We start from the raw sequence: 115,343 nt of genomic DNA, 5'->3' as shown, positions 1-115,343 counted from the left end.
ATCATATTTCAGTGCATTTAGTGCTGCAATAGCTGGATGAACTTCACCTGGCTTTAGGACGTTCTCTAACGCTTTATATGATCCTAATGGCGTTCCTTGAATTAAATCGCCATTATCAAATAATAATGTGTTTGGATTCTTAGCACGGGCTTGTTCAATTAATGTTGCTGTGTTTGCTAAACCTACATCAGCTGATTCTTTATCTAAGAAATAATTATAATTTGCAAGGTTTGTATGAATATCTGTTGTTCCTAAAATTTGAAGGTCTACTTTAGTTGTAGATGTAGGTAATTTGTATTCAGCTACGAAACGTTCAATAATACTTTGCATTTGTTCAGTTGTTACATAATCTCGAGGACGAATTGTGTTATCCTCAAAGCCTTGTAATATGTTTGCTGTAACGGCATTTGCTAAATCTTGCTTATGCGTTGTAGCAACTTGATCTGCATCTGTAAACTTATCTAATACAGAAAGAGGAGCGTTTTCATTGACTAATCCACGAGCAGAAATAACAAATGCTTGTTGACGTGTCAATTTATCATTTGGGCCGAACAGTGTTGTCGTTTTACCTTTAATAAGCTTCAATTCTACTGCTTTTTCTACATACGGGGCTAAATCCTTAGAGACGTCAGTGAAGGCAATTTTAGAACCATCACCTAGCTCTACATTTAAGCTTTCTACTAGTTCTTTCACGTAATCTCCACGTGTCACATCGCTTGATGCAGCATTTGCGGAAAGACCAAATGGTAACACCGTGAATAGAACAAGTAACATCGCTAAGAATTTAGTCATTAATTTCTTATTCATGAAACAACCTCCCTATAAATCTAATATTTTCCTACAATTTCTATTATATTATACTAATTGCTTTATTAACTGAACAAATAGTCCTAATTGTATGTATTTTTAAACGAATAGCAAAACACTTTACCAGAAAATGATAGAATAATATTATTTCATAATTTTTTCACATAATAGGATGTTATTAAATGTAAATCAAGAACAAGCGCATAGTACCAATATTTTAGACCTCTTCACCATTACCATACCTCTATGAAAGAAATAAAAAAAAAGTCCTCTCAAATTAGAGAGAACTTTTATAAAAAAAATTATTATGCATTTACAGTTTGTAAAGATTGAGCTACTTTTTTAACCGCTTCTAGGCCGTTTGCAATAATTTCTTGTGCTTTATCTTGTGAGGCATTGTGACCTTCAATGATAACCTCTTCGATAATTTCCATACCGAACAAACCAACAACGTTTTTAATGTAGTTAACTGACATTTCCATTGGTTGTGCTTCAGGTGCAGAATAGTATCCACCACGAGCATTTAAAATAACTGCTTTTTTGTCAGCCATTAAGCCAACTAATTGTCCGTTTTCATTATATTTAAATGTATAACCAGCTTGGAATACATAGTCAATGAAAGTTTGTAATTTCGCTGGGATTGTTAAGTTCCAAAGTGGGAAAGCAAAAACAACTACGTCAGCTGCAGTTAAAGCATCCATAGCTTTTTGTTTTGCTGCTAAGAGACGTGATTCGATGTCAGTTAACGCTTCACCGTTTTGAACTTTACCAAAAGCATTGAAAAGATCTTGACCGAAATAAGGCATATCTTCTGCAAATACGTCAAACGTTGTTACATTTACGCCTTGTACATTTTCCATAAATGTGTCATACATTTTTGTTGAAATACCATCTGGACGGTTGTTAGCTTTTACTACTAGTACATTCATTATATAAATTCTCCCTTAAAATCAAAAGTTTAATATCTCGAATTCAAGATATATAAGTATATTAAAAAACTTTGCGTAAAAAGTCAACGCTAGTAGACTCAGACTTTTGACTGAAATGCGGATATTTCAAAATATTAACACCATAACGTAGGGTTGATTTCCGTTCCGACTGGGTGCTTTCGCTTCGCTTTCACACAGAGCAAAGCTTCCTGGGGGCGTCCGATGAGCCGCTTGGGCCAACAGATGTTTTTTGCGCGAAAGCGTAGTGCAACGTAGCGACAGCAACATGTTTTTGTCTGTGCGAAAGCGTAGTGCAACGTAGCGACAGCAACATGTTTTCGTCTGTGCGAAAGCGTAGTGCAACGTAGCGACAGCAACATGTTTTCGTCTGTGCGAAAGCGTAGTGCAACGTAGCGACAGCAACAGCACCGATGTTGGTCACGAAGGGGTTATCACAGGACGTGATGGTTTTAGCCTTCGTTCCTCTATTGCTAATCCCCAAGGAGTTACCCAGTCTCCACTCCAATCAACTTTTCCACATGTTATGCGTTTTAACAAAGGTCATCCCTTTTTGTAATAAGCTATTAAAGCATATATATTAGATATGAATAGGTACCTTACTAATCTGATTAGCTCTTAATCTGCTCCAACAGCATTAAAATTTACAACTATCATCTGTACAAACCCGCCGCCTTCAGAGCCTGCCATCTTTAACCCGGGTTGTAAGCCTTCTTCCTCTGCTACTTTACGTAATGTTTCTTCAAATACTTCTTGAGGTTGTGCTCCAGAAATACCGTACTTACGGTTTAACACAAAGAACGGTACCCCTCGTACGCCAAGTTGTAGTCCTTCTTGCATATCCGTTTCTACATCTGTTTTAAAATCATCGTTTGAAAGAACCTTTGTAACTTCTTCACGATTCAGACCTACTTGCTCAGCAATATCGATTAATACATCGTCCTGACCAATACGCTTTGCTTCAATAAAATAACTGTATAATAGTGCTTCAACAAGCGCTGTAGCATCCCCTTGTTGTTCTACCCATTTTACTAGACGATGCGCTTTTAATGTATTTTCCTCCATTAAATTATCAAAGTTATAATCTAAACCAACTTCTTTAGCGCGGGCAGCCACACCTTGCGTCATTTCCTTTGCTTTTTCTAGTGACATTCCATACTTTTTCGCCAATGCTTCGTACGTAGACACATTTGTATCCACAGGTGTTGTTGGGTCAAGTTGATAGCTTTTATAAACGAGCTCTACCTGCCCTGCAAATCCAGTATCCTGAATCGCCTGCTCTAGTTGCTTTTTACCAATATAGCAAAATGGACATACATAATCTGACCAAATTTCAATTTTCATAGCTAGTCACGCTCCTTTTGCTACATTGTAGCGATAGTAATTACAATAAGGCAATTTTTAAGCTTCATTGCATAAATTTTCAAACCAATCTACATACTGAACGTAAAAACAATGTGAGGGTTATGTATGACACAATCTCTTTGGCTCGGAACAATTGACCCCGTTTCCCTACCATCTCTTCCTGCGTCAACAACTTGTGATGTATGTATAATCGGTGGAGGATTGACGGGACTATATACAGCTTATGTCTTAGCAAAATCAGGTGTAGATGTGGTCTTACTTGAGGCAAATTCCCATATCGGTCATGGTACGACTGGTAATTCAACAGGAAAATTAACTGCACAGCATAGCTTAGTTTATGCCAACCTTATTGAAAAACTTTCTGTAGATGAGGCAAAGCTCTATTATCAGCTCAACCAAATAGCTGTAGAAAAAGCATTACAGTTACTCCCTAAGGAAAGTATTCAACAAGTAGATTCATTGCTTTATTGCCAAACAAAAGAAGGCTATGCACAATTATTAAAAGAATGGAATGCCTATAAAGTATTAAATATTAAGGCGAAAATCACTTCTGATACAGAGCTTCCCTTCCCAATTACAAAAGCACTTAGCATGTCCCAGCAGGCTCAAATACATCCTGTAGAAGTTTGTAATTTCCTTGTAAAAGGAGCATTATCAATGGGCGCAAAACTCTATACAAGTACCCGTGTTCAGCAATTAAACATACCACAAAATAGCTTACATACCGCAAATGATATGTCGGTTCAATACAATAAGCTTATTTTGTGCTCACACTATCCAATCGAAGCCTTTAGAGGGCTTCAGCTTTTTAAACTTTCTAACAGTCGCTCCTATATGGTTGCTAGCAAAATTACTGATACACTACAAGGTCAATATTTATGCGTAGATAATCCTACTCGCTCCATTCGGACGGCTACCATAAACAACGAGCATTATTTAGTATTAGGTGGAGCTAATCATATTGCAGGTGAAACAACCAATACGGAACCCTATTATGAGGCCATTCAAAATGAAATGAAGGCGCATTTCGATCAGGATCCAATCTATCGCTGGTCAGCTCAGGACATTGAAACACCTGATATGGTCCCTTATGTTGGAAGGATTACAAAGTCCTTGCCTAATGTTTTCATTGCAACTGGCTATCGAAAATGGGGAATTTCGAATTCTTTTGTAGCTGGAGATATACTATCCTCTCTGATAACAGGAGCAGGGAATGAGGATGGTGCAATACCTCTTTATTCGCCAGCACGTACAAAATTTGGGGCTCAATTTATGCAAATGCTAAAAGTAGGAGGCTTCGTAGCCAAGGAGTTCGTGACAGGCTATGTTAAACACGCCAATACACCAACTTGCACGCATTTAGGCTGTAAAACAAAATGGAATGAAGCAGACGAAACTTGGGATTGCCCTTGTCACGGTTCTCGCTTTAATGCCAAAGGGGAAGTACTTGAGGGTCCTGCTGTTCACCCATTAAAGTTAGAATAAAAAAGAGGTTGCCTATTTCAGGACAACCTCTTTTTCATTATTTCAATGCATCAGTTAAAACTGGCACGATTTGTTTTTTACGAGATACAACACCCGGTAGAAGAACGCGATTATTTACAAGCTCTGCTCCAAACCCTTTTGCTGCAGCCTCTGCTACTTGTCCAATTGCAACGGCTGTTGAATCATTGTTTAAAATATCTGTTACAACAAAGAAGAATAAATCTAAACCATTTTCCGCTACATTTTTATTTAATAAAATTTCTAATTCCTCTTGGCGACCAAGTACATCGTTAATATCAACAGCATTTACCTGAGCTACTACCGATTTATATTCACCAAATTGGAATTCTTTTGCATCTAATGATAAAAGATCTTCTAATGATTTATCTGAAAGATCTGCACCTGCTTTAAGCATGGCTAATCCGTATTCAGCAGCATCAACACCTGCAATTTTCGCTAGCTCCTCAGCAGCTTTTACATCTTGCTCTGTGCAAGTTGGAGATTTGAATAATAATGTATCAGAAATGATAGCAGAAAGCATTAATCCAGCAATGTTTGCAGGAATTGCTACGCCATGCTCTTTGAAGATTTTGTTTAAAATTGTTGCAGTACAGCCTACAGGCTCCGCACGGTAGTAAAGTGGATCAGCCGTTTGGAAGTTTGCAATACGGTGATGATCAATCACTTCCGTAATTTGTACTTCTTCGATTCCGTCTGCAGATTGCTGGAATTCGTTGTGGTCTACAAGAATTACTTTCTCTGCTTCTCCAACTACTGAAGAGATTAATCGAGGTGCCTCAAAGCCAAATTTATTTAAAGCAAATTGTGTTTCGTTATTTACTTCTCCAAGGCGTACCGCTTCAGCATCAACGCCAATTTGCTGTTTTAAATATGCATATACAATTGCAGATGTAATTGTATCTGTATCTGGATTTTTATGACCAAAAACTAAAACTTTACTCATTAAATTTATTCCTCCTAAATGGCAATAACATTTATATTTTATTTTATCATATCTTATGAACAAACATGATATAAAGTGAAAGTTTATCTATAAAGGATCCACTATATTCCACAACTAAAATCTACTATTTTAGCCAAACACAAAAATTGGAAACACAAGAATGATATTTGTAAAACGTATACGATAATTATGAGTTTATTGAAGAGCGGAGACTAAGCGACTCCTTGGGATCACAGCACCACAAATGATACCCTGGAGCGCGAGCTAGTAGAGGAAAGAAGGCTAAAGGCATGACGTCCTGTGATCACGTCTTCGTTATGGTGATGATCCAAAAATTACTCATTCATACTATATCTAGGTTATTATTAATTTTAATAAATTTATATATTTTAGCCATCCCATTTTTAACATTTAATAATAATAATTCATAGTTTATAAAAAAAAATTACTATTAATAGATATATAGTTGTGTTTTTATATTTAAGAAACCATAATTTTATGCTATCATCAGGGAGTCTATATTTTAGGATATATAGGAAATGGGGATCACGATGACAAAGAAGATGGAAAAAAAGTATATTCCTTTAGCAAATTATTTTGAAGTAGCTTTACAACAAGAAATTACTTTATCATTTAGCGAACTCGAAAATATTATGGGACAAGCCTTACCGAATGCAGCTTACTTAAATAGGAGCTGGTGGAAGAAAACAAAGCCCCCTCTCTCTCACTATTTGTCATGGACAAATGCAGGCTACTACGTCATTGATGTTAAGCTCGGTACTAGTGTAACTTTCTCGCGTACACAAATGAAGACTACAAATAATATCTCTAAAAATGACGATAACCCACCTGCATACATAATTCGAGCAATTGAAGCATCAGATGCTAGATTATTTATTCATTTGCAAGAAGAAATTTTCCAACAAACTGATTTCATGTATAACATGAAACATGAATTAGACCTTACAGTTCAACAGCTTCGTAAAGATTTAAGCTATTGGAAACAATTGAAAAACCGCACGATTTTACTTTGTATATTGAATGGTATTTTTGCTGGCTATGCCATTATCCATGGTTATAAGCACTCTAAAACTAAGCATGTTGCAGCAGTCCATCTAGCTGTTAAGGAAGAGCATCAACGACAAGGCATCGGTTCAGCGCTGATGAAGGCAGCTGAACGCTGGTCTAAACAGCGAGATATTTCGCGCTTAGAAGTATCTATTATGGAGCATAATGATAGTGCTTTAAATTTGTTTAAACAACTAGGCTTTCAGCAAGAAGGCATCCGCCAAAACGCCGTTAAATTAAATGATAACTTTATTAACGAATATAGCTTAAGTAAAATTTTATAAGTTTCTTTTTCAAGGATGTCTAAAACTTATTTAGACATCTTTTTTATGTGTACTATTGTTAAAATAATAAGTACTCATTGGTCCGTACTACATTACTACTCGTTGTGAAATTTTTAAAAAACTTGCTTTTCTCTTGCTGCATCTAAGAATAACAAATTATTTTCTACTTGTTCATATGATTGCTGATATTTCTCATATTGTGCCTTATCCTGACTGACCATTTCCTCAATTAGCGCATGTAAAAACGAAAACAAAACTGGAATAATGTCCAAAGTAGATTGCTTTTTCAGACCAAGTGTAAATAAAGCACTTGCATACTCCCGAATAGACGCCAATGCCGAACAAGTAATGGCAATAATTTTAGCCTTTTTCTTCTTGGCAATTTCTACAATCGTTTGAATGTCGTTTGAATGCTTGTCCCATGAAAAAACTATCAATGTCGTGCGCTCACCCATACTGTTAATTTGCTGTACAATATCATCAGATTCTGAGCGAAGCTGTTTCACATTTGGACGTAAAGTTTTCATTGTAGACGATAACCAATTTGCAATAGGCGCAGCTTGACGAGTACCTAAAATATAAACGTACTCTGCTTCATGCATCCATTTTGAGCTTTTTTGAAGCATATTATCGTTAATTAAATGAATCGTATCTTGAATATTTTGGATATCACGTTGCATCACCTTACCAAAACTTGGAACATTGAGTTTATTTGAAGAATATGTAGGTTGAAGACTCGCACCACCATTTTGATTCATTAAATAGCTTCTAATTTTGTCTTGAAGCTCTACATAGCCCGATAAATCCATCGCATAACAAAAACGAATAACCGTTGATTCACTAACATTAGCCTGTCTACCCACTTCTGCTGCTCCGTTACCAATTACAACTGTAGGGTTATTCCTAACAAATTGTGCAACTTTACGCTGTCCCTTCGACAACCTAACAAATCTTCTTTCTATTTCTTCATTAATACTCATTTCTACCAACCTTTCTTTCAATGAAATTATCACGGATGGAGATTGTTTCCTACTGACTCTAAATTCGATTAAAAATACAGTATCATGATTACAATTTGAATACAATGACTTTTCTGAAAAATCTTTAACGCTTTAACTTGCTAATATGATAGTTCGTGATAAATAGACATAAAATAGTTCTATCTTCATTATTAATTTTTATTGTTGGCTCATCATTATAACCCAAGGGTTGTTTTCCGTTGCGATGCGGCGCTTTCCTACGAAGTTCGTTCCATGCTCCCAACTGACACTGTAATTTGACCTCAAGGAATCGCCCTGCCCCTGCTTCAATCAACTTATCCACATGATATACATTCTAAAAAATATCACTTCTATTTTTAGTGATGAACCTTATTGATTGTGATTTTAACAGATTTTTAAAAATATTTGTATAAAAATTAAATAAAACTAATTTTTATGTAACAAAATTAAAGAAAATGTCTTGGACTATAGTTCATCCAAGACATGTTTTTTTATTAATCTAATTCAATTTGTTTGGTTTCTTGACCTAAGAAGATTACCCCAATAACACCGATAATAATCGCTCCGCAGAATATCGCAAAGATGAAGCCGATATCATAACCTGCTGTTAACAAAAATCCTACTAATAGAGGTCCAAAAATACCACCGATGCGCCCAACAGCTGCTGCCATTCCTGCACCTGTTCCACGAATAATTGCAGGATACTGCTCAGGAGTATAAGCATAAAGTGCACCCCATGCCCCTAAGTTAAAGAACGATAAAAACATTCCTGATGTTAATAGTACTACCATTGTTTCGGCATTACCAAAAATGAAAGCACTTACAGCTGTACCAATTAAATAGGAAATAAGCACAAATTTTCGTCCAAATTTTTCTATAAACCATGCAGCTGTAAAATAACCTGGTAGCTGTGCAAGCGTCATAATGAGAACATATTTAAAACTTGTAATCATATCAAAGCCTTTACTAACCATGACACTTGGAAGCCATAAAAACATACCGTAATATGAAAAAACAACCGTAAACCATAACACCCATAGCATAAGTGTCGAACGTACATATTTTTTCGACCATACTTCTCGAATATTTTGTACAACACTACGTTTCTTAGACTCTGCCTTTACTGCAAATTGAGGTGAATCTGGTAAGTGCCAGCGAAGATAAATTGCATATATAGCTGGAATTGCCGTTAACAATAAAGCAATACGCCATCCCAATGATGGAATAACAAAATACGAAATCAATGCTGCGATTAGCCAACCAACTGCCCAGAAGCTTTCCAGTAAAACGACCACTCGCCCACGCTCTTTGGCTTCTACACTCTCAGAAACTAGCGTTGATGCGACTGGCAATTCTCCCCCTAGTCCCATGCCTACTAAAAAGCGTAGTGCCATAAAAGCAGCTAATGTAGTTGTAAATGCAGACAAGCCGCTTGCAATCGAAAATAATACAAGCGTCCACATAAAAATTTGCTTACGTCCTACTTTATCGGCAAGCACGCCGAATAAAAGAGCTCCTACAGCCATCCCAATTGAGTTTATACTACCTATCCAGCCAGATTGACTTGGTGTTAATCCCCAATCAACTGCTAATGCTGCAATAACGAATGATAATATTCCTACATCCATTGCATCGAAAAGCCAGCCAACACCTGCTACCCGCAAAAGCTTATTACGAGAAATAGATTGTTGAACCTTATTTGTTGTTACTGTATTTATCGTCATTCTAACCACCTGTCTTTACACTTGACTTTACATTGTAAGTTTACTATACAGTTGTTTCAAGAAAGTGACAAGCAAAAATTCAAATTACCGAATTGTTTCGACAATTTCTCGAATTCTATTGAAAACATGGGGTAATTTGCGTTAAAATGTCTTTTATACAAAAACAACTGTTCTTTCTATAAGAACAAAAGGAGATCGTAAACGTTATGTGGAAAGGCCTAATTGAAGAATATAAACAATTTTTACCCGTAACAGAAAATACACCTGCTCTAACTTTAAACGAAGGCAATACGCCTCTTATACATTTAGTAAATCTATCTAAAAAACTTGGCATTGAGCTTTATGGAAAAATAGAAGGTGCAAACCCAACTGGTTCATTTAAAGACCGTGGTATGGTGTTTGCCGTTGCAAAAGCAATTGAAGATGGCAGCAAATGCGTTATTTGTGCTTCAACTGGTAACACATCAGCTGCAGCAGCAGCTTATGCAACACGTGCTGGAATCCAGTCCATAGTCGTTATCCCTAAAGGAAAAGTGGCCCTAGGTAAGCTAGCCCAAGCGACAATGTATGGTGCAAAGATTATCGAAATCGACGGTAATTTTGATGATGCATTAAACATTGTTCGTCAAGTAAGTGAAACAACTCCAGTGGCACTTGTAAACTCTGTGAATCCATTCCGTATCGAGGGGCAAAAAACGGCAGCATTTGAAATTGTAGATGCTCTAGGAACAGCTCCAGATTATCTTTGCATCCCTGTTGGTAACGCAGGTAACATTACTGCATACTGGAAAGGCTTTAAAGAATATGATGCTGCAAAAGGCTCTGGTCTACCAAAGATGTTCGGCTTTGAGGCTGAAGGTGCAGCAGCAATTGTAAAAGGTGAACCTATTGCTAATCCTGAGACAGTGGCAACAGCTATTCGTATCGGTAATCCTGCAAGTTGGAAATTTGCAGAAGCAGCTCGCGACGAGTCTGGTGGAATTATTGATTCGGTGACAGACGAAGAAATTTTAGCTGCCTACAAATTAATTGCTGGCACTGAAGGAATTTTCGTTGAACCAGGCTCAGCTGCATCATTAGCAGGCGTTATTAAATCAGTTGAAAATGGCAAGATTGCGAAGGGCTCTAAAGTAGTGACAATTTTCACGGGTAATGGATTGAAAGATCCTGATACTGCAATGAATGTATCGACTGTAGATGTTGTCTCACTTAAAAATGATGAGGAAGAAATTCGAAAATACATTGAGGACGTACTATGAGTAACATGTGGGAGATCTCAGTTCCTGGAAGTACAGCCAATCTAGGACCGGGCTTTGATTCAATAGGACTTGGTTTATCTCTTTACTTAAAGTTAACCGTATCTTTACAGGATAGTTGGGAAATTATCCACCTCGATGATAATGGACCTAAAGAGTTTGAGCTGGAAGAGCACTTACTATACGTGATTGCCAAAAAAATTGCGGATCAATACGGTAAGCAGCTACCTGCCTGCCGTGTAGAAATGGCAAGTGAGCTTCCATTAGCCCGTGGTTTGGGGAGTAGTGCAGCAGTCATCGTTGCAGGAATTGAACTAGCTAACCAAGTCTGTGATATAGGCTTAACTGTACAGGATAAACTCAATTTATCCTCACAAATCGAAGGACATCCAGACAATGCAACAGCCTCAGTATTAGGAGGGTTAACAATTTCCTCAATGGATGAAAATGGCGTTGTTGATACATTTCATGTCAATGATATAGATGCTTCTTTTGTTGTATATGTGCCCGATTTCGAGCTAAAAACAAGTGAATCTCGTTCTGTTTTACCAGAACAATTTGACCGTGCGTATGCAGTTAGGGCATCAGCAAAGGCTAATATGCTAGCAGCATCACTAATGGTTCGTGACTTTGAGCGTGCAGGTCGTTATATGGAAGTTGATTTATTCCATGAACCTTTCCGCAACAAATTAATTCCACAGTATACAGAAATTCATGTAGCAGCAAAGGCTAATGGGGCATTTGGAACGGCATTAAGCGGGGCTGGACCAACACTGATTTCCATCATCCCTACTGCTATTGCACAAGATTTCGTAAATGCCATGAAAAATCAATTTCCAGAACATCAAATTATCTTAACAAAAGCCGATGAACATGGTGTACAGATAAAATTTGAACGTCTACTACAAAAGTAGACGTTTTTTCTTGAAGGGGGGAAGTAGCTTGAAGCCAATTATTTTCTGTGATTTTGATGGCACTATAACAGAAACAGATAACATCGTCTCACTAATGACTCAATTCGTTCCAGAGGAGTCTGAGAAAATTGCTAAGGCAATGATGGAGCAAACTATAACTTTTAAAGATGGCGTTTCAGCAATGTTCGAGCTATTATCAACTAAACAAAAGGATGCTGTTATTCAATATTTATTGGATACGGCCATTATACGTGATGGCTTTGGCGATTTCGTTCGTTTTGCACAGGAGAAACATATTCCGCTTTATATAGTTAGTGGTGGTGTTGATTTTTTCATTGAGCCACTATTAAAAAAATACGGTCCATTTTCTGGTATATATTGTAACAGTGCTGATTTTTCTGGACAGCATATTAAGCTCATCTTTCCAAATAGCTGTGATGAAGAATGTGCCAAATTTGAGATACAGGGTTGTGGTTGCTGCAAGCCAAGTGTCATGCGAAAAGTTGCACAGAGCAATCATTTTAAAATCGTGATTGGAGATTCACTTTCCGATTTTGAGGCTGCAAAACAGGCAGATTTAGTACTTGCTAGGGATCATCTTATTAAACGCTGTAAAGACCTTCAACTTCCTTATAAGCCCTTTGAGACATTCTACGACTGCTTAGAAGTTGTAAAAGAGCTTATGGAAGCAGAAAAGGCTGTTTCAATGTAATTGAAAAGATTTAGAGAAATGAAGGCGGTATGTTTAAATGCCGCTCTTATTTCTACATAACAAAAGGAGCCACCTTCAATTAGATGGCTCCCTTTCCAAATTCATCATTTATTTTCCGTCTTAAAAAATCTCTTTCGACGTTCATACCAAATAACACAAATGATAAACCACGTATATCCCATACTCCATCCTGCCAATACATCTGAAGCAAAATGACGGGCGCCAGCAATTCGAGACAGACCAACAAGTACAGTTAGAACAATTGCCCCAAGCCAAAGCAATGTCTTACGTCCCTTGCTATTGTTCTCCGAAAAAATATAGGCGATTGTAAATAAATACAAGATGCCAGTCATAGCATGTCCAGAAGGAAAGCTATAGGATGTTAATTGTTCTTCTATCTCAGGTCTTGGCCGCTGCACCCATTTTTTCAATAACTGGTTAAGTACATTCCCACCTGCAACCGTTAACAAAACAAGTAATATCCCTCGGTTATTTTTTACCTTCCATGCTAAATATACTATTAAGACTATAGCTACGGACACTACAAATGCCGGTTCTCCTATATAGTGAAAAAATTCTATAAAACGATTACCGAAAAATAAATCAGCCATTTTTGTATCAAAAGTATGAATCAAATCACTTTGAAAAGTAACTCGTAACACAAAAAAGATAATGAGCGTTAATACCGCTAAAGGATATGCCCATTTTTTCATATAATACTTCACCTCAAAACCATATGCTGCTATATTTTTCACATCATATCATATTTAAGCCAGCTTGAGGTAAATTTGCTTTTTATCCCGTGAACAACTCCCAACGCAAAGAAGTTAGGTACGAGGTTAACTGCCTGTATATCCCCGATTGGTGAAACTTTACCTAACCCAGTGCGCCCCCTCTTTCCTGAGGTATAACAAATGTTTTGACTTCTGCTTTATTAAAATAATTCGAAAGAGCTAATGCAACGATAAATAAGATTGCAACGATAGGTATTATTTTTCTAAACAAAATATACACTTCCTCACCTTCAGTTTGAATTATTTTAATAACACTGGATCGAATAACCAATCCTTTGGCCCAAAGTTTTTATCCTTCTCTCCTCTTACCTCGCGAGATATATTGTTTTTAATAATTAATTCTCTAAACTTTCTACTGAACAAAGTCTTTCGATATAAATATCTTCCGTCATGGCTCCATTCCGCTGAAAAGAATACATCATTTTTTATATTGGTTAAATCTTTGCGATGATATATATCAGGACCATTGATTACCCCACTTAAACCACAACCACATGGAGGCTGTTCTGTCGCAAAATATAATTTAACTCTTTCGATACTGCTTTCTGGTAATACTTGTGTCGGTATAATTTGAAAAGCTTTTTGCTTCCCTTCTTCCGGTCCTTGATGAATAACCTCTAAAAGTTCATAGCCATTAATATCCTCTTGCTTCATTAATGTCACTAATTCCTGTGAAGCTACCCAATATCCGCTCACATGAACTAGATGACGATCTTTCATTTCTGTTGTATCTATTACTAATGGTGAAAGTTGCTCTTTTTCCATTAGTCCGCAATGCTGGCAATGGGTGCTTATAGAAAATAAAGTACCTTTATCATCTATAAACATATCAGTTGAGTTCCCCGTTGAGTTTAACGTAAACAATGGTGCTTGCTCATATTCGTAATCTGAAAAGTCAAAGTAAAAACGCTCTCCGATTGAAACGATCCCCAATTCGTGTTCCAATGATTTATATAGTTCTGCTACATGTTCATATGTTACATCTTCATTTAATGTAAAAATAGGATTGAATGATGCCTTTAATTTTCTTTTTCTTATTTCAGGTGCACCGATAAAAATACCATAGCGATTATAAACTTTAATGACTTGATCTTGACTAGATTCATCTATAGAAAATAAGTTTTCAAGTTCTACTTTCAAAATACACGCCTACCTTTATATAAAGTTTTATGGTGAAGTATGTTGACTAGCTAGTAACATTAAAAAAAATCTACAATCTCTACTTTATTCATAGATAGTCAGGCTCTTATTTTAAACGAAATCTTATATAGTAATACTTACTATAGCAAATCTACTTAACCACGATTATCTTAAGCGTACCAGTACTTACACCGATATTTCAACGTTGGGTTTACGCCAATTTTTTGGCGGTCTTCTTCTCGATTTTTGGCGTGATTTGGCGGACACACAAAAAACACCGCCAAATTTTGGCGGTGTTACATGAAAATTATAGGTATTTAGAATTGAGGTTTAGGTAAAATCAACCAAGTTAAAATACGGTATTGCAAAACCACCTAAACTCTCCCTTTTTATTGAAAAATATACCAACGAAAATAAGTATAGCATACAGACAATCTATAGTAAATTCATTCTTTCTGCAAGATTTACAGCTTCTGTCCGCGAATCTACATTCAATAAAGAAAACAGCTGAGTTAAATATCTTTCAGTTGTTCGCTGAGGAATATTTAATTCTATAGCTATCGCTTTATTCGTATGTCCTTCAGCTATTAATCTTAAAATTTTCTTTTCTTTTTCATTTAAGTGAATATCGAGTTTTGCATCTTGCAGTTTAAATTTATTATCGAGAAAATCCAAGAAGTTTTGAGGCAAAACAATTTCACCATTTGCAATGGCTCGAACAGTTCGCAAAATTTGTTCCTTAGATGCTGTTTTAGCTAAAATACCTTCTATTTTTCGTTCTAAAATAAGTGGATAATAATCAGTAATATCATCACCAGTATAAAGGATAATTGAAGCATTTGACTGGATAGCTTTAATGTTTCGTCCTAAATTAATGCCATTTTCTAACGGCATATTTATATCAATTAAGTAGATATCATATGGTTTGTTTTTAATTCTCTGAATGACATGCGTTGCATCACTTTCTGTATCAACTATAATATCTTCATTTTCTTGAAATAAATTTTTCGTTCCCTCTAACACAATAGGATGATCATCCACTATGAGCATCGTAATCAAGTGTATCACTTCCTTCTTTTACTGTAATTCTAATAGACATTCCTTCATTAACCTGTGTATCTATGTAAAACTGCCCGTTAAAGGCCTTTACACGCTCTTGCATACCTTGAATTCCCATCGATTCTGCGACAATAATATCATCAATATTACATCCTACACCATCATCCTTATAGATAATTTCGAAACCATTGTCCATTTCCAGCAGATGAATTTCAACTGTCGTTGCATAGGAATGTTTTAAAGAGTTGTTGAGTAATTCTTGAAATAATCGATAAATCATTAAATTCATACGCTCATCTTCTAAATAAAGGCGATCTATCGTATAAATTAACACAAAACTAGCTCTTTCTATTACTTTGCGAATTAGCTTTTCTAATGCAGCATTCAGCCCTAATGTATCTAATAATGGAGGCTTCAAATTTTCGCAATAAGCTCTTAAATCATGTAATGATGCAACCATCTGCTTATGAATTTTTGCAAGTTTTTGCTGGACATCTGTTGTATCCTTCGCATTGACTAGGACATCAACCTCCCGGGCAATATGGAGCTGCTCTTGCAAATTTGTATCATGTAATTCTTGAGCTAATTGATATTTTTCCTCTTCAAACCTTAACCATAATAATTTGCTTAACCAAGGTAATTGACTATCATCCGCTTGCCTCATATGCTTTAGTTCCTCTAACAGTTCTTCTACCATCTTTGTATTTTCAATAAAATTGTTTACATATAATAAGAACAATTCAAGCCATAGAAGCTCTTCATCTTTTAAATGAATCGAATTATTATGTTGCAATACTAGTGCTCTTTTATAATGAGCATCTTGATGGAGGAAGGCTAGATAGACTTGATCAAATTTTTTAATTTCCCCTATTTTTAAATCTTCCATTAACATTGGATTAATCGGAAGACTTCCCTCAACTGTTGATGTAAATTGCTTTGTGTCATAATCATAAGTTAAAACAAAGACGTGTTCGAGCTCAAGATGTAGAGAAACCTCCTGAGCGAATTTCTCTAGAAGCTCATTTATTTTTATTGTTTTACCGATTCTATCTACCGCCGTATATAATTGATGTATATAATCCCCTTTTGTCGAAAATAAAATTTTTCGTTTTCGATAATCGACTTTCTCTTTTATGTAAAAAAGAACAACTAACGATGTAAAAGTAAAAAATGAAACACCTGATATTACGGTCATCGTTAAATATTTTCCTGCAATCCAATACAATCCAACTATAAACCACAAAGTAAAAATCAATGAAAAGATTACATAATAACGTAATCTAGTAATATGATATTCGATATCAAATAGCCGCTCTGCTAATTGTGTAAAGATAAAACTAAAAGGAATAAGCAATAAGAATAAAGAGCTGGTTTCACCTGAAAGAATATACTTATCAAAAAAAATTTTAGGAAGTGAATATAAAAAAAGAAATGGCAGAAACGGTATCAATATACTACTTAACAATATTTTCAACTGAGGTGATTTATATTTGAAATAACTTAGCAATAACATAATAAGGATAATAATAAGGAGAATGAAGAAAAGGACTAATACTACATTAGAAAGAGCAACATAAGTAGCAGGATAGAAAGTGCTAATACAGCCCAGTAAAAAAGCGATTACGGGGAATATATAAAAGAATTTGATATTTTTTGTAAATACCCACTTAGTTTTTACAAATGAATAATAATCTCTTAAAAAATGCAATAATACGACTAAACATAACACCATACTACTACGATTTACGATAATCCCAATTCCATTTAATCTACTCGATACTCCACTGCTTACATAAGCTAATGAAACAGTTAGCATAAAAAGAATAAGTAAGTTAGTAAGCTTTATATTTTTTTGGTTAAAATGTAGATAGATAGTAATAAATAGCGTTAATAGATAATAACAAGCTGGAAATACTAATATATAGTAAAATTGGTGCGGGATATCTAAATGCTTGATATGTATGTCTTTTATTTCTCCATTTGGCTTCATGATTGTAATTTCATTAGCAGCTACTATTTCAGTTTTATATTTCAGCTGATTTAGATGATCCATTGGCACATCATCTACTCTTAAAATAACATCAGATGATGAAATATTTTCCCACCCTGTCCAGTCTTTATAGTAAGGTTGCGTTACCCCCCACTTGCCATCCTCTTTTTCTACCTCAATTCCTAATAACGGCCCACTATAATTCACATAATTCAGATAAATACCGATCGCTAAATAGAGCATTATAGCGGGCCAAAACAATTTACTACTCAACGATTTTAAACCCAAGCTTCACTTTTCAACTCGATTTCACTACTAAACGCATCTAAAATTGCTTTTTGTTCTACAGATGAAATTCCAATTAATGATGCTTTTTGTGCTTTTAATATAGCAATTAGGTCTGGGTTCTTTTCTAGATATTGAATTACATTAATCATACAAATCTCTCCTCATTTCATTAATTTTTTTAGGTAGTCTTTACCTACCTCATTTACAGATACATTTTCAAGAGTATTTAATGCTTTAAACTTGTAAACATTTTTAATAGTAATTGCATACCGTATTGCACCACCATTTGTCAACTCGTTTTCAGTAGCATTATTATCCAAAAATACATCTATATCGTCATTATAATAGTTTATAACAAACTTTGAAACATCATTTTTCTGTGCTAAAAGATAAATAATAGGCAATGAATATCTTTTATTTAGCAAATCGTTTTTGGGTCCCCAAGTTTTTAAACTTTGAATATCGTTTTTAATTTGTTGGATAATACCTATGTATCTCCCATACTCCTCAACCTCAGAAGATATCTCACCTTTTGCAAGCACTTCACCAATTAAGCAACCCATTGTTGTTAATGAACCCGACTTTTTTTCAATCATTTGTAAATAGGATTGCTCATCCCTACAAGTATTGAGTAAATCCAGTTGCTGACCGTTTATACTCTGCAAAGCATAATCCTCTAGTATTTGAATAGCGGTACTTTTGTGTTCAAAAGAAGTCTCACGTATAGTTCTAGAAGCCATAACTAGCATAGCTAAAGCAACATTTAATGATAGTTCAGGTGTTTTAGTCCAACTGTAGTCTGAATCATTATCCTGCAAGTCATCGATTATATCAAAGGACAAAATGAGAAGTTCAATAGCAGCGGCAACTTTATAAATGTCCTCATTCAAACAATCTGTAAATGCTTCATAATGCCAATAACATAACTTACCAAACGAATAGCCAACTGCCTTTTTTTCTTCCTTAAAACTTTTTAGCATCGACCTTAGTTCATGACCTATCAATGCCTCGTTCTCAATTAGAATGTCCAATGATTCATTAATTTGATCGTCAAGCTCCTCCAATAGTCCTCTCCCCCTTTAAGTATGTTATTAAATATTATATAGATTAATGGGAAATAATACTATATACCGAAAATTAAAGGAAATATATTACACAAAATCGTTTGAACGGGATCATCACCAAATGTTGTGGATGACATTTGTTAAAACTTATGTCATGCATATAGTTGATTGGAGTGGAGACTGGGCGACTCCTTGGGGATTAGCGTCACAGATGAGACCCTGCAGCGAAGCGAAGCGGCTCATCGAACGCCCCCAGGAAAGCGCCCAGTCGGAACGGAAATCAACCACACGTTTTGGTGATGAGCCTTTGAACGAGAATACCGCCAAATTGTGGCGGTATTTGTGATAAGGACGCCATTTTTTTGTTAAAAAATAGTGAAATAAGTGGCGGTTTTAAATAATTGACCGCCACTTTTTGGCGTAAACTCACCATTGAAATGGCGTCCTTACTGATGATACGCTTAAATTAAGGGAAATTTATATTTTTGTTCGTACTATCTTTGATAAATTCAACATTAAAAGGTTCATTACCTTAAAAATGACCGTATGCCATGTAAATAAATTGATTGGAGAGAAGGCTGGTCGACTTCTTGGAATACCCATTCGAAACGGAAATCCCCTACGTATTGTGATGAGCCTTTTTATAGGAATCATTAAATCTTTAACAAGGAAATTCTCAAAACACTGGGAGTGATTGAAATGAAAAATGAAGTAAATGAAAACATTTTAATACTTACGGCTAATTTCTCCTGCACAATTTCTGTGTCTAAAGAAGAAATCACCATTAAAAAACCTTCGAAAGAACAACAATATTTTGTGCAAATAATTATTGATGCCGAGCAACAGGCTTATCAAGAAACATTAGCAGAGTATAAAAGCAAATCTACATTTTCAAATTTTATTTGCAATACTCCTGGATTTGAGGATGCTTTTCAGCAAAAGCTGGACACTTTTATTGAACAATATGGAATTTTAAGAGTATCTGAAGATAGTCTATCTATGTTACCTTTAGTAAGTCCATTTACCTCAGGTTTGAATATACATGCACCAATAATCTATACGTCGCCAAGCTTTAGTATTATAAATGCAAGAGGCAATTGCTCCAGCACTTCATCTATTGGAAATGCTGCTAAAATTGGCGAAACAGTCGACTTGCCTGTTTATCTCTATAATTCAGAAGTAGAAATGGATATGTCCCCTTTAGGAAAGTATACTGCTATAACTGAAGCAAATTGGGCACACAAACGATTAGCTGCCACTTTTACCGGGATTTCCATTAGTGAAAATGGTATTTCTTTTAATATTACTACAGCATTTAATGCATGGAATAAAGCGAACATTAAACATTAAGAATTACGCTGCATTGGGTATGGCACGCTTATAGATTTGTGCCTCCCCCTTCTTCCTTAATACCATTCTATATGCCATTTCAATAGTTCTATTAGTCTCTTTGGCTCTCCTATCTGCAGCTTTGACTATCTATCATTCATTTCTACTGGATAATGCAAAGCTTTCAATGTTCTATTCATAAGAAAAAAGATGCCTCAAATGAACTTTGAGACACCTCTAATTTATTAACCTTTTACATAATAAACTTCTTGGCCGCTTTCGATGATATGATCAGGCTTCGATTTACCAGCATTTGCTTTATGACCAGCAATATGCTCAGGGCTCTTCTCCCAATTTTTCCATGCCTCTTCTGATTCCCATCGAACCACAATTAGCACTTCTTCATCACCACGTCGTACTTTTTTTACAAGTACTTGCTTATCTATAAAGCCTGGCTGTTGTTCAAGCAATGATGGGCCATCTTTTTTGGCGCCAAAACGCTCAACAACTTTATCCGAATTCCCTTCCGTAACGACAATACGTTTAATTTGTACAAACATATTAGTTAAACACCTTTAGAACATCTTCAACTTTTTGAGTTTCAGAAGTTAAACCGCCACCAGATAAATACCAAACTTGTGGATCTAAATAAACGATTTTACCGTTTTTCGCAGCGTTAGTAGCACCAACGATTTCGTTTTCAATCGCACCTTTTGTACCTGACTCACCATCTGGATTTACAGCAGCATCACGGTCAACTACGAATAAAACGTCTGGGTTTGTGTCACGGATATATTCGAAGCTTACATTGTCGCCATGTGTATCAACTTTAATTTTTTCATCAGCAGCTTTTACACCATATACATCATGGATAACACCGAAGCGTGAACCAGGACCATATGCAGATAATGAACCTTCAGAACCTAAAACGATTAAAGCTTTTTCTTTAGCTGAAGCTGTTTTAGCTTTAACTTCTTCTACTTTTGCTTCGTACGCAGCGAATGCATCAGCAGCTTCTTTTTCTTTACCAAAAATCTTACCAGCTAATTCAGTTTTCTCTTTGAATGATTCCATAAAGTTTGTATCATCTACACCTACAAATACAGTTGGCGCAATTTTCGATAATTCATCGTAAGCAGATGCTTGACGACCAGAGATGAAAATAATGTCTGGATTCATAGAAGAGATTGCTTCAAAAGCAGGCTCTTTTAAAGAACCAACATTTACGTAATTTTTATCAGTATATTTGCTTAAGTATTTTGGAACTGATTTTTGGGGAACACCTGCAACTTTAACACCTAAAGCATCTAAAGTATCAAGGAAACCATAATCAAATACAACAACATTTTCAGGCATTTTATCAAGAGTTACTTCTTTAAAAGTTTCTTCACCATTTTTGATAGCAGGGATTGTAAGTGGGTAAGATGTTGCTTCTTCCTTTTGCTCTTCAGCAGGCTTTTTGTCAGTTGAAGAACCCTTATCTTCTTCTTTTGCTTCGTCCTTAGAACCGCAAGCAGCTAATACTAATAGCATCATCGCCATTAATACAGTAAGTAATTTCCAATTTTTCATTGTAAAATTGCTCCTTTAAATTTATTTATTTAGATAGACAATTCCATCTATTACTTTTCTAAGAGTTAAAATACACACAAATGCGACAACCATTCTGTTCTTGCACGGGGATATCCATATCATAGATTTCCTTAAGCGCATCAGAATTGATGATGTCATTTGTAGGGCCGTCTTTGACAACACGACCATTTTTTAATGCGACAATATGATCAGAGTATACGGATGCAAAGTTAATATCGTGTAACACGATGACAACCGTTTTCCCAAGCTCATCAACGAGCTTACGCAATATTTTCATGATTTGCACAGAGTGCTTCATGTCTAAATTATTAAGTGGCTCATCAAGTAAAATATAATCTGTATCCTGTGCAATAACCATTGCGATAAATGCACGTTGACGCTGACCACCCGATAATTCATCCAAATAATTGTGCTGAATATCCTCTAAATTCATATATTGAATTGCTTCATCTATCTTTAGCTCATCCTCAGGCTTCAAATTTCCTTTCGAATACGGGAAACGCCCAAATGAAACAAGCTCACGAATTGTTAGGCGTACATTCATATAATTTGACTGTTTTAAAATGGATACTCGCTTCGCAAAATCGTCCGATTTCCAACGACGTACATCTGATTTATCGAGTAATACTTCTCCAGTGTCTGCATTAAGTAAACGGCTTACCATTGAAAGCAATGTTGATTTACCTGCGCCATTTGGTCCAATAAAAGACGTAATTTTCCCTGGTGCAACGTCGACACTGACATCTTGAATGACCGGTTTTTTCCCAAAAAACTTAGAGATTTCTTTTACTTGGATCATCCTGCTGACCTACTTTCCTTCAATAATAAGTAGATGAAGTACACGCCACCTACGAAGTTTATAATAACGCTTAGTGTTGTATCGAAATTAAAAATACGTTCGACCATCCACTGTCCACCGACTAAAGCTACAATACTCATGACACAAGAACCTGCGATTATCACAGAGTGCTTGTACGTCTTGAAAAATTGATACGATAAATTTGCCACGATTAAGCCAAAGAACGTAATTGGGCCAACAAGAGCTGTAGAAACGGCAATTAACACCGAAGATAATATGAGCATTCGCTGTACAAGCTTGTCATACGGTACCCCTAAGTTAATCGCTGTATCACGTCCAAGCGCCATTACGTCTAATTGGTTCATGTGGCGCCAGCCATAAATAAAGGTAATGATAATGACAACAGCTGCAAGCCATACTAAATCTGAATTGACATTGTTGAAGCTTGCAAACATTTTACTTTGTAAGCTTAAAAATTCATTCGGGTCTATCAACACTTGGAAGAACGTCGTTACGCTTCCTAAAAATGTTCCGACAATCATACCGACAAGCAGCAAGAAATAAATCGGACGTTTTCCTTCCTTGAACAATACACGATAAAAAATCACCGCAAAGACAACCATAGCTAAAACAGCTAGTAAGAAATTGTATTTGGCATTAATAACGAATATCGACATAGATCCAAAGAAGAAATAGATGAACGTTTGAACCATCATATATAATGCATCAAGTCCCATTACACTTGGCGTTAAAATACGGTTATGTGTAATCGTTTGAAAGACTACAGTTGAATAAGCAATCGCAATCCCCGTTAACGACATCGCTACCACTTTAATAAGGCGGCGAGGGAACGCATAATGATAGTTACCATTAAGTTCATAAAATACATACAGTAAGATAGAAATTACTGCAAGACCTAGTAAAATCAACATTTTAGTACGATTACGCATATGCTTTCCCCCTAAACAACATAATTAGGAAGATCGCACTTCCGATGACACCGACAGTCATACTAATCGGAATTTCATAAGGAAAAATCAGTACACGCCCTATAATGTCGCAGAGTAATAAGAACGACATACCCAGCAATGCTGTATGAGGCAATGTCTTAGCGAGGTTATCCCCTTTGAACAGCGAAACAATATTTGGAATGATTAAACCAAGGAACGGTATCATACCAACTGTTAGCACAACCGTCGTCGAAATAAGTGCTACTAACACTAAACCTAAATTCACAACGAATTTATAGGAAAGACCCAGATTTTTTGCAAAATCCTCACCCATTCCTGCCACTGTAAAGCGACTCGCATAAATGTAAGCTAAAATCAGCACGGGTACACTTATGTATAAAAGCTCATAACGACCTTTCATCATTAATGAAAAATCCCCCTGTAACCATGCAGAAATGTTTTGGATAATATCCGCCTTATACGCAAAGAACGTTGTAATTGAAGAAAGGATATTCCCAAACATTAAGCCAATAAGCGGAATAAAGATCGCATCTTTAAACTTTATTCGATTTAATATTTGCATAAACAATAATGTGCCGGCTAAAGCAAATATGAAAGCGAAGGATATTTTTTGAAAGTACGTGACATTTGTGAAAAACATCATCGAAATTAGTACCCCCAACTTTGTAGCATCTAATGTACCTGCTGTCGTTGGTGACACGAACTTATTCCTACTTAAGCTTTGCATAATTAAACCAGCAATACTCATACCTGCACCTGCTAACAAAATTGCTACAAGTCTCGGTATACGACTAATAAAAAATAGTCTAGTTTCTTCTGATTCGAAGTCTAATAGATCACTCGGTTTAATATCAACTACTCCGATAAATAGTGAAACTATAGACAGCACAACAGTTGCTGTTAAAAGATATCTTTTTTTCATTGTAATCCCCGGTAGATTCATTTTTGATCGTAATTCTTACTGAAAACGATTATCATTACTCACGATTCTCATTATAAGCGTGTTTTCATTCTCAGTCAACATACAATTGAGAATTATTCTCGTTTTATTCATGAATCCTTAAAAACAAGCATTCTCAACAGGATATCCACATTTTCTGTTATTCCTCAAAGTTAATTATCTCTACATTTTTTACACAAATAAAAAGGTAATTGAGAATAAAATACTAATTTTTTCTCAATTACCTTATTAAAATCTATTATGCCTCGGCATAATTGCGTCCTTAGTCGTGTGTTGTCGTCGCTTCGCCTTCGCTACCAAAACACTTGCTGAAAGAAGTTAAGCTATTCGTCGAACACCTTTTAACCATGCAAAAATAATTAAAACTATTAATATAAAACCAACATACCCCATCACAGCATATAGCTTGGCTACAAGCGTCGTAAAACCAGCAAGACTTGCTAAAAAGCCCAAACCACCAATAAAAACGGCCGTTACCTTAAAACTGGCCTTATTAGGTTTTAAAAATCTTACCATAAATGAATAGAACATCCCCACTGCTGTATTATAAATCATTCCTAATAAGGAAATGGACATCAACAGACCGATTAAAGGATGAATTTCATTTGCTAAAGCTAACATCGGTATATCCATACCAACGATTACATTCATTTTTGCAAGAAGAGACAGGTTAATAAGTAGAATTAATGCTCCGAGCAACATCCCACCAATAATGCCTCCCATCCCTGCCACTTTTTCATTGCGAATAGACCCACACATAACAGTTAAAAGCGAAAAACATACACCTATATTAAAGGACAAATACAGTAAAGCAGTAACCCACCAGCTTTTAGAGCTTACCTGTGCTTGTTGTGCAATAACAGCTTGTTCAACAAAGGTTAAATCCATCGTGGCTAATGAATAGACAGCTATTATCGATACAATTGCTAGCAAATAGGGTGTAGCAATAGCAATAATGTTTATAATACTCTTCACATTCATCATAACTGTCGCGATAGTAAGGACAATCATACAAACGCTCCCCAACCAAACTGGTAGTCCAAACATTTGATGAAACGTAGCACCCGCTCCTGCAAACATGATTACCGCTACCCCAAATAAGAAGAGCGACAGTAAATAATCCATCACCAAACCTACAGCATTACCCGAAATTTGATAAATTAAATCCTTGTGCGATGTCGTACGCAACCTTGAGCTAATTTGAGCAATGCACATTCCTACTAAAGCAAATCCAAATGTAGCAATAAGTGCACCATAAATCCCATGAAAGCCATAGCTCGTAAAATATAGTACGATTTCCTGTCCTGATGCAAATCCCGCACCGACGATAATTCCTACATAGGCACCACCGATTTGCAAACTTTTTTTCAATCAGTTCTCTCCCTGTTCATCCTATTATTAGGACTATCACCAAAACGTGTATTTACATAGTAGACGTTTTACCAAAAGTCAGCCACAACATTTGGTGATGCACCTATTATTGATAGACCTTCTTGCTGATTGTTAGCTTATCAATTATCTTCATATTAGGTGTATATCCAATTCCAATCGTTTGCGGCACACGAATATAACCACCCTCTACAATTACTTCAGGCGTAATGATATCCTCATACCAATAATGACTAGAGCCCGCAGTATCCCCAGGCAATACAAAATTAGTGAGCGATGTTAATGCAATATTATGCGCTCGTCCGATTCCCGCCTCTAACATACCGCCACACCAAACAGGAATATTATTTTCCTTACATAAATCATGAATTCTTCTTGCTTCTGTTAAACCGCCAACACGCCCTATTTTGATATTGATAACACCACAACTACCAAGCTCTATCGCTTTTCGAGCATCTTCATAGGAGGTAATGCTTTCATCTAAACAAATAGGCGTTTTTAACTTTCGCTGTAGCTTAGCATGATCGACAATATCATCTACAGCTAATGGCTGCTCAATCATTAATAGATTAAATGCGTCAAGTTGCTGCAATACATCCATATCGTTCAATGTATAAGCCGAATTAGCATCTACCATCAATGGCAAATCTGGCATTTCAGTTCGAATAGCACGAATAACTTCTACATCGTGGCCAGGCTTAATTTTCACTTTCACTCGTTTATAGCCTTTATTTACATGGCCTTTTAATAAATCAATTAATGCTTCTGTGGAAGATTGAATGCCTACGCTAACGCCTACCTCTATTTGCTTCTTATCTCCACCTAACGCTTGAGCAAGTGATTGTTTTGTTTGTTGAGCATAAATATCCCAAATAGCCCCTTCAATAGAGGACTTCGCCATACAATTGCGACGAATAGAGGAAAACAAAGCACTTACTTCGTCTGGATGCCCAATCTCTTTATGTAACAAGATAGGGATCAAAAAGTCTTCAAGCATATGCCATGTTGTTTTTAAAGTTTCCTCGGTATACCAAGGGGCTACAAAGGCTACAGCTTCTCCCCATCCTACCGTTCCTGATTGATCTATCGCCTCTATAAGCAAGAGTTCTTTTTCATCAATTGTGCCAAAACTCGTTGTAAAAGGTGCTTTCATAGGCATTTTTATATGTCTAACTGTAATCTGTTTTAGTTTCAAAAGATTTCACTCCTTATCCTTATTATAAAGCTAATAAGGAGCGTCTGACTAATAGATAGCTATGAACATATTCATTATGCTTTTTCATTCGAACAATTGCATAATTTTGTTCAAACAATGTCGTTAAAATAGTACGGACTTTATAACGCCAGTCCCCTGCAAGCTTAGGACTCTCTACCTTCATCTTTTGTAAATATTGAGGAATGGGCAATAAATAGGCGTCCTTATAATATAATTGCTCTCGCTGAAACTCACCATCAATATCAAGCACTGGTAAGCCATCGACCGTTAAAGACCACGGTACAATTTCTTCAGCTCCTTCTTCCAGTTCATCCAGGGAATCCTCCACTCGATCGCGTTCAATCCACCATTCTACAGCAATTCGATCTGAAGGTAGCCCATCGTTAAAATCATCTTTGAGCGGACCATAATAATCATTTTCATACTGAAAACTAAAGGCATTGAGCTTCAAAAATGATAAATTAGCCATACATGCTTCTAATGGATCAAATAGCCAAATCACAAGCTGAAACCCATGTTCTTTTGCATATTCCTGCTGAGCATGCTTTAATAATTCACCTACACCTTGTTCACGATATGTTTTCTCCACACCAATCATGTGTGAATGTAAGTACATTTTTCCATGTCGATAGCCTACAAAGCAGTAGTTAAAGCCAATCAGCTTTTCGTCTAAAAACGCCCCAAGAACTAATCCACCATTTTGTACTGCCGCTAACAATTGATGCGAAGGAATAGCCTGACTCCCCCAAATACTTTCGTTCAAAATTTGTACTTCTGCAATATCTGTAGGTGTCATTATTTTTTGAATACGTACTCGCTCTAACATTACGCTGTCCCCTCCTTTTTATCCCCAGTTTCCAACGCTAACAATACTGCTCTTGTAAGGATTTCTACCCCCGTTACAAGCCTCGCCTGCTTAAATCTCATCTTCGGATGATGTAGTCCTGGTGTCAGCCCACAGCCTAAGCCTAACATCGTAGATTTTAAATGCGGGCGTTGAACAGCATAATGATGAAAATCTTCTCCCCCAGGTGTATGAACTGGCTTTCTTAAATTCGACAACCCTGTTGCTTGCACAATCGCTTGCTCCATAAGATATTGAGCAGTCGGGTCTACCTCAGCAGCTACTATATTTGCTACTGTACGTAATTCAATCTGTACTTTATGCAAGACCTTAGAAGAATCAATAACCCTTTTTACTCCCTGTGCAAGTGCATCCATTACATCATTTTGTTGAGCTCGTATATCAATGGTGAACGATGCACTCCCAGGAATAATATTGCCCGATTCCCCTCCTGCTTGGAATTTTGTCATCTTAATTGATACAGGAATCATTGGATCTGTATGAATCGTTCTTAAATCTTCGATAATATTTGCTCCTACTTCAATGGCATTCACACCAAGATGTGGTCTTGCAGCATGGGCATCTTCTCCAATGATTTCCCCCTCAAGCAATCGAGAGGCTCCATGATGCAACGCGGCACAATATGTACCGTCTTCAAGCTCATGTACTGGTCTTACATGGACACCAAATAAAAAGTCTAAATCATCAATGATTCCTTCTTTTAAGACGGATAAAGCGCCTGTTCCTTTTTCTTCAGCTGGTTGAAAAATCACACGAATTGTACCGTTAAACGATGGAGCAAGCTCTTTCAAAAGTAATAGAGCACCGATTCCCATCGTCATGTGTCCGTCATGGCCACAGGAGTGATTCGCACGAAATTCACCATCTACCTCCTGCCATAACGCATCAATGTCTGTACGCAAACCGACTTTAGGATTACCATTTCCTACGTCAACATAAAGCCCTGTACTGTTTTTAAAACGTATTGGCGAAAAACCTTCACGTGTTAGTAAGTCAAAAATATAATTTGTTGTTTCTACCTCATGCCAGCTTATTTCTGGATTCGCGTGCAAATACGTGAAAATCTCCATTAATCTTGGTCTCAAATGGCTCAAAGCTTCCTTCATAGCAACCAACCCCTTAAATTATCATACTATTGAGATTATTATAAATGAAAATAAAAACTTTTCTACAAAGAAACATCCCGCATTCAGCAAATTAACCGGTATGTTACAGCATATCGCTTTCCGATTGTAGATAATCTGTATATCGAAACATAAGAACTAGGTTGGTTAATTACCCACCTCTTATTCATTTTTATTGATTAGAAAGATGCTGATTACCGGAAAGCGAAGCGTCAGCGTCAAAGAGCCTATCTGGAACGGAAATCAACCACATATTAATGATGAGCAGAGTATCAACAAAATATTTCTTGATACAAAAAAAGATGCAAGTACAGTTATTTGAATAACTGTACTTGCATTCTTTGATTAATTAATACCTCGCATTGCCTTTGAAATAATTGGCGAAAGTACTAATATTATAATCCCTAAAATAACGGATAATGCGCCTAAGAAGCCGAAGTATGTGAATTCGCTTACAACTTCATAGACTTTTACAAGTTGTGCGTTGATCGCTTGTGCTGCTGCGCTTGTTAAGAACCAAAGTGACATCGTTTGTGCAGCAAAAGCCTTCGGAGCCAATTTTGTAGTAGCTGACAATCCTACTGGCGATAATAATAACTCCCCAACTACAACTAAAAAGAATGATAATACTAACCACAATGGATTTACTAAATTTTCCCCACCAGATAAATACGCTGGAACCATCATCACTATGAATGACAATCCCGCAAAGAATAATGCATAGGCAAATTTACGCGGTGTAGATGGTTGCTTATCTCCCCACTTCAACCATAACATGGCAAATAACGGAGCCATCGTAACGACGAATAAAGGGTTTAACGATTGGAACCAAGAAGATTCAATATGGAAACCACCAATATCTAATTGCGTACGTTTATCCGCATACGTTGCTAAAATAGTTGCCCCTTGTTCTTGGATTGCCCAAAACATTACAGCCGATAAAAACAAAGGAATATAAGCGAGCAAGCGAGACTTCTCATCCTTCGTTGTTTTCTCACTGCGATACATATAAATAAAGAACGCCGTTGGAATTAAAACACCTAGCGTTGTAATAATTAAACTAAAAACATTCATTGTCAGTACGCCAGTTTTGATACCAATTGCTCCAACAATAATAATAAGTAGAGCTAGAATCCCAAATCGTGTAAAGACTTTTTTGCGTTCTTCAGGCTTTAACGGGTTGTTTACCTGTAACCCTGCTAATCCTAAATTTTTCTTCTCTGTTAATTTAAAAATAACTAAACCAAAAAACATACCTAACCCTGCTAATCCAAAGCCAAGGTGGAAATTATACTTTTGTCCAATTGTTCCGACAATTAATGGTGCAAGGAATGATCCCATGTTGATACCCATATAGAAAATTGAAAAACCTGCATCTCGGCGACTATCTGTTTCAGCATAAATATCTCCGACAATACTTGAAACGTTCGGTTTTAATAAGCCTGTCCCAATGACAATAAAGGCCATTGAAGCAAATAACATACCCACGCCACCAGGTAAAGCTAGCAGTAAATGACCAAACATAATGAACACGCCACCATAAAAAATGGTTCTACGTGTACCTAGTATTCGGTCAGCAATCCAACCACCGATTATCCCTGACATGTAAACCAGTGATCCGTAGATAGCCATAATCGAGTTAGCTGTCCCACGATCTATACCAAGACCACCTTCATTTAATTCATAATACATAAAGAAGATAAGAATCGCTCGCATACCGTAGTATGAAAATCGTTCCCAGAATTCTGTGAAAAATAATGTAAAGAGCCCTTTAGGGTGTCCGACAAAGCCATTTTGAGGGACGGATTTAACAATTTCATCTTTAGTAGACATAAAAATATCCTCTCCCAATTTCATTATTCAATAAAAATATTATTACCCAAAAGTAAGAATAAAAACTTTATTTCATCATACTAAAGCGTTTTAAAAACTTTTTCAAGAGTTTTAAAAAATGTTGGAACTTTACCAATTTTCCTTAAATTCAGAACAAAATTAATAGAATTATACCAAACCTGTTGATATTCCTAAGTTTTCTTACTATTTGATATCTACCAAATTACAATCCACCATAAAATTATTCTAAAATATTTTATAATCAGATTATTATTTTTTTAACAAATAAGCTAGGATTATCTATAATTTCATCTACAACGATATAATTTCGCTTTTTCGATTACAAAAAAGCATGCTAGACACACGAAGTGCTTCTAGCATGCTCTTTTAGAATAATGATGCGATTGATCATTTAATTACATATTGTTGATATTTTGCATAATCCGCTTCTTTTATCTCTATTTTTAGCAGAGTACCATTTTCTTCATATGCTGTTTCATAGACAGAGGCATATTCATTTAAATAAGACACGATATTTCCCTGTTCATACGGAATGAGCATTTTACATGTTACATAATCAGAGAAAATATGCTGACGTATCATTTGCAGTAATTCCTCTAATCCAATCCCTTGCTTCGCTGAAATCCAAATATTATCACCGCTAATAACAGGGTATGGAACGTCTGCTATATCGGCTTTATTATACACATAAATTGTCGGTATCCCTTCAACACCAACTGCTTTGAGTGTTTCATTTGTTACTTCCATCATAAAGCCATGCTCTGAATTGGAAACATCTACAACATGGAGTAATAAGTCCGCATCACGAGCCTCTTCTAGTGTTGAACGGAATGCCTTCACTAGATGATGTGGTAATTTGCTAACGAAACCAACTGTATCTGTTAATAAAAATGTCTTTTTATCTGGTAATTCTATTTGACGGACAGATGTTTCAAGTGTGGCAAAAAGCATATCCTTCTCAAACACTTGTTTATGATCTTCCTGCCCTATTTTCGTAAGTAGCTGATTCATAATGGTTGACTTACCAGCATTCGTATAGCCAACAATGGAAACGACTGGGACTTCATTTTTACGTCGTTGTTTACGCTGCGTCTCTCGTTGCTCCTTTACATGCTCTAGGTCCTTCTTTATTTTCGCAATCTGATCCTCAATTTTTCGACGGTCTAGCTCGAGCTTTGTCTCACCAGCACCTCGGTTTTTAAAGCCACCACCTGTGCCACCACCTTGACGGCTGAGTGATGCATGCAAGCCGACTAAACGGGGTAGCATATATTGCAATTGTGCTAGTTCGACTTGCATCTGTGCTTCACGTGTTTTAGCACGACGTCCAAAAATATCTAAAATTAACATCGTTCTATCAATAACCTTAGTCTCTAAATCGCGCTCTAAGTTACGAATTTGTGAAGGTGACAATTCATCATTAAAAATCACTAAATTTGCTTGTGCTTCATCATAAAAGTTTTTTACTTCTTCAATTTTACCAGTACCAACATAATGAGATGGTGTAATGCGCTCTAAATTTTGTGTGACAGTACCGACAACTTCAACATTTAAAGCTTCAGCTAAATTTTTAAGCTCCTCCATTGAATAATCAAAATGCTCATCATTCCGTAAATTTACACCAACTAAAATAGCTTTTTCCAACAATATATCTACTTCTTTAATTCTATCCATCCACAAACCTCCCACCAATGCCCTGATGCTACTACGACAAATTTTCTTCATCTTACCATATAATGTCCAAATTAGTGTCGTTTAACATATACATCATAAAAAATGCGCCTTCTATGCAAAAGGCGCACTTCATTCATTTACTTACGTTCTTCTTTTAGTAATACTTCAGTGCGATTGAATTCTTCTTCAATGTCTTTATTCGGTTTATATGTCAAAATGCTGACAATAACTGCAACGATTAAGCATACTAAGAAGCCTGGAACAATCTCATATAATGTACCAGATAAGAACTTAATCTTTCCCCAAATAAAGGCAGTTGCAGCACCGGCTACCATCCCACTGAGCGCTCCGTAATTCGTTAATTTCCTCCAGTACAGTGACAGCAATATTACAGGACCGAACGCTGCACCGAAACCAGCCCAGGCAAAGCCTACTAAGTCTAAAATAGAACTATCTGGATTCCATGCCAATATCCCTGCTACAATAGCTACAACTAAAACAGAGACACGACCAATAAAAACATAATGTTTATCATCTGCTGTTTTATTAAATAAAGCTTTATAAATATCTTCCACAAGCGCTGACGAAGTAACAATTAATTGCGATGAAATTGTACTCATTACTGCAGCTAAAATGGCAGCTAGCATTATACCTGCAATAAATGGATGGAATAAGATTTGGCCAAGTACAATAAATACTGTCTCAGCGTCTTTTAGCTCACCTGCATTTTGCTCATAATAAGCCACACCTACTAAAGCTGTTGCAATCGCTCCGAATAAGCTTAACATCATCCAGCCTATACCGATACGACGAGCTTGCTTTGTTTCTTTAACTGAGCTAATAGCCATAAAGCGTACGATAATATGTGGCTGTCCAAAATAGCCTAGCCCCCATGCAAGTGATGAAATAATTACTGCTGCAGTTGCATTTGAAGACAATAAGTTCAGATGATCCGGATTTACAGCTTTAATGGATGCTATCGTGTCTCCAATTCCACCTGTTAAAGACAATCCAAATAACGGTACAGCAATAAGTGCTAAAAACATAATAAGTCCCTGTAAAAAGTCTGTATAACTAACTGCTAAAAATCCTCCAAACAATGTGTATGCCACAACAACAGCAGATACAATTAATAAGCCAGTATGGTATTCATAGCCAAACGAACTATTAAAAAATTTGCCACCTGCAACCATTCCTGAAGAAACATAGAATGTAAAGAAGATTAAAATAATTACACCTGACGCAATTCTAATTAGCTTTGTATTGTCACGTAAACGATTATCTAAATAACTCGGAATAGTAATTGAGTCATTAGTAACTTGTGTATATACACGTAATCTCGGTGCTACTAATAGCCAGTTCAAATATGCGCCAATTGTTAAACCAATGGCGATCCAAGCCTTTGAAAGTCCAGCTAAATAGATTGCACCCGGTAAACCCATTAACAGCCAGCCAGACATATCTGCTGCACCTGCACTCAGCGCTGTAACAGCAGGGCCTAGCGAACGCCCACCGAGCATGTAATCCGTTAAATTCGATGTTTTAACAAATGCATACCAACCGATTCCTAACATAGCGATCATATAAATAATAATCGCAAGTAATTGATACATGTTTGCAGACATATTTTTCCCCCTTATTTCCCCTTTAATCTTATTAAAATGTCAGTATAATTAAAATACCACAAATATACAAGATATCCTATAAATATTCAATGAGAGAATTCTGAAATTTATAATAGCATTACACTTCATAAAGTGTGTTAAACTAGTGCCATCTATAACACGATAAAGTAGGCGAAATATATGACATTTGAAGAAATGAAAGCTCACCTTATGGAGCGAATTTTACAACAGCAACTCGTAACTGCTACGATTAGTCAACCACGTATGAAATCAAACGAAGTTAAACGTATAAAGCTAAAACCTTTATTACTAAAGGATGCTTACCATATCCAAGTTGAATATCAATTTGAACGTATTTTAAAACATGAAAATATTCTATTAGAACATTTCCCTGAGAAGCTAGAAGCATTTTTTAACGATTACCGACAAGCGCATGTTGATTTTATCGATGAAAAAATACAAGTACAGCTATCAAAAAAGAACAAAGTGATATGGAAATCTGATAAATCCTCAACGCCAAAGCAAGTCAATTTAGCGCATAATCGCAAGAAAAATTACTTACTGGCAGAGGATAAGCCATATCCATTTTTAATTCGTCTTGGAGTGCAAACAGAAGAAGGAAAAATAAAAAAACAGAAATACGATAAATTTAAGCAAATCAACCGCTTCATCGAATTTATCGATGATGCATTAACATATTTACCAAAGGATCGTCAGGTTCGTATTTTAGATTTTGGTTCAGGCAAATCCTATTTAACATTCGCCCTTTACCATTATTTAAAAATAGAAAAAGGCTTAGATATTCGTGTCACTGGTTTGGATTTAAAGAAGGAAGTCATTGAAGAATGCTCACGAATTGCACAGGATTTAGGTTATGAGCAACTCGAATTTCTAGTAGGAGATATCAATGATTATAATGAAGAGTCTGCTGTAGATATGGTTGTGACTCTACACGCTTGTGATGTTGCTACTGATATGGCATTAGCCCGCGCTGTAAAATGGGGAGCAAGCGTTATTTTAAGTGTCCCTTGTTGCCAACATGAGCTAAATCGCCAGCTTAACACACCAACACTTGATATCATGCTTCAGCACGGTCTCGTACGCGAACGTTTTGCAGCGCTCGCAACGGATTCAATCCGAGCGGAAATTTTATCACTTGTTGGCTATGAGGCACAATTGCTGGAGTTTATAGATATGGAAAATACACCAAAAAACATTTTAATACGAGCTTATCATACAGGTAAAAAGCCAAGTTCCGAACAGCGTACTAACTATGATGCGTTTTTAAAGTTGCTAAATGCCAAGCCGTTTTTAGCGAATGAGTTACAAGCTTATCTTTAAAATAATGAGGGTATTTTACCTCCTTCGCGGGTATTTCATTGCGAAGCGCGGGTATTAGGATACTTCCAATGGTGCGCACATTAAAAGGAAGGTCCAATAACTTCTGGACCTCCCTTTCTATTATAGTTCTTGTCGTAATGCTTGAATAACATCAATTTTTGTTGCTTTACGTGCTGGACGATAGCCTGAAATCATCGCTACACCAATACTAATCGCTGATGCAATAATAACGAGCTGCCAAGGAATAAGTGAAAATGTAATGTCATTTTTACTAAATGCGTCTTCACCTGTTGCTGCTTCTAGAATTAAAGGTAATGCAGCATTTGCTACAAAGCTAATAACATATGAAATGGCTACAGCTATTAAAGTACCAATAATACCAATGAACGTACTTTCCATTAAGAACAATCGTTGAATAAGTTTTGGGCTTGCCCCGATTGCCTTTAATACACCGATTTCGCGAGTACGCTCTGTAACTGCCATTGTCATTGTATTGAAAATGCCAATTGAGGCGATCAAAACAGCAATTGTTCCTACAAATATTAAACCAATTTTTAAAACTAGGAAAAATACATTCATTTGATCCAATTGTTCAGTAACTGAATATACGCTATAGCCTTTGTCTTTTAGTTTGTCTAATATCGGCTTTACATTTTCCATGCTATCCGCAAAAATATTAAATTCCGAATAAAACATGTCATCCTTTTTAACCTTACCTGTTGCTGCTAAAGTTGTAGCTAGCATCGGCTTTTGCTCTGTGTCCATAAAAATGGAGTTATTAATCATCCAATCATAAGATGGCTTCTTCATAACACCGACAATCGTATATTTCATTTTCCCGGTCTCTTCAGCCCCATCAGCACGTGGCAGTAATGATAATTCGATTTCTTTACCAATTAATGAATCCTTATAACCTTCCTCACTGCCATTATAATACGTGCTTTCTGCTTCAGCTTTTTTACTCTTTTCTTCAATAATTTTGCGCTCAGCATCATTTACTAAAGTTTGAGCAAAATGATAACCTACAATGATTTCGTTTGGCTTTGTTGGATACTTTCCTTCCGCAAGCTTGCCATTCACTTGCTCAAAATCATGCATATTAGCAATGTATAAATCAGAGTTTGTATCACGGCCCTCCAAAAATGAATGTGCGGATGCATTCACAGTAATCGTTTCGAGTACTGTTTCCACATGTTCTATACCTTTTATTTCATGAATTTGGTCCTCTGTAAATTGACCATTTCCAGACACTTGAATCTTCGTAACTTTTTCATTCGATAATATTTCATTACGCAAGGAATCCTGAAGCCCGAATCCAACTGAGGCGAGAACAATCAAAAATGCACAGCCCATCGTTGCCGCCAGTACCGTCATAAACACACGTAGTTTATTTTTCTTTATGTGTTGTGTAACAAAATCTAATTGATCTTTAAATAACATGTTATACTTCCTCCTTTACAAGTTCCCCATCGTACATGCGGAAACGTCGATGAGCTATTGTTGCTACTTCTTCATCGTGAGTAATGATGACAAATGTTAAACCAAGCTCACGGTTTAAACTTTGAATGAGTAGCAATATATCTTGCTCTGTTTCCGAATCAAGACTTCCTGTCGGCTCATCTGCCAACAAAATAGGTGGATTTGTAATTAAGGCTCTTGCAATACTAACTCGCTGTTGCTGACCACCCGATAATTCATTTGGGTAATGGTCTGCTACCTCCGTTAAACCAACCTTGTCCATTAACTTTTTCACCTTTTCAGTACGCACAGCTTTCTTGATACCCTGTAACTTCAATGGTAGTTCAATGTTTTCCAACGCTGTTAAGCCTGGCATCAGTTGAAAATTTTGAAAGATAAATCCGAACTGTTGCAAGCGGAAAGCTGCACTTTCTGTTTCGGTGAGATTAGCTGTTTCCATTCCATTTACTTTAATAGATCCTTGTTCAGATTTCATAAATCCAGCCAATGTTTGTAACAAGGTTGATTTACCAGATCCACTTTTACCAACAATTGCGACAATCTCTCCTTTTTTCACCTCAAAGTTAACACCTTTTAATACTGGAACCTGTTTTTCCTTGCCTTTCTTGCCAATTAAAAATGTATGTTGTAAGTTCTCGACTTGAATCATTTTCAAATAAACGCTCCTTCTACATTCTTCTGACTCATCACCATAACTATGGTTGGCTTCCTACAAAAGTCATCCCAAATTTTAGGTTATGAACCTTTCTTTCTCCATTGTAGTAAAGAATTCTTAATAAAGTTGAAGGATAAAAATGAAGATATTCTTAAGAAAAGGGAACACTATTAACAAAACGATTCCTTTACATTCCCTTTACAATTCATTCATAAAATTTATTCAAATTTTATGTCACCATAGTGTTTTTTTTGTATTAAACAGAAAGTAGAAATCTTTACAAAACCTATTTTTAAGGCCTTTCACTGTATTAGTAAAAACAAATACAGAGATACATCTATGATTTTGTGAACAAATTGTATATTACAGGATTGTAAATTTTCATGTAGAATAGAAGAATTTTATGTAGATAAATTAAAGATTTTGTTATGATAGTAAAGTTTAGAGGCCAATTTATTTATATCCAGGAGGATTCGATTTACATGCTTAACTCAAAAAAACAAGACCCTTTCTTTATAGCTTTGCATAAAATTGCTGAGAATATGAGAGAGGCCATACATTATGCGAATGATTTTCGTATTAACAGTGTAGCTGACCTAAAAGAGATTAGCATTACTATGAAAAATTACGAAACAGCTGGCGATAAGCTCATTCATGAACTAATCGTGATGCTAAACAAATCATTTATGACACCTATTGAACGCGAAGACATTCTAGAATTCGCTATTCGTATGGATGACGTATTAGATGGTACGGAGCATTGCATCGCTCATTTTGAGATGTTCTCTCTAACTGAGGTTGATGAATCAATGCGTACTTTCTTAGGCTATATTTCAAAAAGTGCTGATGAAATTGTTAAAGCAACAGAAGAGTTAAAGAAAAAGAATCTTATTGGCATGCGCCCACACGCAATCCTTATTAAGGACTATGAACGTGAATGTGATGAAGTACAACGTTCGTCTATTAAACAACTGTTTTTAAATGAAAAAGATCCAATTCGACTTATTAAATATAAAGATATATATGAACAACTTGAAGATATCGCTGATCATTGCCAAAACGTTGCAAATACAATGGAAACAATTATCATGCGTAATGCGTAATTAGGAGATGGGCACTTACAATGAACACAATCATTATTCTAACCGTACTGGTCGTTATCTTTGCCCTAACATTTGACTTTATCAATGGCTTCCACGATACAGCAAATGCTATCGCAACTTCAGTTTCCACTAGAGCATTGAAACCTCGTGTAGCTATCCTGCTGGCTGCAACGATGAACTTTATCGGAGCGATTACCTTCGTTGGAGTTGCAAAGGCTCTAACAAAAGACATTGTTGATCCATTCTCTTTAAATGCTTTTGAAGGAGATACAACAGGCTCAGTTGTCATTTTAGCAGCATTAATCTCCGCCATTATTTGGAATTTGCTAACATGGTATTTTGGTATTCCATCGAGTTCTTCACATACTCTGATTGGGTCCATTGCTGGTGCAGCAGTTGCATCTGCGGGCTTCGGAGTTCTAAACTATAGCGGTTTTACTAAAATCATTATGGCCCTAGTGCTATCACCAATCCTTGCGATTTGCGCTGGATTTATTATGATGACACTGTTTAAATTATGGTTTAAAAACTTAAATTTATATCGTACGAATAAAGGTTTCCGTACAATGCAAATTTTCACTGCCGCAATTCAATCGTTTACACATGGTACAAACGATGCACAAAAGGCGATGGGGATTATGACGATGGCGTTAATCGCTGGTGGTTTGCATACAGGAGATGAGATTCCTTTCTGGATACGAGCTGCAGCAGCAACTGCAATGGGGCTTGGTACTTCTATCGGTGGCTACAAAATTATTAAAACAGTCGGCGGTAAAATCATGAAAATCCGTCCTGTAAACGGGGTAGCAGCAGATTTAGCTTCTGCATCAGTTATCTTCGGCGCAACATTAATTCACCTACCAGTATCTACAACACACGTTATTTCTTCCTCTATCATGGGTGTCGGCTCTGCACAACGTGTACGTGGTGTGAACTGGGGAATGGCGCGTAAAATCGTAACTACTTGGGTTATTACGATGCCAATTTCAGCAGTTATGGCCGCTGTTATTTACTTTTTGTTATCGTTATTTTTTTAAATTGACTGCATACTAAGACTCCTGTCCCTTATTGGGCAGGAGTCTTTACATTGTCACACGACAAAAGGCGACACATCCTTTACACTATTTTAAAAGGGGGATCGTACCTACTATGAAAAATTTTTCAGCTTTTATTACAGCCCACGCTAAAGCTATCGTAGCTTTATGGTTCGTAATTTTTATTGCCATGGCTATGTTTGCAATACAACTTCCAAGCAAGCTTCATGGAGATGGCTTTTTTGTTAAAGGAGATCATACCTACGTAACAAATGAGCTTGCAAAAACATTTGATTTGCCTTCTGATACAATTTTGGTCGTCTTCAATCCGGCTGACGATAAAAAAATTCAAGATACTTTAAAAAAGTTGAAAAAAATTAAGGAGATTCATTCAATCCAGTCACCACTTGATGATTCTTCTTTACAAAAGAATGGTATAGCTTATGCCATGGTTCATATTAAAAATAATGTTGAAAATCTACCTGATGTTGTGAAAAACATCCGTTCATTAATAGAGAATGACGGTGTAAGCATTACTGGCGGACCTGTTATTTCAGCAGACATCAATACAGCTAGTCAAAAAGATTTAGCATCAGCGGAAGCAATAGGCTTACCGATCGCTATCATAGTGCTATTACTTGCTTTCGGTACTGTCGTAGCCTCAATCTTACCTATCATTATCGGAATTGTTACTGTTGTAACTGCGTTTGGAATTTTGACTTTGTTTAGCGGTAATGTCAATTTATCAATTTTTGTGTTAAATATAGTACCAATGCTTGGACTTGCATTAAGCATTGATTTTGCCTTGTTGTTTATTAACCGGTATCGCGAAGAACGTGCCCATACATCCATTGTACAGGCCATTCAAACGGCGATACAGACAGCTGGTCGTTCTATCATCTTTTCTGCTGCTTGTGTCATGATCGGCTTAGGTGCGATGATTGTCATTGATGTCGAAATTTTTCACAATATCGCTTTAGGAGGCGCAATTGTTGTATTTCTTGCAGTACTTTCTGGCTTAACCTTGCTACCTGCTACGATGATGCTTTTAGGAGATCGCCTAAATAAATGGCGATTATTACGTGTAAAACCTGATGGAGCAAATCGTTGGCGTGGCTTTGCTGGTTTTGTCATGAAACATCCAGTTACCATCGTTATTACGGCATTATTATTACTAGGTATTGGTATGATTCCATTGAAGGATATTAAACTTACAATTCCTCAGGTGGATTCATTACCGACAAAATATGATGCACGTATAGCTTATGATCAGTTAGACGAAACGTTCGGATTTGGTGATACCTCTACCTTATATTTACTAGCAGAACGTAAGGAAGGCTGGGAAGATAGTGAGGGCAGAAAGCTTATTTACAATATTCAAGAAAAATTACTTGATGATCCACTAGTAAATCATGTATCAACCATTTATACGACCGCTAACATTAAGTCACCTGAGGAACTTACTGCATCTTTGAAAATTCCACAAGTGGCAGAACAATTAAAACCAATTCAAGATACGTTCTCTAAAGATAAACAACTCTTTATCCCAATTACATTGGATGCAGCCGGTTCATCAACTACTGCTCAAAAATTCGCTCGAACATGGAAAGATAAAGATTTAGGTGTCGACTTTGCTCTCGGAGGTCCTGCGAAATTCAATCAAGAAATTTTTGATGAAATATCTAGTAAAATTTTCTTGGCTGTATCGATTATTATTGTTTCAACGTTCTTTATTTTAATGATCGCTTTCCGCTCTATTTTAATCCCACTGAAAGCGATTATTATGAATATTATTGGACTTTCGTCGGCTTTCGGTATTCTCGTCTATATTTTCCAATACGGACATTTGGGTATTGATGCCGGTACAATTGTACTTATTATCCCAGTCATTGTATTCTGTCTTGTATTCGGCTTAAGTATGGACTATGAGGTCTTTTTAATATCACGTATTCAAGAGGAATATCAAAAAGGAGCAGATAATACGAGCGCCACGATTGACGGTCTAACCTCTACCAGTCGTATCATTACATCAGCAGCGCTTATTATGATTGTGATAACGGGGGCATTCGCTTTTACAGATGTGCTGCCTGTGAAGCAAATTGGAGTTGGTATAGCTATTGCAGTTGCTATCGATGCAACTATTATTCGTCTCATGCTCGTTCCAAGTCTTATGAAGCTCTTAGGTGACTGGAATTGGTGGTTACCCTTCGCGAAGAAACAAAAATAAAAGAATCCGTAACCTTCCGTGAATTCTCTCTCACAAAGGTTGCGGATTTTTCCTTATTTTAAATAAATACGGTCGTACCATTCTTTTGCTGCTTCTACTTCAGGCATTGTTAGCTGATGACCATAATTAAACCATACAGTCGTCACATCTGCTCCTGCTGACGTTAAAAGCGCCTCTAAATCTTCAGATTCTTGAGCAGAACACATTGGATCATTCGTTCCAGCACCGATAAAGACAGGAATTGAAGAAAGAGTAGGTAATTCAATATCACGTCTAGGTACCATCGGATGATGCAATATTGCACCTGCTAGAGCGCCCTCATAATGGAATAACAGGCTAGCAGCAATATTTGCGCCATTAGAGTAGCCGATAGCAACAACTCGATTACGGTCAAAGCCATACTGCTGTGCTGCCTCTAATAAAAAGTCATTTAATTCCGTCGTACGGAAAATTAAATCCTCTATATCAAAAACACCTTCCGCTAATCGACGGAAAAAGCGTGGCATACCATTTTCAAGTACATTTCCACGAACACTTAAAATGCTTGCTGTATCATCAATTTCCTTTGCAAGACCAATTAAGCTTTGTTCATTTCCACCTGTACCGTGTAACAGTAAAAAAATTGGTTTTGTTTCATCTGTTCCTTTATGAAAAACGTGCTGCATTTACAGTCCACCTCTCGATTATCTTGAATTCGAGATAATTGTAGCCTGTGGCAAAATTAAATTCAAGCTCTTCGACTTATTAATTTCTCGATTTTCACGATTTGGCTGTTCCTGATGATCTTTATAAAATTTTGTAATCGTAAATATCGAAATTAAACAAACAGCAATAACAGCAACAATAACTACTCCCACTATTTTTTTCCCATTCATTCGTTCTTATCCCCCGAATTACTTATTTCTTTTTACGAAAACCTTCTTCTAGTAAATATTCTTTCGCAGCATCATGTGTACCAAAGGCTTCCTCTAAATTTTCTCCGTGATAAACATTCCACGAACGTTGCTCAAAGGCTAGCATTAATTTAACACCTTCGCGATTTTGCCATATCTCTTCGATCGGCTCTTGCTCCTCTTGTTCTTCCGATAAATATTGAATGGCATCTTCAATAATTTCACGAAGCTGTTGTTCATCGTAGTCACGAATATTTACTAGGCATTTATCGTTTGCTTCTTCCTCATAGCGCAATAAATCACCAACGAAGACGAAGCCGTTGCCATTTGGGTGTAGCTTTTCTACAATAATTGTCTTTTCATAAAGACTATCCATAAAGTGGTAATTTAAGCGTTTCAATGAAATTTCCTTCTTGGTAAGCTCAGGAAATGAGTCGATGATAGCTTGCTTTTGTTCAAATGTTAGCATATAAAAATGCTCCTTTTCTATTCAATCTACCTTACAGTATAACTTATTTTTTCTGTTATATCGAAGTAAATTGGGCAGTTCTAAAAGTAAAAATAGAGGCTCCTCTTCTATAACGTGTAGTTGATTTCCGTTCCGACTGGGCGCTTTGTTGCTGACGCTACGCTTTCGCACAGAAAACATTTGTAGTTGTCGCTTTGCTTTCGCTACAGAAAACATTTGTTGCTGTCGCTTCGCTTTCGCACAGATAAGACATTTGTCGCTGACGCTTCGCTTTCGCACAGAAAACATTTGTTGCTGTCGCTTCGCTTTCGCACAGATAAAACATTTGTTGCTGTCGCTTCGCTTTCGCACAGAAAACATTTGTCGCTGTCGCTTTGCTTTCGCTACAGAAAACATTTGTTGCTGTCGCTTCGCTTTCGCACAGAAAACATTTGTCGCTGTCGCTTTGCTTTCGCTACAGAAAACATTTGTTGCTGACGCTTCGCTTTCGCACAGATAAAACATTTGTTGCTGTCGCTTCGCTTTCGCACAGATAAGACATTTGTCGCTGACGCTTCGCTTTCGCACAGATAAGACATTTGTCGCTGTCGCTTTGCTTTCGCTACAGAAAACATTTGTTGCTGACGCTTCGCTTTCGCACAGATAAAACATTTGCCGCTGACGCTTCGCTTTCGCGCAGTGCAGAGCTTCCTGGGGGCGTCCGATGAGCCGCTTCGCTGCAGGGTCTCGGGCCAACAGATGTTTTTTGCGCGAAAGCGTAGTGTTAACGTAGCGGCAGCAAAGTGTTTTTGTCTGTGCGAAAGCGTAGTGCAACGTAGCGACAGCAACAGCAGGATGTTGGTCACGAAGGCGTTATCACAGGACGTGATGGTTTTAGCCTTCGTTCCTCTATTGCTAGATTCCCAAGGAGTCGCCCAGTCTCCACTCCAATCAACTTTTTCACATGGCATACCCTAAAAAAATAATAACCCTAACTTTTGATGATAAGACAAAAATAGTAGTATATTTACGAAAGCCAGAGCCTAATAATTATCTAAAATAAAGGTAAAAAAATCCGCTTAAAACTCCTTGTGGATAAAGCAAGAGCACAACGATGCGGCTCATACCTTGTCCACAGAAAGAGAAGCGGATTTTACATTTTACAATTATACTAAAATTCTTATGAAGGGCTTTTTCAGACAACCCTAACAAATTATAATCTTTTATTAAACATTTTATCTTTTACAAATCGAATAACGTGGGCAACGTATAGTTCCCGGTAAGGGACGAATTGTGCTGTACCTACTGGGCGCACAATTTTCACGCGTTGACCATCAGGGAAATATTCATAGCCTTCAATATTCAGAGTAGCTGTTTCTCCTAAAAAGAATGCCTCTGCCTCGTCAAGCTTTGCTCGAACGACCCCAGACACTTCCTCATACTGCAGTTCAAATGATTCCCAATCGTGTTTGAATGGATATATAAAAACATGACAAAATTCATTATCAATCATATTTTCCGAAACGATACTACAAGATGTCATGCCCATTTTTACAACTTCGTGTACGTTGACATCGAGTCCTAGCTCTTCCTTCACTTCACGAATTCCTGATTCTACTGTCTCTATGGCTAATAGATGCCCCGCTGCTGTAATATCAAGTAAGCCAGGGTAGTCCTTTTTTTGTGCACTACGGATTTGGAAATAGATATAGTCCTCATTGACTAGCCAACAGTGGAATGTTTCATGCCATAGCCCTTTTTCATGTACCTCTGCTCTCGTTGCTGTCCCAATCTGTTCATGCTGTTCATTAAAAACTTTCACAATTTCTTGTTCCATTTTTCCGACTCCTATACTGACTTCGTAGCCTTTTTCTTAATCTCGTTACGTTCATCATAAATATTGGATACGATCACTTTTAATACTGCATAAAATGGTACAGCAATAATAATACCGATGAAGCCTGCAATATTACCTGCTGCTAAAATAACTGTAATAACTGTTAACGGATGTATATCGAGTGTTTTTCCCATTACATTAGGAGTTATAAAGTTACTATCAATTTGCTGCGCCACGAGTGTGACAACAGACACCCAGATGACTAACACAGGATCCTGAACAATAGCCACAATCAGTGCTGGTGTAAAGGCGATCCATGGTCCAATAAACGGAATCATATTCATAAAGAACGCGAATATAACAAGCAGCAACGAATAGTCTAGACCTATAATTAAATAACCGACAAACATAATTAGTGCTAGTAAAAAACTAATTTGCAGCTGCCCTTGAATATAGCTACGTAAAACATCGTCAATTTCACTTAACGTTTTTTTCACCCATTCACGACGTTCACCACTAAAATATTTATAAACTGACGGCGCAAATTTTTCATGATCCTTCAACATAAAAATAAAGAAAAATGGAATTAAAATAGCTAATAAAGAAACTGATACAACTGATTGTAAAAACGAAACTAGCCCCTTACTTGCCACAACGGCAAATTGCTGCGCAGAATTTGCCATATTGTCGATAAAATCATTTAACTGCGGTGGGAAGTTATCCTTGTTTTTAAACACATAATCAGCTGCATCTTGAATACTAGCACTAATCTGCGGTATATTTTTCACTAAATTATTAACCTGCACTGCAATCGGATTACCAACGACCCAACCAAAGCTACCAACAAGCGCTATTAGTCCAATGACTATCGTTAATATACTCGCCCATCTCGGCCATTGACGCTTCTCTAAAAACCTCTGAATCGGCTCCGTAACATAATACAAAACACCGCCAAGCAACAAAGGTATAAAAATAGCCTTTAAGATAATAACAAACGGAGAAAAAATCCAATGAATCTCTATAAAATATTTAATGATTAGTAGAGCAAGTAAAACCCCTACTCCTACTTGAAACCAAACTTTCCTCGTCACTTTCTTCACTTCCTTTTATCACAGTTACTGAAAATACTACTTATATATTAACCATTTCGCAAGTATTCAATTATTTATTGTCAAAACAAAAGAGTTTTTGAAATTAAAAAAATTCACAACCCTCCAACGTCAATCCCGCTAGCCCCTCAAATGCTAATGCATCTGAGGAAGCTCGGACGGATTGTTTCCCACAGGAGTATCGCGAATTTTCACTAATGTTGCATAACGCAGTAGTCTATAATTTTGTATCTTCTACTGAATTTAAGTAATTTTCAATATCACCAATAACAGATTCAACACAGCCATCCTCAAATGGCGAAATTAAGCCTGCTTCTTTTACAAGCTTCGTAAAGGACATAGAGCCACCTAAACCGCATAAATGGATATAATCCTTCCAAGCAGCTTCAAATTCTTCACGTGAACGTTTCCAGAATTGGAATGCACAAATTTGCGCTAACGTGTAATCAATGTAATAGAACGGACTTGCATAAATATGTGCTTGACGTTGCCATATACCGCCTGCTTCTAGATAGCTGTTATGATCATAGTCACGGTGTGGTAAATAAGTTTCTTCGATTTTTTTCCACGCTGCTTTACGTTCAGCTGGTGTCATATTCGGATTTTCATAGATCACATGCTGGAACTCATCAACTGCAACACCATAAGGAAGGAATAATAAACCGCTACTTAAGTGTGTAAACTTATATTTTTCCGTGTCTTCCTTAAAGAATAGCTCCATCCACGGCCATGTGAAAAATTCCATACTCATCGAATGAATTTCACAAGATTCATATGTCGGCCATAAATATTCCGGGATGCCAATGTTACGGCTTGAATAGACTTGGAAAGCATGCCCAGCTTCATGTGTTAACACATCGATATCGCCAGAAGTACCATTAAAGTTCGAGAAGATAAATGGCGAGTGATAGTTTTCGATAAATGTACAATAACCGCCACTCTCTTTTCCTTTCTTCGCTACTAAGTCCATTAAATCATGGTCAATCATGAAGTTGAAGAATTCACCAGTTTCAGGTGATAGCTCTTCATACATTTTTTTACCGTTCGCAACAATCCACTCCGGATCGCCTTTTGGCGTAGCATTTCCTGATAAAAAGTTTAATGCTTCATCATAGAACTTCAAGTCAGAAATACCAATGCGTTTTGCCTGGCGCTCGTATAATTTTGTTGCAAGCGGCACGATCAAATCACGAACTTGATCACGGAATTTCTTTACCATTTCTGCATTATAGTCAATGCGATTCATTCGAATATAGCCTAGCTCGACATAGTTTTTGTATCCTTGTTTAACAGCAATTTCATGACGCACCTTGACAAGTTCATCATATAATCGATCAAATTCCTCTTCATGCCCAGCAAAAAAGCCAAAGCGTGCATCTGTTGCCGCCTTACGCATTGCACGATCAGTAGACTCCGCATATGGTCCAAGCTGTGCAAGTGTTAATGTTTCACCATTAAAGTCAATTTGCGCAGAGGCAACTAGTTTATTGTATTCTGAAACAAGCTTATTCTCCTTCTGCATTAAATCAATGACTGTTGGCGAAAAGCCTTTAATTTGATAGGTTGCTAGATCGAATAACTGTTGTCCCCATTTATCTTCTAAATGTTCGCGGAATGGTGAAGCGATGAGTGCTTTATAATATTCTGTTGATACCTCTTCTAGCTCAGGGCCAACCTCGTCGAAATAATCGCGTTCTGCATGATAAAATTCATCATTTGTATCAATTGAAGCACGAATATACACTAAGTTCGCCATCGTAGCATAGTCATTACTCAATCCGTTTAATTCCTCAATTATTTCACTTTGCTCGTCCATCGTTTGAGCATTTTTAAATTGCTCAATTAAAGATAATTGTTGCTCTTTCATTACCTCAATATTTGGACGGTTGTATTCATAATCTTTAAACGTTTTCATATAATTCCCCTCTTTCTATCATATACCCCGTTATATTTCTATTATATGCCAAATCTATGTTATTAAGAAACAAATTAATAGCCAAATATATATGTTTTTAATAGTGCTGCCCTTTCACGTAGCGTTAACTTAATTTCCACCGATTTTGGCGTTTTTGCCGCAACGACATCTACTTCAAAACCTAAAGACTCAGCTAAATATTTGGCACGCTTTAAATGAAAATCATTAGAGACAATCGTGATTTCCTTAGTTCCTTTAGGCAAAAGTTCTTTAGAAAATAGTAAGTTTTCATAAGTTGAAGTAGATTGGTCTTCCACTAATATTCTATTAGTTTCAATGCCATTGTCCTGTAAGTATTTAAGCATGACAGAAGCCTCTGTCCGATCTTCATCTCCCCCTTTTCCACCTGACACAATCACTTTTACATTTGGATACTTTTTCAAATACTTTACAGCCTCTTCTAATCTATTTTTCAAAGAAAGCGATGGAATTCCACCCGGTTTTACCTTCGCTCCCAGGACAATCATGTATGTAGCTGTTCCGTTTGCAGTCGGCTGGAGACCTTGTTTCATCTCCTCGCCGAGCCAAATATAAACAACAACACTTATAGCAAGTAGTAAAACCCCTAATTTTATTACCCATTTTTTCACTATTTATCCCTCCCTTACCTTTTATTAACGCTTAGGCAAGAAAAAGGATGCTTGTACTAGAATTACTGTACAAACATCCTGATTGATTATCTTAATATAAAGCGCTTAATAGATTCCTGTAATGCTGTTATTTCATCTGTCAAATCATTGGAAGACTCACTAACAAGCTGAATGGCACGCTGTTGTTCATCAACAGATGCCGTTACTTCCTCTGATGCAGCGGCATTTTTCTCACTAATCATCGCAATACTTTCGATAGATTGCATAATGTTATCCTTTGAGCTATTTAAATATTCTACTCCCGCAGTCATTTCCCCAACGACGGAAATAATCTTCTCTACAGCCAATTCAATTTCCTTGAAAGATGACTCCGTTATGGCAACCGACTCGTTTTGCTGACGAACAATGACGTTTGTTTTCTTCATCTCATCGTTCACTAAATTAGTTTCACTTTCAATTCCCTTTAAGGTTGTACGCACTAGCTCAGTTGCTACAGATGTTTGATCAGCTAGCTTACGTACCTCCTCAGCTACAACTGCAAATCCCTTACCATGCTCACCAGCTCTAGCCGCCTCTATTGATGCATTCAATGCAAGCAAGTTCGTCTGATCAGAAATCTCGGTAATAGTACCGACAATGCCTTCAATCTCCCTGACTTTCACAATTAAGCTATTAAATACAGCATGAACATTATTAATCAATTCTGAAGACTCGTGTGATTTCCCTTTTAAGCTGTTTAAATTTAAGAGCCCCTCTTGATTTGATCGCTTCATATGTTGAGATGCATCAAGCATCACTTCATTTTTGTCATGTAATACTTCAATCTGATGGGCAAAATCAATAGCAGTTCTATTTGTATCCTCAGCATCTGAAGCTTGCTTTGCTGCACCGTCCGCGACCTCATTTATCGCTTTTACTATTTCATCTCCATAAGCATTTGTTTCCTCTGCCACAGATGTTAAATTTGACGATGTCGATTGAATTTCTACAATAGCTTCCTCTACATCTGTAATTAAAGTTTTCAGTTGATCAACCATGTCATTAAAACCTTCATTTAACTGACCAATCTCATCTGAGCGTTGTAGATTTTCAATTTCTACAGTTAAATTCCCTTTCGCTACCTCACGTACTCGTTTCGATAATTTTTGCACTGGTAAAGCTAAATGTCTCGAAACCATTATGACCACTACAGTACCTACAATAATAGCACCTAATAATGTAATACCAATAACGAGTAATAATGAATTAGCTTCTTTATTAAAGTCTTGCATATATGTACCTGATGCAATGATCCATCCCCAATTAGGATCCTTTTCAGAATAAATTATTTTTGGAGCTAATACATCTTGACCCGGTAGCGCAAACTCATATTGTGTAAATCCTCCACCAGCAAGTGCTTTTTCGATTACTTCCCGAATAAAGTAATTGCCGCTACTATCTTTATCGTTCCAAAGGCTATCCCCTTCTCGAGTCGGATGGGTTGTTAATGTCCCTTTATCATCTAAAACATATATATAACCATACTTCCCTAAGTCTCCAGGATAATTTATCGGCCTCTTTCCTTCACTATCCTTTGGCCCTAGAAGTGCCTCCCGCACCCGTTCCTGTGCAACTTCCAAAGGAACGTCACCCCTTTTAACACTCTCATTTGCAAGCTCGATTAATTGCAAAGTAGATTCAACACTATTTTTGATAACTTGTTCGCCGATATTCTCCATACCTTTATTCGCTTTACTATAACTAACTAAACCTATTGTTAAACTAGGAACAATTAACAATACTAATGAAATGATAATTAGTTTCCCTTGTATTGAACGTGAAAACTTCATTCTTTAGCCCCCTTTTCTCTTCGCACACCATGACTATTAATCTATATTATGTTACGATTTGTAATTTTTCACAATGGGTAAAACGTAATTTAAGCATGAATTATTCTCCTTTTTACCCAAATATTCTTCATCATCATAACGTGTCGTGATTTTCATTCCGGCTAGGCGCTTTCCTGAGGGCGACCGATGAGCTGAAATCAAAGAAAAAACTATCTTCCTACAGCGATATGCCTTATAGAAAAATAGTTTTTTGATTTTATCGTATTTACCTAAGAAATGATCATAATCCAAGCCACTAAAGCTATTAAAGTAGCGAAAAGAGTTGGTATTGTTAAAATAATACCTATTTTTAAATACTGTACCCAGCCAATTTTTATTCCTTTTTGAGCCAGTATATGGAGCCATAACAATGTTGCGAGTGAGCCAATCGGTGTCATTTTAGGACCTAAATTAGTGCCGATGACATTTGCATAAATAAGCCCATCTTTAATAATGCCAGTTGCACTAGTTTCAGCAATAGCTAATGCATCAATCATTACAGTTGGTAGGTTATTCATAATAGCTGACAAAATCGCTGCTACAAACCCCATTGTTATCGTTGCTACCATCAACCCTTGCTGTATCGCGTGCTCTAATAGACCTGTTAGCAATCCTGTCATTCCTACATTTTTCAAGCCATATACAACCACATACATACCGATAGAAAAGAAAACTATATTCCACGGTGCCCCTTTCACAACTCTCTTTGTATCTACAATATGGCTACGTCGTGCAAGCAGGAAAAAAATAGCCGCTACACCACATAAAATAAATGACACAGGAATTTTGAAAAACTCACTCGTAAAGAAACCAACTAATAATATCGCTATAACATACCATGATAATAAAAATAATCTCGTATCTCGAATTGCTAGCTTCGGATTATCAACTGCCTCAAGTGAATATTCTTTTGGGATTGAACGGCGAAAGACCATATAAAGTACAGCAATGCTTGCAAGTAAAGAAACTAAGTTCGGCATCAGCATATGTAAGAAATATTCCATAAATCCAATACCGAAATAGTCTGCAGACACAATATTTGTTAAATTACTAATGACTAACGGTAATGATGTTGTGTCTGCTATAAAGCCACTTGCAATAATAAATGGAAAGACCATTTTATCGCTTAAATCCAACTTACGGACCATCGCTAAAACGATTGGGGTTAGTATTAAAGCTGCACCATCATTTGCAAATAATGCTGAAACAATAGCACCTAGACAGGAAAGATAAATGAATAAGCGGATACCACTTCCCTTTGCGATGCGTGCCATATGTAAGGCAGACCATTCAAAGAATCCTATTTCATCTAAAATAAGTGAAATAAAAATAATTCCTATAAACGATAACGTTGCATTCCAAACGATCCCTGTTACCTCAACAACATCTTGCCAAGTAACAACCCCGAGCGTCAACGCAATTGCAGCACCAATACAAGCAGACCAGCCGATCGATATTTTACGTGGCCGTACTATTACAAAAAATAAAGTTACTAAAAATATAGCAATCGCTAAAAGAGCTTGCACTGTTTTCCTCCCTATATCAATTATGCCTCGGTATAATTGCGTCCGGAATCGGCTTTGTGCTTAGGCCTGCAAATGTTTTTTGTGCGAAAGCGCAGTGCTAACGTAGCGGCAGCAACAGATGTTTTTTGTCCGAAAGCGCAGTGCTAACACATGTTTTTTGTGCGAAAGCGAAGCGACAGCAACACAGCACCGATGCAGGTCAGTTAGCCGTTATCGCATGGATGCGATGATTTTAGGATAACATCCTCTAAGGACTCCTTTCCTATTCCGTGACATCCGCTGGAGGCTTTGATGTTTTTTGTGCGAAAGCGTAGTGCTAACGCAGCGGCAGCAACATGGTTTTGTCTGTGCGAAAGCGTAGCGGCAGCAACATGTTTTTGTCTGTGCGAAAGCGTAGCGGCAGCAACATGTTTTTGTCTGTGCGAAAGCGTAGCGGCAGCAACATGTTTTTGTCTGTGCGAAAGCGCAGCGGCAACAACAACAACAACATGATGTTGGTCACTCAGGCGTTTTCACAGAATGTGAAGTTCTTAGACTGAGTTCCTCTTTTCAGCAGATGTTTTTTGTACCGAAAGCGTAGCGACAGGTACAGATGTTCATACACCCGCTGAAAGAAGCTAAAAACCAGTAGCTTTAATTTGCTACTGGTTTTTAGCTTGTGGCATTAAAGAATAAATTAATGCGTATCCATAAACAAAGGTTGATTTTCACTCCGAGTCGGGGCTTTCAGCACAAGCTAATCCCGCAGGAGTCGCCACTCTCCGTGAAAAATCAACAGCTCCTCATCATTAGTATGAGTAGACAAGATGAACAAAAAGAGTATTGATTAAAACATTAAAGAGATTCAACCTAAATAATAATAGGATATGTTTGATTAATATTTTTGATCCATGGCAAGCCTATTATCATACAACTTTATGCAAGAGTATCGTTTGTCTACAGTCAAAACCAGTAGCTTCATTTGCTACTGGTTTTATAATTTATATTATTCGCCTAAATCTGCATTGTGGTAAACGTTTTGGACATCCTCTAAATCTTCTAATGCATCAATTAATTTTTCAAATTTCGCAATGTCGTCACCAGTTAATGCTACTTCTGTTTGTGGAAGCATTGAAAGTTCCGCTACTGTAAATTCTTCAACACCAGCTGCTTTTAGAGCTTCTTGTGTAGCAAAGAATTGGTCCGGCTCTGCATAAATAATGACAGCCTCATCTTCTTCTAGAATATCACGAGCATCAATATCTGCTTCCATTAAAATTTCAAGAACTTCATCTGCTGATTTACCTTCTAAACCGATAACTGCTGTTGAATCGAACATGTAGGCAACAGACCCACTAACACCCATATTCCCATTATTTTTACCAAATGCTGCACGTACATCTGAAGCTGTACGATTAACATTATTAGTTAAGGCATCAACGATTATCATAGTGCCGGCTGGTCCGAAACCTTCATAACGTAATTCATCGAAGTTTTCATCGCCGCCACCCTTCGCTTTATCAATTGCTTTTTCAATAATATGCTTAGGAACACTGTATGTTTTTGCTCGTTCGAGAACAACTTTAAGGGCACGGTTTGATTCAGGATCTGGCTCGCCTGATTTAGCTGCCACATAAATTTCACGTCCGAATTTTGCATTGATACGGCTTGTGCTTTGGTCTTTAGACGCTTTCTTTTCTTTAATATTGTTCCACTTACGACCCATTGTTTCCACTCTCTTTCAACATTTTAGTTTATCAAAATCATAGATGCGCAGCTGCACATCTGTAAATGGTAATTAAATACTCATCGTATCTTTACTCTGCAAATAATAACATAAATGATGATTACAAAGCTAGATATGCCAATGTTTAAGGTGACTTTCTTAAGGATTGATTGTCAAAAAAATAGAATTTTCAACATAACGTGTGGTTGATTTCCGTTCCGACCGGGCGCTTTCCTGGGGGCGTCCGATGAGCCGCTTCACTCGCGAGGCTCGCTCCAGGGTCTCATCTGTGACGCTAATCCCCAAGGAGTCGCCCAGTCTCCACTCCAATCAACTTATTTACATGACAAACGTTTTAACAAATGTCATAGCTAGCTTTCGGTGATGGATCAAAAAATGTGTCATTTATAGTCACTTTACAATTGGTTTTCTATTTTGATTTTTTCTAACAAGGCATAACAACCCTCTAAAACTAAATCATAGGTTTCTTGAAAATTTCCTGTATAGTACGGATCAGGTACGTCTTTTTGATGGTCAGTTAAATCTAAAAAACGAAAAATCTTTGGTGAATCAGGATTGCCTACCATCGTTCGGATATTACGTATATTGCTTTCATCCATGCCGATAATGTAATCAAAATTTTCAAAGTCAGCCTTTTGTAATTGTCGGCCCTGCATCCCTTTCGTTGAGATGCCATATTCTTTTAACTTATCTTGTGTTCCTCTGTGAGGAGGTTCGCCAATATGCCAAGAGCTTGTTGCAGCCGAATCTACCTCAACTTTATGACTCAAATGCTCTTTCTCTACCAAATCACGCATGACCGCTTCAGCCATTGGTGATCGACATATATTCCCCAAACATACAAAAAGTACTCGAATCATTTTTTAGGTCCTCCTACTATCAATTTGCCTTGGCGTAATTGTAGCTGTCGCTTTGCTTTCGCTACATAAAACATTTGCTGAATGAAGATAAAGCACTCAAAATCAATGATTCTGAGTGCCTTCTAAGTTATCCAGCATATAACTGGCAGGAAGCTACTCCACTTCAAAAGGTTGTGAAGGTTTGTTTTCTTCACAAGGAGGCCTCATCTGAATATGTTTCACTTTTATTTCTTTTCCGCTGCAACTCGCTTCTCTAATTCTTCAGTTAATGCTACTAATTCATGCTCAAGGCGATGTGTAAATTCCTCGCGACCTTCTTTACCCTTACCCGTTACATAAAATGGCTCGCCATAAATTAGATAACCCTTTCCACGCTTAAAGACATCCCCAGCATTACGCGCCCCAACATAAGCAGCTGGTACAATTTGCGCTTTGGACAGTTGAGCTATTGTAATCGCACCTTGCTTTAAATCCGATCCTTCTGCATTTCTTGTTCCAGATGGGAAAATCCCCACAATTTTGCCCTCTTTCAATAACTGTGAAGGGATTTTAATAACGCTCGGCCCTGGATTATCACGGTCAACTGGAAAGGCATTTAAACGCTCTATAAGCCAGCCAAGACCCTTTATATCAAACAATTGCTTTTTAGCCATAAAGTGAATTTCTCGAGGATGTACCGCAACACCAAGATTCAAAATATCAACATAGCCTGTATGTGTACATGCAATAATAAACCCACCTTCCTTCGGTAAGTTTTGCTCTTCATATACACGCGCTTTTGAGCCCGTTAATTTTAATATCACTTTGACAACATTTGCTATAAATTTATACACTGTTTCATTCCTACCTTATTCAATAGTTATCCCCATTGTAATCGAAAAGACCAGTATACTGCAATCGCATGTGAAATAACTAGACTCTTCCCACTAATACATCAACATCAATCGTAATTTCATTTAACTGGATATTAACCTCTTCCTTTTTATGCCAGCCCATTGGTGTCATTTCAAGCAGTGATGGTACAAGCTCTGTAGCTAGCGGTACCGTATAAGTAATACGTTCTACACTTACATCGGTAAAACTTTCTTTAAAGCGAGCAACTATTTGTTCATTCGAATACGACTCTTTAGTAGAATCCGCATATAATTGTGCTCGAAGCTCATGTAGGTAACCGCTTTGAGGGACAACCTTAACAACACAACCATTGTGAGTTAATAGACGTTTAAATTCCTCGTAATTGGCAGGCGATAAAATATTTAATATAGCATCGAAGCTTGATCTTGCAAACGGACTTTTCGCTAAATCACCAACACACCAAATTTGCTCTGGATAATGTCGGGATGCAGCAAGTATCCCTTCTTTCGCTATATCAATACCAATGCCTAGCCCTTGTTTCTTCGCCATAATTCGGGCTAAATGTGAACCCTCACCACACCCTGTATCAAGCACGGTTTCTGCATTAGCAATTAACTCTCCGATTTTATCTTCTACTAAATCATAGATACCACTATCAATAACTGCTTTTCGAGATTCAAAGAGATCTTTACTGTACTTAGAAACAGCACCATGTGTCAGCATATTGACATAGCCCTGCTTGGCAATATCAAAAGAATGATTTGAGGAACATACTAATCTACCCTGCTCAATAACACTCATTGACTCCTGACAAATTGGACAAGCAAAAAGCGTAATATTTTTATCCATTAAGGCTGCCCCTGCAGCTCTTTTAGAAAGTGCTCCCATTAATTTACCTCCTTCTGTTCTGTAGGTGAAACAAGTGCAAAACGCTCCCACTTACGACTTCTCCATCTAAAGTATACGATAATGGCTCGCATCCATTCATCTGCCGAAATCGCTAGCCAAATACCTACTAAACCCCAGTCTAAAACGAATACAAATAAGTAACCGAGTGGAAGGCTCATACATACCATTGATAAGAAACCGATTTTCACTGGGAATCTTGCATCCCCTGAGGCACGTAATGAGTTAATAACCACAATATTCATTGTACGCCCTGTCTCAAGTAGAATGCTTAAAGCGAGGACAGATGCTCCGATTGCTATGACCTCTGGATTATCAGTAAAAACGTGCATAAGTTGCTTACGGAATATCGTCACAACTGCTACCATAGTTATCGTAAAGGCAAAAGCTGCACGTACACTTGACCAAAGCTGATGATAAGCTTGATCTTTTTTACCAGCACCCACATTTCGCCCAATAATTATTGCTGTACCTGTACCGATTGCAATCGCAAACAAATACGTAAACATTGAAATATTCATGGCATATTGTCTTGCTGCTAGTGTCTCTGAACCTAAATACGTTGCATAATAAAGGAAGACAATCTGACAGAACTGATAAAGCACCTGCTCAAATGCTGACGGTAAGCCTATATTTAATATTTTTCGAACATATTCCTTTGAATACTCAAAATAGTATTCTAGCTTCACTCTTACTTCCATGACTTGATACAACAACCAGAAAAACACAAGAACCGCTAATCCACGACTTATAACTGAAGAAATAGCCGCTCCTTTTACACCTAGCTCCGGTAATCCAAGGTTACCAAAAATTAAACCGTAGTTTAATACAACATGTAGCACATTCATCCCCAGAGATACATACATCGTTTGCTTTGTCCATCCATGCACACGGATAATCGCTGCTAACGCATTTATAACTGCCTGTAAAAAAATGAAGCTTCCTATAATCACCAAATAGCTTTGGGCGTATTTAAGCACTTCCCCCTGCAAGTTCATCATGGTCATTAAATGACTCGAAAAGAAGAAAAATAAAACACTCATCAAAAGTCCAACGGCCAAATTCATCGTTACTGCTAAAGCGGAAATCTTCGCCGCTTCAAAAACGCGCCTTGAGCCTAAATATTGAGATACAACAATGGAAGCACCATTACCAACTACTTCAAGTATTAAAATTGCAATATGAATATATTGATTGGCTGCACCAACCCCGGATACAGCATTATCTGATAAAGCACTAAGCATAAAAGTATCGGCTAATCCCATTAACATAAATAAAAATACTTCCAAGAATATCGGCCACGTTAAATGGAATAAACTTAACTTGTTTGTCTCTTTTATATCACTTTCTCTCAATGCATCTGCCAATACTTTTCACTTCTCCTATACGCTTTATAAAGATTTTTACGGGCAGTACCTGACGCTTCGCTTTCAATAAAGATAAATTACTGCCCGTTAACGCGGGATAAAAATATATAGTATCTTATCATAGATTTTTAGGCTATAAAGGGTTTTTTCTAATGAAACATGCAAAGCTAGTATAATACGTAAAAATCCCTTTCACAATTTTATGTGAAAGGGTTTCTTATTATATTAAGCAATGATCCTGCAATTGCTTACGTTTTTCTGTTGTTAAGCCAAACTCACTCTCTAAAAAAGCGGTCTTAGAGCCATATCGGTTTTCCATTGCATCAAATGCAGCTTGTAAATACTCCTCACTGGCAGACATTAAGGCATAAAATTGCTGTAATTCTTGATCGCTATAATCATGTTGGATTGTCTGAGCCATTCTCTCTACCAAAGGACGTAGATGTACATTCGTATCTAAATAGTCCTCCATAATCGTTTCCTCAGGTACATCTAAAGCAAGTAAAATAAGTGCGCTGCCAATACCTGTTCGATCCTTCCCGACAGCGCAATGATGAACAAGCCCTAAATTTTCAGGGTGTTGAATCATTGCCATTAACTCCTTGAACGAGGCATTATTAAAAGGCATTTGCGCGTAAAATTCTCGGAACATCTCTGGGCTTACAACCTTATAAAAATCTTTTCCACCAGTATTTGTAGGCATCTCAAAAGCATGATTTCCCTTTGCTGGTATTTGAATATTCTTGGCATACGGGAATACCGGATTAGGATTATTTTGAGCCTCATGGTTGTCTCGATAATCAAAAATTGTTTTCACATCTAGTGTTTCAAAAAGCTCCTTATCTGCTTTCGTCATTTTACCAAGTGCTGCTGAACGATAAATCAAACCATTCTTAACAGCACGACCATCTCTCGACTTATAACCACCCATATCACGGAAATTATAGACTGCCTCAAACGGAATAATCTTCATATCAAACTGTTTCACTCACTGCACCTCTCTCTGTTAGCAAGCATTCTTATCTCTATTTTATAGAACAATTCGATATAATACCAATTTTCGCACTAGGAAATGTTATACACTACTTAGAGCTTTAAGAGTATTTATTTGAGGGCTTCTTTGTCTGTCGGAGTGGAGCGGGTGGCCGTATTATCTGATCACTTCTCACCGAAGTAGAGCAGTTATCCACTCTTCCCGATCACTTCTTCCACAAAGCGGAGCACTTTTTCACCTTACCCGATCACTTTTTCCCCAAAGCGGAGCGGGGTCAAGGAATCTTCATAGTGAAGTGTTCACACTACCAGAGTAATTACCTATTAAAAAAGCTGCCCTTTTTAAAGGACAGCTCCAAAATTCTATTTTTCCATATAGACTATTTAAATAACTCAGGGTATGCGGCTTTTGCTATTAACTCAACAGCTTCGCCAATACGTGGACCTGGACGGTTCGAAATATCAGTATCTATATAGTAAACTGCTTTATTTTGAATGGCAGTGATTGAATTCCATCCATCACGAGAAAGGATTTCTGCCGCTGGATCTTTCACATAGTTTACTGTTGTTAAAATGACTTCTGGGTTTTTCGCAATGATATCTTCCTCAGATACCTTTGCCCAGCTTTTGAGGTCAGCAAAAACGTTCTTTACATTTGCAGCATTTAAAATCTCTTGTTGGAATGTACCAGAACCAGCTGTATATAAGTCTGGCTTTGGACTAATTTCTAAGTAGATATTTTTCGGTTCTTTCACATCTTTGACTTTCGCTTGGACTTCCGCAATTTTAGCTTTAATATCTTTATCTAACTTGTCGCCTTTATCTTTGATTCCCATTACCGTTGCGATTTGTTGGATATCCCCGTAAACATCATCAAATGATTTAGCTGATTGAATGGCAAACACTTTAATACCTGCATCTTCGAGACCTTTTAAGGCATTTAAATTTTCATCATCGCCTCCAGTCGTATAAGCAATAACGACATCTGGCTTTAACGCTAAAATACGCTCACTATTGAATTTTACAGTATCAGAAACACGCTCAATTTTTTGAGCTTCTTCTGGATACGAATCATACTCAGTTGCACCAACGATTTTATCACCCACACCTAAAGCAAATAAAATTTCTGTATTACTCGGCTGTAATGAAACAATAGTTTTAGGTACGGCATCAAACTCTACTTCTACGCCACGGTCATCCTTAACTTTATAGCTAGTTTTCTCAACTTGTTGATCTTCCTTAGAAATAGCATCTTTTTTAGTATCCTCTTTCGCACCACAGCCAACTAATACAAGTGCCAGCATCAACACAGAAAGCCATTGAAGTTTAAACATTTTCTTCATTTCATTGATTCTCCTTTTTCTTTTTCATCGGGTATGACTTACTAATAAACGGTATTTCGGCAATACCAGCATGCCGATTCATATAGACAGCCATTACAAAAAAAACATTGGCTAGCAATCCTAAATAATCAAAAAGAATAGCTGGTACTTCTCGTTCTTCAGATACTTTGTGCAAAATGCGATATGATTTTTTCGCCTCACTACGGCATAAATGTAATGCAGTAGCAGCCTCTGTTCCTTGAGGTAATACAAAGCTCTGTATTTCTTCCTTAACATGACTAACATAGAAATCATAACGATCACTTAGCCAAGTTAAATCATCTTCGGTTACCGCTAATTTACCTCGGACTGAGCCATTTACATGGTAAGCCATTGGCAAAATGGCTAATAAATCATCCGCTACTACCTCTAACGTTTCTTTTTTCACTGCTGCCAAAGCGACGCCAATATGTGTTGTAAGGCTATCCGTTCGAATTTCAAAATCTACTGTTGATGCCTTTTCACGCATAAATGGATAACAAGAAAAACGTGCATCTTTTTTCAAATCTAAGTCCCCGCTTTCTTTCATGAAAAATTCTTACTTTATAAACACCCTTAGATCTCATTAGGTGAATTAATAAGTGCACATAAAAAAACGCTGTTCCCACTCCTAAGGAAACAACGAAAATAACATAAATAGTGTGTCGTATAGACACGTCATAGCCTATGTATTTGCCGCATATTCTCCTAGCTTCCGAAGAGTTATCTATACGTTCAAACAAAGGTCGGTCTCCTGGCTTGTACAGTTCACTACATTCAATCATGTTGTGAGTCATAAAAAAACCTTCCCATCAAATAATTCGACAGTGGTATATCTTTATGATTCCTGTACTTACAGTTGCGGAAACAGCTTCGGTTTTTCACCGAATTCCCGATTATGCTATAGTTTAGCACCCTTATTCTGCAAGAATTATTCACTTGTAAAGCAGTTTAACATATATTGATAGGAAAAAATAGCTTTGAAATGAACGGAAAACAAATGAATACGAACAATAGTAAGCCCTTTTTCTACATAGCTATACAAAATCATTCTCTATTCTGATTTCACGAGAGTTAAAGTTATGGCTCTTCACAATATGTACTTGACTGCACATTCCACTGTAGGAGGAAGCTTTCCGTAAACTAAGCCTAATCCTCCCTCCATATGCTTTCATCAACCAACTTTTTTAATCAAAAACGGATTTTAGTATTGATCCAAGGTTTTATAAGATTCTTTCAATAGCTTGCTCAATATCAAGCTGTGAATCTGTAGGTTCGAAGCGTGCAACTGTTTTACCATTTGTATCTATTAAAAATTTTGTAAAGTTCCAGCGAATATTACGACCGTCTAAAAAACTAGGTGCAATTTGGATAATTGCTTCTGCTAGCATTTTTTCCTGCATACTTGCCTTGCCGAATTCGCGATAATCTATCTCGTGCTTTAAATAATTGAATAATGGGTGTGTCGCATCTCCATTTACGTGCACCAATTCAAAAATTGGGAATGTTACACCATAGTTGATTTTACAAAGTTGTGTAGTTTGTTCGCCGTCTTCAGGATTTTGATTATCAAATTGATCACAAGGAAAACCTAATACGACAAAATTATCTTTCCCATATTTGTCATACATTTTTTGTAAGTCTTCGAATTGATATGTAAAACGGCACTTGTTTGCTGTATTAACAATTAACAGCGTTTTTCCTCGATAAGTTTCCATTGATAATATTTCACCATTTGGCTTCTTTACTAAATAATTATAAATACTCATTGTTTAACTCCTTTTACTTTTTCATATATTATCAGGTGTGTTATTAACCATTTTAAAAGACAGCATTTTCCGCTAAGGGCATCAACAAACATTAGCAAAATTTCAACAAAAAAATCCTATTATCGGTCAATAATAAACCTATTTTTTCCTAATCAACACGCCTGGATATATTATAAACTAATTCTCTATCAACGAAAGAATTTTCATAAAAAAATAGCCATTCCACGAATTTTAATGGATGGCTTTCATATATTTTCTTTTGCTTTTAACATCTTGTTCTTCATCAATTAAACGCTCCGCAATTTTTAGCAGCTTCGGGTCTTTCGTCTCATCGAATAGCTTTTTAAAGGATACAATAATATCATAGCGTATTAATGTCGGGTGCTTTTCGTCTAAGCATATTTGAAACCTTTTCGCCAAATATGAAACGACTAAATCTCTTTGTACCTGCCCTGCTAAGCCTATTTTCCAAATTGCCTGCAAAGTATGCCTCGCAGTTACTGTTTTTTCATCATACGTTACTGCCCAAATCTTTAAAAAGTCCTCCAAAACCCTTTCTTCAGGATCACTTTTTGCTGCCAATGCGCATAAAAATTGTGCAGCACTTGCACGCACATGTCCATTTTTGTATGTAAGTGCCTGAACAAGTTGTTCCCAAACTGAATATGTCCAATCAACTGGTTCCTGCATAATTTTCATTAATTCTTCGTATGATTTGTATTGAATATCACGGTCACGCTCTGTTAAATTACTAAAAAGTTGCAAAATCTCTTTTTCCATAATTCATCCCTACCTTTATTGTTTCAGAACGAAAAAAACTTTTAGATCACTTAACTTAATTTGCGTAAAGAAGGAGAGTCTATAAATAATTTAATACTAGTGAACTTTTTTAGGTTAATTATGATTATTTCTTTAGCCGTAGCTGCACTCTTTTAAAGTCAAATCTCTTCAAACAATGATGGTAAATATGTCTTAAAATTGCGGGTGTTTTTCTTTACATAGTAAACATTATCTTAATTTCTATTATTCGTTACTTCATTACTCCACAACTTAAGTCGCAAACTTTAAATTTCAAAGCAAGCTTCCTAATTACATATTTCAAAATTATCAGAAACGCGACTCAACATGCAAGGAAACGTTTCTTTGGATATATGAAGTCACATTTACTCGTCAGCTTTATTATTGGAGGTGTCACACTTACTAGCCTACTATTTATCCAACTTAAATATGCAAGCTATAACAATCATTTTATGGATAATTGATGTCATTCTTTTCTTCGGTTCCATTATCATTTTAGTGGCTAGGGCTTTATCACCTATTAGTAGTAAATATGTCTACTTATGTAAAATTTATTTATCCTAGATGTTATTTTACTCATTATTCGTCGAGTAGTCGAGCCTAAATTAATGGGTAACCATATCAGTTATTAACTTTACTACATGCAGTGTTTGTAGGTTTTCAGTTATTTGGCATGATGAATTTAGCGTTTGAGGTGGGTGAAACGCTATATCAAATAAAAAAAAAGATCATCTTTGTAATTTTTTTTTTACAAAGATGACCTTTTTGTTATTTAAATCGTCTATAGAATAGTAAGGCTTATTGAATGCGACCGAAGCCTACTAAATATTGATTCCACCAATCAAGTGATTCAACAACAACACCTTTATTTTGAGCATCGATCATCGTGTTGTTTCCTAAGTAAATACCTACATGCGCTACGCCTGAACCATAGCTGAAGAATACTAGGTCACCTACACGTGCTTCACTTGCTGAAATACGTTGTGTTGCTAAATATTGTTGTGACGCTGTACGTGGTAAAGATACGCCCGCTTGTTTGTAAGACCATTGCACAAGACCTGAACAGTCAAATCCTGTCGATGGGTTACTGCCGCCCCATACATAGCTACGGCCAAGGAATTGCTTCGCAGTTGAAATAGCATCACCTGAAGATGCAGCGCCTGATCCTGAGCCAATAACGATTTTTTGTGATGAGTTTCCATTGTTAGCGTTGCTATTGTCGCTGTTATTATTGTTGTTTGTTGCTTGTACAACTGGAGTAGCTGCTTGAAGTGCACGTAAACGAGCTGCTTCTTCCTCTGCTTTTTTACGTTCTGCTTCTAAACGTTCTTCTTCTTGTTTCGTTGCAATTTGTGCCTTTAATGCAAGAGATTTTGCTTCGTTCTCAGCTTTTTTTACTTCCATTTCGCTTTCCTTTTGTTGAAGCTCTTGGAATTGCTTTTGAAGCTCTTGTTGTTTTTCGTCTAATGTTGCTTTTTGTTTCTCTAAATTAGCCTTATCTGCTTCTTGTTGATCTACTAATTCTTGGTCAGCATCCATTAATGTTTTTACCGCTACGACACGGTCCATTAAATCTGCAAGGCTTTTTGCTTCAAGAACAGCGTTTAAATAAACACCCACAGTACTATCTTGAGCTTGGTATGCAGCCATACGATCACTTAAAATCGTTGAACGTTGCTCAATACGTTTTTTAGTATCTACAATGTTTGCATCCACTTCTTTAATATCTGCTTGTACTTGGTTAAATACTTTTACTTTTTCATCGATCTCGTTTTGTAAATTAGTTAATTCTTCTTGTAGCTTTTTAACTTCTGCATCTATTTTAGTTTTCTTATCAATCATTTGTTGAGATGTTTCTTCTGCGTGCACTACAGTTGGTTGAACTGTATTAAATAATAAGCCGCCAGCTAGTGCTAATGCTAACACCATCGACTTACGCCATTTATTGCGCTTTCCCACGTTACTCTTTCCCTTCACTAGTCAATTTCGCTCTTAGTATTTTAATGTAATCACTGGAACGATTTCTTGTGTTTTATCTTATATTTTATTAGCCTTTTAAAGTTTAGCATTAATAGCATAACTTTTATACTAATTCACGTCTTTTTAATCGTTTAGTAAAACTCGAAACATTCTTGTAACATTCACGTAAATTCTATAATATTCTACAAATTTACGTTTTTTCCTACAAAATAATCACTTTTAGCTACTTTCCCAATAGACCTACCTTCATTTTTGTAATGTTTTTGTAATATTTCTCATGAACGTTTTTAAAATCGCGTAGGAGGGATTGATTAACTCCCTACCTCTCACACCACCGTACTTACGGTTCCGTATACGGCGGTTCAATTAAGATGAATAACGCAAAGTTTTGTAACGAACTTGCAGACTTTTCTGCCCTTGGCTTTCCCAATAGGAATTGCCGAGGGTTCTGTGTAATATGGGGCTTTTTGAGATGTGCCAGTATCCTTTTCGGGTATTTCCCCATTCGTATGCTTTTCCGTATGGAACTTTTAAACGAATGAGATTTCTGACTCGTCTTCGGGGTTCGGGACTTGCACCCTATAGTTCATGCGCATGCCGAGCGCACATAAAAAAAGGTAAAGGAATATTTCCTCTACCTTTTTTTGCCGACAAAATAAATGCGTTTCAATAAACAAAGGTTGATTTTCACTCCGCTCAAGCTCATCCCGCAGGAGTCACCACTTTCCGTGAAAAATCAAAAGCTCTTTATTATTAGTATGAATAGACAAGCTATCAAGAATAGCGTATGTCTACAGTCTGAGGTAAGGGAACATTTCCCCTACCTATTGCTTCATAGAACGTAAAGCTTGAATAGAAAGGCGTACTAAAAGAATGGCACATAGAAATAATCCTAAGTATGCAGCTGTATTTAAGTAAACAGCATACGAATCACGAATAAATTGTGAGATTGCTAAAAGTGCCACAGAAATAATACCAAAGGTAATACCAACGAGAAGTAAGACGAAGCGGGAAAACAGATTTGTAATAAAACGAGCATTATCCTCATCTGAGAAAACATCGTGATGTAAAATAATTTTTCCGCTCTCCACACGTTTAATAAGCTGGTCAACTCGTCTTGGCATTTTGCGCAATGTCGGAATAAGCATTGCTAATTCTTCTTGCAAACGTTCCTTTGTTGCCATCGGTTCTTTAAATGGCTTCAATAAAGATGCTCGCATATATGTGGATGAAAAATCTTTCGCTTCCGTAAAAATATCAAAACTTGGGTCAATTATTCGTAATGTCCCATCCAGTGTTACTAATGAACGTAGTGCTAAACCTACCGCCGGATAGAAAGCAAGACCGAAATCACGAACAACCATAAATAATGCATGTATTAATTCCTCTGTTGGAATTCGATCCACGTAAGAAATTTTCAAGAGAATTTGATTAATGGCTTGCTCCATCTTCGCACGGTCTGCATGATCAGCATTTTCAACCAATAATATTAAGCCGTCATATAAAACACTTGAATCATTTAGCTGAATCCCCATTAAAAATAGCTTCAGGCCTTCTTGTTGTGTAGCGCCCAAACGGCCAACAGCTCCAAAATCAAGCAGTATCGGTGTGCCATCCGTCTCATCAATATGAATATTTCCCGGATGCGGATCTGCATGAAATATACCCGAAAGAAGCATCTGCTCAAAGAAAGAATATAAAACAGTCTGGGCAAACTGCCTACGGTCACTTTCTAAATGATTAAATTCAGCCGTAGCATCAGCAACACTTTTCCCGCATACATATTCCATGACAATAATATTTTCATAACAATATTCTGTATAGATTTTAGGAATCCTCACCTTATAATCGCTTTTGGCAAGAGCATTCGTCACCTGTAATGTATTACGAGCCTCAATATCTAAATGAATTTCCTCGCGTAGCCCATCTGCAAATCCTTTTGCAAGATCTCGAAAACCAAGTGACTCAGCCCAGGTAGACTTGTTCGAAAGCCAATTAGCAAATTCCTCTAATATTTCAAGATCATCTCGCATAATCCCCTTCACTTCTGGACGCAGTAGCTTCACCACGACTTCATCAAAATTTTTCAATCGCGCCTTATGTACTTGTCCAATAGATGCTGCCGCAATAGGCTCCATTTGAAAGCTTGCAAATATTTCATTCATAGGCTTCGGAAGTGTATCTTCTAAAATTTGTGTTACCTGCTCTGACGGTAAAGGCTTCACACTATGTTGTAGCCTCTCTAACTCGTCAATAAAGATAGGCGAAAATAGTTCCTTACGAGTAGAAAGAACCTGGCCAAATTTAATAAATATCCCACCGCATTGCTCCAAAGTTACCCTTAAAGCAACGGCAAGTTCCTTTTCATTTTCTCGTTGTCGTGCATATTTAATCGTTTGGACAACGCCATTTGTCACTGCTATTTTTAACACCTGACGCAAGCGCTTTTGTTGGCGCCAGTAGCTACGAAGGCGCATGAATAAATTTTTTTGCCCATTACGACCATCTCTAGCAGTAATACCACTTGGATCGAAAAGCTCAAAAACGAGATAGAGTAGCATCGAAATAAGTAGCATGCTACCAATCCAAATAAGTGTACTGACCTCTGTCACTGTTTGCATCATCGGTTCATATAAAAAATCTGTATGGCGCAAATAGGTATACCAGTAAACAAAGGACGTTAGCGTCACACTAATGACTACAGAAAGAACCCTACGAACAAAATTAATGTTTGAACCAATTAATCGACCACTTACAAAATAAATAAGCCCTGATACAACAATGATTTGGATTAAAAATTTCAAAAAAATAATCAACAGTGTCACCTCCGACGCTACTTCCTAATACTGCTAGTATAACAAAATACGACCTGTACTTCTGTATAGAACCCATAACTAGAGAAATAGTTACTTTAATAAAGGGTGTGATTTTATAATAGTATCTTTTTTTTCCATTGAGTTAACCATCTATAGCTTAAAAAATATAATCTCCCACCTTAATTCTAAAATTCAGATCATCACCATAACGTGTAGTTGATTCCTTTCCGACTTTGAAAGATACCGTGCATATATACAATCTCAGATGTAGATTTCCATCTTTAGATAAAAAAATACCTTTAGACAAAAATTATCTAAAGGTAAATTGAAAAGTATATTATTTCCACAATGGGCTAATCCCTCTTCATTTTAATTAGTGGAAAGCACTTGCTCCCAATTTGTTGTGCCATTTTTAACTTGTTCTCGTTTTTCTTTATTCATAATATCATTAGGACGTCCGCCTTTTGGCCAATCTTTATCATGATTTTTCCATTCAGGTCGATCCTGCGATAAAATAAAGGCTGCTAAATCAGCGGCATCTTGATCTGTCAAAGTACCAGCTGCACCGACTGGCATATTATTTTTGATGTAGCCAGCCATTTTCGACATTCTCGCCATCCCCGCTCCATCATTGAAAGAGTTCTTACCCCATAATGCCGGACCTGTATTAGCACCATTACCTGAGCCATCAGCTGCGTGACAAGCTATACAAGACTGGGCATATACTTCTTCACCTTTCGCAACGTCCGGTATTGGAACGTTCTTCATAGTACTTGTACCTACCCATTCACGTTCTGCTCCGATAGGTACACCTTCTGAAATATAGGCAAAGTATGAGACCATCGCTTCTAACTCTTTGCTATTCATGTCAAATTTCTTACCGTTCATACTGCGAACCATACAACCATTAATACGCTCCTCTATCGTTACAATATCACCTGAGCGTGCAATATATTGAGGATAATTCGCCATAACTCCAACTAATGACGAAACTTGCTCATCGTAACCTGCCCCTGCATGACAGCTTGTGCAAGACAATTGATTCCCAACATATTCTTCTGCAGCAACATGTGTATTATTTACAAGCTCATAACCGTATAAAATCGTTTCCTTCATAGGTCCATCAGGTACTTCTTCCATGCTTGGTGGTGCATAGACAACTGACTGAGCAGCTGCTGTTGTTGGTACTTTTGTCTGTACAGCGGCTTCATTACTTTCTCCTTTAGCATCGCCTAAAATTTTGTCGCTAATGGCTGCCCCAACAAAAAGTGTACCTGCTAACAGTACTGTCCCCGCTATTCCTGCTACTATAGGTTTCATCTATAATACCCCCCTTTGTATAATCACCTATATTTTAGCAAAATAGCATATTTTTCGATGTGACTTTTCTCACACTTCTTGTAAGTAGAACCTTTTAGAGGAGAAAATTATAAATTTTCTTGTTCTATAACACATTAAACGAGACTTAATACCTCTTGTAGTATGTATAACATCCTGATCTAATCAATTTCGCCTTGGCGTAATTGTAGCTGTCGCTTTACTTTCGCTACAGAAAACATTTGCCGCTGACACTTCGCTTTCGCACAGAAATAATTCGCTGAAGATAAAAATGCCGAGCACAGCATTGTACTCAGCATTTTATCGTCCCACTATAATTTACATTCACCATCAGCACAAATAGCTTCACCATCACCTACCATCTTTAATACCGGCTGAATACCTGCTATCTCTGCCGCTTGATGTAAAGTTCGTACAAAAACCTCATTCGGCTCTGCACCTTTAATACCGTAACGATTTTCAAAAACAAAGAATGGAACACTTTGTACACCTAGCTGTTGGGCATCATATCGATCTTTGTCTAAAGCTTCACTGAAGTCGTTTGATGTTAGAACATCCTTCGCTACTTCAACATCTAAGTCTAAATTTCCAATGACTTTTAACAAAAACATATCATCGTTTAAGTCTTTTCCTTCCGTAAAATAACCACTCATAAGCTCTTCCGTATAGGCCAATTCTTTATCAAACTGCCTTGTCCATTTTGCCAATCGATGAGCTTTTTCAGTATGGGCTGTTTTCATATCTTCAAAATTGTAATGCAAGCCAACCTCTTCAGCCCGTATAGCTATATCCTGAGTTATTTTCTTTACTTCTTCTATAGTTGAGTCAAATTTTGTAGCCATACTTTCATATAGAGTTGGTGCATCTTTCTTAGGTGTTTCAGAACCAATTTGATATGCTTTGTATTCAATTTCTACCTGCCCCGAATAACCCGCTAAGTCAATAGCACGTTCCAATTCTCGTTTGCCAATATAGCAGAACGGACATGTAAAATCCGAAAAAACCTCAATTTTCATTTACGACTGCCTCCTACAATATATTCATCCAAATTTTAATAGCAGTTGCCAATATAAGCCCTGCTAAAATAGCTTGTAAAATTTTTGTATTTAATTTCTTCCCTGCTCTTGCACCTAATGGAGCAGCTATTAGGCTAGCTATAATCATAATGAATGCAGGATAATAATTAACTTGTCCCGTCATCAATTTTCCGATTGTCCCGCCTATTGAGGATATAAAGGTAATAGCAAGGCTTGAAGCGATTGTCATACGTGTCGGTATACCTAATACTACTAGCATTATAGGTACTAACAAGAAACCACCAGCTGCCCCAACAATTCCCGATCCAATACCAACAATAAACGCTAAAATGGCTGCTATCGGTTTATTGAACGTTACCTCATCTAAAGGTTTGTCGTCAATTTGCTTCTTAGGAATAAACATCATCACTGCAGCAATCAACGCCAATACACCATAAACGATGTTAACTCCCACTTCAGATAAAAATTTGGAACCATAACTACCAACGAAACTACCAGCTAATACGGCACCACCCATATATATAATCAACGATTTATTTAAATAACCACCTTTTCGATATGCCCATACCCCAGCAAAAGAGGCGAAAAGCACTTCTACTGCACTAATACCTGATACCTCATGTGCTGAAAATGCTGCAAAACCAAGTAAAGGTGGGATGTATAATAACATTGGATATTTTATAATGGCTCCACCAATACCTAGCATTCCTGATACAAACGAACCGACAAAGCCAATCAAAAATATTGTAATAATCCATGCCAAATCCATATTTCCCCTTCTTTCCAATTTTCACCTTAAGGACATTATCATTTCCACCAATAATGAAAGGAGGGTTGTTCTAAACTTCTAATAGAAGAGACAACTCTCACTAATTTTAAGCTTTTTGAATAAAGAATGTAATGACACTAGCGTCTTCAGATTTGTCTAAAATTATATGACCGCCAGCTTTTGCCCAAGCAGGGATGTCTGCTAGAGCCCCCTTATCTGTCACTTGAACCTCTAAAATTTCCCCTGAAGCTAATGTATCTATAGCTTTTTTTGTTTTCACTATAGGCATTGGACAAGATAAACCCTTTGCATCTAGTTGTAAGTTTGATTTCATATTTTTCTCCTTTGGAACGGCAAAAGATTGTAAGCGATTTCGCCGGTTCTGTTTGTTTTTCACGACTTTGCGAAGGATGAGCACCTTCGCTTCACGGTATTACATGCTATAACCACGCAAGCGTACTCATTGCATTTCACTAGCTTTTATAAATGGACTATCGAACTGCGCAGCGATTCGGACCAATTTCCATCTCTGTCTGCTCATCCTGCGATGGAGTAATCTTACCCATATTTACTTGACGAATTTCTTGATATGCATTTGGCTGTGGAGGCAAATGCTCTGTTACAGCACTTCGGAATTCTGCTTCATCTTTAATATTTAAACCGTGATTTTCGGCAAATAATTGTCCAAGATGTTTTGCTACAGTTCCATCTTCATTTAGTTCATCAATAATCATAAAATGAGCTGGTAAAACAATTAAATCATCCGATAATTCTCTGTATCGTTTGTAAAGTGTTTCGCGTAAATCTCCAACCCAATCTTCCGCAAGACCTGCTAAATCAGGGCGTCCAATTGAATCAATAAATAAAATATCTCCAGTTAATAAATACTTGTTGTCCACAACAAATGACGTTGAACCAATTGTATGACCAGGCGAATAAATCGCTCCTACATCAATTTTCGAGGCGCCAACTTGTACAGTTGTTCCATCAAGCAAAGGTGTATAGTCAAACACAACTTCTTCGGCATCTTTTGGTGGTAAATAATACATCGCACCAGTAGTAGCCGCTATATGCCGTCCACCAGAAATATGATCAGCATGTAAATGTGTATCGAAGACATATTTAATTGTTACGTTTTTCTCTTCTGCAAAGCTTGTGAATGCGTCTGTAAAACGCACAGCATCGATAATCGCTGCTTCACCCTCAGAGATGACCATATAAGAAAGGCAACCCTTCCCTAAACGTACGAATTGATAAAGCTCACCGCCACCTGTTAAATCTCCAACTTTAATAGGTTCTAAATATTCACTCCACGTTTTCATTCCACCAGTTAAATAACCCACCGTACGCTCTGCTTCTGATAACATCTCAGCTACCATCAGCGATGATCCTTCTTTCGCACAAACAACTAACACATCTTTATCAGCTGGTATCTTCGGTAAAATATCCTCGACGCCATCTAGTAGCTCAAAATACGGAATATTAAGGTATTCAAATTTATGGCCATCAATTTTCCAATCTTCGAATACATCGGCATTTCGAACATCTAAAATAAATAATTCTTCATTATTAATTACTTTTTTCGCTACCTGCGCTGCACTCCATTTTAAAACTGACACTCCTATTACCCCCAAAGGTATTATTTTGTTGATTTTTTTAGCGGAAAGGACTGTCCTCTCCGCTTGTATAACTAGTACTAATCAATTATGTTAATCAGAATGTTAATGACGGTGCTGCATCTTTCGCGAACTCTAAGAATGTCACAGCTCCCCCAACCTCGATACCTTCAATAAAATCACCTGTCGTTAAACCCATTACATCCATAGTCATCTGACATGCAATAAATTTCACACCTAATTCTTGTGCCATTTCCACTAATTGAGGAATTGCCGGTACATTAGCTTTAGCAAACCCTTCTGCAAAATGCTCCGCTCCTGCAGGCATAGGTAATGCATGCATTCCTTGTTTATGAATTAAATTCAACCCTTCGAATGTAAAGAAGATAGCTACTTCTTTCTCTGTAGCCGCCGCTGCTGTTGCGATATTGAACACCTTATACGCATCGAAAAGACCACCGTTACTTGCAATTATCGCTACTTTATTTGACATAATAATATCCCCCTAAATGTTATTTATTAAATTACCTTCCCAGGATGTCATACCTGGCAGAACGTTAAATACCTTTGTAAAGCCATGTGCTGCAAGCTTTTGAGCAGCTAAATCACTACGCTTCCCAGTTCTACAAACGACATAAATCTCTTGCTCTTTATTAAGTTCAGAAAGGCGTGCTTCTAGCTCTCCCATCGGAATAGACTTTGCTCCCTCGATGTGACCAAAAGCAAACTCTGCCTCCTCACGAACATCGAGAATCAGACCTTCCCGTTCCACCATCTCTTCTAACTCAATTATTTGTTCAAATGCTTGCTCATCCATCGTGTCGTCAGAACATTTGCGAATGTAATGTTTAAGCACGATTTCTTCTTCCACTGTCCCAATATATTGATGACCCACAGATTCAGCCCACGCAGCAATATCCGCTTTAGAACCCTTATCCGTTGCCGATACTTCTAAAATTTGACCATCTACTAAATCAGCCATCGCTTTTTTCGTTTTAACAATTGGCATAGGACAAGAAAGCCCCTTGGCATCTAGCTGAAAATCTACCTTAATACTCATAACTTCCTCCCTCATACCTATACGGGTATTATTTTAACTAAAAAAATATAGTCACGTTACAGGTTTCCCTGCATCCTCTTACTTTCCTTCACCCTCCCAAGCGAGCATGCCCCCAACCATATTAGATACATCGAAGCCTTGGCTTTCTAAAAACTGAGTGGCACTACCACTGCGACCACCTGATCGACAGACCATAACATATGATTCATTTTTATTTAGCTCATGCATACGAAATTCAAGTAAGCCAAGTGGAATATGAATAATGCCAGGAATGTGTCCTGCCTCTACTTCATCTACTTCACGTACATCGATTAAATGTAATGCCTGACCTTGCTCTAAAGCCTGTTGTACTTCCTTTACCGAAACTTCTTTCATGTTATTCTCCTCCTAATACGCGCTCATGCCTCCGCGGACATTTGTTACACGTTCAAATCCTTGTTTTTTTAATTGCTTACATGCCTGACTACTACGCATGCCGCTTTGGCAAATGACAACGATCTCTTTATCCTTTGGTAATTTGTCAAAACTAGAACCGAGCGGAATATTTTTGAATTGCGGGATATTTCGCCCCTTATATTCAGCAGGTGTACGCACATCGATAAAAACTTTATCCTTATCATTTAGAATATTTTTCAATTGTGCCGCTGAAATTGACTGTACTCCTTTCGTCGGCTTCATTCGCCAAACGAAAAATGCTATAACAACAGCAAGTATAATCCATGTTTCCAAGTAATACTGCCTCCTCACACATACTATTTAGGGTATATAAAATTTATCTACTTTTCACGACTAAATCCATCGCTTCTTGGATGGCCGTATTCACTTTTTCGGCATCCCCTTCAGCCGTCGTTACACATTCCAATAAATTTCCACTAACAATTACTCCGATAGTCCGATCAACCGCAGAACGCACGGCAGATAGCTGCGTAATCACATCTTTACAGTTTTTTTCTTCTTCCATCATGCGTAAAACACCACGCAATTGACCTTCTATTCGCTTCACTCGATTAGCTGTTTTTATACCGTAAGCCATACTGTTCACGCCTCCTTTCAAAACGATTGATTGAACTTGCTTACGAGATTCATGATATACCCCACTAGGTATAATGTCAACATGAAAGTCCTAATTTTTTCTTCCGCATAGTTACAATGTTCTTTTCCTGTTGTATCAACGTTTTATCTAGTCAATTTCAGGTTATTCTCCTTATCTTCTTTTCTTTCTTTTAATCAGTAATGCCACAGGACGTGGCGTTCTTAGACTGAGTTCTCCTATTTCAGCGGGCGTTTGGACACCCGCTGAAAGAAGTTAAAATCTAATGACTTTTTCATACCTATGCACACAAAAACCCCTGCTACAAGTGCAGAAAACTGCTTCTCATAACAAGGGTTCATATATTTATTTATTTTGCTAATTGCATTGCTGGACCAAAGAATTCAAAATGAATTTTTTCGTCTTTCACGCCAATCTCATGTAAATTTTCAATAACAGCTTCCATAAAGCCTACAGGTCCACATACATAAACATCTGCATTATTGGCTACTTTTTCAGCTAATAATTCTTTTGAGATTTTCTTATCTTCATCCGAATATAACGCTGTGTATGTTGCATTTGGAAGCGCATTTACTTTCTTTTGAATGTCATCGCTAAATGCCACTACTTTTTCATTGCGCGCACACTGGATAAAGCTCACTTCATTTGTCGTATCATCTTTTAGTGATTGCAGCATACTGTTTAATGGAGTTACACCGATACCACCACTTACAAATGTAATTGGAGCAGAAGTTTCTTCTAATACAAACAGCCCTGCTGGAGCACTTACATCCACTAAGTCTCCCACTTCTAATACATCATGAATAAAGTTCGATACTTTACCATTTGGCGTATGATCGCTTTCACGTTTTACTGAAATGCGGTAGCTGCCTTCTCCACTTGCTTGTGAAAGCGTATATTGACGGTTCATTAAATATTCTTCGCCTGGTACTTTCACACGGATACTTATATATTGACCTGGCTCATAAGCTGGTAGAGGGGAACCATCTTCATTTTCAAAGTAAATAGATGTTACAAGATCACTTTCTACTACTTTTTTCGCCACTTTCAACGGTTTAAATAAGCGCCATCCGCCATTGCCCTCAGCTTTTTGATATAGCTCTTCTTCTACTTGAATGAAGATATCCGCAATGACACCATATGCTTCAGCCCAAGCATTAATGATGTCATCCGTTGCTGCATCACCTAGCACTTCTTTAATCGCTTTTAGTAAGTTTTCTCCTACAATTGGATAGTGCTCAGGTAAAATACCTAGACTACGGTGTTTATGAGCAATTAACATCACCGCTGGTAAAATAGCTTCTAAATTTTCAATATGAACTGCAGCCGCATAAACTGTGTTTGCTAATGCTGTTTGCTGACGACCTTTTTCTTGATTCGTATGGTTAAAAATATTTAATAATTCTGGATGAGCTTGAAACATATTTTTGTAAAACGTTTTAGTAATCTCCACTCCATGAACCTCTAATACAGGAACTGTTGCTTTAATAATTTGTACTGTTTCTTGTTTTAACATATCGCTTACCGCCCTTTCGTGATTACAATATAACGCTTTGATTTTTTAAAAGCAATATATAAAATACATCTTTAACAAAATGGACATAATTAATGTATTTTAAATACATCTTTAAAAAAGTATTGAATTTATAATACTTCAAGGTAAAAATGCTATAATTATTTTGAACTATAGAAAGTAGGGTGTTCTTATGCGCTTAACTTTATACACAGATTATTCTCTTCGAACACTCATATATCTGGGTGCGAAGGAAGAAGGCCAACTATCAACTATCCAAGAAATTTCTGATGCTTATAATATATCGAAAAACCATTTAATGAAGGTGACACATCAGCTCGGACTACTAGGTTACATAGAAACTATTCGTGGACGAGGCGGCGGTATACGTTTAGCAATTGATCCAAAAACCATTACAATTGGTGAAATAGTGCGTCATACAGAAGAGGATTTTCATCTTGTCGAGTGCTTCGACAAAGAAAATAATCTTTGTAAAATTGCTCCAGAATGTCAGCTAAAAGGCGTATTATACGAAGCACTACAAGCCTATTTAGCCGTCCTAGATCGCTATACTCTAGATGATTTTTTACATTCGAAAGAAAAATTGATGGCATTGTTGCTTGGCGAATAAAAATACCCGCACAACTCAAGTTGGACGGGTATTTTTTATTTCTATATTATTTTATAATGCCTTTGAAAAGAAAATCATATCTAGTGCACGAATTCCATTTTCATAAATTGGCTCTGGATAATTGCTGAAAAAATCTTTTTCAATTGCTTCCATACGAAAACCTGCTTTTTGATAGAATGCAATATTATCAATACTAGAATTTGCAGTTCCAACTCTTATCGTTTTATATCCTTGAGATTGACAAACCGTTGTTATTTGTCGCAGCGCTTCCTTCCCAAGCCCTTTACCTTGATACTTCGGTACGATCGCAATATTTTTCAACTCTACTGTTGCATCAGACTGTGCAAGAAGTAAAGCTACACCCGCTAACTGATCACCACATTTAATCTCGTATAATTCACCGTCATTTAAATATTCTCGAACAGCGACTTCACTTTCATCAGCTAATAATAATTGTTGTAAATAGTCTTCCCGCACACCTTCCACTTTCTTTAAGGCTGTACGATATCGAACAAAATCTTCGCGCTCAAAAACATTTAAAACACATGGCTGCTTTTCTTTGACCTCTAGCCACGAATGCTCCTGCGGATAATCATTTTCTACTCCTAATCGAATAAAAGACAACTTCTCCTGAGCCTTTTGTGAACGGATATTAACCTTTCTAGCTCCTGCAAAAACACGCTCTAACCCTAACTCAAAGAATGCAATATCTAAAATTGCAATTTTTGATTGAAGATTATAGCCTTTTCCCCAAAATTCATAGCCTAGCCATGAACCAATATGACAGCTTTTTTTATTGTGATCAATAAACATTAACGCCGTCACACCAATAAGTTGTCCTTCCTCATCTAAGACAACACGAGGAACTGTCTTTCCAGCCTCTTCATCCACACATTCACGTTTAATAAAATTTATCGTATCTTCCACTTTGCCAGCAGGTAACCCTAGTGCATCTCGAACCTGCGGCATGGAAGACAGCGCATGCATTGCTTCAGCATATTTTATGTCGTGCCTCTCTAAAGTTACTGCCATATTCTATTCTCCTTTTAACATAATTACGCCTTGTTTCATCTTCTACTAACATAATGATCTCATCCACTATTTATATATATTTCTTTTGAAATTCAATTATACGTTAATTGCCAGGATACACCGAAGCGATCCTGAATCCAGGCAAATTTCTTAGAAAACCCATAATTATTAAGTGGCATTAACGCTTGTCCACCCTCTAAAATTTGAGCAACTAGACTGTCGATTTCTTCTTCAGACTCACATTCCATAAAAATAGAAGTTGACGGTGTAAATGTAAAGTTATGCTGTATTACACTATCATTCACCTTTATTTTCAAACCTTTTAAATTAAGAACAGCCATCGCAACCTGTTGTGAGTTTTCCATATAAGTTAAGCTTTCCACCTGTAATTCTGAAAACCACTGTTGATATTGCTGAATAGCTTCATTGGCTTGTCCCTGAAACATTAAAAATGTAGTAGCACTTTTCATTTGTTTAACTCCCCTTCATATTTTGTAATCCATTGTACTGGTGTCATTTTCGAAACAAGCTCTCCAATTAATTCATACGGAATATTTTTAGTGCTTGTAAAACGAATACAGCTTTTCCCCATATTGAGTTTCGTCGGTACTCGTTTCGCATATTCCTCCTGGAACCACGAGAGTAACGCTTGATCTGCATAAATGCCCATATGATAAACTGCAATATGACGTTTTTGTGCAGCAAGACTTATAAAGGGCAAGGGAGTATTGGGTGTGACATGATAGCCCTTCGGAAAAGTAGATAGTGGGACAACATAGCTTACCATGTCATAATACATACTCTCTTCAAAACCCTCTGGTAAATTGCTTTCTACCACTTCCACAAGTTTGGCAAAACTCTCTCGCCATTTTTCATCCACTTGTTCAATATATGTGTTCTTCATACTCTGCCCTCTTTTCAACATATGAATCCTAATTCGTTGCTAACCCTCTATTTTATTTCACAAGATAGGTTAATGATAGGATTACCAATTACAATGAATATAGTATCATTTAAAAGAATCAATAAAGTTTCTTTGTTATTTATGCTTTACCTTCTGCCTTTGCTTTTCGATATAGTTCCTTTGTTTTGTAGCCTAATCTAATAATTTCACGCATCTCCTCTAAACGTGCTACCTGCGTCTCTTCCTTTTTCGCACTATAAATATAACGAGCCCAGTCCTTTTGATAACCTGGTGTTAACCCATCATAAAATGCTAAATCATCCGGATTTTCTGCAAGTGATTCACGCAATTGAGGAATCATACCTTCATAGTCACTAACACACTGACTACTCGCTGTCTTCTTCTTGCCGCGTCCCTTACCATCTCTCTTTATGCTTAATATAGAAAATGTCTCATCTAATGACATAAGACTTGCAAATTTATAATCGCTGCCAGCAATGTATTTTTCCTCGTCCACTTGAATCGCTGGGAAGATTTCATCGCGATGGATAAACTGTTCATACTTCTTGTTCCCCTTTTTCGGATAAACAAAAAATAAATAACCCTGTTCCGCAAGAGTGTTTAACTTTAGTATATTTTGTAAATGCGTTACCATTTCATCAATATTAAACACTAAGGCAATTATTCGATCATGAGGTGCATTTCCTGCTTGGGATATTCCCTCTAGTATCAGATCCTGCGGTTGGTTATGAATTGCAACGGACAGTCCATCCTTAATTTTAAATTTTTTTAGCATAGCTTTGACACCTCTTCTAATTATCAATACAATTTTCTCTTGGTTTTGATAGTATAGCTGATTTAGTGAAATTTTCGTACAAAAAAAACGCTCGAATTTTCTCGAGCGTTCAAGGTTTACAATAACTTAATCAATTTCGCTACAAAAAACATTTTTAGCTGACGCTTCGCTTTCGCTATAAAAAACATTTGCTGAATGAAGATAAGTTACTTTATTTTTGTAGTCGCCACTTTTCCTTTAATAATCGGAATAGCTGTTGCAATTAGCACTATTGGTAGGAACCACCAACCAAGGCTCACTGCCTCCCCAAGGGCAATTCGTACCATTTGGAATGATATAGCTGCAAATAAAATTAGACAGAGGTTTTTTATTTCATTTAATATTTTTCGGCTATTTAAATAAAATGCCTCTACATTACTTTCATTTAAACGTGCTGGGTAATTATGCATTTGCGGAGCTTTTTCAAGTAGCCCAAGCAAAATCCATAGAAATATTCCGATAAACGGCACGATGAGTACCTCTATTTTTGAACCCCAACGATCAACTTCTCCCGCACCATTAAAATGACCTGGAATCTCCTCGGGTAGTTTGCCCCACATTACAAAAATATAAAGAATGGACAGTACAAATAACCCGCCACCGATATAGTCCCAAATGTTTTCATATTTCGTTTTCGGTAATTTCAAAATTGGCCTATACATCTTTCCACATCCTTGCTTATCCCTTTATTAATTTTACGTACTACAGTTCATTTAGTTTCAAATTTATGTAAATTGTCATAATTGTTTGTGATCTATATGTAACTATCCACTTTCACTTACAGTAAAACAGCAATTTAATCTGCTTTTTTTATTATCTTTTCTACAATTTACTTCCTTTTTAATCTTATTAATTATAGTTAAAATACTCATAATACTTTGTAAAATTCATATAATCTGATATAAATGGTATATACATATTTCATTTTTTTGTAACATTTCTACTAAAATGCTGAGAAAGGAAACAACAACTATGCGATTTACTATCTACAAGAAATTAATACTCGGTTTTTTTATCGTTATTTTAGTATTAGTCGGAACAATTGGGTTAAATTTCAAACAGCTTAATTCCGTAAACGAGAACTATCGTGTATTACTTGAAGAACAAACAACTAAATCTATTGGTATTCAAGAGCTTCGTGCAATTGCTAAACAAGAACTTGTAAATATGAGAGGCTATCTATTACTTGGGGACAAGCAAAATTTTCAAAGTAATCAGGCTTCACGTGAAGAATTTAAAAAGAAATATGATGAATTAAAGGCATCGTTCGATTCTAAAAAATCCATTGAATTATTAGATGCAATCAATAAAAGTGAGCAAGATGTACAACAGTTCGCAGATCGAATGTTTTCATTAAAGGCTGCAGGAGAAATTGAGCAATACGAAAAGCTCGATAGCTCACAAGGCCGCCTAATTAATAAACAATTCGATGAACGTGTAGCTAACCTTGCAAACTACCAAGATGAATATATAAAAGGAAAAATCGCTGCTGCATCAAAAGAAATTCAATCCATTAAAGTCCAAATGATTATTCTTGGCGTGTTTGCTGTTGTCATTAGTCTGATAATTGCAATTGTCATGGGAAGCCTTATTTCCCGCCCTATCAAAGGTATGGCAAAGACTGCGAAAAAGATTGCTGAGGGCGATTTAACAACTGAGCAAATTCACATTAAGAATCGTGATGAAGTAGGTGATTTAGCACTGGCCTTTAATCAAATGGCGGTAAATTTAAAGAATCTTATTACAAATGTACGCCATAACACTGTGCAAGTAAGTGGTTCTGCTGCTGAATTAACCGCAAGTGCCGAGCAAACAATCCAAGCGACAGAACAAATTACTTCCTCGATACAAGAAGTTGCAAGTGGCTCCGAAGCTCAAGGCAAAAATGCAACTGAAAGCTCAGTAGCTATGAAAACTATGACAAAAGGCATTCAACAATTAGCTGCGACTACAGCTGCCGTTTCAGAGCTTGCTATAGAGACAAATACTGAGGCTAATAAAGGAAATGAATCGCTACATCGAGTTATTACTCAGATGGACACAATTAATTCAGCGGTTTTAGAATCTGCTAGCGTTGTGAAAAATTTAGAAAACCACTCTGTTGAAATTGGGAATATTATTGGTCTCATTACGGATATCGCAGAGCAAACAAATTTGCTAGCACTGAATGCTGCAATTGAGGCAGCACGTGCAGGGGATCATGGTCGTGGCTTTGCAGTAGTTGCAGATGAAGTAAAGAAATTAGCTGAACAATCTAAGAAATCTGCTGAACAAATTGCAACTCTGATTTCAGAAATCCAACAGAATACGAACCGTGCCGTCACTGTGATGGATACTGGTACACAAGAAGTACAAGTGGGTATACAAGTTGTAAACGTAGCTGAGGAAGGCTTCTCAAAAATCGTTGAACTGATTGAACAAGTATCCAAGCAAATTCAAGAAGCAACGACAGTTTCTGAGGAAATGTCATCAAGTGCTGAACAAATTTACGCATCCTTCGATGAAATTGCAACAATTGCACAAATGTCTTCTTCGAATCTACAAAATGTAGCTTCTGCTTCTGAGGAACAATTAGCGACTATTGAAGAAGTGGCCGCTTCTGCTGCTACACTATCAAACATGGCTGAGGAATTACAATCACAGGTTTCACGATTTAAAGTGGAGTAAAAAGTCATTTTCAAGAAGCTTGTTTTACTAAAGTTATCGATTATCCATCCCGAATTGTATTTGGTTATTAGATACAATTCGGGAGAGGATAACTTTTTCATATCTTTTAAATCTAGTATATGTTATTCGAATATCATTTATTGGATAATTCATGAATAATTTGCTTTATTTTAGTAGTCTTAGTTCTGGATATATTTCAGAAATTTTTGTACCTTCTATTGTTGCATTTTCAAAAAGCTCTTTGTATCCACTAAACTCTTGGGTATAAGAATTTTTTGTTCTTGATAGAAAAGATCTGCCTGGATTATGACTTATCCAGTACTCATCATTTTTATAATAAAAGTTTAGTTCTTCACCCATTGAAATGAGTTTTTGGAATTCTAAATATTCTTTTTCAGTCACGCACTCAACTCCTAGTCTCCGCTCAGGTAATGCTTCTTATTTGTACTTTTCATTTAACGTATTTAACATGTCAATTACTGCAGTCTCGTCACTTAGCACTTGTAAGGACGCAAGCTCATATACTTTATGGTCACCTACACAAACGCTTTCCTTCGCCTTTACAAACATAGAGGCATCGTTCGCATCATTCCCAAACGCGATGAATTCGCCTTCAGTGATATCTAACTTCGTTAAACCATTCCACTTATCAATGCCATTCGGGCTCATATCTACAATATTTTCTGAAGTATGTTCATACACCGATATCGGTAACCTCTGTAATTCAGCCATTATTTCTTTATGTTGCTCTCCAGGAAATAAAACAATTTTTACGATATCATTTAACTCATGGAATGACACGTTTTTCGCAAGCTTTAGTGGATCTAAATTTTGATAAATTGGATGTGTCTCACTACCTGTATACGCATAATCCCAATCACCGTCTACTAAATAAGGCAGTTGAAAAGCTGAAATAATGTTTTGAATCTCTTCTACAATTTCTGTTGTAAATGCTGTTACCTCAACAATTTCTCCGTTTCGTGCAACAAATGCACCATTCCCCCCTACCATTGGAAATTTCCTCATTGTTTCAGGTAATACAGGCAATAAATCACGAATCGGACGAGCTGATGCAAAAATAATATCATGCCCATTATGTATACAAGCTTCTAGAGCATTTGTAATTCCTTCACTTAATGGTTGACCCTTAAAACAAATTGTACCGTCTAAATCAAATACAAATTTCATTGTCACGCCTTCTTTCTAAACTATTAATTACCCATTTATTATCTCATAAATATTTACATTAATTGCTAGAAATATTGATTATTATTATAACGTGGGATTGATTTCCGTTCCGGCTGGGCGCTTTGTAGCTGTCGCTTTGCTTTCGCTACAGAAAACATTTGTTGCTGTCGCTTCGCTTTCGCACAGATAAAACATTTGTAGCTGTCGCTACAGAAAACATTTGTTGCTGTCGCTTCGCTTTCGCACAGATAAAATATTTTGTTGCTGTCGCTTCGCTTTCGCACAGATAAAATATTTTGTTGCTGCCGCTACGTTAGCACTACGCTTTCGCACAGAGCAAAGCTTCCTGAGGGCGTCCGATGAGCCGCTTGGGGCAACAGGATGTTGGTCACGAAGGCGTTATCACAGGACGTGATGGTTTTAGCCTTCGTTCCTCTATTGCTGATCCCCAAGGAGTCGCCCAGCCTCTACTCCAATCAACCTATATACATGGCATACGATTTAACAACATCATCCCCAAATTTCGGAGATAAGTCATAAATAGGGGGGTTTTTTATTATTATCAAATGATTGACTTTATAATAAATTGTTGCCTCATCACAACAAGACAGAAAAAAAATAATTTTTAGAATATTATTGACAATTCGAAGATATCCAAGTATTATTGCTTTCAACAACACATTATTGTAGGCCAAGATTGGAAATAGTAGAAATGCAAGTGTACTTGTAGAGAGTCGGTGGTTGGTGCAAACCGATAGACACACATTTTGAACTCGTCCATGAGCCACTCCCTGAACTTCGAGTAAGGGACGTCGGTTTCCTCCGTTAACAGGATAGACAGTGATAGCTGTCGATAAGGGGACTTTTTCTGTAAGGAGAAGGTCAATTAGAGTGGTACCGTGAGCATAAACTCGTCTCTATATTTTTATATAGAGGCGGGTTTTTTTATTTTTATTGGCCTAGGTGTAGATTTCGTCTCTATTGTGCAAGGCTGAGACATTATCAATATAATGACAACTACAACAAAAGGAGTGTTTGGAAATGGGAAGAAAAATTTGGGTGTTTGATACAACTTTACGTGACGGCGAGCAAGTGCCAGGTGCAAAACTGAATTTATACGAAAAAGTAGAGATTGCTCAGCAACTCAAAAAATTAGGCGTCGATATTATCGAGGCTGGTTTCCCTGCTTCATCACAAGGAGATTTTGATGCAGTTAAAGCAGTCGCACAAAAAGTTGGAAATACAAATGACATTATGATTACCGCTTTAGCCCGTGCCGTACAGGCAGATATTGATGCTGTTTATAACGCTGTAAAATACGCTGAAAATCCGATGATTCATATGGTGCTTGGTACTTCTGACATTCATGTTGAGAAAAAATTTAGTAAATCCAAGGATCAAATTCTACAAATTGGCGTTGATGCAGTAAAATATGCGAAAACTCTTCTACCACAAGTCCAATATTCAACAGAAGACGCATCTCGTTCAGATTTCGAGTATCTTTGGAAAACAATTGAAGCTGTCATGAAGGCTGGTGCAACGATAATTAATGTACCTGACACAGTCGGCTTTGCAGAACCAGAAGAATTCGGAGCGATGATATATAAACTAAATGAGCGTATGAAAAACCTAGACGATAGCGTTTTACTAAGTGTTCATTGTCATAATGATCTTGGTATGGCTACTGCGAACACACTAGCTGCGATTAAAAACGGCGCTGATAAAGTAGAATGTACAATTAACGGTATTGGCGAACGCGCAGGAAATGCAGCATTAGAAGAAGTCGTCATGGCGTTGAAAACACGTAGCTCTGTATACAATGCTGAGACACGTATCAACACAAGAGAAATTATGAATACGTCTCGTCTTGTTTCAAGCTTTATGGGCTTAGACGTACAAGTAAACAAAGCGATTACTGGGGATAATGCTTTTGCCCATTCCTCTGGTATCCATCAAGACGGTCTTCTTAAATCTCGTGATGCCTATGAAATTGTGCATCCAGAAGATGTAGGTCTTGACGATATGGAGCTAGTCCTGACAGCTCGCTCTGGGCGTCACGCGGTGAAAAATGCCCTTGAAAAACTTGGCTTTTCTAATCTTTCAGCGGATGAATTTGAAGGAATCTTTGAAGGCTTCTTAAAGCTTGCAGACGCAAAGAAAGAAGTTTACGATCACGATTTATATGTAATTGTGGAAAGCTATTATGAAAAACATGACGCAAACAATGCTAATGCCACTCATTATAGTGATCAGTTCTTCGACTTCGATGATTTACAAGTCGTCAGCAATGCAAGCTTCCCTTCAGCAAGTGTGAGAGTACGTAAAGGTGATGAGATATTTAAAGCAAGTGCGGTTGGCTCAGGTCCAATTGATGCCCTATATTCAGCCATCGCAGAAATTACAAACATTGATGTGAAACTTGTAGAGTATAATATCAATAGCGTTTCGCGCGGTAAAGAAGCGCTTGGTAAAGTAAAAATTACAATTGAGCATGAAGGTGAAAAATATATCGCAAAAGCTGCGGATACAGATATTTTAAAAGCGAGTGCGCTAGCTTATATTAATGCTATCAATAGTATTGTTGTTGCTAAATTAACACCTGTTATGAATTAAATAGTTAAAGCAGTATGACTTAAAAGATGTCATACTGCTTTCATTTTTCCTATCTACTGTCCTCTACTAACTTTTGATATTCCTCTTCAATCAATTCAACATCAAGACGTTCAAACAACGGTGTCACTTCACTAATGCTTGTTGGTAAATCCACTTGCTCATGCCACATTACTTCATCGATTCCTAACATTTTTCTCACCTTCTCAGCTGAAAACGGTAAAAATGGATGTAATAGCTGTCCAAGGTTAGCAATAATGTACACACACGTTGCTAGTGTTCGATTGCCAGCTTCCACATTCTCTTTCACCTGTAGCCACGGCTGCTGTTCGTCAAAATATCGATTAGCTCCACGAATGTATTCAAAAATAGATTCTAAAGCTTGTTTAAAATGCCCCGCTTCTATATGAATCCCAACTTCATTAAACAGCTGAATCGTGTGTTTTCGAATAGTATTATCTATCTCGGCATGAGGCACTTGGCTATCAAACGATTTCTCTAAAAACTTCAATGTACGGTTGACAAAATTACCATAAGCGCCGAGCAATTCGCCATTATGACTATAAATAAATTCTCGCCATGAGAAATCAGTATCACGATTTTCTGGTGCATTCATTGTTAAAAAATAACGAATAGAATCTGCATCGTATCGACTCAAAATATAAGGCACCCATACCGCCCAGTTTTGGCTCGTCGATAACTTTCGTTTTTCTAATGTTAAATATTCATTTGATACAATATGTGTTGGTAAGGCCTTCGCTCCTATTCCCATAAGAATTGCTGGCCATATAACTGTATGAAACGGAATATTATCCTTACCATGCACATAATACGAAATCGTTTCTTCATTCCATAAATCTTCAATCGCTATTTGATGCTGCTTCGCCCATTCAATACTCGCTGTTAAGTAACCTGCTACCGCTTCAATCCACACATATATTTTTTTGCCTTCAAAACCTGGTACGGGCACATCGACACCATTTGGTAAATCTCTTGTTACAGAGCGGTCAGGGACCCCTTCTGCCAAGTAACGCTCTGTTAAACCTAGAGCATTGTCCCGCCAGCGTTTTTCTGCCTTTGCTTCTGCTAAATAAGTCTCCAGTCTCCCTTGAAACTGACTAAAAGCAAAATAAAAATGCTCTGTCTCCCTGATAATTGGCTCATTCCCACAAATTTTACAGCGTTTATCGATTAAATCGAGCGGATCTAAAATTGTTGAGCAATTATCACATTGGTCACCGCGTGCCTTCGCACCACAGTTTGGACAAGTTCCCTCTACAAATCGGTCCGGCAAAAATTGCTTGTCCGTTTCACAATAGGCTTGTTCAATTTTCTTTTTGTATAAAAAATTGTTCGCTAGTAGCTGCAAAAAAATCGTTTGAACAGCTTCATGATGGTGCTGAGCGTCGGTTCTCGTATACAAATCATAGGTAAATCCTAAATCATTGAAGCATCTTGAAAACTCCTCGTGATAATGATTAGCAATTGCTTCCGTTGTCGTATTTTCCTGTGCAGCCCGAATAGATATCGGCGTGCCATTACAGTCACTTCCCGAAACATACAATACCTTCTCGCCCTTTTGTCGATAATATCTAGCCAAAATATCACCCGGTAATAATGCGGCAACATGCCCTAAATGCAAAGAACCATTTGCATATGGCCACGCGCCTCCAATAACGATTGTCATCCTAAGTTGCTCCCCTCGAAAAAATTGTACAAAAAAAGTGTAAATCAATTGCGCCTCGGCGTAATTGCCGCTGACGCTTCGCTTTCGCGCAGATAAACAATGCCGTCTGGATTTTGAATTGTGCTAGCACAATTCTTCCTTTTAAAATCCATGATATCCGCCGGAGGCTTTATCTTCATTCAGGCAAGTCCTGAATGAAGATAAAAAAAACGCCCTAATCAAAATTGATTAGGACGAGTATACCCGTGTTACCACCTATATTTACAAATAGCTCACACTATTTGCCTCCATCAGTACGTCTCATTTTAAAAGAAGTGAGAGATACTGCCGCTGTTGTAACGAGTGCCCATCTCGTCGTAATCTACTCGCAAACTTGCTTTCGGTACGAAGCTCAAAGGTCATTTTCAAAAGGGGTCATTTACCTCATTTCCACCAACAGAGGCTCTCTATTTAATGCTTACCCAATTTACTTTTCCTTATCAACGCTTTTACTATAGATTGGCATCATTTTACTCTTTTTCCTTATGAATTGCAATGCATGTCGATAAATGACTGAAAATTTCCGATAAACCATTCATAGTTCTCGATAAAATGAAAAGGTTGGTGGATAAAATAGAAAATGTAGTCGATAAAACTTTACCCTAGCTTCAAATAGAGTAACTCATTTAAATTATTAATGACGATGTCTGCTTTTTCTAATTCCGTTTCTTGCGCGAAGTCAAAGCGAACACCAACTGAGAGTAGCTGATTGTCAATAGCTGCCTGAATATCAGAAGAACGGTCACCAACAACTGCTCCATGTTGAATAGCATTTTCCTCGATGACCTTTTTCGCTAAATCCGATTTATGACCACTCGAAATAGACTGAATGCTATATGTACCTTTAATAAAACGCTGTAATTGATAGGTTTCTACTATTACTTGTAAATACTCAACTTGTCCATTACTTGCTATGAATAAATGAAAGTTTTCTGCCAAAGCCTCAAGTGTTTGCTCTGCATTTGGATACAATGCACCCTGGCGATTACGTATTTGTTCAATAAGCTTAACATGGAATAATGTATTGCTTTCTTCACGTGTCTCTAGCGTGTGCATAGGACATAACGTTTCCCAGACAACAGGTAATGGAACCCCCATAATTTCGCGATATTTCTCTATTGGTGTATCTCCCTGCCACAAGCCCTTTGCACGCAACACCTCAAAAGTTGCCGATAGTGCTGGCTCTAATATAAGATTTGTTTGAAATAAAGTACCATCCATATCAAAAATAATCGCTTTTTTCATAAGATCACCCCTTCTACTATTATCAACGTTCTCATTGGAAGGAGTGTTGCAACATTAGACATCAAAAAACTCCATATGCATTTTTTCCTTCTTATAGTAATCTAATCGATCCTGTAAAGTCCCTGTATGGAATTCGAATTTATGACCGTCTGGATCAGTGAAATAAATCGATTTTTTATCTCTTACATCTCTTTGTCTACCTTTCAGAATGTTGACATTATGTTGGATTAGCTTTTCATACATTTTGTCAAAATCATCCTCATGAATAGAGAATGCGATATGAGTATAGGATTGATGTATTTCATTGCGTGGAATATCCTTTTCTACATTAAGAGCAAGCCACAGCCCATTTACATCAAAATAGGCTGTACTGCCCCCCTTCACCAATAACTTTGCGTCAAAAACTTTTTCATAGAATGCGATGGATTCCTCTAGATTTGACACCGAAAATAATAAATGGTTAATGTTTTGGATTGTCATGCCTGTGCCCCTAACTTTGAAATCGCTGATAGAAGTTTGATTATCGCTGATAAACTGTTTAAAATCGATGATAAATCCTATCCCACCGCTGATAAAACCTTCAATATCGCTGATAACTCGCTCACTCTTCTATCAGGATATATTTATTTTGATTTTTTACCTTTCTTTAAGCCTTTCGCAATTTGCTTCCATTTGCGTTGCTCATTAAGTTTAGCTTGAGTATTTGTTTTACGTTCGATAAAAGCAAGCTCTCTTTGCAATTTAAAGTAGCTTTGGAGGCGTGATTGTTCAAACTCGCCATCTGTAATTGCTTGCTGCACAGCACAATGCGGCTCCTTCTGATGTGTACAATCCCTGTAATGACAGGCCGCAGAAAGTTCCTCAATATCCTGAAAACTAGCGGATAAGCTGTCACCCTGATCCCATAATTGTAGCTCTCGCATTCCAGGCGTATCAATTAAACAACCGCCACCTGACAATAGAACTAACTCACGATGTGTTGTAGTATGGCGCCCCTTCGCATCATCTTCACGAATATCCGAAACCTTCATAAGCTCCTCACCACTAAGAGCATTTGTCAAAGTGGATTTCCCTGCACCAGAAGAGCCAAGCAATGCTCCCGTCACACCTTCCGTAAATAGCGCGCGAATATCTTCTAAGCCCTCACCTGACAGAGCACTAGTCACAAAAACATCCACACCAAACGCTACAGACTCAACCTCACGTATCTTACTAGAGACATCTTCACAGAGATCAGCCTTCGTCAATACAATGACCGGCTTTGCACCTGAATCCCACGCAGCTACTAAATAACGTTCTAAACGACGAATATTAAAGTCAGCATTTAAGCTCATAACGAGAAGCACAATATCAACATTCGATGCTACAATCTGCTCTTGTATTTCCATACCCGCAGCCTTACGTGAAAAGACTGATTTTCGAGTAAACAATTTATGAATAATCGCCTTTTCCTCACCCGGCATTTTCTCAACTAGAACCCAATCTCCAACCGCCGGGAAATCCTCACGTGCTAATGATGTATACGCGTAATGTCCAGCAATCGTTGCCAGCCACTCTCCTTCTTCAGCCAGTACACGATAGGAATGCTTATGCTCTAAAGTAACCCTAGCCGGCACACAATTCGCCAGCTTAGCCTCCTGTTCAAATCCAGTCATTTGCTCTTCAAAATATGTTAAAAATCCTAAAGTTGTTAAATTCAATTTGTTTTCCTCCTAAATGTGCATTTCATTTGTAATCAATCGATAAAAACATAAAAAAACCTTGTCTCTGCGCAATTCGGCAGTTACAAGGTTCACAGGCACATTTAAGAGAATATACAAATCACCACAATTGTGATTTAAATACACTGCGTGGTCAATTTATATATTTTAGGCGTGTGAAATTGAACAAACCGAATTGCAGTTCGTTAAAAACGGATCTATTCATCATGTCACATCACCTACTTCCGATTTAGTTATTTTCAATATAACTAAATTTAACCAAAACGTCAAATAAAAGTTATATACTTTTTTATTTCAAAACATTCAAAGGGGACAATAATAAAAAAATTTCACATTAATAATCACACTTTATTATTTTAGGAGGCCATTGTATAGAAATATCCTAAGTTACTTATTTGTTGTACAAATTTAATACTGATCTAATTTTTATAAAATGAGAAATTAAAACTCCCTGTTTTAAATTAGATTATCAAAACTTGCTAGAAAATCAACAAAAGTTGATTTGGATTCTATTATAGAAGGTGCTATCGTTAAGAAAGGGAATATTTTGCAGATGATCTTCATGATTTAGTTTTATTATGATCAGATCATTTGGTATCGCAAACCCAAATTCTAATCTCCCTAGTGAGACAGTAAAGTACTTTCAACAATTAAAAATATAAAAGCAAATAACTGAAGTTGGTCTTGGTGTTGAAATTCAAATAACAATTCTGAGGTGAAGAAATTGATTCATATTCTTTTGGTCGATGATCATCAAATGGTTGGCATAGGTACTAAAACCATATTAGAAAATGAACAAGATTTTAAAGTTACCTATCTATATGAAGTAGCAGAGGTATATAAAGAATTTGTAACGCAAGATTATGACATTTATTTATTTGATATACAAATGCCCCAGTGCTCTGGTATTGATTTGACGGAAAAACTATTAGAGATACATCCTCAAGCTAAAGTCATTCTATATACAGGATTAGATTGCTATTCACAATTAAGCTTGATTAAGAATTTGAATATTTATGGGATAATCAATAAAACTGTTTCCTATAAAGACTTAATTATGACTATTCGTGCTACATTAAAAGGGAATGTATTATTACCCTTTTCCTTATTTAAAGAATTAGTACAAGCAGCTCCCTCAAAAGATAATCTATGTTCACTACTCACTCAAAGAGAAATTTCAATCCTTCAAAGCTTGATTAAAGGATATAGTAATCAAGAAATTGCTGATCAACTATTTATGAGTAGACGGGCAATTGAATATAATTTGACCAAAATTTATAAAAAATTAGGTGTAACCTCTCGTACAGAAGCTGTTTCAGAGATATTACGCTTAAATTTATTGAAACAACAATAACAATATTTTAATCAATATTAATCACTAGTGTCGCATTAAAATAATTCAACATGTTTTTGAAAAACTGAATTTTCCGCAATATTATCTATGCATAAAAAAATCCTTCATAATGGTTGGGTGATAGCAAACCATCCAAATCCAAAATAAAGGACATAAACATGGAATAACTGTTTCATAGAAATGCTCCTTTTGCTCATACCATTTGGATTGGGCTTGATGCATACGATAAAATAATCCTTTATTATTTATCAAAAATACCGATTTCATTTTCACACTATTTATACAACAAACATCATATTTTTGAATAATCTGAAATATTTATAGACCCAATCGTATCAAGGGTTGGAAATACATTGCAGAAAAATTTAAAAGTGCAAAATGTGAGCGATAAACTCAAAAAACTCTCAATAAAAATGAAAAAGCGAAGAAAAGGATTAAGTCCGGTACAATTATGAACTCAATCCTTACAAGAAACTGTACTATTCTTTATTTTATTTCCCTATTTTCTTTCAATTTCAAAATAAGAGCATTATATTTACTTAAGCTGAGTCTTTTTACTACAATTAATAAAAATAATGAAATCAAACAAATTCCAACAGAAGTAAACATTATTAGTTTAAAAATAATTTGATATGTTAAATAATGTGGAGCTAATAATAATACACCACTACTTGATACCATTATTAAAATCCACCCCGGTAAAATTTGTACCATGAAATCAGAACTTTTTTGTTTCATTAATTTCGTTAAAAGTCCAAAAATATAATACATCAATCCAACATAAGCAATAACTATTAGAACACTAAGAAGAATATCCAAGTTAAATCATCCTAATAAATTTTTTTAATTCTTATTAATCAAGGTATGGCATTATATTTTCCTTTTGCATCTGAACATAAACTAACATAATTATATACTGTATATAAGGTTCCAAAGACTGGTACAGCCTTTCCTAACTTACCAAATATCTTTTTAATTAATGTCCAAGACAAAAGATCTCCACCTTTAACTGCTACCCATACTGCATCAACTACGCCTATCAAACCTAATGTAGCAATACTTTTTTCTTCCGCCACTACGTTATTAGCAGCGGCTTTAAAATCTCTATACTGCCATTGTTGCTTAGTTGTATTTTTATACTTAGTACCCAAAATAGCTGTTGCTTTATTACTTTTTGTAGATTCTTCCCAACGAATATCTGCAATATAAGATCCACCAGATGTAGGTACTGCTCTTGAATTTATTTCCGAAATAAAATTTAAAGATTGGTGTTCTAACGTAGACTCAACGTTAAATTGTTCAGCTTTATTTATCACTACATCTGTACTGTTAGGATCAGAAAGTTCTTCAATAATAATTTCTGTCGCTGTTTCACCAATACTTATAACTTTCTCGTCTAATAATTCCTTTTGATTATCTGCTAAAACTATAAATTTCTGTTGCGTTATTTCTTCTGTACCATCTGATTTTCTTATCACTTCTTCGACGTATTCAAAAATATTTCCCGTCTCATCTTTTATTTGATACACTGATTTATTTTCATCATCATAAAGCAGCTTGAATTTTTCCCCTAAACTATCTGAAGTTAATTCTAGATTAGATTCATAGTTTGCTAATGTCAATAATGTAGGTGATGCTACTGTAGAAAAGGCGAAAACAGCTATTACTCCACAAATGAATTTTTTCACTTTTTTCCCTCTCTCTTTAAAAATTTGATTTGATTAATGAAGATTGAATCCTTCTGTTATCCATAAATCTTTAACAAAACTTTTAATACGAGTTATTATCTCACCACCATCCTAAATATTTATTTTTTCTAATTCCAATATAAATTGAATTACTAATATCTCACATTCCGAAGTTCTCTCGACAAATTTAAAAGTATTTTATCCCTTGGTATATCTAGCTTTTCACACTATTTATACAACCAACTTAATGTTTTTTAAATAATCTGAAATATGTATGTGAACCTAGTCGTATCAAGGGTTAAAAATACAAATTAAAAGTGCGAGATGTGAGTTATATTAAAAATATAACACCTTTTTTGCTTTCTGCCTCCGAAGCATTTCCACAAAAATCCCGCAAACTAAATTTAGTAATTCCCGCAATTTCCGCAAAATTCATCAAAGACTTATGATACTTTAACCCTAGCGAAATTATAAAATTACAGAATCATGTATCCCCTCCCTCCCCGCATACAATAAACAAAACCACTATCGGCAAAGGAGATGTTGAATTGTCAAAAATCATTTCGATCAGTACATACAAACCACCGTACACATTACAACAGACAAACACAGAGGAGCTAACAAAGGAACTTTTTCATGCAAAAATCCCTAAATTAGAACGTTACTTAAAAGTTTTTGAGACTGGTGGTATCGCCACACGCCATTTTTGTGTACCACCAGAATGGCATCGTACTGATCATTCGTTTGAGGAACGTAACGATTTATATATTGAGCTAGCTACACAATATAGCGTTGACGTCATTCAAGCCTGTTTGCAAAATGAAGCTTTCTTACAATCACCGATTTCTCCTAAAGACATTGATGCCATCATTTTTGTAAGTAGCACTGGCATTTCCACACCAAGTATTGATGCGCGGGTTATGAATAAACTTCCTTTTTCAGACGGGCTTAAACGTATTCCTCTTTGGGGACTTGGCTGTGCTGGTGGCGCAGCAGGTGTTAGTAGAGCCTATGATTTTTGTCGTGCCCATCCAGAAGCAAAAGTTCTTGTCGTTTGTGTCGAACTTTGTAGTCTAACCTTTCAGCCAAATGATTTTTCAAAAAGCAATTTAATCGGTGCCTCCCTTTTTGCAGATGGGGCAGCATGTATACTCGTTTGTGGAGATGAAGTGAATATCGCAGTAAAAAAATCAATACCTGCTATTATCGGGACCGGCTCTAAATGGATGCCAGATTCAGAAAATGTTATGGGCTGGAATATTAAAAACAATGGTCTACATGTCGTTTTTCAGAAAAGTATTCCTGCCATCATCACCAATTGGCTTGGCCCATTCATTGAACAATTTTTATTGGAACATGAACTATATAGTGAACAGCTTAACCATTTCATTGCACATCCTGGCGGTAAAAAAGTGTTAAAAGCTTATGAAGATACTCTTTATCTAGCTGCCAAAAAAACCGATATTTCTCGGGAAATATTGAAATATCATGGAAATATGTCATCTCCTACGGTGCTATATGTATTGGAGCAATTTATGTTAAACGAAGGACAAGTAGAGGATACTGGTTTGCTCGTCGCTCTCGGCCCTGGCTTCTGTGCTGAAGCTGTATTACTTAAATGGAGGGAGTAGCATGATTATTTACATTATTTTGACCCTCGTCATTCTACAAAGATTGACAGAAGTCTTCATTGCAAAACGCAATGAAAAATGGATGCTTTCACAAGGGGCATATGAGGTTGGTTCCTCTCACTATCCATATATGGTTTCTTTACACGCTGGTTTTTTCCTATTTTTAATTATTGAAGTAGTTACTAATCATAAAAGTTTATCGCCTTTATTTCCGTTATTGTTCTTATTATTTATTGCCGTTCAAGCATTACGCATTTGGTGTATTCGTTCATTAGGGTCTTTTTGGAACACAAAAATACTCATATTGCCCAATGCAGAAGTTGTACGGAAAGGCCCTTACACATTTATGCGTCACCCAAATTACGCAGTTGTTTGCTTAGAAATTATTCTTCTACCTTTAATGTTTCAAGCCTATTTTACAGCATTCTGCTTCACACTTTTAAATGTGACAATGTTGTCCGTGCGTATTCCAATTGAGGAAAAAGCTTTGCGGGATGCTACAAATTATAATCATGTATTTCAAAAGAAGACTTCGGAATCCTAGCCGAAATCTTCTTTATTTTTATCTTTAATGCCATTCCCAATTGAACGGATCTTGTAAACTCTCCCATGAATTATTAAACTCGTCTTCCGTTAATAAGCATGTGTCCAATTCTTTTATAATCGACTCTTTATCTATTTCAACACCAATTATAACGAGCTGAGTCATGCGATCTCCGAATTCCTCATCCCAATCCTCTAGTACCTCGGGGCTTTGCAAGAAAACGTCCTGCTGCTGTTCCTTTGGTAAAGCAGCTACCCAATATGAAACGGGCTCTATTTTTGCCGATGAGCCTGCCTGTGATAGCAATAATGCAACATCCTGATGCTTTGCACTCCAAATAATCCCCTTTGCTCGGACAATCGTTTCCGGCATCTGGTCACACCATTCTACAAAACGCACTGGATGAAAGGGTCTTCTACGGACATAGGTGAACGAAGAAATGCCGTACTCCTCCGTTTCAGGTGTATGATTTTCATGACCAAGCTCTAATTCCTTTAACCAGCCAGCAGATTCCGATACTCGTTCAAAGTCAAAGCAACCAGTATTTAAAATCTCAGCTGGCTCTATTACACCGTTTACTGTGCGAATTAGTTTGGCTTCAGGCTGTAAGGCACGTAAAATTCGCTCTAACCTTTCAAGCTCTTCATCTGATACTAAATCACATTTATTTAATACAAGGACATCACAAAACTCGATTTGGTCAATGAGTAAGTCAGCAACATCCCGTTCATCTAATTCACCGACTGCCTCTTTACGCTCTAAAAGGCTTTCTCCCGACTGAAAATCATGCCAAAAACGATTCGCATCTACAACAGTCACCATCGTATCAAGCTTACAAAACTTTGTTAAATCAATACCAAGCTCCTCGTCTAAATAACTAAATGTTTGGGCAACAGGTATTGGCTCGCTAATCCCCGTCGATTCAATTAAAATATAATCAATTGTACCGAGTCTTGCGAGACGCTCCACCTCCTGCAATAAATCCTCACGTAGCGTACAACAAATACAACCATTTGATAACTCCACAAATTTTTCTTCTGTTCGTGAAATTCCACTTCCATTTGCGATTAACTCTGCATCAATATTAATTTCACTCATATCATTGACGATTACAGCTACACGCATATCTTTTTCATTTTGTAAAACGTGATTCATCATTGTTGTTTTACCAGAACCTAAATAACCACTTAAAACTGTAACAGGGATTTTCTTTGTCATCTTTACAACTCCTCAAATCGTAATCATTACTATTTATAGTTTGTAATTAAAACATAGAAATCTACAAAATGCAATGCTAAAAACTTTGCGGAAATATGATATTGACATATTTCATTAAAAATAATAATGTGTAAAGAGTAATGATTACTATTTAAAAGGAGGTTATTTTATGCGTGTACAAGTGACATTAGCCTGTACAGAAACAGGTGATAAAAACTATATCACTAAAAAAAATAAACGAACTAATCCAGAAAGGCTGGAGCTTAAGAAATATTCCCCGCGCTTAAAAAGAGTTACATTGCACAGAGAAACGAAATAATATCAAGGCAAGATATGATTGCTCTACAATTATGTAGAATCCTCTAATAACATAAAAATGGCTGTTTCAAAAGTCCTATTCTTACTTTTGGAACAGCCTTCAACAACATTTATCAGTATTAATTTCTATAGTTAGCTCGTTCAATTTGTGGTCCAAATCATCAAGCAAGCATAAATTATGATTCAACTACTTTTCAAAATCCATTGATTGAGCCAATACCTTATTTACTTGGGCATCTATTTCGCTAAAGCATTTTTAATATGTGCAAGATGATGCTTTCCGTGCCAAGCATATAATGCTAGAGCTTTTTCAAGTGTCATTAATCCTGAATCCGGATGATTAAACGCTCGTTGTAATTGCTCTTCTGTTAAGCTTGTTAGCAAATACACCCAACGTTCATGTAAGCTCTCAATCATTTTATAAGATGTTGAGGCAGGCATTTCTGAATCGGGAAGCTTTGCCCATTCTTCCTCATTGTAAGGCTTAATCGTTGGAATATCCTCCGTCAAAGCTAGCTTAAAACGGATATAGCTATTCATATGACTATCTGAAATGTGATGGACAAGCTGCGTAATCGTCCAGCCATTTTCTCGGTAGGATTTTGTTAATGCTTGTTCACTTGCTCTATCAAGCGCCTCTGCTAGTTGTTTCGGTAATAGACGAATATCCTCAATCCATTCCTTTACTTGCTGTGCTGTAACTACCTCCGGAAATTGAAATTGTCCAATTGGATACCGTGAATCGGTCATGTAACTCTCCTCCGTTTCTATTTACTACTTTTCATATTAACAATTTTATATTTTCCATGCCATTTCCTTTAATTATTTTAATTAAAACCCTCATTTTGCAAGAATTTTAGCTTACAAAACGAGGGTCACATTATGTGAAATATTAACTTTCTATTCATGAATATCATAGATTAACGTATCAAAATAGCTCCCATTCGTATAAAGTAAAATTGCCCATTCTCCAGGTTTCGGGATTTTCACATTTGAAGGTGCATGTGCATCTGCACCATTAACAGGTCCACCAAGTCCTATGCTCCAACCATCTACTAAAATAGGGTGTATTGTTTTAGAATCTTTATGATACCCGACAATTGTTAACTTTGTATCACGACCTTCTTCAATCCCCCAAAGATGCCACATCCACTTTTGAGTACTTAAACTTGGCATATCGGCACCAATAACACCTGATTTATTGGTATTACCGAGGATACCTCTATCCCCGAACTCTACTGCCTTTTTGTCCCAATCAATGGATTTAAGATCACTTTCTTGCACAAAATCCGGTAAATCATCCGGCAGAACAACCGCTTTCTCATTTTTTGTACATCCTACTAACAAAAACAACAACACTGTTACCATAAGTACCCGTCGCCTCATTACTACACTCCCTACAAGTCATAGTTATTTCCTATGAAACGAATGTATCGCACAAATTGTTACAGAGTATTCCGAAAACTACGCACGAGCTATTATTCTATAGATCTCATCACAGATTTAACTAACGACTTTAACGGATGAGCAATCGTTAAAGCTGACTCTTTTTCGAATTGCCGTGCAGCCTCAACCATTGAAAGCTGTGCAACCGAAATATGCTGCTGTTCCCCCGCTACATCATGAAGAGTTTGTACAATAGCGTTATTATATGCATCCCTTCTTCCCTGCATAATCAGTTCAAACGTATTGTCGATAACTATTATTTTAGTATTAATGGATTTTTCATGTAATAAAGCGTATTGCTGAAGTCTGTTCATCGTACCTTCAACAGTTTCAGGATTAGTAAAAAGAATCGTTTGAGGCTGTTTTTCTTCACATATTGTTTCAAAGAAGGGCTCATCTATTTTAATAATTGGAATAGAAAGTTCTAGCTGTTCTTCCTCTAACAATGCAATATAATTAGTGCACGTTATTAAAATAGCATCCATATTACAACCTTCCATCCATTCGAGTTGCTCTTTCACCTTAGAGGCTAACCTATCAGTCCCTTTTGAAACTTGCTGTATAAGACCTGGATCCACAAAATGGACTAGTTCTACATTCTCAATGTTTTGAAATGCCTGTTCTATATACTCAATATTTGAATGATGTGCATGTAAACAACCAAGCTTTTTCCTCAAGAGCTGTCCCCCCCTAATTCGTAAGCTGTTTCTCCATTGTCGCTACAGAAAGAGAGAAACCGTTACGATTTTCTTCCTTATCCTCTTTTGTGACAACATAGCCTAATGAGCGATATAACTCAATATTTCTTGGTACGCTCATACGTACTTTACATTCGCTAATTGTTTTTCCGCTAAGTATAAATCTTAACATTGCAACTGGTTGTTCATCGATACACCCGATAAAGGCATGCTCTCCTTTTTCAAATAATAGCTCATCACCATAACGTGTGGTTGATTTCCGTTCCGACTGGGCGCTTCGTTGTTGCCGCTACGTTAGCACTACGCTTTCGCACAGAGCAAAGCTTCCTGGGGGCGTCCGATGAGCCGCTTCGTTGTTGCTGTCGCTACACTTTCGCACAGATAAAACATTTGCTGTCGCTACGTTAGCACTACGCTTTCGCACAGAAAACATCCGCTTCGCTGCAGAGTCTCATCTGTGACGCTAATCCCCAAGGAGTCGCCCAGTCTCCACTCCAATCAACTTATAAATTGCATACGTTTTAAGAAATGACGTCCACAACTTTTGGTAATGAGCCAAAATAAAGTTCAATTGTCAACACTCCCTTTAATTTAAAATACAATACAATGCATTTTTAATCAAAAATAAACCGCATCATCACAAGATACTGCGGTTACTACTATTTATTTTTTGTTCACAAAACGAATTGCTCTACTCATAACCGTTGGAACGATTGAAGCATGATTTTCCTCCAACGCTTCATAAAAAGCAATATCCATAATTTTCTCTAAATCGCCGGCAATCTGTTGTGCATCATCAACCATAAAGGTTTCCAGTTCCCCCACCCCTATGAATAATTTTTCATATGCATATGGACGCTCTTTTATAAATGTTGAAGCATACTTTAATAATTCATGCTCATTCCACCAAATAGAAGGGCTAATCGCTATATAACGTTGGAAGCTTGCTTGATGATGGAATAATTGCCACAGTACAAAATAACCTGCTAATGAATGCCCAAACAGTGCTTCATGCTGCATATTTACAGGGAATTGAGCCTGAATACTTGGCTTTATTTCTTCCTCTAAAAATCTACTAAAGTTCTCTGCTCCTCCATGTTTCTCGTGGCCCTTACCTTTAAATCTTGCAGGATAAATATACGTTTCTGCTTGTCCTGTAAAATCATAAAATCGTCGTTCATGCATGTTAGCACCATGCCCAATGCCAACAACAACGGCTGGTAAGACTCCTGTTTTAGCTGCATTACGACTTTGTAGGCGAACCGCTTCCTTTACAAGATGAAAATAAGAAGAGCCATCTAATACGTATAAAACTGGAAAACCTCCTTCTGGTACTTCTCCATTCGGTACATAGATATTTACCGTATACGTATAATCTGTAAACTTCGAAGTAATTTGCTGCGTCACATAGTCAAGTGCTTTCACGATTTTCTCCTCAATCATTTATCCTTCTCCTTCATAACATCATAGCCATAGCATACGGGTGTTTTCGTAACAGGATCTTCCATAATACGTGCATTAATATTGAATACTTCTCGCATCACATCTGCGCATAAAATTTCCTGAGGTGTTCCCGTTTTCATCACAACTCCCTGTCGCATCGCAATTAAATGATCGGAATATCGTGCCGCGTGATTAATGTCGTGCAATACCATAACAATCGTACAACTATGCTGCGCGTTCAGGTTTTTCACAATTTCTAATACCTCTAACTGATGCGCCATATCTAAATAAGTTGTCGGTTCGTCTAATAACAAAATATTTGTCTCTTGCGCTAAGGCCATTGCAAGCCATACACGCTGGCGCTGCCCCCCTGAAAGCTGTCCAAGCTCGCGATTGCGATAGTCATTTGTATTAGTAACAGTTAAAGCCCATTCAATCATTTTCTCATCCTTTTTCGTTAGGCGATTAACATTATTACGATGTGGATAACGACCATAAGCAATAAGCTCCTCAACCTTTAACTGACCTGGGGCAATTGGCGTCTGGGACAAGATAGCAAGCTTTTTCGCAATTTCCTTCGTCGATAAATTTTGCATGTTTTGATCCTGTAAATAAACCGTGCCCTGCTGCTTTTTTAATATACGACCAATTGTTTTTAACAATGTAGATTTCCCACATCCATTGGGACCTATAATGGTCGTAACCTTTCCTTCTTCTATTGTTAAATTCAAGCCTTCAAACACACGAACCTGCTCATAGCCAGAAGATAAATTTTCCATTCTAAATGCACTTTGCACACTTTTTCCTCCTATGCCTTCGATTTCACTAGTAAATATAAGAAGTACGGAATCCCAATAATCGAGACAACAATACCAACTGCCAGCTCAGAAGGCGCAAATACTGTTTTCCCTATAAAATCAGCTAAAATAAGCAATCCCGCGCCTATCAACGCACTTACTGGCATGACGTAACGATGTTGTATACCAACAAGCTGTTTAGCGATATGTGGTGCCATTAATCCAATAAAACCGATACTGCCCGATACCGATACACAGGCACTGACTAAACCGACGCTTGCCAATAACAGCTTCATTTTTTCTTTTTCTACCGCTATCCCTAAGCTAGTAATACTATCCTCTTCCAATTGAAAATAATCGAGCAAATATGATTTCCGATAAACATAAAAACCCAATAAAATAAGCCACGGCAGCATAGTCACAACAAAGATCCAGTTTGCATTATAAATAGAGCCTGCCATCCAAACAGCTGCAGCTTCATAATCCTGGGCATTCATTTTCAATGATAAAAACAGTGATAATGCCCCAAACCCACTATTAATCGCAATCCCCGTTAAAATTAGCCGTTGCATATCTAAATGGCCATTTTTTCGGGCAAATGAGAAAATCAACACAGCGGCCATCGCACCACCGACAAATCCAAAAATAGGCATCATTAAGATGGATAACCAGCTACTCATATCTGCAGATGTGAGACGTAATTGAAAGAAAAACATAAATATAACCACTGCTGCACCAGCTCCAGCATTGATCCCTAAAATCCCCGGGTCTGCTAGGCCATTACGTGTAATACCTTGTAGCACAACCCCTGCCATCCCTAGGCCAACACCTACTAAAGCTGCAATGACAATACGTGGTAAACGAAATTCAAAAATGACAAGATCAAATTTTGGATTTGGTTCAATGCGTAGCAATGTTTTTATAACATCCATCACCGACATATCAAAGACACCATTGGTAATATGGAGATAGCCGGTGCCAAAAATAAATAACATAAGTATGGAAACAGTCATAACGAATACACTTGAGGTTTTTTTACGCACGTTGTTCACCTCCGTGTTTACGCACTAAATATAAGAAGAACGGAACACCAACCAAGGCCGTCAATACGCCGATTGGAGTTTCGAATGGATAATTAACAAAGCGACTAAGTACATTGCAGAGCGCTAAGAAAAACGCGCCTACTACAGCTGCACAAGGAATGATAAAGCGGTAATCGACTCCAACAAGGAAACGTGTAATATGAGGAATGACTAACCCTACAAAGGCAATCTTTCCTACAAGTGCAACTGCTGTACCTGTTAAACAAACAACAGCAAGCATACTAATAACTTTCACTGCTTTTGTTTTTTGTCCAAGTCCTATAGCGATATCTTCGCCTAGTGAAGTTATTGTAATAGCCTTAGCTGATAATAGAGCAAGAACTAAACCAATTAATCCAAATGGAATAGCTAGCATGAGCATATCCATATCCACCATATGTACCTTTGTGTTATACCAAACACTTACCGTTTGTGATACTTGGAAATACATCGCAATGGCTGTAGCTATACTGCTTAAAAACGTACCAATGACTGTCCCAATAATGGCTAGTCTTACTGGTGATAAACCATTTCGAATTAAAGAGCCAAAACCAAAGACAATACCTGCTCCTAATGCTGACCCGAGCATTGAAAGTAAAATCATTTGGTAATTAGGAAGCCCTGGGAAAAATACTATTGCTAACGTAATCATAAATGCAGAACCATCATTCACGCCCATTAACGAAGGCGACGCTAAATAATTTCGTGTAATACCTTGCATCACTGCCCCAGCTACTGCTAAAAATGCTCCAACTAGTAACACTGCGGCAATTCTAGGGATGCGTCCTGTTCGTATAATTTGGTGATCCACATTTGAAGGGTCAAATGCAGTAATCGCCTGCCACACTGTAATTGCGCCGATGTCTTTTGTGCCATACATAACAGATACTAATGCCACAATCGCAATTAGGAATGGAGAAGCTGCTACTATTGAAAATGCCACAATGTTTGTTTTTTTCAATTTCCACACCTTTTTCTATATCAATTATGCCTATAAAAGGCTGGTAATAGCCTGGTGATGCCACCAAATCTACTACCAGCCTAACTAAAACTATTTAAGTAATTTTTCAGCGGCAATATCTAAGAATTTCACCTTAGACCATGCAGTACCACCTTGTGCTAAAGGTTCAATTGCATTCACGAAAACCTGTTTATTTTGTGATGCCTTTAGGCTTGCGAAAATCGGATTCTTTTGTAGCTCTTCTAATGCTTTTGGTGCGTCAGCATTTTCTGATTCGTCGAATTGAAGGAAAATAGCATCAGGATTAACCTCTGCTAATGTTTCAAGCGATAGTTCTGCCTGTGCCTTTGCAGTGTTTAAAATCTCCGGTACTGGTGCCCCTAAATCTTCATATAAAACAGGGTTTAAGTAAACGCCCGCTGGATAGATATACATTATGCCCCCACGTACTCGAATAACTAGAACTTGCTTGTCCGCTAATTGCTCTTTAGATTTCACTTGAGAATCGGCAACCTTCGCTTCATAATCAGCAATGATTTTTTTCGCCTCATCTTCTTTACCTGAAAGCTGGGCAAGTAATGTTAAATTCTCCTTCCAATTTGTAGAAATATGTGAATACGGAATCATCGTTTGAATTTTTTTGAGCTTTTCAGCCATTTCCTCAGGGTATTTTGAGGAACCTAAAATAACATCTGGATCAAGTTTAAGAATGACTTCAATATTCGGTGACATTTTATCTCCAACAAGCTCAGCACCTTCTAATTCAGAAGCAAGATATGATGGAATTTTCCCACCGATATCAAGTACACCAACAGGCTTAATACCGAGCATTGCCGCATCCTCCATAGATTCTAAACTTGCTGCTACAATGTTTTTCACTTCTGCAGGAAGTTCATATTTTTCGCCTAAGTATGTAATCGTCTGTGTTTTCGCTTGATTTGTTTGTGTTTCTGTTGCACTAGTTTCTGCGGCATTATTTGTAGATGTATTAGACTCTTCTGCTTTATCCGTTCCACATGCGGCCAAGGATAATGCTAATAGAGCAGGTGCACACATTTTAAAATATTTATTCATAGATATTCTCTCCTAACAAACATAATTATATCGATAATGATAATCATTTTCATTTGTAAGTCAATAGAGTTTAATGATTTAATTGATATTCATTATCATTTACGGATACTATCCTAACAAAGAGAAAACCTGTTGTGAATGGACAATTTCTTGAATCACATGGACTTTTGCCACTTTTAACTTCTTTCATCAGGTGTTCAAACACTTGATGAAAGAAGTTAAAGCCTCCGGCGGATGTCACAAAAAAAAGCTGCTTCTTTTTTAAAGAAACAACTTTTCATACGTATTTAGCTTCCACAATCATTAATTTCCGATAAGCTGTCGGGGACATTCCAGTACATTTTTTAAATACTCGACTGAAGTAAAAGCAATCTACATAACCTACACATTCTGCTATTTCTGCTACTGAAGAATCGTCATATTTTAGTAACTCCTTCGACCGTCCTATGCGATATTCCGTTAAGTAAACGCTAGGATTCATCCCAGTATGCTGTTCAAACAAATAGGCAAACCTCCGACGCTCCACGCCAAACTCTTCAGCAATTTTCGAAACAGAAAGTTGTTTAGCATAGTTCTCATGTATATACTGTAAAGCTTGCTCTATCTGTTCACTAGCTGTATCGAGCACCTTCACTTTTGCCGACATAAGGATGACTTCCAATAGATTCATAAATAGAGTCTTTGCTTTGAATATTGACATATTATCTGGCATTGCTTGACTTTCTATTAACTGCTGTACATAGTCAATAATTTTTGTATGATAGCCTGTATTGATTAAAAAGTGCTGATCTGATAGTGAATATTGAGGTATTTCCTCGGAAGGGATATGATAATGAACAACTGCATACTCCCATTCTTTATCATCAGAAGCTTTAATTTCGATTGGCATTTGTGGCCCTGCATGTACGACCATACCCGGCTCCATTGCATAAGGAATACCGTTAAAGCTAAATATCGCGCTACCGGAAAGCGGGACAACCAGCCCGCATTTCCCTGGAGCTGTAGTTCGGCCTATATCTACTTGGCCTAGTTCCATTTTATTTGTAAAAACATCCGTAAAGCTTACAGATGCATGTGCATAATAATCGATTAATTGCTTGATATCCACTTTATAGCTCCTACATTCTTTAAAACTCTCTGGACTTGTGAAAAATGATGCAGATCATGATCTACTAAACTAGCAAAATAACTGTAAAGTGTTAATTCTGAAACACCTATTGTAAAAGGCTGCTGCCATTGCTTATCCACTATTTGATAAAGTGCATCCATTAGCTGCTGTTTCTGCTTGATAAAATTGGCTATCGTTTCTTCTTTACTTTGTGTACGACTATCCCTTGCTGCACTGGTATTTATCTCTTCTACATCAGGCCCTTTTGGTAAGCTTTCTTCTGTAAAAAGAAACGGTAGACGTTGTTTTAGCACGAATTCATCCCATGGAGTAAGATGACCAATTACCTCTGCTACTGTCCATTTCCCAGGCTCTAAAGGAGTACGCCACTGTTCTTCTGTTATGTTTGCTAAACTTTCCACAAACACGATAGATCTTTCATAATGAGAGATTATTTGATGTTTATCGTGATACAAATTCTTTAGCTCCTTCGCTTCATTTTAGTAGATAATCTGTAGCTTCGGCCAACATAATTCCCACTGCTTGTTACGAACTCTATTCCAATAAACCTCATGCATTGGAGAGCTCTTCTGAAAATATGGTGTGGGGGCTACAATCCCAGAAACTAAGTGCTTGATACCATGTGGTGCAGCTATTTCAAGTATTCCATTAGCAAGCCTCACACCAATAGCTGTTGGGATTTCTGGAAAATGTGCAATTCCATCAATAGATGATTGATATGGCTCACTATTATTTACTACATGCATTCTTGCTTGATTCTTCACAGACCAAGGCTCATTCGGTAAATATTTCTTCAAATCTTGCTCATACTGCTTCTCATAGTTCTCTGAGAGATTAACTTTATCAAAATATATCACATCAATATCGGCTAATGATGTTCTGTATTCTTTTTCATGTAAATAATCCCACACCTTCGAGCGAATAAATCCAGCACATATCCATGAATCAGGTAATTGTAGCTTCTCTACAGTTGCTAAAATGTTCATCATCCATTCATCTGCTGCAATTAAGCTTTTTAGCTCTTCTTCTGTTTTTATCAGTTTCTCTCACCTCTGAATGTGTCATTCCCAATGCTTGCGCTGTTTCCTTATGAATGATTCTCAACCCATGTTCTAATTTTTTTAGCAACATCCTTTGGTACTTCACGAAAAATATCATGACCTGCATCAGCGATTGGTTCAATAGCCAAGTTTTTAATTTTAGTTTGCAAAATTTGAATACTCTTCTTTCTAATAGCTTCTAATTCGCTTGGTTTTGTTGCACGTATCAATAGAGTCGGGCAATGCACCTGTTCTACTACATCTGTGACTGGTTCCGCATAAATACCTTTTATGATGGATTGCCCTGTAAAAGTAGAAATCGTTAGTCTAATTTCTCCATCCTGTTCCTTAACTTGAGCCTTTGATGCTTCTTCAAGCTCTTCCGACCATCGTGAAAGCTCTTCTTTTTCCGATTCAAAAAATACCTCCCATGATGGGAATTTTACTTCATCGCAAAATTTCTCTATACCTTGTAATTCGTCTTCTAATGTCATGCCTAAATCTTGCGATGACAAATAACCACCATCTAACAAGATCAACCCCATTATTTGTTGAGGGTATTTAGCAGCATAATGCAATGCCAAATCAGCTCCAAAAGAATGCCCAATTAAATAATGAGATGTATTACCTAATTGCTGATTTATTATTTTTTCTATCTCTACAATCAAATTGGAAGGAACATAAGCGTTTTCTTCTTCCAAGGTTTTTGCATAGCCGTGTCCAGGTAAATCAAAGGATACGATATGATACTCTGGTAAACGTTTTGCTAGTTCTCCAAATGATAAGCCCGTACTCCCTAGCCCATGTAAAAAGATTAAAGTTGGATTTTGTGAGTCGCCCCATTGATAGATATTTTGTTTCATTGCTACCATCCCCTTTGGTAAATTATTACTTCCATTACTTACAATAATAACTATTTACAGTTCAATTTCAAAGGGGCTAAGCATGACAAATTAGGAGAAGTTGAAGCTTTAAGGGGACTGTATTTTGAGTAGTATTTAAAGTGAAAAGAAAAAAATTCAGTTGCACTTTGTATAAATATCATTTATACAAAACGAAAAATAATATATTAGAATTATAAATTGTTTACCAGTACCCTTTAACTAATAACGTTAAAGGAGCCGTTTATGAAAAAATCTTTTATTTTGATTGTGACCTTTACCATTGTAATGGGACTTTCTTATACAAAGCTTTCACTGACACTCGTCGGTATCGGAATTATTGCTGCTTTTATCGGTACCCTTGCTGGAGGTGCTGGGCTAATTACGATTCCTGCTATGATGCTTGTTGGCATACCTATTCAAACAGGCATTGCTACGAATAAGTTTTCATCGGGCATTGCAGCGTTGTCGAGCATCTTTTATCTTCTTTATCATAAAGAACTTCGTCTTGCTATTATGAAATATGTTGCTGTAGCAATTGTCGGAGGCGTTTGTGGAGCACTCCTAACAGTATCCATCTCAGAAAAAACAATGAATATTATTGCATGTATGCTACTTATCTTTGCCCTATTTATAACGTTGAAAAATAAAGAATGGACTGTTAGCTCAGAAGAAAATGACACTAAACATAGCAATAAATTATGGCAGCCATTTTTAATTGCAGTTTATGATGGTGGCTTTGGACCTGGCTCTTCAACCTTCAGCATACTACATTTTTTACGCCATCATTACTCCTACATAAAGGCTGTACAGCTCACACGCGTACTTATATTCGGGAGCTGTACAGGGGCATTTTTAATATTTTACCAAACGGGCTTTATTCAATGGCATTATGCAATTGCGATGGCAATAGGCTCCATTATCGGCTCTCAGCTCGGACTTCTAATTCTACCGAAAATTCCGATAAAGGCAGCTAAAATACTTTTAATAATTATCATTTCATTACTACTTATTCAAGTAGCAATTAAAATAATTTAACTACTTAAATGTTCATGAATTAACTTCCATTCATTGTTTAAGACCGTAATAATATTCGTTGCTCTCCCGCTACCTGATACAAATTTTCCGTTATGATAGCCTTCATAATGGTATGTATAAATACAGGTAGCTGATTTTTCATCCACCGTAAGCCCTTGGACATCGGTAGCCGAATAAACTTCTTCCCTTATCAAATCCCATGCGTTATTGAAATAAGCACCTATTTCTTCGATGGTCACGCATGTTTTATCCGAAAACCAATACACTGCTTGCGGGTGCAAAATTTCCTTTACGTTATTAAAATCATGGGATTTGTAGCTGTAATATAGCTCTCTAAAGCTTGTTGATATGGCATAGTAATTTCTCCTTTTTTAACTAATATTAATCGGAATTCTACTACCAAAGCAACTAACCATCGTAGAATGCTTGTTCAATAATTTTCGCATCGATGGATCAATAATGTCTGTGTCTGTTACTTCTAAAGTATGGACATTTAAAGAAGAATGAAATAGAAGAAGGCGTGACAAGACTATTTCAAGCAGTTTATGATGAAGAAAAGTAAACAAGGAGGATCCCCATGCTCGCTACTATTCAAAAACAACAAAATAACTATGTCGTAAAATTTAACCGACTACTGTCACATTCAGTTGATGCTGTTTGGGCAGTATTAACGGAAAATGAAAAGCTTCAAAAATGGATGAATAATTTAGAAATCATCGATCTTCGAAAAAACGGCACAATCCATTTTAATATGAATGATGGAACAAATGCTTATAAGGAAATAGCGATTACAGACTATGCTGAGAAGGAAGTTTTCGAATTTGATTGGGGCAAAGATACGATAAGATTTGAACTCTCCCAAACTGGCAATGGCTCCATATTAGTATTACTTGAAACGATTGGTGTGCTAACTGAGCATACGCCTAAAGATTTAGCCGGCTGGCATATATGCTTAAACCTGCTTTCAGATTTATTAAATGGAACTATACATGAAGAATTTCCAATGGAAGAATGGCAGAAATGGTTTGTGGAGTATAAGCAACTTGTGGATGACGTTGAAAAGATTTAAGCATATCACGAATAAAACTCCTAGAGTAGAAATACATACCCTAGGAGTTTTCATAGTGTTGAAAAACAAAATGATAAAGGCTACTCGCTTTCGCGCAAAAAGCATCTGTTGGCCAGAGAACTTGGAGCGAAGCGGGGAAAGCACCCAGCCGGAACGGAAATCAACCCCTCATTTTGCTAAAGAACTTATATTAATGATAAAAAGCTGTAGCAATTTCAAGTGCTTTTAGCGGTTTCTTGATTGAATCAAGCGTATAGACAAGTTTGCCATCCTGCCATACGATTAAATTTCCGGATTCATAAACATCTAAATGGGCAAAACCGTTCTGCTTTGGAATAGGAAGCATATGTGTTTCTAAAAGTTGTACTGCCTGCTTAGCAAGCTTCACACCTGCCTCCGGATTGTCTGTTCTTGTATGTGTCGCTATTGCCCATCTTCCCTCATTCCAACCAGTCCATAAAGAACCAGCACCTGCATCCTGGTAACCTTTAATGTTGAATCCAAGATCAACCTCTTGACCGCCATTTTGACTAAAGTTCTCAAAAGAAATTTGCTTATTTGCTTCGTCAGTACTTTCATATTGTTGCACTGAGAGTCGAGCAATTACTGTCGTTCTATCTGGTTGTTTTAGTTTAATATCATTAATTGGCAAATACTCTTTGCTTTCAAGAAATACTATTTCAACTTGGTTAGCTTCAGCCTTCGTTGTTGCAGTTAAAAATGTACCTTCTGTGATTGGAAGCCCTTTTGGTAAAGTTATCGGTAAATTCGTTTTAAGCTGGTCCTTAATATTTTTTAGTACTCCAGCCTGTGTAATGGATGCTACCGTGTCTTCTTTATTCGTTTTAGGCGATTCTTGTTGATCTTCATGTGATTGATGTTCTTCTTGTGGCTTGTTTGGCACGTTAGGCTTTTCTTCTGTATCAGAGCATGCACTTACTATACTGAAACTTAAAAGCATGCAGGTAAAAAGTATTTTTTTCATAGCATTGGCCCCCTTTATTAAAAGTGATCGGAATGACCTCAAAAGTGATCAGGTTCACTTCAAAGCTGCGTGAGTAAGGTCTCCTTTCTTCCCTATCTAAAATCAACTTAAACTTTTAGTTATTTAAGCTCATTAATTCGCTTCGTCAATTCATTAAACTTTTGATCAAGCATAGCGTAATCTTTATCCTTCACTGTAAGAAAACTAAGTTTACCAAGTATCTCTTGTCTTTCATTTTCAAGCTTTAAACGAAGAGTAGCTTTGTCATCAACTTGAGCAGGCGAGTTATTTCTCCACTTTTTCTCAATACGTTGATTTCTAAGCTCCCACACACTATCTGTTACCTTCTCAAGAAAATATTTATCATGTGAGACAACAAGTAAAGTTCCCTTATATTGTGCTAATGTTTTTTCTAATTGCTCCCTTGAAGGTAGATCAAGGTGATTCGTAGGTTCATCTAAAATAAGCACGTTTTTATCCTCTAAAATGTAAGCCATTAGTTTACATTTTACCCGCTCCCCCATGCTCATTTCGCCTATTGGTGCAGTCCAATGTGCTTGCGTGAAGCCTAGATGCTTCATTAAATTCCGAACCTTCCCTTGCTCCTCAAAATTTTCCTTATTGAAGTATTGCTCAGGCGTCTGATCCAGTGGTAAGTCAAACACTTCTTGCGTTAAATAACCGATATTCCCAGAAGGAGATGTCCAAACCTCTCCTTCTGCCTTTATCTGTCCTAAGAGCACCTTTAATAATGTTGTTTTGCCACTACCATTCGATCCAGTAATGGCAATCTTGTCTCCGAATTGAGCAGTTACGTTTACATCTTTAAATAAAACACGTTGCTCAAAGCACTTCGTTAAATGCTTTGTCTCTAAAAAACGTTTCCCTACCCGTTGTTTTGTATCTAAAGAAAAACGAATCTCTTCTTCAGGTTCTACAGCATCAAACTTAGCCTTTTCTAGCTCCTTCTCTAATCGTTTTTTCTTGGATTTAACCTGTGAGTCCATACGTTTTGCCTTTACTCGATAAAATTCCTTAAAGCCCTCCTGCTTTGTAGACTGGGCATGTGCCTTCTGTGACCAGGATGTTAGCTCCTGCATCTGCGCTTCTATACGTTCGATGTTTTTTTGCTGTTTTTCATAGGCGCGTTGTTGAGTTAGTCTTCTTTGTTCTCTAGCAGCCATATAGCTAGTATAATTACCGCTATGCTCTATGAGTGTCCATTCTTCTAGAGACCAAATTTTTGTTGCAATCTCGTCTAAAAAATAGCGATCATGGGAGACAACAATTATTGCACCATCGTAATTTTTTATTTGTTCGATGAGCAATATGGTGCTTTGCTCATCTAAATGATTCGTAGGTTCATCTAGTAAAAGTAATTGAGCTTTTTGTGCAAAACCATCAGCAAGCCTCATTTTAAGCTTCTCCCCACCACTTAAGGCTGAAAATAACACATCTGGTACTTGCCATTTAGCAAGCAAATCAGCCTCGCTCGCAGTTACCTCCAGCGTATCAAAATGTGCACTCTCCTGTTCCACATAGGCAACTTTAGCAGACTGCACCCAACGTAACTGTCCAGCAGATGGCATTATCGAGCCTGCAATCAACTGCAATAATGTTGATTTACCAGCACCATTTCTACCAATAATGCCAATGACCTCACCTTCCTTTACAGATGCCGTTACATGTTCAAAAATTTTTATATCCTTTACTTCATAATGTAAGTCTTGTAATTTTAAAAGTTCCTTCATAACTCCCATTCCTCTCCATTTGGAGGGACAAAAAAACCCCTCCAATATTTTGGAAGGATTAGTCGCAAAAATATCATACACAAATAAGCTTATGAAGACAGCTTTATTTGTGTTCCATTACTACGCAAGCTACTTCCCCATCTGCTTCTAAATAAAGATGTTCAGATAGAAAATCAAGCACTTGTAAGTATAGTGCAACTTCATATCAACAAAGATTCATCGATACAAGTTGCGCGTTATGGAAAATGGGCAGACTAATCCTATTTTTGATTGAAATAAAATTTCATGCACAAAAAATAAGATTAGTTAATCATTAGCCACCCATCGTCCCTTCATCATTAATTACAGTAATTGTAACACCATTGTCTTTAAAATAAAAACGAAAAAACTGCAAAATAATTCCTCATAACTAACGTTCATACTAATATAAAGTATAGCTATTGAGCACAACGAGGGGGTGATCTCCGTTCCGAATGGGGTATTTCATAGACATAATAGTTTACAACTAAATGAACCATTTAACATGACTTCTTAATATCCTTAATTACCATCTCGAACATTCATACGAGCGAATATTTCTTCTTGCAATGGTTTGGAAGCGCCAACCACTTCTACTACTCCATCGGAACCCTGCAATAAACTCTCTTCCTACAGCAGTTAGGAAGAACCAAAAGCCTGTTCCATTTAACATCCATATATACGTATTCCTGAATAAGCATGATTGAATACCACTTGTACCTACTCCAAAAGGCGGAAGTGATGGCGCAAAGCTAGGCGGTGGACCCAGAGGCATTTGTCCTGCTGGTGGTGGACCGAAACTAGGTTGGCCAAATGAAGGTGGCTGGCCATAACTAGGTGGGCCAAATCCTGGCAGTCCAAATGATGGTTCGAAACCGGGTTCTGGCAGTGGCATTATTTCTTCATATGGATTGTACATGATAAACCCCTCCTTTTTCATAATTCAATATATGTAAAAGGGCTAATAACCGTTGAGCAATTGCCCATTAGCTTTGGGTTCAGTCGGCCTAAACTGCATTCTTATTTTCATGGTTGACACTGTATAATAATAGGATCATTTTCCAATAACTATCCAATGACTTGTCTGTTGCTCAAAATTGGGGCTTTCAAACATTAGCTGATTATACAGCACCATATATCGATTTTATTATGTGGGAAAACTTTTCGTATGATGTAGTCGGAGAAGATGAATGGGCGTTGAATAGGATGCAGCAATTAGTTCAGATTCGAGAAAAATTCGGTACACAGGTGATGACAATCGGCTTTAACGATGAAGAGAAAAGTCGTGCCTTAGCTGAAAAATATCATTATAAATTCTTTTATAACCCGGCAGGATCTTACTACAACACATGGCAGTAATGGTCCTCCCCATCTATAAAATAGTGCTGATAATCCTCTCCGTTAAGTAACATTAAGCGGAGGGGATTTTTTGTAATGTATTCATCTAGGCAAATAGGGTTGCATCACTCGCCAATCCTCAAGCTTTTCTTCAAAAGATTTAATATTTTTACCTGGTATCGGGCTAGTCGAAGGCATTTTTTGATATGCTCGTCCATCTAAAATCCCAAGGCCAATATGCTTTTTAAAAACCTCGAACGCCTTTGCGCCATTAAAAAGCACTAACTCAATATTAGGATAGTGTTCAAAAAGCGTTTTAAAATCATTCGGTTTTTCATTACGAATGGCCGCATCTAAGCTTCCTTTACGCTCGCACGATTCTATTGTATCCGATACGAAAAACATATACATTTCTTAAAAAATGTAAACATCTCTACTGTGACACAACTTATATCTTCCGACTTTCGTATTTGTGTCTTCCTTATTCTCCGAGTCTGGTTTCGCCAAAGCTACTACCATTTAGTATGACTCTCCAAAGGCTTAAATTCCGCAGTATCGTTGCGTACACATCTAAGGTTTAGTGTCAGTTAAATTCCTTAGATTGAGTAATTTGCTAAGTTAATGCTTGCGTTCAAATCTCTATCCAGCTTTAATCCGCAAGAGCAGATAAATAATCTGTCTTTCAGTTTCATATCGGTTTTGATTTGTCCACAACTAGAACAAGTCTTTGATGATGGAAACCATCTGTCAGCTTCAACAAATTCAATTCCATATTTTTCACATTTGTAGTGAATTTGCCGTTTGAATTCATATAGCTTTTGCACGGCTACCGCCTTCGCCAGATGTTTATTTTTCATCAACCCTTTTACATTTAAATGTTCCATGACAATACGAGATGGCTTGGTTTTCACAATCTCATTAGAACATTGATGTAAATGATTTGTTCGGATGTCGCTAAGTCGCTTATATAAATTACGGATTGCAATGTTTTGTTTTTGAATATTTTTCATATTCTTTAAAGGTGTTTTATAGATTGGCTTTCGGTTTTTAGTGTACTCTTTAATGTTGGCTTCGAGCTTACGAGCTAATTTTCGTTGTTCTCGTTTCAACTTTCGCTCT

The 115,343-nt window shown here is 37.0% G+C and carries 110 protein-coding genes, 4 pseudogenes, 1 riboswitch and 2 other annotated features (1 of these 117 running past the window's edge); of the genes and pseudogenes, 21 read left to right on the top strand and 93 right to left on the bottom strand.

The window, feature by feature from the left end; genetic code table 11:
- From ACQKMV_RS14145 to ACQKMV_RS14135, 3 genes and pseudogenes are all read right to left on the bottom strand, one after another.
- Positions 1-807: the 5' end (the start) of a bifunctional 2',3'-cyclic-nucleotide 2'-phosphodiesterase/3'-nucleotidase gene (locus ACQKMV_RS14145; protein ID WP_427504704.1), read on the bottom strand. The gene continues 1,554 nt to the left of window position 1, outside the view; only the first 807 of its 2,361 coding nucleotides appear in the window; it begins with the start codon at positions 805-807; the stop codon falls past the left edge of the window.
- Positions 808-1,112: 305 nt separating this feature from the next.
- Entirely contained in the window at positions 1,113-1,736 is a 624-nt protein-coding gene (locus tag ACQKMV_RS14140) for an FMN-dependent NADH-azoreductase (RefSeq protein WP_427504703.1), read from the bottom strand.
- A 655-nt stretch (positions 1,737-2,391) separates the two neighbouring features.
- Positions 2,392-3,098 (bottom strand): annotated as a pseudogene (locus ACQKMV_RS14135) (DsbA family oxidoreductase).
- A gap of 126 nt (positions 3,099-3,224) precedes the next feature.
- On the opposite strand from ACQKMV_RS14135, the gene ACQKMV_RS14130 reads away from it, so the two are divergent.
- The gene (locus ACQKMV_RS14130; protein ID WP_427504702.1) at positions 3,225-4,604 is read left to right on the top strand and encodes an FAD-dependent oxidoreductase; all 1,380 of its coding nucleotides are present in this window, start codon (positions 3,225-3,227) and stop codon (positions 4,602-4,604) included.
- Positions 4,605-4,641: 37 nt separating this feature from the next.
- On the opposite strand, the gene ACQKMV_RS14125 is transcribed toward ACQKMV_RS14130, so the two are convergent.
- Positions 4,642-5,568, bottom strand: coding sequence for a manganese-dependent inorganic pyrophosphatase (locus tag ACQKMV_RS14125; protein WP_427504701.1), 927 nt, complete (start codon positions 5,566-5,568; stop codon positions 4,642-4,644).
- 551 nt (positions 5,569-6,119) lie between these two features.
- Between ACQKMV_RS14125 and ACQKMV_RS14120 the strand changes: the two genes are divergently transcribed.
- Positions 6,120-6,920 (top strand): N-acetyltransferase family protein, encoded by an 801-nt coding sequence (locus tag ACQKMV_RS14120; protein ID WP_427504700.1) that lies wholly within the window; start codon positions 6,120-6,122, stop codon positions 6,918-6,920.
- A 113-nt stretch (positions 6,921-7,033) separates the two neighbouring features.
- Here ACQKMV_RS14120 and ACQKMV_RS14115 read toward each other — a convergent pair whose 3' ends face one another.
- Both ACQKMV_RS14115 and ACQKMV_RS14110 read right to left on the bottom strand, forming a co-directional pair.
- Positions 7,034-7,900, bottom strand: coding sequence for a MurR/RpiR family transcriptional regulator (locus tag ACQKMV_RS14115; RefSeq protein WP_427504699.1), 867 nt, complete (start codon positions 7,898-7,900; stop codon positions 7,034-7,036).
- A 515-nt stretch (positions 7,901-8,415) separates the two neighbouring features.
- Positions 8,416-9,645, bottom strand: coding sequence for an MFS transporter (locus ACQKMV_RS14110; RefSeq protein WP_427504697.1), 1,230 nt, complete (start codon positions 9,643-9,645; stop codon positions 8,416-8,418).
- Positions 9,646-9,851: 206 nt separating this feature from the next.
- Between ACQKMV_RS14110 and thrC the strand changes: the two genes are divergently transcribed.
- From thrC to ACQKMV_RS14095, 3 genes are read left to right on the top strand one after another with little or no spacing between them, the layout of a single operon-like run.
- Entirely contained in the window at positions 9,852-10,904 is a 1,053-nt protein-coding gene (thrC, locus tag ACQKMV_RS14105; protein WP_427504696.1) for a threonine synthase, read from the top strand.
- Positions 10,901-11,815, top strand: a complete 915-nt coding sequence (gene thrB / locus ACQKMV_RS14100) for a homoserine kinase (RefSeq protein WP_427504694.1) — start codon at positions 10,901-10,903, stop codon at positions 11,813-11,815. Before thrC ends, thrB begins: the two co-directional genes overlap by 4 nt.
- 28 nt (positions 11,816-11,843) lie before the next feature.
- Positions 11,844-12,527 (top strand): 2-hydroxy-3-keto-5-methylthiopentenyl-1-phosphate phosphatase, encoded by a 684-nt coding sequence (locus tag ACQKMV_RS14095; RefSeq protein ID WP_427504693.1) that lies wholly within the window; start codon positions 11,844-11,846, stop codon positions 12,525-12,527.
- Positions 12,528-12,631: 104 nt separating this feature from the next.
- On the opposite strand, the gene ACQKMV_RS14090 is transcribed toward ACQKMV_RS14095, so the two are convergent.
- The 6 genes from ACQKMV_RS14090 to ACQKMV_RS14065 form a co-directional block, all read right to left on the bottom strand.
- Positions 12,632-13,240 carry a phosphatase PAP2 family protein gene (locus ACQKMV_RS14090; protein WP_427504691.1) on the bottom strand — a complete coding sequence of 203 codons (609 nt, stop codon included), beginning with the start codon at positions 13,238-13,240 and terminating at the stop codon, positions 12,632-12,634.
- A 321-nt stretch (positions 13,241-13,561) separates the two neighbouring features.
- Positions 13,562-14,461 (bottom strand): hypothetical protein, encoded by a 900-nt coding sequence (locus ACQKMV_RS14085; protein ID WP_427504689.1) that lies wholly within the window; start codon positions 14,459-14,461, stop codon positions 13,562-13,564.
- A gap of 435 nt (positions 14,462-14,896) precedes the next feature.
- On the bottom strand, positions 14,897-15,511 hold the full coding sequence (locus ACQKMV_RS14080) for a response regulator (protein ID WP_232733125.1): 615 nt from the start codon (positions 15,509-15,511) through the stop codon (positions 14,897-14,899).
- Entirely contained in the window at positions 15,495-17,753 is a 2,259-nt protein-coding gene (locus ACQKMV_RS14075; RefSeq protein WP_427504768.1) for a sensor histidine kinase, read from the bottom strand. Before ACQKMV_RS14075 ends, ACQKMV_RS14080 begins: the two co-directional genes overlap by 17 nt.
- 35 nt (positions 17,754-17,788) lie before the next feature.
- Positions 17,789-17,947 (bottom strand): competence pheromone ComX, encoded by a 159-nt coding sequence (gene comX, locus ACQKMV_RS14070; protein WP_427504688.1) that lies wholly within the window; start codon positions 17,945-17,947, stop codon positions 17,789-17,791.
- A gap of 12 nt (positions 17,948-17,959) precedes the next feature.
- Positions 17,960-18,862: a polyprenyl synthetase family protein gene (locus ACQKMV_RS14065; protein ID WP_427504687.1), complete on the bottom strand. Its 903-nt coding sequence runs from the start codon at positions 18,860-18,862 to the stop codon at positions 17,960-17,962.
- Positions 18,863-19,561: 699 nt separating this feature from the next.
- Here ACQKMV_RS14065 and ACQKMV_RS14060 point away from each other — a divergent pair.
- A complete protein-coding gene (locus tag ACQKMV_RS14060) occupies positions 19,562-20,212 on the top strand; it encodes a hypothetical protein (RefSeq protein WP_427504685.1) in 651 nt (216 codons plus the stop codon).
- A 224-nt stretch (positions 20,213-20,436) separates the two neighbouring features.
- Here ACQKMV_RS14060 and ACQKMV_RS14055 read toward each other — a convergent pair whose 3' ends face one another.
- From ACQKMV_RS14055 to putP, 12 genes are all read right to left on the bottom strand, one after another.
- Positions 20,437-20,751 (bottom strand): antibiotic biosynthesis monooxygenase family protein, encoded by a 315-nt coding sequence (locus tag ACQKMV_RS14055; protein ID WP_427504684.1) that lies wholly within the window; start codon positions 20,749-20,751, stop codon positions 20,437-20,439.
- 1 nt (position 20,752) lies between these two features.
- Positions 20,753-21,763: a siderophore ABC transporter substrate-binding protein gene (locus ACQKMV_RS14050; RefSeq protein ID WP_427504683.1), complete on the bottom strand. Its 1,011-nt coding sequence runs from the start codon at positions 21,761-21,763 to the stop codon at positions 20,753-20,755.
- 58 nt (positions 21,764-21,821) lie between these two features.
- Positions 21,822-22,583, bottom strand: coding sequence for an ABC transporter ATP-binding protein (locus ACQKMV_RS14045; protein WP_427425054.1), 762 nt, complete (start codon positions 22,581-22,583; stop codon positions 21,822-21,824).
- Positions 22,580-23,533 carry an iron chelate uptake ABC transporter family permease subunit gene (locus ACQKMV_RS14040; RefSeq protein WP_427504681.1) on the bottom strand — a complete coding sequence of 318 codons (954 nt, stop codon included), beginning with the start codon at positions 23,531-23,533 and terminating at the stop codon, positions 22,580-22,582. The genes ACQKMV_RS14045 and ACQKMV_RS14040 overlap by 4 nt, the downstream gene beginning before the upstream one ends.
- Positions 23,526-24,476, bottom strand: coding sequence for an ABC transporter permease (locus ACQKMV_RS14035; RefSeq protein ID WP_427504679.1), 951 nt, complete (start codon positions 24,474-24,476; stop codon positions 23,526-23,528). The genes ACQKMV_RS14040 and ACQKMV_RS14035 overlap by 8 nt, the downstream gene beginning before the upstream one ends.
- Positions 24,477-24,833: 357 nt before the next feature.
- Positions 24,834-25,886, bottom strand: coding sequence for a YkvI family membrane protein (locus ACQKMV_RS14030; protein WP_427504678.1), 1,053 nt, complete (start codon positions 25,884-25,886; stop codon positions 24,834-24,836).
- A gap of 106 nt (positions 25,887-25,992) precedes the next feature.
- Positions 25,993-27,099, bottom strand: coding sequence for an o-succinylbenzoate synthase (gene menC / locus ACQKMV_RS14025; RefSeq protein ID WP_427504677.1), 1,107 nt, complete (start codon positions 27,097-27,099; stop codon positions 25,993-25,995).
- Positions 27,100-27,121: 22 nt separating this feature from the next.
- The gene (locus ACQKMV_RS14020) at positions 27,122-27,946 is read right to left on the bottom strand and encodes a GNAT family N-acetyltransferase (RefSeq protein WP_427504676.1); all 825 of its coding nucleotides are present in this window, start codon (positions 27,944-27,946) and stop codon (positions 27,122-27,124) included.
- Positions 27,946-29,091 (bottom strand): M20 peptidase aminoacylase family protein, encoded by a 1,146-nt coding sequence (locus ACQKMV_RS14015; RefSeq protein WP_427425060.1) that lies wholly within the window; start codon positions 29,089-29,091, stop codon positions 27,946-27,948. The genes ACQKMV_RS14020 and ACQKMV_RS14015 overlap by 1 nt, the downstream gene beginning before the upstream one ends.
- Before the next feature lie 363 nt (positions 29,092-29,454).
- Positions 29,455-30,942: a peptide MFS transporter gene (locus ACQKMV_RS14010; protein ID WP_427504675.1), complete on the bottom strand. Its 1,488-nt coding sequence runs from the start codon at positions 30,940-30,942 to the stop codon at positions 29,455-29,457.
- 408 nt (positions 30,943-31,350) lie between these two features.
- Positions 31,351-32,637 (bottom strand): GTPase HflX, encoded by a 1,287-nt coding sequence (gene hflX, locus ACQKMV_RS14005; RefSeq protein ID WP_427504674.1) that lies wholly within the window; start codon positions 32,635-32,637, stop codon positions 31,351-31,353.
- A 137-nt stretch (positions 32,638-32,774) separates the two neighbouring features.
- Complete coding sequence (putP, locus tag ACQKMV_RS14000; protein ID WP_427504673.1) at positions 32,775-34,262, bottom strand: sodium/proline symporter PutP; 1,488 nt, start codon at positions 34,260-34,262, stop codon at positions 32,775-32,777.
- A gap of 180 nt (positions 34,263-34,442) precedes the next feature.
- Here putP and ACQKMV_RS13995 point away from each other — a divergent pair, with 180 nt between their 5' ends.
- Positions 34,443-35,603 (top strand): class I SAM-dependent methyltransferase, encoded by a 1,161-nt coding sequence (locus ACQKMV_RS13995; RefSeq protein ID WP_427504671.1) that lies wholly within the window; start codon positions 34,443-34,445, stop codon positions 35,601-35,603.
- Positions 35,604-35,723: 120 nt separating this feature from the next.
- On the opposite strand, the gene ACQKMV_RS13990 is transcribed toward ACQKMV_RS13995, so the two are convergent.
- Together ACQKMV_RS13990 and ACQKMV_RS13985 are read right to left on the bottom strand one after the other, a co-directional pair.
- On the bottom strand, positions 35,724-37,043 hold the full coding sequence (locus ACQKMV_RS13990; protein WP_427504669.1) for an ABC transporter permease: 1,320 nt from the start codon (positions 37,041-37,043) through the stop codon (positions 35,724-35,726).
- A 1-nt stretch (position 37,044) separates the two neighbouring features.
- On the bottom strand, positions 37,045-37,731 hold the full coding sequence (locus ACQKMV_RS13985; RefSeq protein WP_427504767.1) for an ABC transporter ATP-binding protein: 687 nt from the start codon (positions 37,729-37,731) through the stop codon (positions 37,045-37,047).
- A gap of 488 nt (positions 37,732-38,219) precedes the next feature.
- Between ACQKMV_RS13985 and ACQKMV_RS13980 the strand changes: the two genes are divergently transcribed.
- The 3 genes from ACQKMV_RS13980 (at position 38,220) to ACQKMV_RS13970 (ending at position 42,101) form a co-directional block, all read left to right on the top strand.
- Positions 38,220-38,840, top strand: coding sequence for a DUF47 domain-containing protein (locus tag ACQKMV_RS13980; protein WP_427504668.1), 621 nt, complete (start codon positions 38,220-38,222; stop codon positions 38,838-38,840).
- Between the two features lie 20 nt (positions 38,841-38,860).
- Positions 38,861-39,877: an inorganic phosphate transporter gene (locus ACQKMV_RS13975; protein ID WP_427504667.1), complete on the top strand. Its 1,017-nt coding sequence runs from the start codon at positions 38,861-38,863 to the stop codon at positions 39,875-39,877.
- Between the two features lie 112 nt (positions 39,878-39,989).
- Positions 39,990-42,101, top strand: a complete 2,112-nt coding sequence (locus ACQKMV_RS13970) for an MMPL family transporter (protein WP_427504666.1) — start codon at positions 39,990-39,992, stop codon at positions 42,099-42,101.
- 53 nt (positions 42,102-42,154) lie between these two features.
- On the opposite strand, the gene ACQKMV_RS13965 is transcribed toward ACQKMV_RS13970, so the two are convergent.
- From ACQKMV_RS13965 to ACQKMV_RS13920, 10 genes are all read right to left on the bottom strand, one after another.
- The gene (locus tag ACQKMV_RS13965) at positions 42,155-42,766 is read right to left on the bottom strand and encodes an alpha/beta hydrolase (protein ID WP_427504664.1); all 612 of its coding nucleotides are present in this window, start codon (positions 42,764-42,766) and stop codon (positions 42,155-42,157) included.
- A gap of 18 nt (positions 42,767-42,784) precedes the next feature.
- A complete protein-coding gene (locus ACQKMV_RS13960) occupies positions 42,785-42,976 on the bottom strand; it encodes a hypothetical protein (protein ID WP_427504663.1) in 192 nt (63 codons plus the stop codon).
- A gap of 22 nt (positions 42,977-42,998) precedes the next feature.
- Positions 42,999-43,463, bottom strand: a complete 465-nt coding sequence (locus ACQKMV_RS13955; protein ID WP_427504661.1) for a hypothetical protein — start codon at positions 43,461-43,463, stop codon at positions 42,999-43,001.
- 21 nt (positions 43,464-43,484) lie between these two features.
- Positions 43,485-44,114: a hypothetical protein gene (locus ACQKMV_RS13950; protein WP_427504659.1), complete on the bottom strand. Its 630-nt coding sequence runs from the start codon at positions 44,112-44,114 to the stop codon at positions 43,485-43,487.
- A 541-nt stretch (positions 44,115-44,655) separates the two neighbouring features.
- Positions 44,656-45,279 carry an NUDIX hydrolase gene (locus ACQKMV_RS13945; protein WP_427504658.1) on the bottom strand — a complete coding sequence of 208 codons (624 nt, stop codon included), beginning with the start codon at positions 45,277-45,279 and terminating at the stop codon, positions 44,656-44,658.
- 11 nt (positions 45,280-45,290) lie between these two features.
- Positions 45,291-46,370 (bottom strand): AI-2E family transporter, encoded by a 1,080-nt coding sequence (locus ACQKMV_RS13940; protein WP_427504657.1) that lies wholly within the window; start codon positions 46,368-46,370, stop codon positions 45,291-45,293.
- Between the two features lie 235 nt (positions 46,371-46,605).
- The gene (locus ACQKMV_RS13935; protein WP_427504655.1) at positions 46,606-48,303 is read right to left on the bottom strand and encodes a M3 family oligoendopeptidase; all 1,698 of its coding nucleotides are present in this window, start codon (positions 48,301-48,303) and stop codon (positions 46,606-46,608) included.
- Between the two features lie 74 nt (positions 48,304-48,377).
- A complete protein-coding gene (locus ACQKMV_RS13930) occupies positions 48,378-48,953 on the bottom strand; it encodes a YdcF family protein (protein ID WP_427504653.1) in 576 nt (191 codons plus the stop codon).
- Between the two features lie 86 nt (positions 48,954-49,039).
- Positions 49,040-50,782 carry a methyl-accepting chemotaxis protein gene (locus tag ACQKMV_RS13925; protein ID WP_427504652.1) on the bottom strand — a complete coding sequence of 581 codons (1,743 nt, stop codon included), beginning with the start codon at positions 50,780-50,782 and terminating at the stop codon, positions 49,040-49,042.
- A gap of 269 nt (positions 50,783-51,051) precedes the next feature.
- Positions 51,052-52,347 (bottom strand): arsenic transporter, encoded by a 1,296-nt coding sequence (locus ACQKMV_RS13920; RefSeq protein ID WP_427504651.1) that lies wholly within the window; start codon positions 52,345-52,347, stop codon positions 51,052-51,054.
- Positions 52,348-52,647: 300 nt separating this feature from the next.
- On the opposite strand from ACQKMV_RS13920, the gene ACQKMV_RS13915 reads away from it, so the two are divergent.
- Entirely contained in the window at positions 52,648-52,839 is a 192-nt protein-coding gene (locus ACQKMV_RS13915) for a hypothetical protein (RefSeq protein ID WP_427504650.1), read from the top strand.
- 493 nt (positions 52,840-53,332) lie between these two features.
- On the opposite strand, the gene ACQKMV_RS13910 is transcribed toward ACQKMV_RS13915, so the two are convergent.
- The 24 genes and pseudogenes from ACQKMV_RS13910 to hmpA all read right to left on the bottom strand — a co-directional run bounded on the left by ACQKMV_RS13910 (position 53,333) and on the right by hmpA (position 76,165).
- On the bottom strand, positions 53,333-54,052 hold the full coding sequence (locus tag ACQKMV_RS13910; RefSeq protein ID WP_427504648.1) for a YebC/PmpR family DNA-binding transcriptional regulator: 720 nt from the start codon (positions 54,050-54,052) through the stop codon (positions 53,333-53,335).
- A 416-nt stretch (positions 54,053-54,468) separates the two neighbouring features.
- On the bottom strand, positions 54,469-54,933 hold the full coding sequence (locus ACQKMV_RS13905) for a low molecular weight protein-tyrosine-phosphatase (protein WP_427504646.1): 465 nt from the start codon (positions 54,931-54,933) through the stop codon (positions 54,469-54,471).
- Between the two features lie 224 nt (positions 54,934-55,157).
- Positions 55,158-55,766, bottom strand: a complete 609-nt coding sequence (locus ACQKMV_RS13900; RefSeq protein ID WP_427504645.1) for a lysophospholipid acyltransferase family protein — start codon at positions 55,764-55,766, stop codon at positions 55,158-55,160.
- 79 nt (positions 55,767-55,845) lie between these two features.
- Positions 55,846-56,676, bottom strand: coding sequence for a putative RNA methyltransferase (locus ACQKMV_RS13895; RefSeq protein ID WP_427504643.1), 831 nt, complete (start codon positions 56,674-56,676; stop codon positions 55,846-55,848).
- Positions 56,676-58,061 carry an MATE family efflux transporter gene (locus ACQKMV_RS13890; protein ID WP_427504642.1) on the bottom strand — a complete coding sequence of 462 codons (1,386 nt, stop codon included), beginning with the start codon at positions 58,059-58,061 and terminating at the stop codon, positions 56,676-56,678. Before ACQKMV_RS13890 ends, ACQKMV_RS13895 begins: the two co-directional genes overlap by 1 nt.
- Positions 58,062-58,281: 220 nt before the next feature.
- Positions 58,282-59,049 carry a tyrosine-protein phosphatase gene (locus tag ACQKMV_RS13885; protein ID WP_427504641.1) on the bottom strand — a complete coding sequence of 256 codons (768 nt, stop codon included), beginning with the start codon at positions 59,047-59,049 and terminating at the stop codon, positions 58,282-58,284.
- A 385-nt stretch (positions 59,050-59,434) separates the two neighbouring features.
- The gene (locus tag ACQKMV_RS13880) at positions 59,435-60,397 is read right to left on the bottom strand and encodes an ABC transporter substrate-binding protein (RefSeq protein ID WP_427504640.1); all 963 of its coding nucleotides are present in this window, start codon (positions 60,395-60,397) and stop codon (positions 59,435-59,437) included.
- A 1-nt stretch (position 60,398) separates the two neighbouring features.
- A complete protein-coding gene (locus ACQKMV_RS13875) occupies positions 60,399-60,941 on the bottom strand; it encodes an ATP:cob(I)alamin adenosyltransferase (protein ID WP_427504639.1) in 543 nt (180 codons plus the stop codon).
- Positions 60,942-61,142: 201 nt separating this feature from the next.
- A riboswitch (cobalamin riboswitch) is annotated at positions 61,143-61,350 on the bottom strand.
- Positions 61,351-61,638: 288 nt separating this feature from the next.
- Positions 61,639-62,184, bottom strand: a complete 546-nt coding sequence (locus ACQKMV_RS13870) for a glutathione peroxidase (RefSeq protein WP_427504638.1) — start codon at positions 62,182-62,184, stop codon at positions 61,639-61,641.
- A 231-nt stretch (positions 62,185-62,415) separates the two neighbouring features.
- Positions 62,416-62,964, bottom strand: coding sequence for a hypothetical protein (locus ACQKMV_RS13865; protein ID WP_427504637.1), 549 nt, complete (start codon positions 62,962-62,964; stop codon positions 62,416-62,418).
- 816 nt (positions 62,965-63,780) lie between these two features.
- Positions 63,781-64,941: an NlpC/P60 family protein gene (locus ACQKMV_RS13860; protein WP_427504635.1), complete on the bottom strand. Its 1,161-nt coding sequence runs from the start codon at positions 64,939-64,941 to the stop codon at positions 63,781-63,783.
- 387 nt (positions 64,942-65,328) lie between these two features.
- A pseudogene (locus tag ACQKMV_RS13855) lies at positions 65,329-65,526 on the bottom strand (group II intron reverse transcriptase/maturase); the annotation flags it as partial.
- A gap of 260 nt (positions 65,527-65,786) precedes the next feature.
- On the bottom strand, positions 65,787-67,775 hold the full coding sequence (locus tag ACQKMV_RS13850; protein WP_427504766.1) for an ABC1 kinase family protein: 1,989 nt from the start codon (positions 67,773-67,775) through the stop codon (positions 65,787-65,789).
- Between the two features lie 372 nt (positions 67,776-68,147).
- Positions 68,148-69,098 (bottom strand): c-type cytochrome, encoded by a 951-nt coding sequence (locus tag ACQKMV_RS13845; RefSeq protein ID WP_427504634.1) that lies wholly within the window; start codon positions 69,096-69,098, stop codon positions 68,148-68,150.
- Between the two features lie 329 nt (positions 69,099-69,427).
- A complete protein-coding gene (locus ACQKMV_RS13840) occupies positions 69,428-70,132 on the bottom strand; it encodes a DsbA family oxidoreductase (protein ID WP_427504633.1) in 705 nt (234 codons plus the stop codon).
- A gap of 13 nt (positions 70,133-70,145) precedes the next feature.
- Positions 70,146-70,922, bottom strand: coding sequence for a sulfite exporter TauE/SafE family protein (locus ACQKMV_RS13835; protein WP_427504631.1), 777 nt, complete (start codon positions 70,920-70,922; stop codon positions 70,146-70,148).
- A gap of 106 nt (positions 70,923-71,028) precedes the next feature.
- Complete coding sequence (locus ACQKMV_RS13830; protein ID WP_427504630.1) at positions 71,029-71,256, bottom strand: sulfurtransferase TusA family protein; 228 nt, start codon at positions 71,254-71,256, stop codon at positions 71,029-71,031.
- Positions 71,257-71,413: 157 nt separating this feature from the next.
- Positions 71,414-72,541: an MBL fold metallo-hydrolase gene (locus tag ACQKMV_RS13825; protein ID WP_427504629.1), complete on the bottom strand. Its 1,128-nt coding sequence runs from the start codon at positions 72,539-72,541 to the stop codon at positions 71,414-71,416.
- Between the two features lie 94 nt (positions 72,542-72,635).
- A complete protein-coding gene (locus ACQKMV_RS13820) occupies positions 72,636-73,031 on the bottom strand; it encodes a DsrE/DsrF/DrsH-like family protein (RefSeq protein WP_427504627.1) in 396 nt (131 codons plus the stop codon).
- A gap of 12 nt (positions 73,032-73,043) precedes the next feature.
- Complete coding sequence (locus tag ACQKMV_RS13815) at positions 73,044-73,598, bottom strand: sulfurtransferase TusA family protein (RefSeq protein WP_427504625.1); 555 nt, start codon at positions 73,596-73,598, stop codon at positions 73,044-73,046.
- A gap of 78 nt (positions 73,599-73,676) precedes the next feature.
- Positions 73,677-73,973, bottom strand: coding sequence for a rhodanese-like domain-containing protein (locus tag ACQKMV_RS13810; protein WP_427504624.1), 297 nt, complete (start codon positions 73,971-73,973; stop codon positions 73,677-73,679).
- A 12-nt stretch (positions 73,974-73,985) separates the two neighbouring features.
- Complete coding sequence (locus ACQKMV_RS13805; protein ID WP_427504623.1) at positions 73,986-74,327, bottom strand: rhodanese-like domain-containing protein; 342 nt, start codon at positions 74,325-74,327, stop codon at positions 73,986-73,988.
- A gap of 43 nt (positions 74,328-74,370) precedes the next feature.
- On the bottom strand, positions 74,371-74,631 hold the full coding sequence (locus ACQKMV_RS13800) for a metal-sensitive transcriptional regulator (protein ID WP_427504622.1): 261 nt from the start codon (positions 74,629-74,631) through the stop codon (positions 74,371-74,373).
- 367 nt (positions 74,632-74,998) lie between these two features.
- On the bottom strand, positions 74,999-76,165 hold the full coding sequence (gene hmpA, locus ACQKMV_RS13795; RefSeq protein ID WP_427504621.1) for an NO-inducible flavohemoprotein: 1,167 nt from the start codon (positions 76,163-76,165) through the stop codon (positions 74,999-75,001).
- Between the two features lie 190 nt (positions 76,166-76,355).
- Here hmpA and ACQKMV_RS13790 point away from each other — a divergent pair, with 190 nt between their 5' ends.
- Positions 76,356-76,793 (top strand): Rrf2 family transcriptional regulator, encoded by a 438-nt coding sequence (locus tag ACQKMV_RS13790; protein WP_427425100.1) that lies wholly within the window; start codon positions 76,356-76,358, stop codon positions 76,791-76,793.
- 51 nt (positions 76,794-76,844) lie between these two features.
- On the opposite strand, the gene ACQKMV_RS13785 is transcribed toward ACQKMV_RS13790, so the two are convergent.
- The 5 genes from ACQKMV_RS13785 to ACQKMV_RS13765 form a co-directional block, all read right to left on the bottom strand.
- Positions 76,845-77,825: a GNAT family N-acetyltransferase gene (locus ACQKMV_RS13785; protein WP_427504620.1), complete on the bottom strand. Its 981-nt coding sequence runs from the start codon at positions 77,823-77,825 to the stop codon at positions 76,845-76,847.
- 92 nt (positions 77,826-77,917) lie between these two features.
- Positions 77,918-78,295, bottom strand: a complete 378-nt coding sequence (locus ACQKMV_RS13780; protein ID WP_427504619.1) for a VOC family protein — start codon at positions 78,293-78,295, stop codon at positions 77,918-77,920.
- Positions 78,292-78,729 carry a DUF1801 domain-containing protein gene (locus ACQKMV_RS13775; protein WP_427504617.1) on the bottom strand — a complete coding sequence of 146 codons (438 nt, stop codon included), beginning with the start codon at positions 78,727-78,729 and terminating at the stop codon, positions 78,292-78,294. The genes ACQKMV_RS13780 and ACQKMV_RS13775 overlap by 4 nt, the downstream gene beginning before the upstream one ends.
- Before the next feature lie 139 nt (positions 78,730-78,868).
- Complete coding sequence (locus ACQKMV_RS13770; RefSeq protein WP_427504615.1) at positions 78,869-79,525, bottom strand: YdeI/OmpD-associated family protein; 657 nt, start codon at positions 79,523-79,525, stop codon at positions 78,869-78,871.
- A 206-nt stretch (positions 79,526-79,731) separates the two neighbouring features.
- The gene (locus tag ACQKMV_RS13765) at positions 79,732-80,226 is read right to left on the bottom strand and encodes a DUF1648 domain-containing protein (RefSeq protein ID WP_427504614.1); all 495 of its coding nucleotides are present in this window, start codon (positions 80,224-80,226) and stop codon (positions 79,732-79,734) included.
- A 310-nt stretch (positions 80,227-80,536) separates the two neighbouring features.
- Here ACQKMV_RS13765 and ACQKMV_RS13760 point away from each other — a divergent pair, with 310 nt between their 5' ends.
- A complete protein-coding gene (locus tag ACQKMV_RS13760; protein WP_427504613.1) occupies positions 80,537-82,231 on the top strand; it encodes a methyl-accepting chemotaxis protein in 1,695 nt (564 codons plus the stop codon).
- Positions 82,232-82,396: 165 nt separating this feature from the next.
- Here the strand turns inward: ACQKMV_RS13760 and ACQKMV_RS13755 are convergent, their stop codons facing one another.
- Complete coding sequence (locus ACQKMV_RS13755; protein ID WP_427504612.1) at positions 82,397-82,633, bottom strand: hypothetical protein; 237 nt, start codon at positions 82,631-82,633, stop codon at positions 82,397-82,399.
- A gap of 36 nt (positions 82,634-82,669) precedes the next feature.
- Entirely contained in the window at positions 82,670-83,419 is a 750-nt protein-coding gene (locus ACQKMV_RS13750; protein ID WP_427504611.1) for an HAD-IIB family hydrolase, read from the bottom strand.
- A 684-nt stretch (positions 83,420-84,103) separates the two neighbouring features.
- Positions 84,104-84,341: a binding site (T-box leader), on the top strand.
- A gap of 119 nt (positions 84,342-84,460) precedes the next feature.
- Here ACQKMV_RS13750 and ACQKMV_RS13745 point away from each other — a divergent pair.
- Complete coding sequence (locus tag ACQKMV_RS13745; RefSeq protein ID WP_427504609.1) at positions 84,461-86,032, top strand: 2-isopropylmalate synthase; 1,572 nt, start codon at positions 84,461-84,463, stop codon at positions 86,030-86,032.
- Positions 86,033-86,081: 49 nt separating this feature from the next.
- Here ACQKMV_RS13745 and metG read toward each other — a convergent pair whose 3' ends face one another.
- The 4 genes from metG to rsgA form a co-directional block, all read right to left on the bottom strand.
- On the bottom strand, positions 86,082-87,716 hold the full coding sequence (metG, locus tag ACQKMV_RS13740; protein ID WP_427504608.1) for a methionine--tRNA ligase: 1,635 nt from the start codon (positions 87,714-87,716) through the stop codon (positions 86,082-86,084).
- A 226-nt stretch (positions 87,717-87,942) separates the two neighbouring features.
- Positions 87,943-88,208 (bottom strand) — a binding site (T-box leader).
- A gap of 144 nt (positions 88,209-88,352) precedes the next feature.
- Positions 88,353-89,000 carry an HAD hydrolase-like protein gene (locus ACQKMV_RS13735; RefSeq protein WP_427504607.1) on the bottom strand — a complete coding sequence of 216 codons (648 nt, stop codon included), beginning with the start codon at positions 88,998-89,000 and terminating at the stop codon, positions 88,353-88,355.
- Between the two features lie 54 nt (positions 89,001-89,054).
- A complete protein-coding gene (gene fosM / locus ACQKMV_RS13730) occupies positions 89,055-89,480 on the bottom strand; it encodes a FosM family fosfomycin resistance protein (RefSeq protein WP_427504606.1) in 426 nt (141 codons plus the stop codon).
- Between the two features lie 143 nt (positions 89,481-89,623).
- Positions 89,624-90,700 carry a ribosome small subunit-dependent GTPase A gene (rsgA, locus tag ACQKMV_RS13725; RefSeq protein ID WP_427504604.1) on the bottom strand — a complete coding sequence of 359 codons (1,077 nt, stop codon included), beginning with the start codon at positions 90,698-90,700 and terminating at the stop codon, positions 89,624-89,626.
- Between the two features lie 745 nt (positions 90,701-91,445).
- Between rsgA and ACQKMV_RS13720 the strand changes: the two genes are divergently transcribed.
- On the top strand, positions 91,446-92,075 hold the full coding sequence (locus ACQKMV_RS13720; RefSeq protein ID WP_427504602.1) for a response regulator: 630 nt from the start codon (positions 91,446-91,448) through the stop codon (positions 92,073-92,075).
- 486 nt (positions 92,076-92,561) lie between these two features.
- Here ACQKMV_RS13720 and ACQKMV_RS13715 read toward each other — a convergent pair whose 3' ends face one another.
- Both ACQKMV_RS13715 and ACQKMV_RS13710 read right to left on the bottom strand, forming a co-directional pair.
- Entirely contained in the window at positions 92,562-92,894 is a 333-nt protein-coding gene (locus tag ACQKMV_RS13715; RefSeq protein WP_427504601.1) for a hypothetical protein, read from the bottom strand.
- 38 nt (positions 92,895-92,932) lie between these two features.
- Positions 92,933-93,763 (bottom strand): hypothetical protein, encoded by an 831-nt coding sequence (locus ACQKMV_RS13710; protein WP_427504600.1) that lies wholly within the window; start codon positions 93,761-93,763, stop codon positions 92,933-92,935.
- Between the two features lie 548 nt (positions 93,764-94,311).
- Between ACQKMV_RS13710 and ACQKMV_RS13705 the strand changes: the two genes are divergently transcribed.
- Entirely contained in the window at positions 94,312-95,394 is a 1,083-nt protein-coding gene (locus ACQKMV_RS13705; RefSeq protein ID WP_427504599.1) for a type III polyketide synthase, read from the top strand.
- A gap of 1 nt (position 95,395) precedes the next feature.
- Positions 95,396-95,938 (top strand): isoprenylcysteine carboxyl methyltransferase family protein, encoded by a 543-nt coding sequence (locus tag ACQKMV_RS13700; protein ID WP_427504597.1) that lies wholly within the window; start codon positions 95,396-95,398, stop codon positions 95,936-95,938.
- Positions 95,939-95,962: 24 nt separating this feature from the next.
- Here the strand turns inward: ACQKMV_RS13700 and ACQKMV_RS13695 are convergent, their stop codons facing one another.
- Positions 95,963-97,156, bottom strand: coding sequence for a GTP-binding protein (locus tag ACQKMV_RS13695; protein WP_427504596.1), 1,194 nt, complete (start codon positions 97,154-97,156; stop codon positions 95,963-95,965).
- Between the two features lie 169 nt (positions 97,157-97,325).
- On the opposite strand from ACQKMV_RS13695, the gene rpmG reads away from it, so the two are divergent.
- Positions 97,326-97,475 (top strand): 50S ribosomal protein L33, encoded by a 150-nt coding sequence (gene rpmG, locus ACQKMV_RS13690; protein WP_427504595.1) that lies wholly within the window; start codon positions 97,326-97,328, stop codon positions 97,473-97,475.
- Between the two features lie 236 nt (positions 97,476-97,711).
- Here rpmG and ACQKMV_RS13685 read toward each other — a convergent pair whose 3' ends face one another.
- From ACQKMV_RS13685 to ACQKMV_RS13625, 13 genes are all read right to left on the bottom strand, one after another.
- Positions 97,712-98,224 carry a YfiT family bacillithiol transferase gene (locus ACQKMV_RS13685; protein WP_427504593.1) on the bottom strand — a complete coding sequence of 171 codons (513 nt, stop codon included), beginning with the start codon at positions 98,222-98,224 and terminating at the stop codon, positions 97,712-97,714.
- A 150-nt stretch (positions 98,225-98,374) separates the two neighbouring features.
- Entirely contained in the window at positions 98,375-98,860 is a 486-nt protein-coding gene (locus tag ACQKMV_RS13680; RefSeq protein WP_427504592.1) for a hypothetical protein, read from the bottom strand.
- 92 nt (positions 98,861-98,952) lie between these two features.
- Positions 98,953-99,597 (bottom strand): hypothetical protein, encoded by a 645-nt coding sequence (locus ACQKMV_RS13675; protein ID WP_427504591.1) that lies wholly within the window; start codon positions 99,595-99,597, stop codon positions 98,953-98,955.
- Positions 99,598-99,610: 13 nt separating this feature from the next.
- Complete coding sequence (locus ACQKMV_RS13670) at positions 99,611-99,739, bottom strand: hypothetical protein (protein WP_427504589.1); 129 nt, start codon at positions 99,737-99,739, stop codon at positions 99,611-99,613.
- 542 nt (positions 99,740-100,281) lie between these two features.
- Positions 100,282-101,061 (bottom strand): alpha/beta hydrolase, encoded by a 780-nt coding sequence (locus ACQKMV_RS13665; protein WP_427504587.1) that lies wholly within the window; start codon positions 101,059-101,061, stop codon positions 100,282-100,284.
- Positions 101,058-101,840: an ABC transporter ATP-binding protein gene (locus ACQKMV_RS13660; protein ID WP_427504765.1), complete on the bottom strand. Its 783-nt coding sequence runs from the start codon at positions 101,838-101,840 to the stop codon at positions 101,058-101,060. Before ACQKMV_RS13660 ends, ACQKMV_RS13665 begins: the two co-directional genes overlap by 4 nt.
- Positions 101,841-101,869: 29 nt before the next feature.
- Positions 101,870-102,871, bottom strand: coding sequence for a FecCD family ABC transporter permease (locus tag ACQKMV_RS13655; protein ID WP_427504763.1), 1,002 nt, complete (start codon positions 102,869-102,871; stop codon positions 101,870-101,872).
- Between the two features lie 22 nt (positions 102,872-102,893).
- The gene (locus tag ACQKMV_RS13650; RefSeq protein ID WP_427504586.1) at positions 102,894-103,901 is read right to left on the bottom strand and encodes a FecCD family ABC transporter permease; all 1,008 of its coding nucleotides are present in this window, start codon (positions 103,899-103,901) and stop codon (positions 102,894-102,896) included.
- 90 nt (positions 103,902-103,991) lie between these two features.
- Complete coding sequence (locus ACQKMV_RS13645; RefSeq protein ID WP_427504585.1) at positions 103,992-104,975, bottom strand: ABC transporter substrate-binding protein; 984 nt, start codon at positions 104,973-104,975, stop codon at positions 103,992-103,994.
- A gap of 277 nt (positions 104,976-105,252) precedes the next feature.
- A complete protein-coding gene (locus ACQKMV_RS13640; RefSeq protein WP_427504584.1) occupies positions 105,253-106,083 on the bottom strand; it encodes a helix-turn-helix domain-containing protein in 831 nt (276 codons plus the stop codon).
- Positions 106,065-106,559: a DinB family protein gene (locus tag ACQKMV_RS13635; protein WP_427504583.1), complete on the bottom strand. Its 495-nt coding sequence runs from the start codon at positions 106,557-106,559 to the stop codon at positions 106,065-106,067. Before ACQKMV_RS13635 ends, ACQKMV_RS13640 begins: the two co-directional genes overlap by 19 nt.
- Before the next feature lie 24 nt (positions 106,560-106,583).
- Positions 106,584-107,093, bottom strand: a complete 510-nt coding sequence (locus tag ACQKMV_RS13630; protein ID WP_427504581.1) for a nucleotidyltransferase family protein — start codon at positions 107,091-107,093, stop codon at positions 106,584-106,586.
- 98 nt (positions 107,094-107,191) lie between these two features.
- Positions 107,192-108,007 (bottom strand): alpha/beta fold hydrolase, encoded by an 816-nt coding sequence (locus tag ACQKMV_RS13625; protein WP_427504580.1) that lies wholly within the window; start codon positions 108,005-108,007, stop codon positions 107,192-107,194.
- 264 nt (positions 108,008-108,271) lie between these two features.
- Here ACQKMV_RS13625 and ACQKMV_RS13620 point away from each other — a divergent pair, with 264 nt between their 5' ends.
- On the top strand, positions 108,272-109,063 hold the full coding sequence (locus ACQKMV_RS13620) for a sulfite exporter TauE/SafE family protein (protein WP_427504578.1): 792 nt from the start codon (positions 108,272-108,274) through the stop codon (positions 109,061-109,063).
- Here the strand turns inward: ACQKMV_RS13620 and ACQKMV_RS13615 are convergent.
- Positions 109,060-109,418, bottom strand: a pseudogene (locus ACQKMV_RS13615) (YybH family protein). The gene ACQKMV_RS13620 and the pseudogene ACQKMV_RS13615 sit on opposite strands and share 4 nt — an antisense overlap.
- Positions 109,419-109,640: 222 nt before the next feature.
- Here ACQKMV_RS13615 and ACQKMV_RS13610 point away from each other — a divergent pair.
- Positions 109,641-110,132 (top strand): SRPBCC family protein, encoded by a 492-nt coding sequence (locus ACQKMV_RS13610; RefSeq protein WP_427504577.1) that lies wholly within the window; start codon positions 109,641-109,643, stop codon positions 110,130-110,132.
- A 190-nt stretch (positions 110,133-110,322) separates the two neighbouring features.
- On the opposite strand, the gene ACQKMV_RS13605 is transcribed toward ACQKMV_RS13610, so the two are convergent.
- The 3 genes from ACQKMV_RS13605 to ACQKMV_RS13595 all read right to left on the bottom strand — a co-directional run bounded on the left by ACQKMV_RS13605 (position 110,323) and on the right by ACQKMV_RS13595 (position 113,805).
- Entirely contained in the window at positions 110,323-111,117 is a 795-nt protein-coding gene (locus tag ACQKMV_RS13605) for a hypothetical protein (RefSeq protein ID WP_427504576.1), read from the bottom strand.
- A 119-nt stretch (positions 111,118-111,236) separates the two neighbouring features.
- A complete protein-coding gene (abc-f, locus tag ACQKMV_RS13600) occupies positions 111,237-112,868 on the bottom strand; it encodes a ribosomal protection-like ABC-F family protein (protein WP_427504574.1) in 1,632 nt (543 codons plus the stop codon).
- Between the two features lie 544 nt (positions 112,869-113,412).
- Positions 113,413-113,805, bottom strand: a complete 393-nt coding sequence (locus ACQKMV_RS13595) for a hypothetical protein (protein ID WP_427504572.1) — start codon at positions 113,803-113,805, stop codon at positions 113,413-113,415.
- A 161-nt stretch (positions 113,806-113,966) separates the two neighbouring features.
- Here ACQKMV_RS13595 and ACQKMV_RS13590 point away from each other — a divergent pair, with 161 nt between their 5' ends.
- Positions 113,967-114,245 (top strand): hypothetical protein, encoded by a 279-nt coding sequence (locus ACQKMV_RS13590; RefSeq protein ID WP_427504571.1) that lies wholly within the window; start codon positions 113,967-113,969, stop codon positions 114,243-114,245.
- An 81-nt stretch (positions 114,246-114,326) separates the two neighbouring features.
- On the opposite strand, the pseudogene ACQKMV_RS13585 reads toward ACQKMV_RS13590, so the two are convergent.
- Positions 114,327-114,614: pseudogene (locus ACQKMV_RS13585) on the bottom strand (DNA-deoxyinosine glycosylase); the annotation flags it as partial.
- 206 nt (positions 114,615-114,820) lie between these two features.
- Positions 114,821-115,343: RNA-guided endonuclease InsQ/TnpB family protein (locus tag ACQKMV_RS13580; RefSeq protein ID WP_427504570.1), on the bottom strand; the 523-nt coding region annotated here is incomplete at its 5' end.

This window comes from Lysinibacillus sp. NPDC094403, from assembly GCF_050278745.1.
Classification (GTDB): Bacteria; Bacillota; Bacilli; order Bacillales_A; family Planococcaceae; genus Lysinibacillus.
This window is presented reverse-complemented; position numbering and strand designations above follow the sequence as displayed.

Bases quoted from the DNA above. Each gene is read 5' to 3' on its own strand.
- ACQKMV_RS14140 (WP_427504703.1), bottom strand. From the start codon at position 1,736: ATGAATGTACTAGTAGTAAAAGCTAACAACCGTCCAGATGGTATTTCA.
- ACQKMV_RS14130 (WP_427504702.1), top strand. From the start codon at position 3,225: ATGACACAATCTCTTTGGCTCGGAACAATTGACCCCGTTTCCCTACCA.
- ACQKMV_RS14125 (WP_427504701.1), bottom strand. From the start codon at position 5,568: ATGAGTAAAGTTTTAGTTTTTGGTCATAAAAATCCAGATACAGATACA.
- ACQKMV_RS14120 (WP_427504700.1), top strand. From the start codon at position 6,120: ATGACAAAGAAGATGGAAAAAAAGTATATTCCTTTAGCAAATTATTTT.
- ACQKMV_RS14115 (WP_427504699.1), bottom strand. From the start codon at position 7,900: ATGAGTATTAATGAAGAAATAGAAAGAAGATTTGTTAGGTTGTCGAAG.
- ACQKMV_RS14110 (WP_427504697.1), bottom strand. From the start codon at position 9,645: ATGACGATAAATACAGTAACAACAAATAAGGTTCAACAATCTATTTCT.
- thrC (WP_427504696.1), top strand. From the start codon at position 9,852: ATGTGGAAAGGCCTAATTGAAGAATATAAACAATTTTTACCCGTAACA.
- thrB (WP_427504694.1), top strand. From the start codon at position 10,901: ATGAGTAACATGTGGGAGATCTCAGTTCCTGGAAGTACAGCCAATCTA.
- ACQKMV_RS14090 (WP_427504691.1), bottom strand. From the start codon at position 13,240: ATGAAAAAATGGGCATATCCTTTAGCGGTATTAACGCTCATTATCTTT.
- ACQKMV_RS14080 (WP_232733125.1), bottom strand. From the start codon at position 15,511: ATGCTCATAGTGGATGATCATCCTATTGTGTTAGAGGGAACGAAAAAT.
- ACQKMV_RS14075 (WP_427504768.1), bottom strand. From the start codon at position 17,753: ATGCTCTATTTAGCGATCGGTATTTATCTGAATTATGTGAATTATAGT.
- comX (WP_427504688.1), bottom strand. From the start codon at position 17,947: ATGATTAATGTAATTCAATATCTAGAAAAGAACCCAGACCTAATTGCT.
- ACQKMV_RS14060 (WP_427504685.1), top strand. From the start codon at position 19,562: ATGAAAAATGAAGTAAATGAAAACATTTTAATACTTACGGCTAATTTC.
- ACQKMV_RS14055 (WP_427504684.1), bottom strand. From the start codon at position 20,751: ATGTTTGTACAAATTAAACGTATTGTCGTTACGGAAGGGAATTCGGAT.
- ACQKMV_RS14050 (WP_427504683.1), bottom strand. From the start codon at position 21,763: ATGAAAAATTGGAAATTACTTACTGTATTAATGGCGATGATGCTATTA.
- ACQKMV_RS14045 (WP_427425054.1), bottom strand. From the start codon at position 22,583: ATGATCCAAGTAAAAGAAATCTCTAAGTTTTTTGGGAAAAAACCGGTC.
- ACQKMV_RS14040 (WP_427504681.1), bottom strand. From the start codon at position 23,533: ATGCGTAATCGTACTAAAATGTTGATTTTACTAGGTCTTGCAGTAATT.
- ACQKMV_RS14035 (WP_427504679.1), bottom strand. From the start codon at position 24,476: ATGAAAAAAAGATATCTTTTAACAGCAACTGTTGTGCTGTCTATAGTT.
- ACQKMV_RS14020 (WP_427504676.1), bottom strand. From the start codon at position 27,946: ATGTTAGAGCGAGTACGTATTCAAAAAATAATGACACCTACAGATATT.
- ACQKMV_RS14015 (WP_427425060.1), bottom strand. From the start codon at position 29,091: ATGAAGGAAGCTTTGAGCCATTTGAGACCAAGATTAATGGAGATTTTC.
- ACQKMV_RS14010 (WP_427504675.1), bottom strand. From the start codon at position 30,942: ATGTCTACTAAAGATGAAATTGTTAAATCCGTCCCTCAAAATGGCTTT.
- hflX (WP_427504674.1), bottom strand. From the start codon at position 32,637: ATGGATAGAATTAAAGAAGTAGATATATTGTTGGAAAAAGCTATTTTA.
- putP (WP_427504673.1), bottom strand. From the start codon at position 34,262: ATGTCTGCAAACATGTATCAATTACTTGCGATTATTATTTATATGATC.
- ACQKMV_RS13995 (WP_427504671.1), top strand. From the start codon at position 34,443: ATGACATTTGAAGAAATGAAAGCTCACCTTATGGAGCGAATTTTACAA.
- ACQKMV_RS13990 (WP_427504669.1), bottom strand. From the start codon at position 37,043: ATGTTATTTAAAGATCAATTAGATTTTGTTACACAACACATAAAGAAA.
- ACQKMV_RS13985 (WP_427504767.1), bottom strand. From the start codon at position 37,731: ATGATTCAAGTCGAGAACTTACAACATACATTTTTAATTGGCAAGAAA.
- ACQKMV_RS13980 (WP_427504668.1), top strand. From the start codon at position 38,220: ATGCTTAACTCAAAAAAACAAGACCCTTTCTTTATAGCTTTGCATAAA.
- ACQKMV_RS13975 (WP_427504667.1), top strand. From the start codon at position 38,861: ATGAACACAATCATTATTCTAACCGTACTGGTCGTTATCTTTGCCCTA.
- ACQKMV_RS13970 (WP_427504666.1), top strand. From the start codon at position 39,990: ATGAAAAATTTTTCAGCTTTTATTACAGCCCACGCTAAAGCTATCGTA.
- ACQKMV_RS13965 (WP_427504664.1), bottom strand. From the start codon at position 42,766: ATGCAGCACGTTTTTCATAAAGGAACAGATGAAACAAAACCAATTTTT.
- ACQKMV_RS13960 (WP_427504663.1), bottom strand. From the start codon at position 42,976: ATGAATGGGAAAAAAATAGTGGGAGTAGTTATTGTTGCTGTTATTGCT.
- ACQKMV_RS13955 (WP_427504661.1), bottom strand. From the start codon at position 43,463: ATGCTAACATTTGAACAAAAGCAAGCTATCATCGACTCATTTCCTGAG.
- ACQKMV_RS13950 (WP_427504659.1), bottom strand. From the start codon at position 44,114: ATGTTTTATCTGTGCGAAAGCGAAGCGTCAGCAACAAATGTTTTCTGT.
- ACQKMV_RS13945 (WP_427504658.1), bottom strand. From the start codon at position 45,279: ATGGAACAAGAAATTGTGAAAGTTTTTAATGAACAGCATGAACAGATT.
- ACQKMV_RS13935 (WP_427504655.1), bottom strand. From the start codon at position 48,303: ATGAAAACGTTTAAAGATTATGAATACAACCGTCCAAATATTGAGGTA.
- ACQKMV_RS13925 (WP_427504652.1), bottom strand. From the start codon at position 50,782: ATGAAGTTTTCACGTTCAATACAAGGGAAACTAATTATCATTTCATTA.
- ACQKMV_RS13910 (WP_427504648.1), bottom strand. From the start codon at position 54,052: ATGGGTCGTAAGTGGAACAATATTAAAGAAAAGAAAGCGTCTAAAGAC.
- ACQKMV_RS13905 (WP_427504646.1), bottom strand. From the start codon at position 54,933: ATGATTCGAGTACTTTTTGTATGTTTGGGGAATATATGTCGATCACCA.
- ACQKMV_RS13895 (WP_427504643.1), bottom strand. From the start codon at position 56,676: ATGGGAGCACTTTCTAAAAGAGCTGCAGGGGCAGCCTTAATGGATAAA.
- ACQKMV_RS13880 (WP_427504640.1), bottom strand. From the start codon at position 60,397: ATGAAGAAAATGTTTAAACTTCAATGGCTTTCTGTGTTGATGCTGGCA.
- ACQKMV_RS13870 (WP_427504638.1), bottom strand. From the start codon at position 62,184: ATGAGTATTTATAATTATTTAGTAAAGAAGCCAAATGGTGAAATATTA.
- ACQKMV_RS13865 (WP_427504637.1), bottom strand. From the start codon at position 62,964: ATGGAAAAAGAGATTTTGCAACTTTTTAGTAATTTAACAGAGCGTGAC.
- ACQKMV_RS13845 (WP_427504634.1), bottom strand. From the start codon at position 69,098: ATGAAACCTATAGTAGCAGGAATAGCGGGGACAGTACTGTTAGCAGGT.
- ACQKMV_RS13840 (WP_427504633.1), bottom strand. From the start codon at position 70,132: ATGAAAATTGAGGTTTTTTCGGATTTTACATGTCCGTTCTGCTATATT.
- ACQKMV_RS13835 (WP_427504631.1), bottom strand. From the start codon at position 70,922: ATGGATTTGGCATGGATTATTACAATATTTTTGATTGGCTTTGTCGGT.
- ACQKMV_RS13830 (WP_427504630.1), bottom strand. From the start codon at position 71,256: ATGAAATCAAACTTACAACTAGATGCAAAGGGTTTATCTTGTCCAATG.
- ACQKMV_RS13820 (WP_427504627.1), bottom strand. From the start codon at position 73,031: ATGTCAAATAAAGTAGCGATAATTGCAAGTAACGGTGGTCTTTTCGAT.
- ACQKMV_RS13815 (WP_427504625.1), bottom strand. From the start codon at position 73,598: ATGAGTATTAAGGTAGATTTTCAGCTAGATGCCAAGGGGCTTTCTTGT.
- ACQKMV_RS13810 (WP_427504624.1), bottom strand. From the start codon at position 73,973: ATGAAAGAAGTTTCGGTAAAGGAAGTACAACAGGCTTTAGAGCAAGGT.
- ACQKMV_RS13800 (WP_427504622.1), bottom strand. From the start codon at position 74,631: ATGGCTTACGGTATAAAAACAGCTAATCGAGTGAAGCGAATAGAAGGT.
- hmpA (WP_427504621.1), bottom strand. From the start codon at position 76,165: ATGTTAAAACAAGAAACAGTACAAATTATTAAAGCAACAGTTCCTGTA.
- ACQKMV_RS13790 (WP_427425100.1), top strand. From the start codon at position 76,356: ATGCGCTTAACTTTATACACAGATTATTCTCTTCGAACACTCATATAT.
- ACQKMV_RS13785 (WP_427504620.1), bottom strand. From the start codon at position 77,825: ATGGCAGTAACTTTAGAGAGGCACGACATAAAATATGCTGAAGCAATG.
- ACQKMV_RS13780 (WP_427504619.1), bottom strand. From the start codon at position 78,295: ATGAAAAGTGCTACTACATTTTTAATGTTTCAGGGACAAGCCAATGAA.
- ACQKMV_RS13775 (WP_427504617.1), bottom strand. From the start codon at position 78,729: ATGAAGAACACATATATTGAACAAGTGGATGAAAAATGGCGAGAGAGT.
- ACQKMV_RS13770 (WP_427504615.1), bottom strand. From the start codon at position 79,525: ATGCTAAAAAAATTTAAAATTAAGGATGGACTGTCCGTTGCAATTCAT.
- ACQKMV_RS13765 (WP_427504614.1), bottom strand. From the start codon at position 80,226: ATGTATAGGCCAATTTTGAAATTACCGAAAACGAAATATGAAAACATT.
- ACQKMV_RS13760 (WP_427504613.1), top strand. From the start codon at position 80,537: ATGCGATTTACTATCTACAAGAAATTAATACTCGGTTTTTTTATCGTT.
- ACQKMV_RS13750 (WP_427504611.1), bottom strand. From the start codon at position 83,419: ATGAAATTTGTATTTGATTTAGACGGTACAATTTGTTTTAAGGGTCAA.
- ACQKMV_RS13745 (WP_427504609.1), top strand. From the start codon at position 84,461: ATGGGAAGAAAAATTTGGGTGTTTGATACAACTTTACGTGACGGCGAG.
- metG (WP_427504608.1), bottom strand. From the start codon at position 87,716: ATGACAATCGTTATTGGAGGCGCGTGGCCATATGCAAATGGTTCTTTG.
- ACQKMV_RS13735 (WP_427504607.1), bottom strand. From the start codon at position 89,000: ATGAAAAAAGCGATTATTTTTGATATGGATGGTACTTTATTTCAAACA.
- fosM (WP_427504606.1), bottom strand. From the start codon at position 89,480: ATGACAATCCAAAACATTAACCATTTATTATTTTCGGTGTCAAATCTA.
- ACQKMV_RS13700 (WP_427504597.1), top strand. From the start codon at position 95,396: ATGATTATTTACATTATTTTGACCCTCGTCATTCTACAAAGATTGACA.
- ACQKMV_RS13695 (WP_427504596.1), bottom strand. From the start codon at position 97,156: ATGACAAAGAAAATCCCTGTTACAGTTTTAAGTGGTTATTTAGGTTCT.
- rpmG (WP_427504595.1), top strand. From the start codon at position 97,326: ATGCGTGTACAAGTGACATTAGCCTGTACAGAAACAGGTGATAAAAAC.
- ACQKMV_RS13685 (WP_427504593.1), bottom strand. From the start codon at position 98,224: ATGACCGATTCACGGTATCCAATTGGACAATTTCAATTTCCGGAGGTA.
- ACQKMV_RS13680 (WP_427504592.1), bottom strand. From the start codon at position 98,860: ATGAGGCGACGGGTACTTATGGTAACAGTGTTGTTGTTTTTGTTAGTA.
- ACQKMV_RS13670 (WP_427504589.1), bottom strand. From the start codon at position 99,739: ATGAGCGTACCAAGAAATATTGAGTTATATCGCTCATTAGGCTATGTT.
- ACQKMV_RS13665 (WP_427504587.1), bottom strand. From the start codon at position 101,061: ATGATTGAGGAGAAAATCGTGAAAGCACTTGACTATGTGACGCAGCAA.
- ACQKMV_RS13660 (WP_427504765.1), bottom strand. From the start codon at position 101,840: ATGGAAAATTTATCTTCTGGCTATGAGCAGGTTCGTGTGTTTGAAGGC.
- ACQKMV_RS13655 (WP_427504763.1), bottom strand. From the start codon at position 102,871: ATGACTGTTTCCATACTTATGTTATTTATTTTTGGCACCGGCTATCTC.
- ACQKMV_RS13645 (WP_427504585.1), bottom strand. From the start codon at position 104,975: ATGAATAAATATTTTAAAATGTGTGCACCTGCTCTATTAGCATTATCC.
- ACQKMV_RS13630 (WP_427504581.1), bottom strand. From the start codon at position 107,093: ATGATGAACATTTTAGCAACTGTAGAGAAGCTACAATTACCTGATTCA.
- ACQKMV_RS13625 (WP_427504580.1), bottom strand. From the start codon at position 108,007: ATGAAACAAAATATCTATCAATGGGGCGACTCACAAAATCCAACTTTA.
- ACQKMV_RS13620 (WP_427504578.1), top strand. From the start codon at position 108,272: ATGAAAAAATCTTTTATTTTGATTGTGACCTTTACCATTGTAATGGGA.
- ACQKMV_RS13610 (WP_427504577.1), top strand. From the start codon at position 109,641: ATGCTCGCTACTATTCAAAAACAACAAAATAACTATGTCGTAAAATTT.
- ACQKMV_RS13605 (WP_427504576.1), bottom strand. From the start codon at position 111,117: ATGAAAAAAATACTTTTTACCTGCATGCTTTTAAGTTTCAGTATAGTA.
- abc-f (WP_427504574.1), bottom strand. From the start codon at position 112,868: ATGAAGGAACTTTTAAAATTACAAGACTTACATTATGAAGTAAAGGAT.
- ACQKMV_RS13595 (WP_427504572.1), bottom strand. From the start codon at position 113,805: ATGTACAATCCATATGAAGAAATAATGCCACTGCCAGAACCCGGTTTC.